Raw genomic sequence first — 115,343 nt, 5'->3', positions numbered from 1 at the left:
GACGAGCTTTGGCTTAAAATATATCCCGTACTTCTTGGCAAAGGAAAAACCATATTCAGTGAGGACACCGTGCCTACTACTTTGGAGGTAACAGAAAGCACCGTTACACCAAGCGGGGTGGTCTTTGTTAATTACAAACGCGCCGGAGAGGTTAAGACCGGTAATATGGGAGCTTAAAAAAGCTTGGAGGGAATTACTCATTCCCCAAAAAGGATCCGTGTCATTTCCTCATAATTATTCAGGAAATGTTTGGTAACCATATAATGCTCCGTTTCTTCGTAACGAACCTGTTTGATGCCCGAATCATCCAGTTGGTAAATGGTTGCACCCGGATAGGCTAATAAAATAGGGGAGTGGGTGGCTATAATGAACTGTGAGTTTTCATTCACAAGCGTATTGATGAGCGAGAGTGCCGCCATTTGCCTGTTTGGCGATAAGGCGGCCTCTGGCTCATCAAATATGTAAAGCCCGTTGCCGGTAAGCCTGTTGGTTAGCGTAGCCATGAACGATTCGCCGTGTGAGCATTCATGAAGCGACTTTACTCCGTATTGCCGTTCAAACCTGCCTTTGTCGTTTTCATACACATTTTCCATATAGGTGGCTACGTTATAAAAGCTTTCGGCCCGAAGAAAGAAATGATCGGTTGGCTTTTTGTAGCTTTTTATACCGGTTAAATAATTGAAAAGTTGCGACGAATTATTATGCGTTTGAAACTGCGCGTTTTTTGAGCCTCCCTCGATACTGAAACCCATATGCAAAGCGATGGCCTCTACCAGCGTTGATTTCCCCGAACCATTTTCGCCAATGATAAAAGTAACATCGCGATGAAACTTTAATGACTTTAGGCTCCTGATGGAAGGGATGTGAAATGGATAGGCATCAAAAGATGGTACCGTATCGCGTTTCAGTTGGATCTCCTGGAGAAAAGGTTTGGCTTCCATAGTAGGGTAAAGATAGGGAATGGAGGCGAATAAAGATTATAATCGAAATAGCTTAGCCAGTGCACGATATATCACCCATGCAACAGGATAACACATCGCAATTGCCAATATTATTAATGATATAGCATAGAGATCATTACTGAATTTATATGTTAAATCAACCTTTGATAATATTACTATTTCGGCTCCCAATATCAATATATACAATGCCATTTTTATAGTAAACTGGTGTTTAAAATTGATGGGGTTTTGCGCCTGCTTGACTGTCTCGTTTTGCTCAATTCTTTGTTGTGTTATATTAAAAATGAGTGTCTCGATTTGGTCATTTATGGAAGGCCACATATCGTAATTGTCCAATGCAAAATCTCTATAGATCGATAAAAATTCTAATATTTCAATACGCAGATAGTCGTAGTGTTCCGGGCGGAATGCTTCCTGCAGCTCATCGCTAAACTGGTATAGCGAACCCATTTTGTCACCGGCCATCGTATCATTTAACGCGATGCGGTCCATTACTTCGCATGCTTTTTGTAACCCGATATTATTGCTATTGAGTTTATGATAAATTAGCCCAAGCAATACATTGCCTATAATAGGTGCATTGCTTATACTTATTTTGTCTTTGATAAGCACCTTTGCTTCTGTAATGCTCCTGCTCATTGAAAACTCAATGAAAAAATAATCCGGAATATCTTCTGTAGTGATGATGATATCATCGGCCCATTTTACAGCTTCGGCTTTTGTAATTAGTTCCCATTGCAGGCCCCAATAAAATACTTCAAGCAAGTGGTTGTATGATTGCGGTAATATATGCATTCGTGATTCGGTTTAGTTGTGTTTGCCTATAAACCCAGTTCCCGCTCCCGCAAGCGCCCTCGCTTGTGGGCATTATGCTAAGCAAACCGGTGGCTCTCCATGTAGATAACCTAAACGCGGGCCACAAGTGAGGACACTTGCGGCAGCGTTTAGAAATTTAATTAAAAATCTGACTTTCGACTTCAAACTCCCAAGTTAAGACTCTTCTCCTAATCCTCCGGCTTCTCCTTCGCATCCGCCATCCTCACTATCCTCGGCTGAAAGCTGGCCAGTACATCAACCAGATCATGCTGAGCGGCCATTACTGCATGGATATCTTTGTACACCATCGGCGCTTCGTCAAGGTCGCTTCCCATTAGGGTGATGCGTTTATCTACGAGATTAGCAGCTACCGCTTTCGGGTCGACAGTTTTGAAGGCAGCGCTTCGGCTCATTAAACGGCCTGCACCGTGTGAGGCTGAGTTGATAGAAGCCGCATCACCTTTACCACGTACCACAAAGCCAGGTGTGCTCATGCTGCCCGGGATGATTCCCAATACCCCTTCACCTGCCGGTGTAGCGCCTTTTCGGTGAACCATTACTTCGGTACCATCGGCAAGCTGCTCTTTCCAGGCAAAGTTGTGGTGGTTTTCTATCATCATAACCGGTTTAAGGTTAAGCGCACGGGCAATTTTGTTATGGATCTCGTGATGATTGGCGCTGGCATAGTCGCCGGCCAGGTTCATGGCAATCCAGTATTCCTGCCCTTCGTCGTTATCTAAATTTAACCATGCCAAATGCCTGGCCTCCTGCGGAAGTTTGGTTTTGCTCATGGCAATTTTTGAATAATGATCGGCAATGCTCCCCCCAAACCCGCGCGAACCTGAGTGCGACAATAAAGCGAGGTAACTACCGGCCGGGATGCCTTCAAGCGCGCTTTCGGCAACGGTAAGCTCACCCCATTCAACAAAGTGGTTACCCGTACCTGACGTTCCCAATTGAGCATAAGCCTTATTCTTCAGGTTCCGGATTGTCTTGGTTTCGCTCCATACAGGGCGATCAAACAACGTGGTATCAAAATGTGTTTTGGTAACCCCGCCAATGCCAAAGTTGGTATGATCAAGCAAAAGGCCTTTAAGCATATCGGTTTCGGTATCAACCACACCGGCAGGCAAATCAAAAATGCTCAGGCACATGCGGCAGGCAATGTCTACCCCAACCGCAAAGGGGATGATGGTATTGGCAGTTGTAGCCAGCACACCGCCAATAGGTAACCCATAACCCTGGTGCGCATCGGGCATTAAAGCGCCTGCAACGGCTATGGGTAATTTAACCGAGGTTTTCATCTGCGCAAGCGCACCTACCTCAATATGTTCCATACCATAAACAGGAAAATCAGCTATCTCCTGTTTCAGTGCGAAGTTGGTTCGCGGCTGTTTCAAAAATTTCCCTTCTTTTCGTAAGTCGATCACGGCTTCGGCCAGGTTTTTGAACTTACCACCTTTTTTAAGGGCATAAGGCATGGGGTCATCAATAAGGGCTTCCAGGTTGGCCAGGATCTGTTCCTTATCCATTACGCCGTGTTTTAACAGGCCATTGGCCACGCGGCTAAAATTCTCTAATATCTTTACGTCGTTAATACCTAATGAGGTTAATTCGTTGTTGCTTATTTTTATCTTTTCCATAGCGCTCTTAAACCTCCGCCAATTGGCGGAGGGGTTTCTTGTTTAGCTGCTTTTGTTATTTAACGATACAAAGTAAAATTTCAACTGCGCAATGTATTTGCGCAGTTGAGAATAATTTAATAATATTATAAAAAAATGGTGAGTTGGTATTTAATCCGCCATTCATTTATTAAGATCGTCATTGCGAGGTACGAAGCAATCCCCAATAGGTAGAGCAGCTATGGAGATCTCCCTGTAAAGTTTGGGTTTGCTTTGTACCGCAATGACGGGTGTTGACAAACATCCTAAACCTGAAATCAAAATATGCCTGTAAACCGCAATGCCCTTATCCGTTACCGAACCATTGACAGTTGCCTGCAAAACCGCCGCCGGCAGTGGACACTTGACGACTTGATTGAAGCCTGCTCCGAAGCTTTGTACGAGTACCAGGGGATAGACAGCGGGGTAAGCCGCCGCACGGTACAGGCCGATATTGAAATGATGCGCAGTAATAAGCTGGGGTACGAAGCGCCTATTGTAGTGGTTGATAAAAAGTATTACACCTACTCCGACAAAAATTACAGCATCAATAACATCCCCCTCAATAACCAGGACATGCAGGTACTGAGCGAGGTGGCGGGTTTGCTGGGACAGTTTAAAGGCCTTGGCCATTTTGCCGATCTTAACGAAATGGTAACCAAACTGGAAGACAAGATCTACAGCCAGAAAACACACAGTGTGCCGGTAGTTGATTTTGAAAAGAACGATAACCTGAAAGGTTTGGAGTGGATAGAGATTATTAGGAAAGCCATTGTGGCTAAAAACACGCTGTGTGTTAGCTACCAGTCGTTTAAGGCCAGGGAAGCCAGTACATTTTGTTTCAGCGCTTATTTGTTGAAGGAGTACCGTAACCGATGGTTTGTTTTGGGTGTATCGCACGTAAGAAATAAGCCGCTGCTTACCTTGGCGCTCGACAGGATTCAGACTGTTGAAGTACATGCTGATGAATATATTGAAAACACCAGGATCAATCTCGCTACTTATTATAATGATGTGCTTGGCGTTACCAAATCGCCCGGTCAGCGCGATAATGAAGTCATATTTTGGGTAGATGATAAAAATGCCCCGTATGTTATTACCAAACCATTGCACCACACGCAAAAAATATTAAAAGTTACGGCAGATGGAACGATATTCAGCATCAGGGTAATCATGAACTTCGAGTTGGAGCGCGAGCTGCTTGGTTTCGGGCCTAAACTGAAAGTGCTTGGTCCGCGGATCCTGGTTAAACAAATGAAGGACCTGTACCGAAAATCACTGGAGCATTATGCTGGGGATAGCCCCGTTCCGCAGGGGAGGAATTTGAGCAGTTTGTTAAATTCGTGACGTAAAGCATTTATATTAGTGCTAATGATAAGCGAAAAAGAAACTACCAGCTTAAGTAAATTTTTAAGCCTGGTATTACGTCATCAGCCCGAAGCAATAAATATTAAACTTGATGAGCAGGGCTGGGTAGCCGTTGACGAGTTGCTGCTGAAAGCGGCTGCACATGGTAAAGCCATAACTCTTGAAATGCTGAACCACATAGTTGAAACTAACGCCAAAAAGCGTTTCGCATTTGATGATGCCCGGCAGAAGATCCGCGCCAGCCAGGGGCATTCGGTTGAGGTTGAGCTGGGTTATGAAGCACAAATACCACCGGATGTGCTATATCACGGCACGGGGAGCCAGTCGGTTGAGGCGATTTTGCAAACCGGGCTCGAAAAGCGGATCCGGCAGCACGTACACCTAAGCAACGACCTGGAAACGGCTGTTAAAGTTGGTCAACGCCATGGTAAACCGGTTGTGTTAACCGTTGCGGCGGGTGAAATGCACCGGCTGGGCCATAAATTCTACCTGTCGGAAAACAAGGTGTGGCTTACCGATTTTGTCCCCAAAGATTTCATTGGAAAATATTCCTCTTAACCTATCCATGACAACTTAAAAAATGGGTGTCATACTGAACCCGTAGAAGTATGGCGGACAAGGCCTCTGCACACGAGTCTTCGACAGGCTCAGACTGACAGGCCCTCTTTGTCATCTAACCCTCAGAGTCCATGGATTTAATCACTCAGGATAAATCCCAAATCGAACATCCGAATTCCGAAATTGGAAAATGACATTTTTTTGACTTTTGTACCAAATTAGTCGAAACTTTATTTTAAAAAATGCTTGCAGGTTATGTAGCAAACCTGTTACATTTAGGAAATTATAAACTGAAATGCCAAAGCACATCCTAATTATTTACGTATTAGTTGCCTGTTGTATCCTGGTTATTATGGTCAACTCATTTGTTAAAAACAGGTTAAACAAAAAAGCAGAAGACAGGCGGATCCTGAAACCTGTTAACCGTTCTTAACTATTTTTCAAACCCATTAAGAAGGCCGGCCCTGTGAACAAACCGGGGTCGGCTCTGCAAAGCATCGATATCTCCTGATGCTTATATGTAATGTTTAGCACCCGTCGTTTTTTTGAAGTTTAAACAAGCCTGTATTAAAATATACGTTGAGAAAAATATTTTTCGCTAAGACGCAAAGATTTTTTTCGCCTTTGCGTCTCAGTGAGATTATTTAATCGCGGACGTTTGCTGTTCTGCTAAAATCCATCAAAGACAAAAGTTTCGTTTACAAGCGGTTTCCTTGGTAGCATTTCAGATCGGATACTGGCCTGGTACACAAATGAGGCTACGATGATGGCGGCCTGTTTCAGATCATCTATCATCAGGTGGTCGTAGTCGTCCATATTGCTGTGGTGTGTGCGGGTTTCATAATCAATAGGGTCCTGCACAAACTGGAAACCCGGTATGCCAGCCCAATCAAATGCCAGGTGATCGGTTGACCCGGTATTGGCCATAGTTACCGTTGTGGCGCCAAGGTCATTAAAGGGTTTTAGCCACTGTTCAAATATCGGTTTCATTTTTTCGTTGTTTTGCGCAAAGATTCCCCTGATTTTTCCGGTTCCATTGTCCAAATTAAAATAGGCCGATACTTTAGCCTGCTCGGGCTTTACAGTAAATTTAACGCCATCCCTAAAATGGTTTTTAACGTACCCGAATGAACCCAACAGCCCCTGCTCTTCGCCACTCCATAGTGCAATGCGGATGGTGCGTTTAGGTTTAAGCCCAAGCGAATCGAGCAGGCGAACGGCCTCCAGCATTACAATGCAGCCTGCGGCATTGTCGGTTGCACCGGTAGCTGCCTGCCACGAATCAAGATGGCCGCCCAGCATCACCAACTGCGATTTTAATTTGGGGTCGGTACCGGGGATTTCACCTACCACGTTGTAGCCGTTTGTATCTTCGGTAGATGTTTTGTCTGTAAAACTCATGGCCAGCTCAACTTTCTGGCCCGATTGGATCAGCCGTTTCATCTTTTGCCCGTCCTCCGAAGCCATGGTAACCTGCGGTACAGTTTCCGGATCAGTTAATTTATAGCCGTAGCGGCCTTGTACAAAAACGGTTCCGTTAACATTACTGCGGCCCGCGCTAATGAATGCCAGCGCACCGGCGTTTTTCAGTATCCGGTCTGCTGTTTTAAAGATCTTCAGGTATTTAGTAGTATATATGTCGATCATGGAGCGGGACACCATATAAGTATCCTTCAGGTTGGCTAATGCGGTGTCGGCCAGTCTTTCGGCCGATGGCTCAAAGTCTTTTTTATAATCAGCCGCATCACCGGTAACCAACACGAATTTTCCCTTAAACCCCGCGGCGTGACTATTCAGATAAGTAGTATCTATAGCCTGTGCCGATGTAATTACCATAACTTCACCTTGCAGCAGGCCGTTGCTGCCGGGGCTCCATGGATTGGGGTAAGCCCTGATCTGAGCATTATAGGGTGCGCGCATCATCATACTGAAATCCTGCACTTCCCATTGTTTGCCAAAAGTGCCCCAGGGTTCGGTAGCGGCATTGGTCATTCCCCATTTTTTCATGGTGGCAACCGCCCAACTTGCTGCCCGGGCATAACCCGGTGAGTTGGTTAACCGCGGACCGGATACATCGGTTAAATAATGCGCTATCTGCGGAATTTGTGAGCTGCTAAGTTCTGCCTTACGGATACGGCTGAAAGCCGCAGTATCAATAACTTCCTGCTGGGCGTAACTGCCGGTGCCGGCAAACAACAACGCGCCGAAAATAAAATTACGTTTTATATATTTCATAGTGAGGGTTTTAGATTTGAATATAGGGTTTTAGTTTGAAAAACATAAATAAGAGAGGGTAAAACCCGAACTAAGCCGTGCGGTTAACACAATAAGCATTGGTAATACCGCTGATATTCATTAAATAACGTAAAAACCGCATCCCGAAAGCGTATAAACACTATGTTACCCGGGTGTTTTTATCGTCAATTTTATCTCCCTAATTAAAGTCATTTAACCCGGAGGCTATTTGCAGTTTTCTGAATCGGCAAATAGCTTGAAGCAATAGTATTTATAGTGTTCGGGCCGCCTGTATATGGCTTTAAATGTTTGTGAACCAACAATCAAATTATATAAACTTAAAACTACAACCTATGTCTTTTTTATCAAAAATGTGGGATCATGTAAAATCCCTGTTCCACAACGCTTCAGACGTTGTACATGAAATCATTACCGTAGCCGACAAAGTTGCTAACGGACTCAAAAACCTTGAAGCAAGCCAGGCTGGCCAGTTTTTGGAAACGACACTGGAAACCCTGGTGCCGGCATCAGCAGTAATTGTGAATGGCATTAAATTATGGCTGCCCAAAGTGGTTACCGATTTAAACTGGGCCGTACAGGAAGATGGCAAAACAGATGCGCAAAAAATAGCCGACGCGGTGGCTTATTTAGCAAAACTGAAAGGCGCCAATCCCGATGCTTATGCCAGCCAGCTGAACACGTTAAATGCACTGATCCAAAAATGGATGTCGGACCAGCAGGGTGCCGGGCTCAACATTCAACAGGCCCTCACCATTAGCCAGGTAAACCATAATCCCGACCTGGTTTCGGCCCAATGATATTAAATTGCTGAGGGGCAGCAACCTCGTGGCCGCATCATAAAACAAATGATGCGGCCTTCTTTTTTATAATTATTTTATTGATATGACCGGTCTTTCTTTTAAAGTTTGAGAGCGCTTCGCCTGTATGTAACAATATGCTATCATGTTCAATTTTGTTTGTTTTATTAAGCCTCATAATAAGATATTTATAATGTTGAGTTGGAACCGGTTTTCTGCCGACCTGACCTTTGTGAACCTTTTTTGATTGAAGATAAAAATGATAAAACGGATATTGTTTTGCTTGCTCATGCTGATGACTTGTTTAGGAAGCAAGGAAGTACGCGCGCAGTCACTAAATGGTAGTTTGCCGCGGTTACTCATCAGGCTGGATGATATCGGCATGAACCATTCTGTAAATATGGCTTTGCTTAAGGCTGCTCAAACAGGCATGCCGCTTTCGGCTTCGGTGCAGTTTGCGTGCCCGTGGTATCAGGAAGCAGTTGAAATACTAAAGCAGTATCCTAATGTTACGGTTGGGGTTCATCTTACATTGACCTCCGAATGGAAAAATTATCGTTGGGGGCCTGTAACCGGCCGTACGGCTGTTCCGAGCCTGGTTGATTCAAACGGGTATTTTCCGCAATCAACGCGGGCGTTTGCTAAAAGCGGCTATAAACTTAGCGAAATTGAAACCGAGTTGTCGGCCCAGATTGAAAGGGCGCAGGCATCGGGATTAAAAATAACCTATATTGATCCGCATATGGGCATAGCGCTTTCAACACCCGAATTGCGTGCCCTTACCGAAAAACTGGCTCGTAAATATAAGCTTGCCATATCAACCCTAAGCAGCGTAACTTATTTCGGCGAAACCTATAAAGAGATGTGGGGCGAACCTATCGCCACAAAAAAAACGGCGTTTTTAGCTTATGTAGGTAAGCTTAATCCCGATAAGCCAAATATGATGGTGCTGCATACCGCTACTCCGAGCCCCGAGATGGATGTACTGGTTGATATGAACAGTAACATGATGAACTCAAAAGAGGGTAAGCCCCTTACCAGTTTGCACCGCCAAACCGAACTTAATGCCTTGCTCTCGCCCGAGTTTGCAGCAATGAAGGGTAAAAAGTTTCAGCTGATCAATTATCAGCAACTGCTTGCCGGTAAGGATATTAGCTCACTTAAAGCGGCAGATAATAAATAAGCCCCTATTTTTTTGAAGTAGCAACTACAACAATGCCGCCTATAACTAATAATCCACCCAGGTAGGGCGGCCAGTTAACAGTTTTTTCCCTATCGGCCGATACCTGTATAGGGCCGGCATCAATGATCTTTTCTTTTTTGGTGTAAGTAAAGCCTGTCCAAATGAGCATGGCCGCACCTACAATAATGAGTACAATCCCTATGGCTTTGTTCATGGTTATATAATTTGGTTATTGATAATAAATAGCGTTTAGTTACTATTTGTTTTGCGCTTGTCACTCAGATTGGCATATTAAGTTTTTTTGCTTTCAACTTTTCTTTAGATTAGAAGCCTGGATCCGGGGTGAATGGTTTTCCAATAACATCCTGAAAATTAATTACCGTAGATGCAAGATGATCTGATACTGGAAACCATATCGGTTACTAAAAACTTTTTTGGGGATAAGTCTTCGGGGGTTAATAACGTTACCATTTTTATTCCGAAAGGAAAGATAACAGCGATAGTAGGTGAAAGCGGCAGCGGGAAAACCACTTTGCTTAACCTGTTATATGGTACCCTGGAGCCCGACCATGGCGAGGTGTTTTTTAAGGAAGAGCAGGTATTAAGCAGGCAAAAAGGTATTCAGCATGCCCACAAGGTTATGAGGATGGTAGCGCAGCACGATAACGATCTTGATCCGCGAATATCGGTATGGGACACCATATGTGAAGGTTTGCCTGCCGAAGATCAAAGTCAGGCTATCCATCATGTTACCGAAGCTTTGAACCTTTTAAATATCTACGCCATTAGGGAAATGCCCTTTGGTAAATTAAGCGGTGGTGAAAAGCAGCGCGTAACCATTGCCAAAGCATTGATTAGCCGCCCGGAAGTTTTACTGCTCGATGAACCCTTTAACCAGGTAGATGCCACCTACCGGGAAGGTTTACAGCACGATATCAGGTATATTGTTAAGGAATGGGGAGTTACCGTAGTATTAGTATCGCATGATCCTGCCGAGATCCTTTCCATGGCCGATGAACTTATTGTACTTAAAGAAGGGGAAATAGTGGAGAACGGCAGTCCCGAGCAGTTATATCATTCGCCTAAATTATTGTACACGGCGCAAATACTGGCCAGCTGTACCCGGCTAACATCGGCCCAGGCAAAAGTTTGCGGCATAAAAAGTAAACGCAGCATAGTAGTGGTTTACGCCGAGCATATTAAAATTAGCAGCCTGGGCAGCAAATGGCTGGTAAAAATGGTGTTGTTCAAAGGCTTTTTTGAAGAGCTTATTGTTGAAAAAGATGGTTTAACACTGCGGATACTCAATTACGACAGGCGTAAGTACCCGGTTGGCAGTAAAGTTGGCATCAGTATCAGTAAATATTTTGAATTTGGGAGGTGGGAGAGTTGAGGTTAAAGGTTATTTAGTCCCCAATAATCTATTGTAAAGTAGAAAGCGGAGATCAGTCTCGTCTTTTGAGGATTATTGCTTTTAAATAAAATGGACGCATAAAATCCTTTCTTTCCATGCTCAGAGGATGAACTATGCTTTTCAAGTCCATTATTTAATTCGTGATACCAGTTATTAAAGATAATATGCCTATTCCTTGCTTTACCGTCATTGGTTATACACATATATAAAATGGCATCGTTTGGTTGGTTAGCAAAAAAAATATTGATGATATGAACGATAGTATGCTTTACCTTGCTATCATAACGTTGTTTATGCTGACCGGACCGTTTACATGTGAAACCAAACGAAATTACAGTAATCTCGTTTTCATCGGGATCAAGCATTATGAATTCAGTAAAGTATGCTATGTAAATATCCCCGGAAGATGTGTTAAATTTATATACGTTACCTTCCTCTAAAAGTTCAACGTTATAGCGGGCGGACAAATTTGATATCTTTTAACGTTGAGAGGGATTGATCATTATTAACAGCATTGGCAATACGATCTTTGTCCTCCAATAATTTTTTGAATGGATTAACCTTTTTAGAGGTCGACTGGTTTTTATCCGAAGACTTGTCGATATTTGTTTTTGCTGTTTTCAATTAAACAAAATTCGTTAAAAAATTCATCAAAACAAAACCATATCATTCCGTGACAGCCAGTTTGTGTTCTCCGTGTTTTGCCTTCCTATACTTCGATAAATTGATCAGCAACACACTGCTCAATATTACAACCAGTCCAATAACCTGGATCAGCGTTACATGTTCGCCTGCAAAAATTACCCCTAATAATACGGCTATCACCGGGTTAACATAGGCATAGGTACCAACCTGGGTGGCCGGCCTCACCTGTAAAAGCCATACATAAGCGCTAAATGCCGCTATCGATCCAAATATAATGAGATAAGCCAGGGCATACCAGCTTTGTGCCGGTATGGCATGCCATTGTACGGTTTGTACCTCGTTGTTTAAAAAACTTGCGGGAATAAAAAATATGCCGGCTCCAAGCATTTGCCAGGCCGTATTTACCGATACCGATCCTTTGGTGTTATAATGTTTTGAATATAACGACCCGGATGCCCAACCCAGCGTACCAAATAAAAGCAATAACATTCCCGGTAATTTTGATGGACCTGCCGATGATCCCAATACGTCCGCGATCTGATCACGGAATAACAGTATCACACCTATAAAGCCTATTACAAGTCCGATAATGGTGCTTTTGCTTTTAAAGTTGGTGCTCCAGCTGGGTTTATCAAGCAGCACGAACCAAATTGGCGGCGATGTTACCATAATGGCCACCATAGCGCTTGGTAAAGTTTGTTCGGCCCATATTACTGCACCGTTACCTATTACCAGCAACAGGAAACCGCTTACCGCCGCGTGCAATATGTTTTGTCTTACAAAAATCCTTTCACCCTTAATTGCACACCACGCCATTAACAGCAAACCCGCTGTGAAGAAACGCAGCGCGCCCAACAGCAGCGGCGGAAAACCGGCTACTGCAATTTTTATAAAAAAGTAGGTAGAGCCCCATACTATATAAACAGTGGCGAAAGCTATAATAACTAATAAGGGCGAAGTGGATTTTGCGGTAGTAGGTGCCATGATATATTATTTTTCGGGTATAACCAATTGTTGTTGTTCTTTTTTGGTTTCGAGCACTATGGTGGTGCGGGTGCTCAAAATATTGGGTATTTTACTGAAGTGAGTGCGCATTAAATTCATTAATGAAGCGGAGTCATAAGTACGCACTTTTATTAAATAGCAATCGTCGCCGGCTATGTGATGCACTTCCTGTACTTCGGGTATCTTGGCCAGCTCGCCTGATGTAGCATCGCTTCCTGGCCCATCGGCCGCTTTCATAAATATAAAAGCAAGCATTTTTTGCTGCAGGGCCGCCGGATTGATGCGCGTTGTATATTGTTGGATCACATTTTTTTGTTCCAGTTTTTTTACGCGCTCCAGTATGCCGGATGGCGCCATGCCAAGCTCACGGGCCAGGTCGGCATTAGAGATCCGGGCGTTTTCCTGCATCAATCGTAAAATATGCAGGTCTGTTTTATCTAAAATAATTTCCGGTTCGTTAATCATACGGTAATATTCGGTATAAATTGAATAAAGTTCAAATATTTTTAATTAAAATGAATTTAATTCGACAAATATATCTTTATAATGTTTAAACATCAGTTGCTTAAGTCGCTTCTGCAATCAAATAAATACTGTTTTAGCTGTCTGAAATGGCTTTTTGACAGGCAATAGATTTTTTTGAAAAAAAATTAAAATGTTTTTAAATCACAATCGTCTTTATCTTTAAAAAGGATAAAGAAATTGACAACAGCGATAATGCCCCAGGACAAAAACAGCCACATCATACAAACAATAGCGTCGTATGGTAAAAGCCTGTTGGGATTTATTCGCCGGAGGGTAAAGAACGATGCCGACGCCGAGGATATACTCCAGGACGTTTGGTACCAGTTTAGCGCTGTTATTAATTCTGAACCGATTGAACAAACCAGCGCCTGGCTATACCGGGTGGCCCGGAACAAAATAACTGATAAGCATAAAAAAAAGACGGAAACCCTGCTTGATGATATGCTGGCCGATGATGAGGATTATGACGATGAGGCACCGGACTTTAAAGCCATACTCCTTACCGAAGCTACCACTCCCGAAACCGAGTATTTGCGCAACCTTTTTTGGGAGCAGTTATTTTTTGCGCTGGATGAATTGCCCGAAGAACAAAAACAGGTATTTGTTTGGCATGAGCTTGAAGATATCCCCTTTGAGGAAATTGCCAAACGTACCGGGCTAAATACCAACACGCTGGTATCAAGGAAACGTTACGCCGTACTACACTTGCGCAAACGGCTTGCCCAGCTTTACACGGAAATTACTGAATATTAAAAATTAAGACATTATATAACATGAAACCATTTTTTTATAAAAGGCGATTTTTCTTCATCCCGCTTGGGGTGCTCGCTTGCCTGGCCGTCATCAGCTTTGTGGTAATGCAGCTGTGGAATAATTTATTGCCGGATATTTTACATGTAACAACCATTACTTACTGGCAGGCCGTTGGCATATTTATTTTATGCAAGATTTTGTTTGGTTTTGGGAAAGGCGGCCCTAAAAGCGGAGGAGGAGCGCCCTGGATGCGCGGACGCATGGCCGAACGTTTTAAGAATATGAGCCCTGAAGACAGAGATAAATTCCGCGCCCAGTGGGAAGACCGCATGTGCGGATGGAGAGGCCACGGGCATGGCAGGTTTAACCGTGACTGGGACGATTTTAAAACCACTGCAAACGAAGAAAAGAAAGCGGAATAAAAAAACTTAAGGATTATATGAAATTCATTAACTGATTTCATATATGGCAATAATTGTCACTAACGATCAGGAATATCAGCTTTAAGCATTCCGCTTTCAGCTCTATATAAATTAATATTTATCTACCTCAAATAAAATAACAATGGATGTACTGGTATTTGCAACAAGTGTACGGCAGAGACGGCAGGTGAGCCGGGTACAAAATTTATTAACCAAAATACCCGCCATAGCCCAATGGAACTTTGACCTGGAAGACTGCGATAATATTCTACGGGTGGAGGCTAAAGATCTTTCACCTCGTTATATCGAATCGTTGTTGCAAAAGGCCGGCATCCATTGCCAGGAGCTGGATTACTAATACCTGTTTACAATGACGGCCGCGCTTGAACGTAAGGTGATCCGATGGGTTCATATCTTGTTAAGCATCCCAGTTATAGGATATATTTATGGCCCGGTTGCTCAAATTCCTAACGCGGCCGCGGCGGTAAAATGGGTATTCTTTCCAATAATAGTGCTTTCGGGCTTTTGGTTGTGGAAAGGCTATTGGTTTAAAAAGAAATACAAAAATTTAGTTAAGTGATTGTTTGGCAGTCCGGCTTATTTTTTGGCCGGGCTGTTTATTTCAATCCAGTAGCCATCCGGATCCTGGAAATACAATTGCAATACGCCATCTGCCCGGTAGGTAGGTTCTTTACTGTCGCCTTTCCAGTTTGAGTAAGGGATATTCATTTGATCAAGCGTTTTTGCAAACTCTTTTACCGACGAAACGGTGAAGCAAAGGTGTACGCCTTTAACCTGTTTTTCATTCCGTTCGGCCTGTATAACGTGTAGTTTTACATTATTGCCAAGGCTATACCATTGGTGTACGGTATCTGCAAAGGGGTTGTCAACTTTTTTAAGGTGTAATACTTTGGTATAAAATTCGGTGCTTTTTTTAAGGTTACCGGTAGTAATGGCGATATGATCAATTACCGGCGAGTTATCAGTACCGTTTTGGGCTTGGCAAACCACAGGCAAAAACACAGTTATTGCCAGCAGCAACGTGGTTAGTTTGGCTGTTTTAAAGATTATTGATAAAGATCTCATTGTTAGGATTAGTAATTTAAATGCCTAAAGATATAGGTTTAGCATTATGGTTAAAGTAATGCACAAATAAATTACATAAGCATTCAATGAAAACTGAATATCAATCTTTCGTCCAGGGGATTAATACAATTGATATTGTGTAAATTCCAGTCATTAATATCAATAAGGCCCGCATCGGTCCTGTAATGACTGTCATCAACAGGGCATTTTACTACATATCCAATATCTTTAATCAGCACAATTATTGGTCTTGCACCGCAAACCTTGCAGCAGTTACAATCAACCGATCCTGGTATATTTACATAGCCCCTCATACTTCATCCGGCGTTTAATTAAGTTTTTAATTGCGATTAGTTATCAGGTCAATCAACTTGTTAAAGTACTCGTATTTTATCCCCAAAAGTTAAAAAAATGCTAATTGAGAATAAAATCCTCCATGAAAATATAATACGTATGAAACTGAATTTATGTTACCGCCCTTTGCAGATTATTATTTATTTAAGGGATAATAATAGTTTGTTTGTATTTTACAGGGCCGTTTTATAGTAATTTAACGCTGCAAACAGCTATGGAGCAATATCATTATTAATGCTTATAGCCTTTTTGGCCATCGGTTTTTTGTTTGTTTGGATTAACCGGGCCATGGCGCCACGGAGTTCCTGAGTTATCGCTTGAATAGTTGTCGACTGGTGATTATCCTACTGTAACATTCCTTTTACCGCTTTGTTGCCGCACTCTTATGGCATGATAACTGTTTGGCCATAGTTTATCTATCGAAAACTAATAAATCTTTGCTATGAAAACTACTGTTTCACGCTCAATTTCATTATTAATATTAGCAGCAATGGGCTTTACAAGCTGTTCGGCCGAATACCGGGAACGACACAGGCGACGACACGACGAAAGGGTTCGTGTACATGAACGCGTAGTTATACATAATTAAACAGGTAACAGGTAAATACAACAAAACAGGCCGTGCTTCATCAGCACGGCCTGTTTTGTTTATGGCGTTTAAAAACCGGGATCGTTTATGGCAGATCAATCGTTCCAAAGGTGCCGTGAATGAAGGCTGCCTTCCAGTTTGTTTTTAATTATAAGGTCGTCTTTATGTAAAATGCAATCGCCCTGATTGATGTCTTCTTCGGCAGTAACTTTGATGATGCTGCCTGATATCTGTTCAACTATACTTGATAAAGTAAAGATCTCTGAGTCGGGTATTTGTACGGTTAATATTGCCATGGGTAGATGATGTTATTTTTAATAATTCAAAAATATGGCAATAAAATTTACCCAGTGTTTTATGAAAGTAAAATTTAAATAACCTTTATTTTACAAATGTATCAACAATATTAATTCGAGGTTTTAGTTACCAGCACCCAGTCCACAATGGTTTTGGCGCTACCGGCTTTTATTTTGTTAACTGTATTTTCTGATAAGCCATGATAGGGTTTGGTAACCTTGTTAACACCACCAGGATAGCCACCGCCTAATGCAAAATTAAGGATGATGAATTTTTTGTTATCAAAAGCCCAGCGGCCATATTTTTCAACCATTGCTTTTGTTAACGTATAGGTGATTTTGCCATCAACCTTAAAAACAAGGCTCTCCGGCAACCAGTCTACCGAATATACATGCCACTGGGTAACATCAATGCCTGCCGGGAAAAATACCCGTTTTGCAAGCGGCGTATCACCAAAGTAGCCGGGGCCATGTAAAGCATGGCTTACCCAGCTTGAGTCGCCTACGGTTTCCATTACGTCAATTTCGCCGCAATTGGGCCATTTACCGTTTCCAAGCAGCCAAAAGGCTGGCCATAAGCCTGCGCCTGCCGCCATTTTCATTCTGCATGAGGCCGTGCCATATGTAAACTCCATTTTAGCTCGGGTATTAATGCGGCCTGAAATGAAATCATATTTACGCTGCTGTTTACTGGTAAAGCCGGGTTTATATAAAGCCTTTAAAACAAGTGCGCCGTTTTCGGCACCTTCGGCTTTACCATCTATCATATAAATGGTAGCCGCCGAATCAACATAGGCCTGCTGCTCGTCGTTAACAGTATTGCCTGTAACTTCAACATTCCATTTGCTCCTGTTGAGGGCGGGGTTGTTAAAATCTTCGAAAAAAACAGTATCGGTTTTAGTGTTAGTTTGAGCGAATGCCTGTAACGTTAATAAAAGCGGAACTGACAGCAGCAGGTGTTTTAGTTTCATTAGTGGTGTGTGAGATAAGGGTTTAAAGGTAGATAAATTGAATGAGAGGAACTTAGTCTTTACCAATTGCGATCATAATTTTACAGCAGCGTCCCGGTTTGAAACTAAAATACATTGACAAATAAACAGATGAAGAATCTCTGCTTACATTGTTATATTTGTGTAATACTCATCTTAAGGTTATGGGTAATAACACAACAAACTTATATTTCAGGTCGAAACAGGTTTCATTAATAATGTTGGCGGTAACGGCTATCATTTGCTCCAGGCTGCTGTTCTTTCTTTTTAATGACTCTGAAGGCCCAAATCTTTTAATAGTTGGAGGCTTGGCACTGGCTTTATTTTTGCTATCCTGGGCGGTATATGTATTGGGCCCACTCAAAATAAATGGCTTTAAACGACTTTTCGCGGCAATTTGTATCCAACTACTATTAGTTATTGGTCTCTATTTTTACATGAAGTAAGTTCCTGTCTTTCCCCAAATTTTTGAACCTGGCCTGCATCTGCAATTTTACCCTCTAATTACCTTTACTTTTTTAAATTGCAAACTTATATGGATTCATATGCACAGTAGTGGTTTTTTGAAGGTATTCGCAGTTATTGCGTTGATTAGTTTGTTGTTTGATTGGTACATCCATTCCGGCCTTAAAACCTTAACTGCCGACTGGCAATCAAACCTGTGGCGCAACGTTGTTTTATGGGGGTATCTGATCATATCTATAGGCGTAACTGCTTTATTTTTACTTGGCTTTGGCGCTTTTAGTACAGCAAGCGGCATGCGCCCGTTTCATGAGTGGATGCTAAGCCTGTTCCTGACGTTTTTTATTACCAAATTGGTTTTCATAATCGTATTATCCCTTGGCGATCTCGGGCGGTTTTTCGTAGGTGTATTCAATTTGATCAGTGGTTCGGGCGGGGGCGTCGGGCAATCGGCTTTTCCAGGCCGGCGTAAGTTCATCAGTGAAATAGCGGTACTGGTGGCTGCCGTGCCTTTTACTTCGTTTTTTTATGCCATGCTTAAGGGTAAATACGATTATAAGCTGCACAAAACCACCCTTTATTTTGATGATTTGCCCGATGCCTTCGATGGCTTTACCATCACGCAGCTTTCTGACATCCATTCGGGAAGCTTTGATAATACCGAGGCTATGCAACGCGGTATCGACCTGGCTAAAGCGCAAAAAAGTGACCTGTTTGTTTTTACCGGCGACCTGGTGAATAATGCGGCATCGGAAATTGAACCTTATATTGACAGGTTTGGGCAGATCAAAGCGCCTTACGGACAGTTTTCCATTTTAGGTAACCACGATTACGGTGATTATATCCATTGGGATAGCATGCAGGAAAAAGCAGCCAACCTCGATAAGCTTAAACAACATCACAAAGCTTTAGGGTATCGTTTGCTGCTGGATGAAAATGTAACTATTGAAAAAGGCGGACAATCGATCTCCCTGATCGGGATCCAAAACTGGGGCAGAGGTTTCATCCAGATAGGCGATTTGAATAAGGCGCTTCAGGGCGTACCCCAGGATGCCTTTAAAATCCTGCTTTCGCATGACCCTACCCATTGGGAAGAACAGGTTCGTTATAACCCTACCACTATTCATCTTACCCTATCGGGGCATACTCATGGCGCACAGTTTGGGGTTGAGATCCCCGGCTTTAGGTGGAGCCCGGTAAAATACCGTTATGTCGACTGGGCTGGCCTCGCTAATGAAAAGAACCGATATCTGTACGTAAACCGTGGTTTTGGTTTCCTGGCATTTTCGGGAAGGTTAGGTATTTGGCCGGAAGTTACAGTTATTGAGCTAAAGAAAAAGGTAGTGTAAACAAACAATAGGCGCTGGAATTGGAGGCCTGATTTGTGGCAAGGTTTTTATGCTTTTTATATGAAGCATTTAAAACTAAGATTATGCCAACTAACAATATAAAAAGGATAGGCAAAAATGGTCCGCAGGTACAGCATCAGCAAAGCAATGCCTGGCAAGTGATGAAGCCTTTTGTACATTTTGGTGTGAAAGCTATAAGCGCAATAGCCCATACACTTGTCTACATTATAAAACATATTCCCAAACCTGATCCGCCTAAACCTTCCGGGCAAAAAGGCGGTAAGATCATCAAAATATGACATAGTAAGCCCGGTATATTCGTGGCCGTTGCGCAACTGAGAAAAGACTCGATCGAATAAAGTTTTGATCGGGTCTTTTTCTTTGATTAACTATTTGGTAGTCAGAGATTTATTTTGTATATTAAGGACATGCAAGGCAAAAAAGATTATCAGGAAAAGCTCTTCATCAGGTTTCAGCTTTCAGACTATGTTCCGGCTGATAACTTCTACAGGCGTTTGAAAGACATACTTGATCTCCACTTTGTTTATGATACAACGGCCAAATATTATGGTACAGAGGGTCAAAAGAGCATTGACCCGGTTGTGTTTTTCAAACTAATGCTTGTTGGTTATTTAGAGAACCTGAATAGCGATAGGCGCATTATTGCTACCTCACGTATGCGCATGGATATCCTCTATTTTATAGGATATGATCTGGATGAAGAACTTCCCTGGCATTCGACATTAAGCCGCACACGCCAGCTTTATGGAGAAGATGAGTTTACAGCTGTGTTTAAACAGGTTCTGAAAAAGTGTATTGATGCAGGTTTGGTAGCAGGTAAAAGACAGGCTATCGATAGCGCATTTGTCAAAGCCAATGCAGCTATGTCAAGTTTGGTCGAACGCGAGATCATGAATGATGCATCAACTTATGGCAAGCAATTGGACGATCATAATGATGAAGCCCCGGCTGGGGACATACCGGATGAAAACACCAAGCCTAAGCCGAGAAAGAACGCTAAAGTTGATAAGAAAGCGAACAGCAAGCGTTACAGCCCATCAGACCCTGATGCCCGGTTATCGGTGAAACCCGGAAAAACAACGCGGCTGAACTATTCGGCTCATGTAAGCGTAGATACACAAAACCACGTTATTACACACATCCAGGCCTTTCATGCAGATAGAGGAGATGCACCATGTCTGCCTGATATCCTTACCCATGTCGCCGGAAACCTTAAAGATAATGGCATGGAAATAGAAGATGTGCTTGCCGATACAGGTTATAGCGGTGAAGCGGCGCTTCTGTTTTTAGCTGATAATCATATTAAAGGCTTCATACCTAACAGGTCAGGATGTCAAAGCAGGGAAAGCCGGCAGGGCTTCAGTTATGACGGGGAGCAAGACCGGTATGTTTGTCCTGAAGGCAAATACCTTACTTTTCACAACTTCAAAAAAGCAGAGAACGATAATACCCATAAGATATATCGTACCAGTGTTAAAGATTGCAGGGACTGTCCGCTTAAAAGCACCTGCGCTAATCTGCAAGGCTTTAAAGTGTTTAAGGATTCCGTAGCTAAAGACCTTTATATAGAAATGCATGAACGCATGCAAACCCGACAAGGGAGCAAGGCCAGGAAAGTAAGACAAAGTACGGTAGAACCGGTACTGGGCACCCTGATCAATTTTACAGGCATGAAACAGGTAAACACAAAAGGGCTCGAATTGGCCAATAAATGTATGATCATGGCCGCCGTTGCCTATAACCTTAAAAAACTTGTCAATGGCGTTTCAACAAAGGTCAGAAGAAGAATAAGAAAAATACCCGGGAACCATTCTGATGCTTTTATTAATACTTTTTCGGCCTGTATCTCAATAACAGAGCACTCATTAAACGCTTTAGGGATGGCGATAAAAGCAAATGGCCGAATAACCATTTGCTCTGCAAATTAATTATTCAGCCATTTTAAGCCCTGTTGCGCAACGGCCACATTCATATCGGGCTTTTTTGTAATCCAGTACCGGTTACCTACCGTTATTAAACGGAATAAAATACCGTGTTTTCACGGGTTGCGGGACCGTTTTTAAATGGCGAGATTTAAGCGTTGATTAAATCCTGCAAAACAAGAACTGCCATTACCTATCACGGGTTGCTAATATTGCCTTCAATAATAATTGATATAATATTAAAAACCTAAACCTTAACTTTAACCTTGTCTTGACACCCGTCAGTTTGATGGGTGTTTTTTGTTTTATACCAGTTCAAATTCATAAGCGTTCAGTAAGTGGCTTGTTGTTTAAATTACAATTTGTACTTACTTTCACCCCAATGAATCATCTGTTTACCGGTTGCAAAACGCTTCAAAAATTAATACTTCCGGCGCTGTTACTTTCTGCTACATTATCAAAAGCGCAGGTGTTTGGCGGTAACCCGCCATCTATAAAGTGGAAACAGATAAACACACCACCCGCGCGGGTAATATTCCCGACTGGGTTGGATTCGGCGGGGTTAAGGGTTGCCAATATCGTGCAGCAAATGAATGGCCTGATCCGGCCAACAATCGGCTTTAAGCAAAAACAAATCAGTATTGTATTGCAAAACCAAACCACCGTAGCCAACGGCTATGTAGGATTGGCCCCCTTCAGGAGCGAGTTTTTTTTAACTCCCGAACAAAATAGCTTTGATATAGGCAGCCTGCCATGGCCGCAGCAACTGGCTATTCACGAGTACAGGCATGTGCAGCAGTACAATAATTTTAATGTAGGCCTGTCGCATTTACTCCGTATAATTTTTGGTGAGGGCGGGCAGGCGCTGGGTAACGACCTGGCTGTACCCAACTGGTTTTTTGAGGGCGATGCTGTTTTTAACGAAACCCTGGTGAGCGAACAGGGCAGGGGCCGGTTGCCTTATTTTTTTACCGGTTACCGTGCGCTGTGGGCTGCGGATAAAAACTACAGCTATATGAAGCTTCGCAATGGCTCGTACCGCGATTATGTGCCCGATCATTACCCGCTCGGCTACATGATGGTAGCCTACGGCCGCGAAAAATATGGCAGCGAACTTTGGAAAAACGTAACACATGACGCCGCGGCCTATCGCGGTGGCTTTTATCCTTTTCAATGGGCTGTTAAAAAATACACCGGCGAAAGTTTCAAAACCTTTTCGAATAACGGGTTTGCTTATTTCAAACAGCAATTTGCCGAAGATACCCCCCAACCGGTTGCAGAACGAAAGAAACATTTTGACGCCAACCGGCAATACCCGGCTTTTGTGAACGATAGTACGCTCATCTATGCCAAAAATACTTACGATCATTTGCCCGCCTTTGTTATTAAAACCGGTGATAAAGAGGTAAAACTCAGCACCCGTTCCTATTCATTGGATAGTTATTTTGATTATCACAACGGTAAAATAATTTATACATCCTATCGGCCGGATTTACGCTGGGGCTACCGTAATTATAGTGAATTGATGCTGCTTGATGCAAAAACAGGCCAGGAACACCAGATCACATCAAAAGCAAAATACTTTTCGCCTGCTTTTAGTGCCGATGGCCAAAGTATTGTTGCCGTACAGGTTGATCCATCAGGTGCAAGCAGGTTGCATATTTTAGACACAGCAGGGAAACTGCAACAGGAAATTCCAAATCCGCGGGGGCTGTTTTACACATATCCTAAGTTTTATGGCGATGGCAAACTGCTGTCGGCAGCGCGCAATAAGGATGGTAGAATGGGGATAGCGCTTACAGAGATCGCTACCGGTAAAACAACGTATTTAACACCACTGAGTTTTCGCCCTATAGGTTTTATCGCCCTGAAAAAAGATACACTTTACTTTACCCAAGCCGATGGCAGAAACGACCGCCTGTTTGTAATGATGCTTAACGATAGAAGTGTTTATGAGATGCTGCCTCCCGGTAACGACAGTGGTATTGGCTATTACCAACCTGCTGTAAGCGATAATAAACTGGCCTGGGTGGGTTTTACTGCCGATGGTTACCGGATTAACCAGGCTAACAAAAAAGATTTAAAATGGATAGCCGCTGGGGGAGATTATGCCCGCTACCTGCCCGATCTGGGGATCACAGCACTCAAAAAAGATTCGGCTGCCAATTTAGTAACGGGGATAGTTGATAAGCCATTGCCGGTTACCAACTATTCCAAAGCACATGGGTTGTTTAATTTTCACAGTATCATCCCCAACATCAGCGACCCTAATTATTCATTCGCTATCACGGGCGAGAATGTGCTGAATACTTTTCAGTCCGAATTGTCTTTTGATTATAATACCAACGAAGGCTACAAACAGTTTGGTTTCGATGCCATTTACGGGGCTTTATTCCCCTATATTTCGGCCGGGGCCGATTATACACTCGACAGGCGGAGCTTTTATAAAGGCCAATACGTTTACTGGAACGAGACTGCTGTACATGGTGGCTTGCGGGTCCCCCTGAATTTTAGTGAAGGCAAGCGTTTAACCAGTATTACCTTTGGCAGCGACCTGTATTTTAACAGCATCAACTTTCAACAGGCCTACAAAAGCAACTTTGCCGACCGGTCATATAGCTATTTGAATAATTATTTCAGCTTTAGCAATCAAACGCAACAGGCACAGAAAAATATCTATCCCCGGTTTGCACAAAGCGTTGGCGTTAATTATAAATCGGCAGTTTCAGGATCGGGCGCAACGCAGCTATTGGCTACGGGAAGTTTTTATTTCCCTGGTTTGTTTGTGAACCACAACTTTGTCATCAGCCTGGCGCACCAGCAAAAAGGGAAGGACAACGTGATCAATTTCTCTAATGATTTCCCTTTCTCCAAAGGTTATACCGCCGAAAACCTGGATAATATGAATAAGATTGGCTTAACCTATCATATGCCAATAGCTTATCCTGATGCAGGTTTCGGCAACCTGTTTTACCTTTTGCGCTTACGTACAGCATTGTTTTTTGATTATACCCATGCCAGTGCTTCCAACTTTTTTACTGATGGCAGCAGCTTTAAACAAAATTTCAGGTCGGTGGGCGGTACCTTGTATTTCGATACCAAGTTCTTTAATCAAAATAGCATCACATTCGGTATCCGGTACAGCAGGTTGCTTGATGAAGACTTTTTTGGTGGGACAGGGCGAAACAGGATAGAGCTGGTTTTACCGGTGACTTTCTTTTAGTTGGATGGTTGATCTAATAATCAGTACTTATGATGCCCACTATACAACCCGAACAGGTGATCAACTCTGATTTTCTATCGTTAACATAGGAGGCTATCCGAATGATCTCAACAGGAATTTTGACATTCTTTTTTTGAAGAGTTTTTATTCCGGCAACGCCGTAGGCTTGTTCCTCGCAGCAAAAGCTGAGCAACAGATTTTTAAGTTTTTTGATATCCCTGTTTTTTACAAGCTCGTCAATATATTCCCCCATCTTCGTTTTAGGACTTGCGTCACCGCAATAAAAGGCATACATTTTATATAGATTTAACTCTTTTACTAAATCTTCAATGTTTTTGGATGATTTGTAAAAGTCGTTGCGTCTTTTTAAGTATTGCAACACTTTCGTAGTATCTATTTTTGGATGATTTTCTCTTTTATTTAGTTTATCGTAAAGCGGATCTCCAAAGAATGAGTTATCATAGCACACAGAACTAATTAGAATGCTGTCGCACATTGTTAGTAAATTAACATAGTAACGATTCGATCCATTAAAAATAACATTTATCCGTTGATGCTTATAACCAAAATCCACATCTCTGTTAAAGTAAGTAGTTACTTTGCTATCATGGGGCTGCCGGGTTTGTTTAATGCTGTCAATTCTTTGGAAAAGCCTGGTAACGCTCTTTTCATTATTAGATACTGATTCTATTTTGTGATAATAAGTCTGAAGCTGGGCATAACTTTTTAAAACGGTAACTTGGAATAAAAACAGAAAAAGTATTTTTCTATTCATAAATTTAACTGTTTGCCAGCCTGATCAGTTCCTTAACCCGGTCAACGCCGGTAACATCAATGCTGTATTCATCGCCGGCTTCGTTGCTCATGAGTATATGATCGTTATGAAATTTCATTTTACTGGCAATTTTTATCCTTGCCGATGAGTGTACTTCGGTAGCGCCGGTAAAATGGATCAGGTCGGCTACATTGACTTCGCTTACACCGCTTCCGGGCATAATACTGATACGGCCTGCCGCCTGCTCAATAAGTCGGTTTAAGTTGCTGGCGCCTTCAATAGCCGTGCTTTTACCACCCGAGGTCAGGATCCGCTCGCAGCCCATTTCAATAATTTCTTCAAGGGCTTTATGCTGATCGGCACACATATCGAAAGCCCGGTGAAAAGTTACACCCAGGCCCCATTGCCTGGCAAGGCGTACCATCTCGGTACATCGTTCTATATCGATAGAGCCATCTTCTTTAAGGATACCTATCACAACGCCGTCGCAGCCGGCATCAATACAATACCTGATATCGGCCATCATGAGCTTGTACTCCATATCATTGTACAAAAAATCGCCTCCGCGCGGACGGATGAGCACATAAAGCTTGATATGGAGCAGGCTGCGGGCCATTAATATAGTGCCGTGCGATGGGGTGGTGCCACCCTCCTTCAAATTTTCGCAAAGTTCAACACGCACAGCGCCGCCCTCCTGGGCCGCCAGGGCCGATGTTACCGAATTAGCACAAACTTCGAGCGATACGGGTTGATACATTTTTCTTTTATGTTTTTTAGGTCATGGATCATAGTTGATAGTTCATAGCCAGATCCGTCTATTTAACCCAACATCCTAATAGCTTTTCGCCATGAACCATGATCTATCAACCATGAACCAAATAAATCTATTTATAATAACTCTTGCCCGGTATTAACAGGTCCTGTTGTTGTGCATTACAAACGGCGTATGAAAAACCACTTTGTATAGCATAGGCACCATATTCGCCTTTTTTATTAATAGCTAAAAAGCCAACCTGGATCTTTTTGGCTATTTCCGGCTTCTTTTTGATAATGCGGTTTACGGCTTCCTTACAGGCATCCTCGGGCGATAAACCCTGGCGCATTAATTCAACCACCAAAAAGCTGCCCACATTGCGGATCACCTCTTCGCCAACACCGGTTGATGTAGCACCGCCAACTTCATTATCCACATAAAGGCCTGCGCCTATAATAGGGCTGTCGCCAACGCGGCCGTGCAGTTTAAAGGCCATACCGCTGGTAGTACATCCGCCCGAGATATTGCCTTTGGCGTCAATAGCCAGCATACCAATGGTATCATGGTTATATTTATTGCCAGGTTTGCTGCCGTTTTCGATATTCATAACGGGGCTGTACTGGGCCTTTTTAAGCCACTCCTTCCAGATCTTTTCTGTTTCGGGGGTTAGCAGTTTTTCTTTTTTCATACCCTGCTCAACGGCAAACTGGGTAGCACCTTCGCCAACCAGCATTACGTGAGGGGTTTTCTCCATCACCAAACGGGCTACCGAAATAGGATGGGCTATATTCTCCATGGCTGCTACCGAGCCGCAGTTGCCAAACTCGTCCATGATACATGAGTCGAGGGTTACATGTCCGTCACGATCGGGCAGGCCGGTGCGACCAACGGTATGGTTGGTAATATCTTCGGCTTCGGGAATGCGGGCGCCGGCTTCAATGGCGTCGAGCGCACGGCCCCCGGCTGATAATACTTTCCAGGCACCTTTATTGGCTATAATGCCAAAATCCCAGGTTGAAATTACGATAGGATAACCGCCTTCGGGCTTTGATATGACAGTTTTTGCGATGGCAGATTTAGAAAGCGCTGCAAATGAAGCACCTGCGGCGGATAATTTAATGAACTTACGGCGGTTGTACATACCGCTAATATATGAAAAACAGTTTTAAGTCGTAAGTTCTAAGTCTTCAGTCTGAAGTCGTAACTCTTGAGTTTTAAGTTAAGACCCTGTCAGGTTATAAAAATGAAGGTTTTTGACCCGCGACTTAAGACTTTCGACTTTGAAAAAAGCTATTCAAAATCCCGCTGGCAATTAAAACAATGCCAGGCTTTACGGCTATAAAACGGGAATATCATCAATAAAAATGAGATGATGGCAGTGAGCCAATGAACCCTTTTTTCGGTTGCAGAACCGTAGCGTACATTGGTTGAGCCACAATAAGGGCAAATCACAGCATTAAGCGTTTCGTCATCAATTTCAATATGGTCCTGGTCGTGCAGGTCACCTTCGGCAGCTAAGATTTCACGGCAACGCTCCAGGTCGCGCTCAAATATTTTTAGTTTAATACCGCCTACAGCCTGGTTGTAAAGCGGGTTTGAACCTATGGCGTTTTCATCGGCAATAAAGCAGGGAATGCCATAACCCTCCAGTTTGGTGCGGATGATATGTGCAAGCATCACATCATAATAAGTTTCAAATGTTATGATCTTTTCTTCGGGTTGAACGGCCATATGTAGATAAATATTAATCAAAGGTAAATTGTTTTTTATTTAATTTGGACGCCATGAACCGCATCGACCGAATATCAGCCATTTTGATCCAACTACAATCACGCAGGGTGGTAAAGGCGGGTGATATTGCCGATAGGTTCAACATTAGCCTGCGTACGGTTTACCGCGATATTAAAACGCTTGAGGAGGCGGGCATCCCGCTCATAGGCGAAGCCGGCGTTGGCTACTCCATTATGGATGGTTACCGCCTGCCCCCGGTAATGTTTACCCGTGAGGAAGCCACCGCTTTTTTAACCGCCGAAAAATTTGTTGAAAAGCTTACCGATACCTCAACCATGGCACAGTACCAATCGGCCATGTATAAGGTGCGGGCCATTCTTAAATCATCAGAAAAAGATGCCCTGGAAAATCTTGACGGTAGCATCGAAGTACTGAAAAGCCATAGCCAAAAACGCGCCGGAAGTACTGATCATATTCAAACCATACTGGATTGTATCATTTGTAAGAAGATCATGTGCATTGACTATTTCGCCGCCCACTCACAGGAAAATACCAAACGCGACGTAGAGCCCGTGGGCGTTTTTTTCCTTGATAGTTTCTGGCACCTGATAGCTTACTGCCGCCTGCGTAATGATTACCGCGATTTCAGGATCGACCGTATCAAAAAGCTGATGGTAACAGATAAAAGTTATATTAACAGCAAGCACCCTACGCTAAAGGATTATATTGATAAGATGGCCAGCGAAAAGCAGCTTGAACAGGTGGTGATCAAAGTTGACAAGGAGATTCACAGCTATCTTGACCATCAAAAATACTATGGCGGTTTTGTATCTGAGAAAACCGTGGGCAACAAAATTGAGATGACTTTTTTGACCATTTCATTAGAAGGTTTTGCCCGATGGTATATGACCTTTGGCGACCGCGCTGAAATCATTAAACCAGATGCATTGTTGCAGCGTGTACGGGAGATCACCGCGACCATAGCCCAAAAAATAAATTAATTTCTTTTCTTTTTTTCCTGCTGACATAAGGCTGTCACCAGTGCGTTGTTACTTTGTTTCATAATGGCAGGGGCAGGGCTTTTATTGGTCGTGTTTTTGCGGGTAATTTAAACCATACACTTATGAAACATTGGATAATAGTAGTATCAAAAGATCACATTGGCCGCGGCATTTCCGGGGGATTTATTCAGGCCAATCATGGTAAACTGGCGCCGCTTAAACGTATGGAAGTTGGCGACTGGGTGGCGGTGTATTCGCCTAAACAAAAGATGAACGGCAATGAGCCTTTGCAGGCTTTTACAGCCATTGGCCAGGTGCGTGACGAGGATATTTATCAGAAGCAAATGGCTATTGATTTTATCCCATACCGCCGCAATGTAAATTACTACGAATGTGCCGAAGTACCGATAGCCCCGATGATTGACGAACTCGATTTTATCACCAACAAAAAAGCGTGGGGCTACAACTTCAGGTTTGGATTTTTTGAAGTTCCAGGTGCCGATTTTGAGAAGATAAAGGAACAAATGATCACTGCAAAACAACCACTATTAAATAAAGCTACGTTATGGAAAAATTAACAGTAAATGTGCAGGTAAAATTTAAAGCCCCGATGGCTAAAGTTTGGCAAGGCCTGACTGATCCTGCTATGGTAAAAAAATATTTTTTTGGTACCGATCTTGAATCGAGCTGGAGGGTAGGGGAACCCATAAAATTCAGCGGGGAATGGGATGGTAAAAAGTATGAAGACCATGGAACTATACTGGACATTGATCCCGGTATATTTGTAAAATATAATTACTGGAGCAGCATGAGCGGTACCGAAGACAAGCCCGAAAACTATGCTAATATTACCTATAACCTAACCGAGAATAATGGCGAAACCGAGCTTATCATTACCCAGGATAATGTAAAAAATGAGGAAGCCAAAACGCATTCAGAGCAAAATTGGAAAGGGATTTTTGAGGGACTGAAGAAGTTGGTTGAATAATAATAATTATAAACTAATAATTTATATAATCATTATAATTAACTGTATAAAAATTAATTATATATCAATATAACAAATAGTAATAGCTCCAGGTATGGATAAAGTAACAATAAAAGGCTTTATTTTGGTCGGCATTTCGGTGCGCACCACCAATCAGGGTGGCCAGGCGATGAAGGACATTGCCGGGCTCTGGAACTGGTTTATGAGCGAGCATGTTTTAAAGCAGGTAGTGAACCGTGTCAGCGATGATATTTATTGTGTTTACACTGATTATGAAAGCGATAAGGATGGCTTTTATACCGCAGTACTGGGTTGTAAGGTAGCTACTAAAGACAATATCCCTGAAGGGCTGATCTCCATTACTGTGCCTCCCGGAAGTTATAACCGGTACGTGGCTAAAGGTGCACTGCCACAGGCAGTAGGGGAAACCTGGCAACAGATCTGGACAAACGACATTGACAGGAGGTATATGGCTGATTTTGATGTTTATGGAGAAAGATCGCAAAATGCTGATAATGCCGAGGTAGAGATTTTTGTTGGGGTGAATAACTAACTATCGTCATGCTGAACTTGTTTCAGCACCCCATCAGAAGAGCCGCCTGGAATCTTGCTTGTGAGGTGCCGAAATAAATTGAGCATGACTTTTTAGTTAAAAGAATATAGCGTTTAGACTCCAGAAAATTCTGTAATTTCTAAAATTCTATAAATTGTAATTGATATTACCTGTTAAAAGTCAATCGCTTGCCGGTTTTACCTTCAATAAAGCTTCCATTTGTATATGCCAGGTTTCCCGATACCAAAGTATAAGCTACCTGCGAGCGGAAGGTATTGCCTTCAAACGGGCTCCAGTTACATTTATACAGGATATTACTTTTATTTACGTTCCAGGGTTTGTTTAAATCTACAAGTACAAGGTCGGCCCAGTAACCCTCGCGGATGAAGCCACGTTTTTCTATTTGAAAAAGGGTAGCTACGTTATGCGCCATTTTTTCTGCAATTTGCTCGAGGCTTATTTTGCCGTGATGATATAGCTCAAGCATGGCGGGCAAAGCATGCTGAACCAACGGTCCGCCGGATGGCGCCTGCAGGTAAGGCTGCTCTTTTTCTTCAATAGTATGCGGGGCATGATCGGTGGCAATAACATCAATGCGGCCATCCAAAACAGCACGTAAAATACCATCACGATCTGCCTCTGTTTTTACAGCCGGGTTCCACTTAATATAGTTGCCTTTTGTTTCATAATCTGCATCGGTAAACCATAAGTGATGGATGCAGGCTTCGGCAGTAATCCGTTTATCTTTTAGCGGTATTGTATTATCAAAAAGATGAGTCTCCCGCTCGGTAGAAATGTGTAAAATATGCAGGCGGGTGTTGTGTTTTTTTGCAAGCTCAATGGCCATTGATGACGACAAATAACAAGCTTCAGCACTCCTGATTTTTGGATGCATCCGCACCGGAATATTTTCACCAAGCAGTTGTTTGTAGTGTGCAAGATTGCTCTTGATGGTAGCCTCATCTTCGCAGTGCGTAGCGATCAACATCGGTGACTGAGCGAATAGTTTTTCGAGCGTGTGCGGATCGTCAACCAGCATGTTCCCGGTAGAGGATCCCATGAACACTTTGATGCCACAAACCTTGCTGGTATCGGTGCGTAAAACCTCATCCAAATTGTTGTTAGAAGCGCCCATAAAAAACGAATAATTAGCCAGCGAATTGCGCGACGCGATCTGGTATTTATCCTCCAAAAGTTCCTGCGTTAAAGTGTTGGGAACAGTGTTGGGCATCTCCATAAATGAAGTGATACCTCCGGCAACAGCAGCGCGCGATTCGGTATAAATATCGGCCTTGTAGGTAAGGCCCGGCTCGCGAAAATGCACCTGGTCGTCGATGCACCCGGGCAACAAATGCAGGCCTTCTGCATTGATAATTTCATCGGCTTGCGTGTCAATTACTGAATCGATACGGTCTATCAAACCATCTTTAATCAATACATCGGCAATGTATTGATTATGCTCGTTAACTATAGTGGCAGCTTTTATCAGAATTGTAGACATGGTTTTTGATTTCGGATGTTCGATTTCGAATTTATTTATGATGCTTATAACAGGTCAAACTTACAAAGTTTTTGAAATTTCGTAAGTTTCAATAGCGGTGGCTATTTCTTGCTCTATCGGAAACTGCCCCAAACTTTTATAAATGGCAGTACCATTGGCGTCGCTATCCTTTACGGCCCATGTTGCCATTGCATACATTACCGGCCGCAATTCCATGCCCGAATCACTGAGCCGATAGCTTACGTGGGGCGGTACAACCGGTTTGGATTCCCTGATCAGCAGGCCGTCGGCTTCCAGTTGTTTCAGGTGCTGGATCAACATTTTTTCGGTGATGGTTGGGATAGATTTTTTTAGCTCACTGTAGCGTTTGCTCCCGGTTAAAAGATGGAATAAAATGATCGGTTTCCAATAGCCGCCTATGCGTTCCATTACATAAGTTACCGGGCATTCTTTAAATGCGGCTTGTTTGTTTTCCTGTATAGTTGAGCTTTCTTTTATCGCTGTCATGGTTATACATACTTTAGGGTAAGTACTTGTAAAAAAGTAAGTGTAAAAATACCTTTGCTTTCAATAAAAACAAAAACATTATGAAAATTATAGTAACAGGTTCAACAGGCAATATAAGCAAACCTTTAACACAAACTTTAATAGCCGCAGGGCATAACGTAACAGTAATTAGCAGTAATGCCGATAAGGTAACAGAAATAGAATCATTAGGGGCCAAAGCAGCAATCGGCTCTTTAGCCGATGCCAATTTCTTAACACAAACATTTACCGGGGCCGATGCGCTTTACGCCATGGTGCCGCCAAGCTTTAGTGCCGAAAGTTTAAGGGCATACCAAAACGAAACCGGTAAAAGCTATGCCGAAGCCATTAAACGGTCGGGCATAAAAAAAGTAGTCGCCTTAAGCAGCATAGGTGCGCATTTGGATAGCGGCGTAGGCCCGATAAAAGGCATCCACGATGTTGAAGGTATTTTGAGCGGAATAGATGGCGTGGCCGTTAAATTTATCCGTGCGCCGTTCTTCTATATCAATTTTTTTAGTAATATCCCGCTTATCAAGCACCAGGGTATCCTTGGATCAAATTATCCCGCAAATACAAGGCTGATCATGGTACACCCTAAAGATATTGCGGCAGCAGTTGCTGAAGAGTTGCAAAAGGATTTTACGGGTAAAAGTGTACGCTACATTGTAAGCGATGAGTCAACACCTGGCGGGGTTGCAGCAGTTTTAGGTGAGGCAATAGGTAATCCTAACTTGCCATGGATTGAGTTTACTGATGAACAGCTTGCAGAAGGCTTATCTCAGGCAGGCGTTCCTCCCGAAATGACCCGCAATTTTGTTGAAATGGGCACTGCGGTAAAAAGCGGAAAGATCTGGGAGGATTATGATAAGCATAAGCCTGTATCGTCCGGTAAGGTGAGTTTGCAGGATTTTGCCAGGGAGTTTGCTGCGGTATATAACGGCTAATTCTTTTAATCATACTTAATTTGTTCGACTAAAATTTTACATACGAAGTTTTATGCCGGACGCCTTCAAATCGAATTACATGAATTTCAATTTAACCTGATTGGAATCCGTGTAATTCGATTTGCCATGTTAGGGACCTGCATTTTAAGGAGACCAAGTGCTCCCAAAAGCGAGAAATTAACTAAACAATAGTTTGCGTAATTGAAATATAAATAAATATCTTTGTATCTAAGATATTTAGATAATGAGAGAAAATAATGAGGCTGATTTACTGTTACAATTCAAGGCTGCCAGCAGGCAATACTCCGATGCCTCTGTTCTCATGCACGAAGCGATAGCCCGAGAAGCAGGGCTTTCCGGTACAGATCACAAGTACTTAGGACTGATACTACAGCATAAATCCATAACAGCGGGTGAAATCTCAAAGCTAACCGGGTTAACTACCGGCGCGGTAACCGGGTTGGTTGACCGCCTGGAGAAAAAGAAGCTTCTGAAAAGACAATTTACCAAAGACGACAGAAGGAAAGTAATCATTGTTCCTAACGTTGAAAACAGTATGAAGCTTTTAACACCGCTCTTTGATGAACTGCAACAGCAAACTATCGAGCTCATTTCAACATTCTCAGCCGGCGAAATCCAAACTATTGAACGCTATTTTACAGGGGCAACCGCGATAATGAAAACAATAGCAGATAAGTTAAATAACAAATAATAACAATGGAAAATATAACTTCAAACTATCTGGCAAGAGCCGAAATATGGCTTTGCGTCAGTACCCTTATCTACTTTTTGATGAACGGAGCACAGATATTTGAAACCTTGGTTTTTGTTCCCAAATGGACGGTTTCACCACCAGACAATTTTAAACTCCTCTTGGATGGAAAAGGTGTAAGTCTTAAAAATTTTTGGATAGGGTTCCACTCCCTTCACGAAATCACATTTATCCTTGCGCTTATTTTTTGTTGGAAAATTGACCTTGTAAAGAACTGGCTTTTAATTTTGTTTGCAGTTCACATCGCTGTCAGGGTATGGACATTGGCATTCTTTGCTCCCAATATTATAAACTTTCAAAAAATGGTCGGAGAACAGGCTCCGTCAATAGATCTGATAAACCGAACTTCACTTTGGCAAACACTCAACTATATAAGGGTGGCCATTTTCATTGCCATCTCCTGCGGACTTATCCCACTGTGCATTAAACTATTTAGTATGCGCCAATAAAATCATATTAATTTCCTTTATCTCTTATCCAACCGTCTTGTCTCCTGACTCTTGACTTCCTGCTTCTATTCAATTCCTGACACCGCCATGTTTTGGGCAATTGTTCCTACTTCAACAAAAAGCCTATCTTTGCGGCATGGCAGTAACCTTTGAAGATTTTAAATTTAATCGGCAAATTTTGAACGCGATAGCCGATGCCGGTTACACCGAAGCTACGCCTATTCAGCAAAAAGCTATTCCGCCTATTTTGAACGGACAGGATGTAATGGGTATTGCACAAACCGGCACCGGAAAAACAGCGGCCTACGTATTGCCCATCATCATGAGGCTTAAATATGCACAGGGCGAACATGCCCGGGCGTTGATCATTTCGCCGACGCGTGAACTGGCCATGCAGATTGAGGAAAACATTAAAGCATTTGCCGCTTATACCGATTTACGGGTTGTTTTACTTTACGGAGGTATTGGCCCCAAAACACAAATAGAGCAGGTAAAGAAGGGTGTCGATATTATTGTAGCAACCCCCGGCCGTTTTATGGATATTTATCTTGCCGGGCATATCATGACCAAACCATTACAGGTGTTGGTACTTGACGAGGCTGATAAAATGATGGATATGGGCTTTATGCCCCAGATAAACCGAATATTGGAAGTGGTACCTGTGAAAAGGCAAAACCTACTTTTTTCGGCTACCATGAGCGAGAAGGTGCACCAGCTTTCGGCTAACTTTCTGGAGTTCCCTACGGTTATTGAGGTTACGCCACAGGCTACGCCGGCGCAAACGGTTAACCAGCATTTATACCATGTGCCCAATATTAAAACCAAAATAAACCTGCTTAAAAGGTTGCTCGATAATGAAGGCGACATTACTAAGCTGATTGTATTTTGTAAAACCCGGGCGGTGGCCGAGGATGTATTTAAATTTCTGACCCGCAAATTTGGCGAAGAAGAAGTGAAAGTGCTGCACGCCAATAAGGGGCAAAATACGCGTATCAACTCCATCAATTCATTCAAAAACGATGATGTGAAGATATTGGTGGCTACCGATGTGGCCTCGCGGGGGATTGACGTAAGCGATGTAAGTCACGTAATTAATTTTGATGTGCCGGTGGTTTATGAGGATTATGTACACAGGATTGGCCGTACAGGTAGAGCGCTGCAATCGGGCGAAGCCATTACTTTTGCTACACCGTCTGAAGAGTATTATATCCGCAAGATTGAGAAACTCATCAAGCAAACCATTCCCGTTGAGCGTATCCCCGACGATGTGTTTATTGAAGAAACCCCATATGAGGAAAGGCAGGACCAGGCGCGGGAAATAGATATGCAAAAGCGCAAAGAAGATCCCGATTTTAAAGGCGCTTTCCACGAAAAGAAATCCCTTAACCAGCGCAAAAAGTTTGATGCCAATAAGGATAAAGCTAAATACGGTTCAAAAGCAGCAAGGCAGGGTACAGGCCGATCATCCAAAAGCAAAAAAAGACACTAAGCCCCATCAATGAAATTCAGATTTACCCCTTTAAACTTTTTTACCGCGTTTTTGGTGGCGGTAGCAGCCTATGTTTTTATTTATGGAGCTGGTATGGCCGGACGCCCGCTTGAACATTGGGGTGGTACCATAGGTTGGATCTTTTTGCTGTTTGCCTTTGTGGTTTTTGTGATTGATATCATGTTCCGCAACTTTTTTATCGAAACCAAAAAAATATGGATGGTGGAGACCTTCTTCATCGTTCTGGTTATAATTATATTCTTACTTGTTAAATAAATTTTGAAATGAAAACCGCTGAAATAAAGCTTACCGTTACGCTTGATGATAATAATGTTCCTGAGCACATTCTTTGGGAATCGACCGACTCAACCAACAAGGAAGCGTTGCCTGTAAAATCAATGATGCTTGCCCTGTGGGATCAAAGCTATAAAAATACCCTGCGCATTGACCTTTGGACAAAGGATATGCCTGTTGATGAGATGAAGCGCTTTTTTTATGAAACCCTGCAAACCATGGGCGACAGCTTTCTACGTGCAACCGGCGAGAAAAATATTGTTGAAGACCTGCGCGATTATTGCGCCCACTTTGCCGATAAAATGGAGATTACTCAAAAATAACCACCTAAATATGCGCCTTAGCTCAATTTTATCATTTGCAGGTTTTGCATTGCTTTTTGCTGCAACCTATTGCCCATTGCTGCGGGTATTTCACGTTACCAGCTGGAATATTTATAAGCTTAACCAACCTTATGGTCTGGTGCTTTTACTGGTAGCTGTTGTCGGGATCATAGTATCGTTCCTTAACCAGGCTAAAATTATGCGTGTGACTGCCTGGCTTTCGGTGGCTCTTGTAGTGCTGCTGCTGGTTGCCGCTATTATGAAGGTTAATTCGGCATTTAGCTTTATTCCGTTTAAAGGTATTAACAGATTTTTAACCAGCCAGCTTAAATTTCAATGGGGTTGGTACGTGATGTTTGCCGGCCCGGTTTTGGCTTTAATTGGCGCGTTAAGTAGTAAGCCAAAAACTTTTATGCCAACTACGGCAGATCCTGCTGCAAATTAATACTCCCCGGGTGTTTAAAAAAAGCTGTAACGTTTACTTTACAGCTTTTTTTAAACATATTTGTAATTCAGATTAATACGGATACCTAATGTCAAAGTTTTCCTTCCGCCAGCAGGTTTTAGCTGGCTTTGTAGTATCAATCATTCTTGTTTTTGTGGTAGGCATCTTGTCTTATAATAGCCTGCGCCAATTCGAGGAGGATAATGTCTTAATTGATCATACCCAGAAGGTTATTCATACATCAACAAGTTTATTGCAGGATCTGGTAGATGCCGAAACAGGCATGCGTGGCTATGGTGCTACCAATAACAAGGCATTCCTTGAACCCTATAACGCCTCTTTGCCTAAAATAGCTGATGGCATTGCCACTTTGAAGGATTTAGTGAAGGACAATCCTGTGCAGGTAAAACGTATTGATTCGATAAATAAACTGGCGAAGGAGCAATTGCTGATACTCAAAACAAATGTTGAAACACGCGGAAGTCAGGGTCTTGACTACATGGTGCAGCGCGGCATGTTTTTAAATGGCAAAGAGAATATGGACCAGATTCGTATGCTGATTGACCACCTGACCAACACCGAAAGCAGGTTGCTTGCCAACAGGGAGGAAAGCTCGCAGGAAGCATCTACATTTGCTAAGATCGTAATTGCATGCGGTTCATTGATCTTCCTATTCATTATACTGATGTTGTTCTTCTACATTCAAAAAACATTTGATCAGCAAAGGAAGACAGAAGAGGAGGTGCGTGTTGCCAATATTGAACTTGGCAAGGTACTTGCCGATAACGAAGCTAAAAACTGGCTGCTTACAGGTACCGGCCAATTGAATGAGAAGATGCAGGGCCAACAGGTTGAAAAGGAACTGTCAAATAATATTCTGTCTGAAGTTTGTACTTACACCAATGCCGCGGCAGGTACATTTTACCTGTATAACGAAGCAAACAACAGGCTTGAGCTTTATGCTTCATACGCCTTCCATAATCCTGATTTTGTTAAAAAATCGGTACAAATGGCCGAAGGCTGGCTTGGCCAGGTGGCTAAGGATGGTAAAGCGGCGGTTGTAAAAGGCAAACTGAACGATAAGCTTGAGCTTTCATCATCGGTATTAAAAACTGAACTGGCCGAATCATTTATCATACCTTTCTTTTTTGATAAAAAGCTAAAAGGCGTAATGGAGGTTGCTTTTAATGAAGGGATCTCAAAAAATAAATCGGAATACATTTTAGCTATCGCCAATGATATTGGTATAGCTGTTAATACATCGCAGGCACGTACTATTATGCACGACCTGTACGAGGAAACCCAGCAGCAGGCCGAAGAGCTGGAAGCACAGCAGGAAGAGCTGCGGGTTACCAACGAGGAGCTTGTTCAAAAAACTGAAGAGCTGCAGGCCTCAGAAGAAGAACTCCGGGTACAGCAGGAAGAACTGCGTACCACCAATGCCGAACTGGAAGAAAAAGCCAGTTTGCTTGAAGAAAAAAATCAGGCCATTGAACAGGCCCGCCAGGCTATTAACCTTAAAGTTGAAGAACTGGAAACCACGGGTAAATACAAATCGGAGTTTTTGGCCAACATGAGCCATGAGCTGCGCACACCGCTTAACAGTATCCTGGTACTGGCGCGGATCCTTAAAGATAACAAGCCTGCCAATCTTTCTGAAGACCAAATCAAATATGCCAGCGTTATCTTCAACGCCGGTAATGACCTGCTTACTTTGATCAATGATATCCTCGACCTTTCAAAAATTGAATCGGGCAAGCTGGATATGCAAAATGAGGATATTAAGGTAAGCGATATTGTTGGCGATATGGAAATGCTGTTTGCCGAAGTAGCCAGCAACAAAAAAATTAATTATACAACAAGTATAGACAGGCAACTGCCGCAAACCATATTTACCGATAAGGTACGTATAGAGCAGGTGATCAAAAACCTGTTAAGTAACGCGTTTAAGTTTACTTCTGAAAATGGTTCTATCGCCATTATTGTAAAGCCGGGTATTAAAGATAAAACCATCAGCTTTGCTATCAAAGATTCGGGGATCGGGATCCCTGCGGATAAGCAAAAAGTAATATTTGAGGCATTTCAGCAGGCCGATGGTTCAACAAGCCGTAAATATGGGGGTACCGGTTTAGGTTTATCTATAAGCCGCGAGCTTGCTTTCCTTTTGGGCGGCAGCATAACCCTGAGCAGTGAGCCGGGCATAGGCAGCGAATTTGTACTTACCGTGCCTTTTGAAGCTAAATTAACACCTGCGGCCTTAATTGAAGAAGTATTGCCAACTGCCGAAACTTTTAAACCTGTAACAGAGTTCCTGAGTCCGGTTAAAGCAGCCCCGCGCGACCCCGGTAAAGAACCTTTGGTTGTAATTGTTGAGGATGATAAGAACTTTGCAAACATATTGCAGGATTATGCCCGCGATCATGGTTATAAATCAATCATGGTGTATGAGGGTACCCGGGCGGTTGAAATTGTGAAGGAAGCCAAACCTGATGCAGTGATCCTGGATATTATGCTGCCGGGTAAAGACGGCTGGCAGATTTTGAAGGAGTTAAAGAATGATGAGGATACGATGCACATTCCGGTCCACCTGATGTCGGCCGGGGATGCCGCGGCAAACCGCGTACGCCGAGAAGGTGCCATCAACTTCATGAAGAAGCCTATCAATACCGAAACGCTGGATAAGCTTTTCGCCGATATCATGGTGCAAAGCGGCACCAGGTTTAAACAGATCCTGCTGGTTGAAGATCACAAAGCCCAAAGCCAGGCTTTGAAAGACTTGATGCAGGGCCAGGGCATAACGGTCGACCAGGCTTTTGACGGCGAATCGGCATTCAGGATGTTGCATGAAAACGAGTACCAGTGTGTGATCCTTGACCTTAACCTGCCTGATATTTCGGGCTTGGATTTGCTGGATAAGATCAAAGAGGTTGACCGCTTTGCTTCGCTTCCGGTTATTATCAATACAGCAATGGAGCTTGATAAAGTATCGGTAAACAGGCTAATGCATTATGCCAACGCCATGGTGGTTAAAACCAATAAATCATCCGACAGGCTGATTGATGAGGTTAACCTGTTCCTGAACAAGATCAGCGAAACGGCGATTGCCCCGGCACAGCAGGCACCATCATCGCCCAAACCTAAAACACTAACTAAAGGCAAAGATGCTATTAAGGGCAAAAAAGTGCTCATAGTTGATGATGATATGCGCAATATTTTTGCGCTGAGCAGCGCCCTGCAAAGCTATGACCTCAATGTAGAGATAGCTAATGACGGTGAAGAAGCCATAGCTAAACTTGAGGATATAAAGGATATTGATATAGTGCTCATGGATATCATGATGCCAAAAATGGATGGCTATGAGGCTACCAGGCATATCCGTAAGCAAAACAAATGGGCTAAATTACCCGTAATAGCATTAACTGCAAAAGCAATGAAAGACGACCGCGAAAAATGTATAGCGGCCGGCGCCAATGATTATATCACCAAGCCAGTTGATATGGATAGGCTGATATCGCTCATGCAGCTTTGGCTTGAAAGTTAGTTATGGATACAGAGCAGGGAATTATATCACATGCACAGGTTCATGAGCTTATTGATATTGTAAAAAAAGTTCATGGGTTTGATTTTTCGGGTTATACCAAAGCTTCATTAAAACGAAGGTTAACCCGTATTATGCTGCTCAATAAGTTTGAGTTTTATGACCTTAAACATGTGCTTATTAATGATGCGGACTTTTTTCAGAATTTCCTGGAAGAGATTACGGTCAACGTAACCGAGATGTTCCGCGATCCTTCATTCTATCGTGCGGTTAACTCACGGGTTGTTCCATATCTTTCAACCTATCAGCACGTCAAAATCTGGAGTGCAGGCTGCTCAACGGGCGAAGAGGTTTACTCTATGGCCATATTGCTGAACGAGGCCGGTTTGGGAAAAAAGTCGTTCATATATGGCACGGATATCAATACCGAGGTTTTAAAGGAGGCCCGCAAGGGGATCTACAGTTTGCGTAATATAAAAAGCTACGCAGAAAATTATCAGTATACTGATTTAAAAGGTTCAATTACAGATCACTTTACCATTTTGTACGATGCCGCGTCGATACACAATGAGTTAAAACAAAATACACTGTTTTCGGTGCATAATTTAATATCTGATACCGTATTTAATGAGTTTCAGATGATAAGTTGCCGGAATGTTTTTATTTATTTTGAAACCTACCTGCAGGAACGGATCCTTGACCTGTTTTATAAAAGCCTTTGCCCACTGGGTTATTTATGCCTTGGCAGTAAAGAAACTATCCGGTCAGATTCGTTTAAGAGTAAGTTTAAGGTGATCAACCAAAAAGAAAACATTTACCAAAAAGTTGGGACCTGATAAAAAGTTACTGGAAAGATGGCATGCCGCCCAGATCGTATTATTGGGCGGATCGGCAGGCTCGTTCAAAATTTTATTCAAGATCATAAAAGATCTTCCCGAAAAACTGGGGAAAACTGTAATTCTTATCATACACAGGAAAAAAAATTTTTTCAGCGAAATAGAAAAACTATTTGCCGAGAACAGTCGTATGTACATGCGCGAAATTGAGGACAAGGATATTCTTAAAACGGACACTATGTATATTGCCCCGGCAAACTATCATACCTTAATTGAACGCGGCGGTTATTTTAGCCTGGATGTTTCTGAACCGGTATGGTATTCAAAACCATCAATTGATGTTACTTTTGAAAGTGCCGCCGAGGTTTATGGTGACAAGTGCATGGCGATATTACTTTCAGGTGCCAACCAGGATGGCGCCGAAGGCTTATTAAAATTAAAGAAAAGCGGCAGCCTTACCATAGCGCAGGAGCCCGGCGACGCGGAAATGGCCGAAATGCCAAAGGCAGCTATAAATTTAGGTGCTGCCGATTATGTTTTAACACAGGATGAGATTTTTAAACTTTTACTTTCATAACAATCACCAACCCCCTAATTAATATTAAATGACCCCTGTTAATATTCTTATAGTTGATGACAGAGAAGAGAACATCATTGCTCTGGAGGCATTGCTTAAGCGCGATGATATCAAAATATTTTCTACTACCTCGCCAAATGAAGCCCTTAAAATTGCCTGGGAAACCAATATTGCCATTGCTTTAGTTGATGTGCAGATGCCCGAAATGGACGGCTTTGAACTGGTTGAAATGCTCAAATCAAACCCGCGTACCAAAGATATCCTGGTTATTTTTGTTACAGCCATTTCAAAAGAAGCCAAGTATGCTGTTAAAGGCCTTGGTACCGGCGCTGTAGATTATCTTTACAAACCGCTCGATCCTTATATTACTTCGGCCAAGGTTGATTCATTTGTGCAGCTGGCCCGCACCCAGGCCGAAATAAAACAAAAGAACGATGAGCTGCAGAATTATGCCATCGTTGTAAAAAACTCGGCCGATATTATCACATCGGTCGACGCTCAAAGTCTCCGCATTGACAATATCAACCCCACCGTCGAAAAGATAATGGGTTTCAGGCCCGATGAACTTATTGGCAAAAGTATTGTTGACTTGGCCATAGACGATCATAAGGCGCCGTTTCGCAAAAAACTGGGCGAGATCATTAAAGACAACCTCAGTTATGCCATTTTTGAATTTAAGTTTGAAACCTTTGATAAAAGGGTAATTTGGGTGGAATGCAGGGCGGCGTACCGCAACAAAACCATATTTATTAATATCAGTGATATTTCTCCACAAAAAAGTTACCAGGAGCAGCTCATCAAATCAAAAGAAAGCGCGGAGTACAGCAAAAAGGTGAAAGAAACCTTTTTGGCTAATATGAGCCATGAGCTGCGTACACCGGTTAATGGCATTATAGGTATCACTTCGCTTTTGCGTAAAACGGGCCTTACCGATCAGCAAGTGGGGATGCTTGATTTGCTTGATACCTCCTCAAAATCGTTATTGGGTGTGATCAATGATGTACTTGATATCTCAAAAATTGAGGCTGGTAAATTCAGTATCATCCGTACGGCCAATAATGTTTATGACATTGTAAACTCGGTTTTTAACCTGCTTAAGTTTAAAGCCGACGAAAATAATATTGAGTTTTTGCTGGATATTGAAGATGAAGTACCTGAATACCTCATGGTGGATTCATTACGCCTGAACCAGATATTGATGAACCTGCTGAGTAACGCCCTTAAGTTTACCGAAAGGGGTTATGTAAAACTGAAGATCACCGTACTTCAAAAACACAATGATAAGGTAAAGCTGAAATTCAGTGTTGAGGATACGGGCATCGGGATCCCGGCCGACAGGCTTAACAGCATCTTTGATTCATTTGAACAGGCCGAAGAAGATACCGTAAGCAAATATGGTGGTACCGGGCTTGGGTTAACCATAGTGAAAAAGCTGGCCGAGCTAAAGGGAGGCGAACTTACCGTAAGCAGCCAGGTAGGCAGGGGCAGTACTTTTAACTTTGTATGCTGGTATACCATCACTGTTAAACCCAAAACTAAGGTAACTCCCAAAACTGATAAGATATTGCCGCCGTTTAATAACGTGCGGGTGCTGGTAGCTGAAGATAACATGGTTAACCAGTTTATGCTCTCCAAAATATTAAAGGACTGGAATGTAGAGGTGGAGATGGTTGATAACGGTCGTAAGGTTATTGACAAGCTTACCAATAAAGACTATGACATTGTTTTAATGGATACCCATATGCCCGAAATGAACGGTTACCAGGCAGCCAAAACTATCAGGGTTGATTTTGAGGAGCCTAAACGGAGTATTCCAATCATATCGCTGTCGGCAGCAAGTTATGACCATGAGCAGCAGGAAGCATTATCGGCAGGGATGAACGATGTGCTTTCAAAGCCGTTTCAGCCATACCAACTGCATGAAAAAATGTCGAGGTTATTGAAGGTGGGCGTTTAAAAATCCAGCCTGGTTTGCCCAACGCCCATTACCTTTGCCTCATGCTCAAGCAGCCATTTTTTGCGCCATATACCGCCTGCATAGCCGGTCAAACTGCCGTTTGAACCTATTACCCGGTGGCAGGGCACTACAACCCATAGGTTGTTACGGCCGTTGGCAGATGCTATTGCCCTTATAGCCAATGGATTGTTCATTTGGTTTGACTGCTGGGCGTAAGTAATGGTTGTTCCATAAGGGATCTGGATCAACTCGTCCCAAACCTGTTGTTGAAACTCGCTGCCTTGCTGCTTTATAGGAAAGGTAAATTGCTTCCTTGTACCAGCAAAGTACTCATTTAACTCATCAATAGCAGCTTGCAGCAACGGGGTAGGAGCAGGTTCAATGTCATATTCCTCATCCCGTATCGATACTGATGCTATAAAGCCATCTTCTTCAGTAATGCGGGCTATGCCAACTGGCGTGCGGAAATAAGCTACAGGCATGGTAATTGGTATGTTATATTCAAAATTAAGCTAATTTTTTTAGCTTGTCAAATGCCCTTACTCACTCGCAGGTAATTATTACATTTGCGGTGATGAAACTTGTTAACGAAACCTGGTACCTGCTCAAAAAGGAAGTTTTGCTGGAGTGGCGGTCCAAATATGCTTTTAATGGCGTTTTGCTGTATGTGGTTTCAACGGTTTTTGTTTGTTATATCTCCCTCAACTTAAACCCAGGCTTTTCCAACAGCAGCGGTTACCCCATAGTTTGGAACGTATTGTTCTGGATCATTATGCTGTTTGCATCGGTAAATGCCATAGCCAAAAGCTTTATGCAGGAAAGTAAAAGCAGGCTGCTTTATTATTACTCCATTGCCAGCCCGCAGGCAATCATCCTGTCAAAAACAATCTATAATATTTTGCTGATGGCTTTGCTGAGCACTTTGGCATTAATTATCTATAAAGTATTTTTCCCCAATGCACTTGGCGATCCGTTGTATTATTTCCTGGCGGTGTTGCTGGGGAGCATTAGCTTTTCTACGGTGTTTACCATGATCTCGGCCATTGCATCAAAGGCCGGTAATAACGGTACCCTCATGGCTATATTAAGCTTCCCGGTTATTATCCCTGTTATACTGGTGCTTATTAAGTTGAGCAAGAGCGCTATGGATGGGGTAGACCGGAGTTTCTTTTACGGCAACATAGGCGTTTTGTGCGCTATCAATGCCATTGTAATAGCTACAGCGTTGTTGCTTTTCCCGTATCTGTGGAGGGACTGATTTAGGGGACGATGCTTAAGTTTTGAAAAGAGAGGTCCTGAAATAAACGAGATGGCTTGTGAAATATATTTATCGACATTGTGCGTGGGGCCGCGTTAGATTCTGTGTTGATATGCAAAAGTTATTTTTTATTTTTGAGTCTTAGGCAGCTTTATGTTAGCCTGTTTAGGGCAGTCCTTCAATTGAAGCGACTGCTCTAACTATTTTCGGATATGTGTGCATTCTGTTGAAGGTAGTGTTTTTCGAATGGTTTGTTGGTTTTGTATATAGTGTATACCATCTCCAATAATTTTCTTTGTACTGCTACAGTAGCTTTCATTTTCACGCTATTTCGGGATACGATCCGGACAAATATAGCTTTATATCTTTCTGAATGTCTTATGGCCGCTAATGCAGGTAAGTGCATGGCTTTTCGTAAATGCTTGTTCCCCCTTTTAGATATCTTGGGTTTGCCCTTAACGGATGAGCCGGATTCTTTTTCCCTGACATCCAGCCCGGCGTAACTGGTCAGCTGCTTTTTACTCCTGATCAGCTCAAAGCCGTTTGTTTCGGCTATGATCACAGTGGCCGTTAATAAGCCGACTCCAGGAATAGTGGTAATGGTAGCCAGTGTTTGTTTTAAATGTTTGTCCTGTGCTACAGCTGTTCTAATCTCAGTAAGTATTTCTTTAAGTTGTTCACCAATCATCTTTATCCTGTCCATCATTCTGCGGATAGTATCTTCCCCCGGAAAAGCTTCGGACTGTTCAGCATGTAGCTGGTTCTTGATCATGGTTCTTTCTGCAATAAGTTGTTCTCTTTCACGGGTTATCTGCCGCAGGGTCCTGAACACCCTTTTGGGTTGTACCCAGTTATCCAGTTTCTTTTCAAGTCCGAACATGGCTATGGCAAAAGACATTGATTTATCGGTAATTGTTTTGATCTCCAGTGTCTTGAAGAAGTTCGAGATCTTGTTGGGCATGACAATACTTACAGCATACCCTTTGCCGGCCAGATAATAAGCAAGGCGCTCGTGGTATACACCTGTGGCCTCCATTACATATCTTAATGGATATTGGGGGATGCTTTGCTTGTTTATCCATACTTCCAGGTTTGCAAATCCTTTTTCATTGTTTGGAAAAATCTTGTTCGCATAAACTGTTATAACTGCCTGCTCATCCATCTTGCCGATAGAAACCACCAGCTCTTTTTGAGCCACATCAATACCTACTACTTGTTTTAATAATCTGCTTGCCATTGATCAAAGTTTTTAACTGTTATAAGTGAAAACCTTTCTTCGTTTTTCCTCCTGTTGGTTATCCTGGATATACTGCCTGGTCGTATTCCTTACATTCTGTTCAAACTCAAAAAAGTAAAGGAGTGAGGCTATATCTAACGCTCAACATGCTCAAGGCTGTTTGGGATTGCTGTGCTCTCACTCTTTTCACTCATAAAATCATTACAATAATATTAGATGTAAACATAGGAGGGATTGCAGCGGAAAACCCGCAGCGCGGGCAGGCCATTGCAGTACAGACAAGGCGAGGATTTGCAGCGTAAAGCCCGGGCCGCAGGCAACGCCCACATGACAGCAAATTGCAATTTGCGCTCGTTTTTAATGAGTGCTTAATGTGGGTTGGCGATTGTATCGCCTCCGCTTACGTTATAAACGTGAGCCCATTGTAAGCACTCATTAAAAATGAGCGCAAGAAAAAAAATTAAAATTCTATAAATTCTCTATTTCAATAAATTCGAGTTCAGACGAACCCACCGCAACAAAAATTATACACCGGCAATTCATTAACCGTTCATAAAAAATGCGTTTTTTAGCAGATTGAAAAAATATCCTAATTTTAATTAATGCGTTTTTATTGGTTTTTGCTTATCGCGTTTATATGTCCGCTCATAGTTTCGGCACAAACCGGTACTATTACAGGTAAGGTAGTGCGGGCCGATACTAAAAGCCCGGTAGCCAATGCCAGCGTATTTTTAAATAATGCCACCTACGGTACCTCAACTGCCGAGGATGGTACTTTTACCCTGGCCGGAGTTAAACCAGGCCAATACCAGTTGGTGGTTACCGGCGTTAGCATTGAAGAATATTCCACAACGGTACTGGTTGGCCGCGAACCTGCAAAATTGAGTATCGAGGTCAACCAAAAAGTGCTGATGCTGCGCGAGGTAGTGATCAGCAGCAGTGCCGACTGGAAAAAGAACTATGAACTGTTCCGTAAGGAATTTGTTGGTGATACCGAAAACGGCAAGGAGTGTAAAGTTACCAACCCTCATATTTTAAATATTATCTACCACAGGGGAAAGCAGCAATTGGAGGCCTCTGGCGATGAGTTTTTGGTGGTAGAGAACCTGGCCTTAGGCTACCGTACCAAATTTTTGCTCAAAAACTTTTTGTACGATGCTATTGAGCATACCATATCCTATTCGGGAAGTGCGCTTTTTGAAAACCTGCCCGGTAGTTCGGCACAAAAGAAACTCTGGAAGCAGAAACGTGAGCAAGCCTATTACGGATCGGCTCAGCATTTTTACCGCTCGCTTTATAAAGGAAAGTTAAAAGAAGAAGGGTTTGAAGCGCACGATTTTACAAGGCAAATTAATCCCGAACGGCCAGAGGAAGCTGTGCTGATGCAGAAGATGAAAAAATACCGGGAAGGCCCGCGCGATTCGGCCATGCGTTATTATAACCTGTCGAAGATGACCAAATGGTACCGCGAAAACCTCGCGAAGCTGCCTTACCAGGAGTTTGAGATTTTGCGTAAAACACCACAGGATGGCATTTATGCACTTACCTTCCCGCACTTTTTATATGTAGTATACACCAAACGCGAGGAAACTACCGAGTTTAAGGACGTTTATCATCCGCTGGATATGCCTAATTACGAAACCAGTATCATGACCAAATATTCGGGCTATATTGCTTTTGATATGAACGGTATTGTGGTATCAAGCCCGAGCCCGCTTTATGAGGGCTCATGGTCAAAAGCAAAGCTTGGCGATTTGCTGCCGGTTGATTATGAGCCGGGGGATTAGTTTTTTTAAAATGTTCAGTTTAAGTAAATCAGCATTCTAACAATAGAGATACTTTAATTTTTATCTCTATTGTTAGAATCTGTCGGTTCAACTACTTTTTATTTTTGCTTTAATGGCTTTTCTTATTTTCTCTGAAGATTCGTCATTCAGCTTCAATATTGAGATAATATATTTTAAATAAACGTTTTCTTTACTATTTAATCCACAAAGTGAGGATACGTTTGATTTTGCGATTAAACCTTTATTATTAATGACTTTTAATATACCTTCAAAATCTTCTGTATCTATCAATTGGGTGAATTCGGTAAACAATTCATCATAGATTTTCTTAAAATCTTGGTTACTCCAAAAATCAGATAAAGATTTATCCAAAGTGGCAAAGTCATCAATTCTTTTTTGAGATGTAGCTGTTTTAAAGATTCTTTCAATTCGGGATATAGTGTGCGCGATGACTTGGGGAACAAGTTGCTCTTTGAAAAAGGCTACTACATTGGCTTTAACCATGCTGAAAACATCATCAGGGTTTGCCATCATCTTGGTTGCAACAGTTTTTACCACATTTTCTAAAAGAAGAAAATTTTCAACTTCCGCAACTTCCGCAACCCATATATTGGTGTTATTTATATGATTAATTTCATCATCCGTTCTTCTGTCTCTATCGATTAAGCCGAAAGATTTTATATGATGAAAGTAGTTTTGATCGTTGAAGGTTTTGGTTGTATCAATTACTTTTCCAGAAGATCCAAGTGGTTTGACATTCATTTCTGTAAATACAGCTGGTAATAGATTATAGTCAATACTTCCTGTATCGCCTTCTATAAATAATACGGTTTGTCGACTTCCTAATATATCTAAATACAATTGTTCTGGTAAAGGAGAATTATCCTGCAATATCTCATAATCCCAAGAATTATTATTATAGCCTTTCATCCATATTTTTTGAGAGTTTTGACGAGAGGCTGCAAAATCAATATCATGTGTTAAATAAATAAATGTGCAATCAGGTCTTTCAAGTTCGATTTTATCCCACAATTGTTTCGTTATGGCTTTATGTACATGCATTTCAGGTTCATCAAGGATAATCAATGCACCTTGTGGCGCCGCAACCACTTCTCCAATCAAGTAAAAAATAACTCGCTCGCCGTCACTCATTTCGGATGCATTGTAAATATCTTCCAAATTACCTGTCGGATAAGCTTCAATCAACCCAGCTCTTTTTCTCAATTTGCGGTGAGGTAAAACCTCTTCCCATATTGATTGCACACGGTCAAGCTTAGTTGTCGGCTTAGATATTTCTCCTTCTTTATATTTTAGAGATTCTTCGTATTCTTCTGTATGTAGAAGTACAAGCAATTTTTCATAATCATTTAATAGGAAAGTACTTGGTTTGCTTCCCCATCGATTATTCATTTTGTTGGTTTCCAAAAAGCTTTGATTCTCATAATCGTAGCCATAGAAAAATTCGTTTTCTGCGGCTTTTTTTGATTTTGGTCTAACTTCCGGTGGCATGGTCAGAGATTTTTGCGCGGAAACACGGTGAACTATTTTGGGGTATCGTTTTTCCATATCAGCACCAAACCGAGATTTACCGGAACCGTTTGCGCCAACGACAACTAAACTTTTTGTATCAATTAATGGCTGCGAATTATCAGTTTTACGAGGTAAATTTAATTCCATGACAAGGTTTAAAATTAAGATGCCAATTTAAATCGAAAAATCGAGAATACAGAGTATTGCATTACAAGAAGTATCGAATACATTTTCGATATCATGTAGAAGTTCATTTACATGAAATTGGACAGCTTAATAATTATATCTCATAATTTTTCCTGTGATATATATCATCTCTTATCGACCATTCACTCCATGAAAATTCCTTACCTTTACCGCCATAAATCATATGAAGTTTATTTATCAAACATGGTGGAAGGTTGCGGCTGTTTTGCTGGTGCTGTCTACCTTTTACACGGGCCTGGTTTTCAAAGCGCCGAGGCTGCCAATTATTCACGAAACCATCCGTAACCTGTATTTCCACGTACCTATGTGGATGGGGATGCTCACGGTTTTTGTGGTATCGGTTTATTTCAGTATTAAATACCTGCAAACGGGTAAAGAAGAGCACGACCTTGCCGCCGTTGAGAGCGTTAATACAGGCTTGCTGTTTTACACCTTGGGCCTTTTAACCGGTATGCTGTGGGCAAAATTTACCTGGGGCGAGTTTTGGAGCGGCGACCCCAAACAAAACAGCGCGGCCATCGCATTTTTGTTGTACTGTGCTTACCTGGTGCTTCGTAATTCTATTGATGAGGAGCAGAAGCGGGCCAAGATTTCGGCCATCTACAATATCTTCGCTTTCCCCATCATGATCGTGCTGATATTTGTTTTGCCCCGCATGACAGATTCATTGCACCCCGGCAGCGGCGGTAACCCTGCATTTGGTAAATACGACCTTGATAACGGTATGAAGATAGCCTTTTACCCGGCTATGTTAGGCTGGAGTTTTATTGCCCTTTGGATAGCAACTATCCGTTACCGCATCCGTTTAATTGAGAATAAGAAGAACGCTATAAATTAAGATGAAGAAATTAACGCTTTTATTGCTACTGCTTACGTTTTGTACCGCTGTTTTTGCACAACCAGGGCAGCAGGTTGAAATGGCCGATGCCCTGCGCCAGTCAGGAAAAATTTACGTGGTTGTAGCAACTATTTCCATAATTTTTGTTGGACTGGCCATTTACCTGTTTACTATAGACCGCAGATTAAAAAAAGTCGAAAACGAAAAGTAGTTCAAATAATATGTTTAAACAATTTAAACATATCATTCGTGCCGGTGTTGACTGGTGTATAGGGCACACTAACTAAGAAATATTTGCAATATTGATAAAAATTGTACCAAATTTGCTCACTTTTTTAAGAGATTAATATTTATACAATAGTTATGGCTACGAATATTTTGATTGCCGACCAGGAAACACACTTCTTCAGCGACGTGTGCAAAAACTTCGATCACGCTGCCCAATTCACCAAACACGATGCAGGCCTGCTTGATCAAATTAAATCATGTAACAGTGTTTACCGCTTCCGTTTCCCTATTCGCAAGGGTAACAGTTTTGAGGTAATTGACGCCTGGCGTGTGGAGCACTCGCACCACCAGTCGCCCACCAAAGGCGGCATCCGCTACAGCGAAATGGTGAACGAGGACGAGGTGATGGCCCTCGCCGCGCTCATGACTTACAAATGCGCCATTGTTAACGTTCCGTTTGGCGGCGCCAAAGGCGGCATCAAAATTAATCCTAAAAACTACACCGTAAGCGAGCTGGAAAACATCACCCGCCGTTATACCGTTGAGTTAATCAAAAAGAACTTTATTGGCCCAAGCATTGACGTACCTGCACCTGATTATGGATCAGGCGAGCGCGAAATGAGCTGGATTGCCGATACTTATGCTACCATGAACCCCGGTCAGCTGGATGCTATGGGCGCTGTAACCGGTAAGCCTATCGCGCTGCATGGTATCGCGGGCAGGAGGGAAGCTACCGGCCGTGGTGTGGCCATCGCCACCCGCGAGTGTGTAAGCGTTGGCGAGGATATGCAAAGGATTGGCCTGTTGCCGGGTTTATCGGGCAAAAGGGTAATTGTGCAGGGCCTTGGTAATGTAGGTTACTATTCGGCTAAGTTTTTATCCGAAATGGGGGCAATAATAGTCGGCTTATGCGAATTTGAAGGCGCTATTTATAACGAGAACGGTTTAGATATCGAGGCTGTATTTCAGCACCGTAAGGCAACAGGTTCTATTTTAGGATATGCTGCTGCAATACAGGAATTTACCAATACCATGGAAGGCCTTGAGCAGCCATGTGATATCCTGGTACCGGCAGCTCTTGAAAACCAGATCACCGAAGCAAACATCCGCAACATACAAGCTAAGATCATTGTCGAGGGCGCTAACGGCCCAACCTCGCCAGAGGCTGAAGCCATATTTTATGCCAACGGCGGTATCATCGTGCCTGATATGTTTGCCAACGCAGGCGGTGTTACCGTATCTTATTTTGAATGGTTGAAAAACCTGAGCCACGTAGCATTCGGCCGTATGAACCGCAGGTTTGAAGAGAATTCCAACCTTAACCTGGTAAATATGGTTGAAGGGATTACCGGCGTAGCTTTAACTCCGGTACAGCGCTCAACCATTATTAAAGGAGCATCAGAGCTTGAACTGGTAAACTCAGGACTGGAAGATACCATGATCCGCTCATATCATGAGATCAGGGAGATCTATAAAAGCAATCCTGAGATTGGCACCCTGCGTAACGCAGCCATGGTTGGCGCTATTAATAAAATAGCGGTATCATACCAAAATTTAGGTATCTGGCCATAATTAAGGATTTAATAGTTTTATATATAGCGAGGTGGGTTTGAAAAAGCTTACCTCGTTTTTGTTTTTAATTATGCCGCGATAGGGATCGCAGCGGATACCGGCCACTGAGCGTAAAGCCTGCAGGCGTATGAGCGTAGAGCCCGGGCCGAAGGCATCGCCAATAAAACACTATAATAAATAACCGTCATTGCGAGGAACGAAGCAATCCCCGACTTTACAGAGCAGCCATGTAAATGTCCTTGTATAGTTCGCGATTGCTTCGTTCCTCGCAATGACGCTGATTTGTATTCAATCAAGAATGATTCTAAATAATACATATGTCTTGTAATAAACATTATTCGCTGCACGTTTTGTATTTTTGCAAATCGTTATTTTAATAATATAAACCGCAGATGAAAAAAAGTGCAATTTTTGGTCTTGTTGTTATCGCTATAGCCATAGCGGTTATCATAAGTGTTTATTCAAGCTCAAGCACCTATGCAACCTTTGCCGAAGCGCAGCAAACCAGCAGTGAACTGCATGTAATAGGCCATTTTAGCAAGGGAAAAGAAATGGTTTATGACGCTGCTAAGGATGCCAATTATTTTTCATTTTATATGAAAGATAATAAAGGCGAAGAGCGTAAAGTTGTTTTTACCGGTACCAAACCGGAAGACTTTGAGCGTTCGGAGCAACTGGTACTTACCGGCCAGATGGTTGGGAGTGAGTTTCATGCATCAAAGATCCTGATGAAATGTCCTTCCAAATACACGCAGGATAAGTTAGAAGTTACAGAAGCGAAGGCTAAACAAGCCAGCATTTAATCATTTTTGATGAATACAGTTTTTAAGGGCGAACACCTTTTACCGGGACAAATCGGCCAGTTTTTTATTGTTCTTTCGTTTGGTGCAGCCCTGCTGTCATTTATAAGTTACTATTTTGCTACTACTGATGATGCCGGTAAGGCCGACAGCAACTGGCAGCGTTTAGGCCGTTTAGGTTTTTACGTAAATTCTATCTCTATTTTAGGAATGGGCACCTGCCTATTCTATGTGCTTTATAATCACTATTTCGAGTATCATTATGCCTGGGCTTACACCTCGCGTTCGCTGCCCGTTTACTACCTGGTATCAGGTTTTTGGAACGGACAGGAGGGGGGCTTTTTGCTTTGGGCCTTTTGGCAGGCCGTTTTAGGTAATGTACTTATTGCAAGGGCTAAATCATGGGAGCGCCCGGTAATGACCGTTGTTGCCCTGTCGCAGGTTATTCTGGGAACCATGGTACTGGGTATCGATATCTTTGGCCAACGCATTGGTAGTTCACCATTCTTGTTGTTGCGTAATTCAGGTATCGAAGCGCCTATATTCTCGCAGCCAAACTACCTCGACTTTATAAAAGACGGGCAAGGAATGAACCCATCGCTGCAAAATTACTGGATGGTGATTCACCCGCCTACATTGTTCCTGGGTTTTGCATCTATTATAGTTCCGTTTGCTTATGCGGTTGCCGGGCTTTGGCAAAAACGATATAAAGAGTGGGTACAGCCCGCTATATCATACGCCCTGTTTGGTTCTATGATATTGGGTACCGGTGTGATCATGGGCTCGTTTTGGGCTTATGAGTCGTTAAACTTCGGTGGCTTCTGGGCCTGGGATCCGGTTGAGAACGGTTCGATATTTCCGTGGTTAACCATGGTTGCGGCATTGCACGTACTTATCGTATTTAAAAATACAGGCCATTCCTATTTTACAGCTACACTGCTGGTATTGCTGAGTTTTGTACTGGTATGGTACACCTCATTCCTTTCAAGAAGCGGTATCCTGGGCGAAAGCTCAGTTCATGCTTTTACCGATTTAGGTATGTTCTGGCAACTGGTTATCGGCATCCTGATATTCCTTGTTTTATCTGTTTGGGTTTTGGTATGGCGATGGAAAGAACTGCCAATCACCAAAAAAGATGAAGAAACATACTCACGCGAGTTTTGGATGTTTGTAGGTTCGGTATTTTTAGGGCTGTCATGCTTCCACCTTATTGTAGTAACTTCGGTGCCTGTGTGGAATGCCATGTTTGGTACCAAAATTGCACCTCCTTCTGATGCTGTTAAACATTATAACGTGATCCAGTCGTCATTTGCGTTTGTGGTGACTTTACTTACTGGCTTTACGCAATTCCTGAAATATAAAAAGACCGATATTACCCGGTTCTTCATTACTACCGGTGTTTACCTTGTGTTTGCCATACTGGTAACAGCGCTTGTTGTTTACTTAACCGGGGTTTATCGCCTTAATTTCGTATTCAATCTGGTAATGTGCGGTTCGGTTTATTCAGTTATTGCCAATGCCAAAGTATTGGTTGATGCCTTTAAGGGCAAGTTTAAACTGGCCGGCTCGGCGGTAGCGCACTTGGGTTTTGGTTTGTTGATGGTTGGCGCGGTTATAGCGGCAGGTACCAGCAAGGTGGTATCTGAAAATGCAAGCGGTGTAGTTAATGTGCAGGGCTTTGATGCCAAAGCCGGTAACGCCCGTGAAAATATCATGATCTATAAAAACACCCCGGTAAAAATGGGCGATTATACAGTTACCTATCTTGGCGACTCCATTTCATCACCTTACCATTTTTACAGGGTTGATTATAAAAAGTTTGATGCTAACGGTAAATTGCTCGAAAACTTTGTACTTAAACCCAAAGTGCAGGCCAGCCGCGATGCGGGAATGTCTTCATCGCCCGATACCAAGCATTATTTGTTAAATGACCTTTATACTCACGTTACCGCTATCCCTAGCGAAGGTTTTGCCATGCAGGGCGAGGCCGGGCACGACGAAGGTAACGATGATAAAAACTACGATGAGCCTGTAGCCCATGAAGTGGCTATCGGCGATACCATCAGGTACCGTGACGGCTTTATGCTGGTTAAATCATTAAACAAACAGGCTACGGTGCAAAATATCCCGCTTACTGCCAACGATGTGGCTATTGGTGCCAATATCGAAGTTCATGCGCATGATGGCAAGGTGTATACCGCCGAACCTGTGTTCATGATCAGGGGCGGTAACGTGTTTGATTTTGCCCGCAAGGTAGAGGACGCAGGTTTAAAACTGCGCTTTTCAAGGATCAACCCTGAGAATAAAAAAGTGGAGATCACTGTTTACCAGCAGCCGCAAAACAAACGCCCGTGGATTGTGATGCGTGCTATCAGCTTCCCGTATATCAACTTCTTCTGGAGCGGTACTATCATTATGGTGATTGGCTTTTTGCTTTCTATCCAAAGGCGTAATAAAGAACTTAAAACCGTTTAACTGTTGTTAAATGGATTTTACCAGGCATCAGTATGAAATAGCCCGACAGGGGTTTTCTGTTGTTGAGCATATTTATACTGATGCTGAAGTAAAAGTCATCGTCGCGGCTATTGAAAACGCGGATAAAAGCAGTCCGCTGTTCAGGCAAACAGATGACCTGTTTGCCATAAGACAGTTTTTAAAGACTGTGCCCGAAATAAGCCCACTGATTTTTACGGGGAGATTAAAAACCTGCTTACAGCAATTGTTTGGTGATGGTTATTTTGCCGTTAAATCTATCTATTTCGATAAGCCCGAAACATCCAACTGGTTTGTAGCTTGGCACCAGGATCTGACCATTTCTGTTGATAAAAAGATTGAGATAACAGGTTACGGCCCCTGGACGATTAAGCATAACCAGTTTGCTGTGCAGCCTCCGCTTCATATTTTGCAGGATAACTTCACTATCCGCGTCCATCTTGATGATACCGATGAAGGTAATGGCGCTCTGAAAGTGCTACCAGGTTCACATCTTAAGGAGATCTATCGTCCCGAAAATATCGACTGGCAGCAGGAAACCGAGGTAAGCTGCAATGTACAGGCAGGCGGCATCATGATCATGCGGCCTTTACTCATGCATGCCTCAAACCGTACTACCAACAACAAACGGCGTAGGGTAGTACATATTGAGTTTACCAAGGCAACGCTTACTGACGGGATTGATTGGGCGGAAAGGATTTATTGATCGTACTTGCTTGTTCCGTAAGGTACTCCGACGCTTATGAAGAACGCTTTCAACATATCGTATTTCTGTTTACAATCTATTCCTACGTTTATTTTTCGTGAACCGGAATCACTCGCGTGGCAAGTGAAACAGATATCAAGATGGTCGATTACCCTGTCATTTTTATCAAGAAATACGATCGAATTACGCGGTTCGAAGCAGCCAGGCAGGGATGTTATCAGGTAGTTCTTCATACCGCTGTAGCCATAGTTGAAGATAATGTCAGAGAATTTTTCAATTTGTTCACGTGTTAAGAATTTAGACTGCTTAACATTGTCGTATTTTAGGTGATCGTTTTCAATAATAATGCCGCCAATAGTATCCGGCTCTTCTGGGGCTTTAGGAAAACCTGCCGAATCAATAGTTCTGTTTGAATTCTTTGGCAGACCTACGTATGATATAGCTAATATTTTTGCTGCGATTGAAAAAGGATATTTCTTTAATCGCTGGGTAACAGTGAACATGTTTGTATATAAGCAATTATCAAATTCCGGTTTATAGCCCTTAATGCTTTCACGCGTATAACTTACGTGATATACAATTTTTCGTTTGAAAATATGTTTTACTTTTTGATGAACCGTTGTATCTGTTAAATAATAACCATTGCGACTACAGTTTGCGTAACAGGCAAGGTTTATCAATAACAAAAAGCAGGTAATCAATCTAAATTTCATCTGATAAAACTACAGATAAAATTGATTTTCTTACCCCTTCAAAAACGAAAGGATCTTAGCATTTACGGTGTCGGCCTTTTCAATCATGGGTAAATGTGCTGCGCCATCAACAGGGAAAAAGTCGGTCTTTAATACGCTGCGGATAGAATCGCTGAAACGTGGCAGTACTGTTTTATCAGCTTTACCCCATATCAGTAATACGCTTTTGCCTGTACTGTTGAGGCACGTATTGCTCTCACGACCATTTTGATTGTAATTGTACAGCGTTGAAACCAGCGCGTTTCTAAACCCTTTATACTCCATTTGGGGGAGGTAACGGTTTATCCACCCAGGGTGGTTTTTGGGATAAAGAAAATCGGTTGTTTGTCCTTTTGCTCTTTCGTCGGAGTTCACGGCTTCGTTATAAAGTGTGAAATATTGCGGAGCTACCGGCTTTTTTTGTTCATATACCGGGTCGACAAGGATTAGTTTGTTAACCATACCGGGGTGGCTGCAGGTAAAATTGGTTATCACCGCACCGCCAAATGATACGCCAGCTAAATTTATTTTCCCGTTTAATTTAAGTTGATTAATGAGATCGAGCAGTTGCGTATTGTAAAGCTCCTGGTTATAGGGAACATCGGGCCTGTCTGAATAGCCGCGGCCATACATATCATAGCGTAATACCCGGTATCCTTTTTTTATCAAAAAATCGTACGTTGGGTCCCAGATATAATAGGGCACGCTAAAACCGTGAACAAGTACAACAACCTGGGCACTATCAGGGCCTTCAAGCTGGTAATGGGTTACGCCCTGACTTAATTTGATAAAGCTACCAGGGATGTTTTTGCGGCTGGCATCGGTTAAGGTTTTGGTTTCTTTATTGTTATATCTATAGAAGCCGTATAGTATTAATGACGCGGCCCCGACAAGAAATATCACAATTATAATGCTTACTTTAAGTATTTTCATGCGGTATTAGATGTTGGTTTCTAAAATACAGAAATATTTATACTACAGTTAGTTAAATAATTATATCTATTGTAAAGAATATATGAACATTACCATAATAGGCTCCGGTAACGTAGCTACGCACATGGCAGCGGCCTTTAAGAATGCCGGACACCGTATTGTACAGGTATACAGCCGCGATATGCAGCATGCTGCGCTTTTAGCCTACCATGTAGCTGCCGAAGCTGTTGATAACCTTGACAATATTAATCCCGATACAGGATTGTTTGTTGTTTCGGTTAAGGACGATGCTATAACGACTGTTGTTAAAGCGTTGTCGGCCCATAAAAAGTTAATAGTACATACATCGGGCTCAACCGATTTGAACAGTTTGCTGGCTTTTACCCCGAAGGCCGGTGTATTTTATCCCCTGCAAACGTTTAGCAAGATAAGAGAGGTTGATTTCCGATCTGTCCCGCTCTGTCTTGAAGGTGCTGATGATGGTATACTTGCTGATTTAAAGCAGCTGGCATTTACCATCAGTAATAATGTATATAGCGTTAACTCCGCCCGGCGTAAAATATTGCACCTTGCCGCGGTATTTGCCTGTAATTTTCCCAATTATTTGTATGGGGTTGCCCAGGACCTGCTTGCGCAAAATCAAATGGAGTTTAACATGCTGCGTCCCCTGATCCTGGAAACTGCCCAAAAAGTGCTTGAGCAGGAACCGCGCAATGTACAAACCGGCCCTGCAGTACGTAATGATGAGGGCACTATGGCTACTCACATGCAGATGTTAAGCGAGATGCCTATGTTACAGGATATTTACAGTTTATTAAGTCAGGGTATTATCAAAAACAATAAAGGGTTTACCGCACCCGAGTAATTTTGTTACTTTTGCTTAAATGAACATTTATAAAATAAAGATCAATTTCGAGGAAAAAGGGCACGAAAGCGTTGAGTTACCTATAGCCGAAGGAGAATCTGTATTAGACGTATGCCTGGAGAATGGCATTGAACTACAGCACAATTGCGGTGGTGTTTGCGGATGCAGCACATGCCATGTTTATGTAAACAAGGGGATGGATAATATCCAGGAGATATCCGATAAAGAAGAGGATTTTATTGACAGGGCTGTTAACCCGCGCATTAATTCGCGCCTGGGTTGCCAGTGTGTGATTGTTGATGGCGACATTGAAGTTACCCTGCCGGATCAGTCGCAGTTTTTAGGCCACTAATATTTGCATCAATCCGTTTAAACAATAAATAAAACGTATAATTTACAACGTATTAGCGTAACCCCCGGGTAGTACGTAAAATCAACAAAAATGAGCGATAATAAATTTGCCTTACCAATTCACTGGAATGATTATGAAGATATTGCCATTGAACTTTATGAAAAGTTTGGTGACGATTTTGACGAATCAAAAATATACCGCATCCGTTTTACCGAACTGCTGGAATGGGTATTGAGCCTGCCTAATTTTGCCGGTACCCGTGCCGAGTCAAACGAAGGCCACCTGGAGCAGATCCAATCGGCCTGGGTATACGAGTGGCGGGATAATCAATAATTCAGTTGGCAGTTTTGAGCCGGCGGTTTGCAGTTTTAAATTTGCGATTAGCAGTTTAGCACGAAGCAAACATTCTGTAATCAAAAAATCGGTGAAATCACCTCAACAAATCGGTGGGATCACGAAATAAAATCGGTGTAATCACAACCATGGAATCATTCCTGAATAAATTAAAAGATATTACTACCCTCATTTTTGATGTGGATGGCGTTTTGACCGACGGGTCTGTTTTTGTAACGGAAGCTGGCGAACAAAGCCGCGCCTTTAATATTAAAGATGGCTACGCGCTACAGTTAGCTGTTAAATGCGGTTATAATGTTTGCGCCATATCGGGCAGCCGCTCAAAAAGTGCCATGTACAGGTTAAACAGCCTTGGCATCCAGGACGTGTATATGGGTACACATACCAAATCGCAGAGGTTCAAGATTTACCTGGAAGAAAAAAGCATAATAGCCACCAACGTTTTATACATGGGCGATGATATTCCCGACCTGGAAGTGATGAAGCTTGCAGGCCTGCCTGTTTGCCCTGCCGATGCTGTTGAAGAGATCAAAGCGGTTAGCGCTTACGTATCGCCCTACGGCGGCGGCAAAGGCTGTGCCCGCGATATCATTGAAAAAGTGCTCAAGGTTCAGGATAAATGGATGAGCAAACAGGCGTATAGCTGGTAAACCCCACCCAAACCCTCCCCGAAAGGGAGGGCTTTAAGAAGAGTTCCTATCATATATTGGTTATGGATTTATCATCTACAAACACAATGCACAAGAAAGTCTCCCCTATCGGGGGAGATTTAGAGGGGGTGATCCCACCCGTAATTCTCGCATCAAAATCGCCAAGACGGCAGGAGCTGCTCCGGCTTATGGATATTGATTTCAGGGTTGTGCTTAAAGAGGTTGATGAGTCATTCCCCGATGGGCTTACCCCAACAGAGGTTGCCCTGCATATAGCCCGTAAAAAAGCAGAAGCATTTGACGAAACGGTAGGGGATGAGGTTGTACTTACTGCCGATACCATAGTTTGTATTGATGGGCTGATACTGGGTAAACCCGAAACCCGCGCACATGCTATCGAAATGCTGCAAATGCTATCGGGCCGTGTACACCAGGTTATTACCGGTGTATGTTTGTTATATAAAGGGCGTTATAATAATTTTTATGATCTTACCGAAGTGCTCTTCCGCAAGCTTTCTGATGCCGAGATCAGTAATTATGTAGATAAGTATCAGCCGCTTGACAAGGCCGGATCATATGGCATCCAGGAGCTGATAGGCCTGATAGGCATCGAACGGATTGAAGGCTCATATACCAACGTTGTTGGTTTACCTACCCAAAAGGTTTATGCACAATTGCTTAACTTAAGCAAATAGATTTCACATACAGGCGCAAGTATTGTGCGGCTGCCTGTGCGGGGATTACTTGTGCCTTTCGCAAACCATTTTATTCGTCGTTACAGTTTCGCTAAACATCGTCAATTTTGATAAAGCGTGTTTTTTCCGGTTTAAATTAAATAAATAATTATTTAATTTAAACCTTTGTTTCCTGGATAGTCTAAGGTGTTAAATAAAGGGAGTAATTTGTCATGAAAAAAACTATTAATACAGGGCTGGTGTTACTGCTGGTGGCCACCTTGTCTGCATGCAGCAGTTACAATTATTACACCGCAGCCCGAAACAAAACAGATTTATCCGCCTACCGTACATTTGCCTGGCTACCTCCTGCAACCATGACCAATAAAGCCGGCGCAGTTGTAAAAAAGGAAGTGGCTGATGAAAAGGTTAAGGACGCGGCTATTTCGGCATTGGAAAACAAAGGGTTAAAATTCCAGGAAAACAACCCCGATTTACTGGTAAGTTATACCACAGTTACCGGCCGGGGAATGAAAACTGAGTTTTATCCTTATTACTATGGCGGTTACCCGGGCTTCGGTTTAGGATTTGGCTGGGGTTGGGGCGGTGGCTGGGGCTATCGTCCGTTTTATGGCTACGGCGGCTGGGGTTGGGGATATCCTTATGGTTACGGTTATGGCGGCGGTTATGCCCGCGTACCTTACAAAGAAGGTACCCTGATTATCGACATTATGGATACCAAATCGCGCAAACTGGTATGGCGTGGTTTTGGTGTTGGCGAACTGCACAACCCGCAAAAAACTGTAAAGGAACTGCCCAAAGTAGTTAACGGCATTATTGAACAACTACAGCTTAACCAGGTACAGCAAGACCAGGTGCCAATGAAAAAAGCATAAGAAATTTGCTGATCAATTATTGAACTAATGCAAAAATCCCTTCGGGCGCTAAGCCTGGAGGGATTTTTGTTTGCGGTATAAATGAGTTACAGCAAAAGTAAGGGCAGCTACGGCTAAAACAATAACCCAGGTATCAAGCGGGCAGTTAGCGTCGCCGTCGGCATTATCACATGGATTATCTAACTGGGCAAAACAGCTTAGGGTGGTGGCCGCAAAAACAAGAGCGGTTAAAAAGAACTTTTTTTTCATATGCGCAAATCGCTTGTTATTGTTTTAAAAATTTGCCGGTGCCAATCAACTGCTTGGTTTTGTTATCGGTAACCCTTATGATATATGTCCCGGGTACCAAACCGGCTACGTTGTTTTTCCAGTAAAGCTCTGTGATATTTACTGCCTTCAGTATTACGCCACTGCTGTTAGTTAACTGAATATTATAGTTTGCTGAAGCGTTGGTTTGCCCTATGGTTAGGTTTAATGTTTCCGTTACAGGGTTTGGATATATCGTAAGCAGGCTATTGCTTATGTTATTTTTTGTATTGGCATACATTAATGGCAGCTCTTTTGACAGGCTGATATCATTGTTTAAATCAGTTAACTGAACACGGTAATTATTTAAGCCTTTTGCCGGGTTAGGGTCGGTATAAGAGTAAGTTCCCAAACCGTTCGATTTTATCACATCCAGGTTTTCCCAGGTTTTGCCGTTATCGGTGCTTCTTTGCAGCGTAAATGTGGTGTAATTGGCCTCATTTTCAACAATCCAGGTTGTTTTAGCGCCGCCGGTTGCTTTTACTGCAACAAAATCAAGCAGCCGCAGGCCCAACGCAGGTGATTGGCGCAATATCAGCTGAAAACGTTTTTTACCAAAAGTAGCCGGGGTACTTTTATCAATATTGTAGCTGTAAATGTTGTTGTGTTTAAGATCCAGCGAATCTTTAGTAAAGTTATCCTTAAGCCATATTTCATAAATGGCAGGTATGTTACTAAGCGCTCTTAGTTTTAATTGATATGGCCCGGATGAGGTAGCGTCAGACGTTAGGGGGATGATCTCCTGCTGTTTTTTAGGGAAAGGCCGGTGATGGATAACGGTTTTAACGCTATCGCTTGACAGGGCCGACAAGGCTATCTGTGCCCCATTGGTTCCGAGGTCTTCCGCGTCTTTACTATTTTCAAAAGCCGTACTGGCATCGTTGTTAAACGCAATAACAATATCATCGGTATTAATGGAATCCTTTATCATTTGCAGCCTTAATATCGGTTCGGCCAATGATGATGCATTTTGTTGTGATGCTGCTGATTGTGCTTCGGCGGCCTTCAATATGTCCATGTCGGCAGCTGTGGCAGCCAGTTTCTGTAACCCCTTATCAGCAGGGGCACTTAATAAGGCTATCAGATTTGATGCCGTTGGTTGCGTTGTTGACTTTGCCGATTCCCTGAAAGTTAATGATTGCGAAGCTGCGGTAGCCTGTATAAAAAACGCCTGCCCGCTGGCTATCATATTACTTGCATAGCCATCGCTCGAAATACCGGGGTTAATATTGGTAGTCGTATCTGCCGTAGATATAGCAGTGGCCTTTTGCATGTAGCTGGCATACTGCTTTGTTTTTGGATTGTAAACCCATATTTTGCCCGGAGCAGATAGGGTTGCAGCCGAAGATACCTCTGAGGGGAAACCGGCCCCGTAAATTGATGATGTGGCGGAAACGGTTGTTGTTGTGCCTCTGCGGTTAAATTTTTCCCAATTGATGGTGGCCGCGTAAGGATTTCCAACCAGGTTATATCCGTTAACCAGGCTGCCTGTAGTATTGCTGAATAAGAGGCTGGTTGTGCCGCTGTACCAGTTGGTTACTGTAATGTTACCTGTATTTAATGTACCTGTTGCTGTTAAAGTGGTGTTGGTGGGCACATAGCTTGCGGTTGTTGACGTTGCAAGATCGGCGGCCGTCCTGTCTCCCCTGAAAAAGAAAAGGAAACCGTTGCCGACAGGTATGGTATGTGAGCCGTCGGTATCAAAAATATAAGTTGGCGGGGAGTTGATATTGTTGATGCCCCTGAAATTACCGGCTGTAAAAGACACTTGCGACGAGGCTATGTTTTCCCTGAAGCAGTAAATTGTGGGATTACCCGATTTATCAAAACCACCTGTAGTGCCGGTAGTACCGGTTATCCATGACGAGTTTTTAAGGTAATTTACGCTGATAACTTTAGCAGGCGAACCCGTATTAACGGGCGATGAAAGCAACCGGTATCCTCTGTTATATGAATTACCGCCGCTTATAAAACGTTGTACGTTTACGTTCCCGGTGATAGCTGTTCCTGAAGGAATAGCATCTACAGTAGCCGAACCTGTTGCATCGGAGTTTAATGTTAAAACGCCGCCGGCGGCAAGGGAAGCTGTACCGCCCATAGTAAGTATACCCGAGGATGATACCGCGAATTTACCCGTGCCCGACATGGTTTTTATACCGCTGCCATTAACAGTAACATTATTGAATTTTGTGCCGTTGGTGCTGTTGTCTGTAAGAGATTGAGCGCCTGCTTTACTAAAGAAAACTGTCCCGGTACCTGCCGTAAATGTACCTGTATTGGTGTAATCGCCATTGAAAGTTAGTGTGCCCGAACCGCCTGTAATAACAGCGCTGTTAGTAGTATTGCCTGTAACGGCAATATTGCCCGAACCCTGGGTTACGTTTGCTGAATTGGTCCAGGTTCCTGTAACGGTTATAACAGGGTTGTTAGTGTTAAGGTCTATTGCACCACCGCTTGTGATCCAGTTTCCGCTTACGGTTAGCGCGCCTCCGTCGACAGTTTTGGCTGCTGCCCCTGATAAGGTAAGGTTATCATAGTTGGAGGGGTTTGTACCTATAAAGCTGTCATTAGTAGCGTATACTGTTTGTGTGCCCGAAGTTGCCGCATAATTTACAAGTCCTGTACCGCTTCCGCCGGTGGTGAAATCGATAGTGCCACCTGTAGCAGCACTTATTGGGGTATTACCTGTTAAAGTTAATGTGGAGGCGCCGGTACCGGTATCCATATCAACTAATGCGGCGTTGGTTACAGTTACTATACCATCATTCCTGTTTACATAGTTTGAATTGGTGGTGGCTATGTTGCTTGCAGTTAATGATCCGGAATTTAGATGAAATGCCGCATTATTTACCGAATAGTTTTGCAGGAACCCCAAGGCGTAATAGCCAATTGCCGACGAGGTAGTATTTAACGATAACGAATTGGTGATATTAAATACAGGGACTGTGGTATTGATGGTAGTGGTATTTGATGTTGGCGAGGTAAATATGTTTGGCGCCGGTGGTGTTGTATTATCGCCCACTATAAATGAGTTGCAGCTTAATGTTGCATTCCCTGTACCTGTAATGGTTGTTGTTACATCACCGCTGCTGCTGTTGTGGTTTTGTGTGATGGCGCCGTTTACTGTTAGCGAATAGGTGTTATTGATGGTTAAGGTAATTGACGGAGACCCGAATAGAGTGCTAGTTAAAGGGCCAAATACCATGGATGCTATACTGGGTACACTACTTTGAACAATAGGTTGGTTTTTAAATGAAACAACACCTATGCGTGCCACATTGGTAGAAGTTGGCACCGTTGCCGGGCTCCAGTTACCGGTATTGTTCCAGTTATTGTCTGAAGCGCCTGTCCAGTCAATTGCATTTGCAAAAGTTATGATATTACCATTTGACGAGGGCCCCGTATAAGTAATGGCCGAGCTGTTTCCATTCCCGGTAAGGGTATTAATGCTGGTGACGGTAATGGTGCCTGTAGGGCTGCCACCATAATTGAGCTGGCTTTTTACCGTACCTGTATAAAAATAATAGCCGGGGACAGAGTAGGATCCATCTGTATTGCCCGAGCTTGAGATAAGGTCGCCCACACTATAATCTTGTATAGCGTTACCGGTGTACGTTACTGAACTTATCAATGCATCAGATGAGGTAGAATAATACGAATCATCTGATCGGTATAAACTCCCTGAACTATTGAAATAGGCCTCGAACCCTGCACCGGATGTGTTCATTACCAGTTGGTTGATAACAAAGTTGCCCCTTGATATTATTTTGAGGCCATAGAGGATTACACTTTCGCTTTCATAATAAGCAGGTTGCGTTACATTATTAGCCGTTCCGTTTGCCCCTGTGGTGGTAAATTGAAGCACACGGGTATACATATCAAAATTATCCCATTGGAAGCGGCCGGCAGTAGTACATGTTGATTCGAGATAGGAATAATAGTATGTGCTGTAGCTGCCGCCCGTTGTGCTTGTGCTTGACGCAACAAGGGTTTTAGCTGTGGTCATGCCTGCTACAAAAACATCCTTGAAAATTGCCCAGCGGCCATCTTTCAAACGTTGTACTTTGATCATGTACGTTTGCTGATCATTAGCCATTGTAGCGTTAAGGAGCTCGTTATAATGGCCTGAGTTCGTGCCACTATCATACCTGTACCGCAAACTGAGTGTCGTACCTGTATGAGTTATATAAATACCCTGCATATTATTGGTGGTATAACCATTGGCAATAAGCCAATAACGCCAGGTATTGTTACCAACAGCCATCACGTCGGGATCAGAGGGGCCTGTACTGCTGTTGTTTTTATAAATGAAGTTCCACTCAAAATCATTGGCGGTAAGATCTACGCTTCCTGATGTGCCGCTTCCGACAAAATCCCACCTGATAGCGCTAATAGCGTTGGTTGCAGGTACCGCGGATCTCAGGCTTACCGAGCCGTTTAAAGGACTTGTAGTTGATGCGTCTATAGTAACCGATGAACTTGTGCGGGTGGCATTACCAACCCCGGTTGCTCCTAACGATGTTGTAGTACCGGCAGAGGAAGTTTCGAAGTTATTGTAATAGTAGGTAAGGTTATCGCTGGTTTCCTGGGCCGCAACTGCGCTGATCAGGCATAGCAGATATCCGGTAAATAAAACGCAGCGTAATTGTGTTTTCAAATTAATAGGGTTTCGGGCAAATAATGTCAATAATGATGCTGATTCAATAAAAACGGGATTAAAGTACAAATTTCAACTCAAATATGGGTTTGTGTTGCCAATAGCATCAGTCGTGATGTCTTTTATTGAAAAAATGGAAAATTTGGAGAAATTAATTATTGATTATTGTTTGCACACTTTGGGGAATATTTTCTACTATGCTTTTAATCAATAAGCAGGCTGTTAACTTATAGTAAGGGCTAATTAATCACTGCGCAACGATAAATATTTCAAAATATTCCTGTTAGGAGTGAGGATTTTGGTTTCCGGTAAAAAACTGTTCAGGTTTGATTGGGGGATATGTGTCCTTAACAATCATCACCATTAACAATTAGTCAACTGAAGTTAATGTGACGATGACTATTATACGCTACATGGGGTGTTTCAGAGCGGCGTCGGATAAGTGTTCAATTTTTAAAAAAGCGGGTGTTCAACTTTTTGCAGTGTGAAATTTTAATGTGCTGATTATCAATGCATATGTGTTCAATCTATATTTTATATAAAATGTAAGTGGTTGATAGTCAGTGCTTGTATGTTTTGAAAAATACGCCAGATGTTCCACATTAAAAAATTGAACACCTGGCGTTATATACTTTATTTAACCTTTTGGCTGTTATTGCCGCGGTTAAGATCAGGCAGGGCGTTGTCGGGATCAATGGTCACCGATTCAGCTTCCTGTGTAGTAGGCAGTGTGTAAGTGATTTGCCCGGATTGCAGCCAGGTTTCAACCGGCAGGTAAAAGCGTTTTTTGCTGCCATCTTTAAATTTAACCTCAACAGTAAACGGCATTGGCAACTGCTCTTTGTTTACCGCTTTGATGGTGATACCTTTGGATGCATCTTTACCTGCATATTTCGCGTCGATAAGCGCTATATCAACCAGCCAGTTATTATAAAACCAGCCCTTCCAAAACCAGGAAAGGTCTTCGCCGGCTCCATTTTCCATCGAACGGAAAAAATCATCAGGCTGTGGGTGTTTGTAAGCCCACTGGTTAATGTAGTTTTTAAAGGCATAGTCAAACCTGTCTTTCCCTAAAATTTGCTCGCGCAGCAATACCAGGCCAAATGCCGGCTTATAGTAGGTAAGCGGATGGCGGTATTTTTCGGGGATGGCATCAGGAGCTGTCATAATACTTGGCGATTGCGGATCAAGCAGTGATGGGATAATTTCATCGGCAGGGTTGCCACCGCCGGGAGCATACTCACTATCACGTTTGGGGGCATATTCGCCTTTATTAAAGGCGTCGGATGCATAAATGTCTATAAAGGTGTTCAGGCCTTCATCCATCCAGGCATAACGGCGCTCGTTTGATCCTACAATCATCGGGAACCAGTTATGGCCTATCTCGTGCGCTGTTACCCAGTAAAGCACGCTGCCTTTATCGGTAATGCCATCAAACACAATACCCGGATACTCCATGCCGCCGGCAATACCGGCCTCATTAATGGCTACCGGGTAAGGGTATACAAACCATTTTTTAGAAAAATACTCAATTGATTTTTTGAGATATTCGGTAGCCCGGCCCCAGGCATCGTTGCCATAGCTTTCGGCAGGGTAAACGCTCATTGCCAATGATTTTTTACCACCGGGCAGGTTCACCCTCGCTGCATCCCATATGTAAGCTTTTGATGCACCAAAGGCAACGTCACGGGTATTGAGCATTTTGAAATGCCAGGTGAGGGTGCCCTTGTTAACCGGGCGACTGGCCGGATCATTAACTTCGGCCAGATCGCGGATCATAACGGTTTTATCACTGTTGCGGGCTTGGTCTAAGCGGGCTATTTGTTTGGCGGTCAAAACCTCCTTTGGGTTAAGTAATTCGCCTGAGCCTGCTACGATCATATCCCATGGTACGGTCACCTGGTAATCGATATCGCCGTAATCTAAATAAAACTCACCACTGCCCAAAAATGGCAGGGTGTCCCAGCCGTGGCTGTCGTCATAAACACACATGCGTGGAAACCATTGCGCAATTTCGTAGATCTTGCCGTTTTCGGTATCGCAATAATCGGTACGGCCTCCAAAAACGCCCGGAATGGTATAATGATAATTGATACGCAGCTTTATTGCACCTTTTTGCAGCGGATGTGCAAGGCGCACCTGCATGCGGGCGTCAGTAATTACATAGGGTACAGGTTTAACCACATCTCCATTATCAATCGATACGGATTCTATCTGGTAACCGTTGGTATGCTGGTCGGCGCCGGGTGTATGGTCTGTAAAAAAGTTAGAGCGGGCATCCTGTTTATAAGTATCTTGATCAAGCTGCAGCCAAAGGTAAGGCAATGCATCCGGGCTGTTATTGGTATAGTTGATCTCCACAGTACCGCTGATTGTTTTCTTTACGGTATCCAGGGTAACTTTCAGGTTATAGTCGGCCCTGTTTTGCCAGTACTTTGGTCCGGGTGCACCATTAGCCGAATGGAAATCGTTACCTTTTTCGGTATAAAACATAGGCGAGAAAGCCTCCGCCGGCTTATAGTTTGATGATGTATCGTTTGGATTGAGTTTCCTTTTTTGCGCGAAAGCGCCGAGTGCTAAAACCGACAGTAAACCAATGCCGATAAATTTTAATTTCATGGTGTGCATTTAAGCACCCAATATACAAACGATGGGACTAAAATTTGATTTTATAGATATTTACTTATCAGCATAATAAAAAAACTATTTTAGTGCCTATAAAAACTAAACTTGCACTTCCCTGTAAATCTACCTTTAGGCAATTCATCAATTCCCGTACATTTTATTTGCGAGACACTGTCGTACTTTTTAGGTTACCAGTATTATGCCTGGTTGCGGAAACATACTGCCGATAAGATCAGTACTGAACACAGGCTCATCATATTTATCGGTGCAGCGGCAGGCGCATTTATTGGTTCGCACCTGGTTGGGATCTTTGAAAACCCACCTTTGCTGTTCTCGCATTTCAATATCATCTATATTATGGGCAATAAAACCATAGTGGGTGGGATGCTTGGTGGATTGATAGGTGTTGAGCTTACCAAAAAGCAGTTGGGCGTAACCGTGTCATCCGGTGATTTGATGGTTTACCCATTGATCCTGGCTATGGTTATCGGCCGTACCGGGTGCTTTTTGGCCGGGCTGGAAGATGGGACTTATGGCATAGCCTCCAACCTGCCCTGGGCTATCGATTTTGGCGATGGTATCCGCAGGCATCCTACCAATTTATATGAAATTGTGTTTTGGGTAATGCTTTGGGGTATACTCAAACTCATAGAACAAAACCACCGTTTTGCCGATGGTGCAAGGTTTAAAGTATTCATGGCAAGCTACCTTGTTTTCAGGTTATTGGTTGAATTTATTAAGCCCGATTATTTTTTCAGTTTTGGTTTGTCGGTAATTCAGTTGGTTTCTATCGCCGGTATTTTGTATTATTATAAAGTATTTTTATATCCTAAACAGCTATTTGTAAACCATGCCTGAACGCCCGTATATATACTATGATTTTACGTTAAGCATCTGCTCTACCTGCTTACGCCGGGTTGATGCCAAGATTGTTTTTGAGGATAATAAGGTTTACATGCTTAAAAACTGCCGCCGGCATGGTTTTGAAAAGGTGCTGATTGCCACAGATGTGGAATATTATAAAAACTGCCGCAACTATGCCAAGCGGAGTGAGATGCCGCTTAAGTTCAACGCCAAAACACATTATGGCTGCCCGTATGATTGCGGCCTCTGTCAGGATCATGAGCAGCACTCATGCCTTACTGTTGTTGAAGTAACAGACCGATGTAATTTAAGCTGCCCTACCTGCTATGCCATGTCATCGCCCACATACGGCAGGCACCGCACTTTGACCGAAATAGAACAGATGCTGGATGTTGTAGTAGCGAATGAAGGTCAGCCGGATGTAGTGCAGATTAGTGGGGGAGAGCCCACGGTGCACCCGCAGTTTTTCGAGATCCTGGATATTGCCAAGACAAAGCCCATTAAGCATTTAATGGTAAACACCAACGGTATCCGCATAGCTAAAGATGAAAATTTTGTAAAGCGGTTGGCAACCTACATGCCCGATTTTGAGATTTACCTGCAATTTGATTCTTTTAAAAAAGAAGCGCTGGAGCAATTGAGGGGAGAAGACCTGCGTGAGGTAAGGCAAAAGGCCATTGAAAATCTTAACAAGTACAATCTGTCCACAACATTGGTAGTTACTTTGCAAAAAGGTTTAAATACCGATGAATTAGGTACAATTATTGAATACGCCTTACAGCAACCCTGTGTTCGCGGGGTAACTTTTCAACCCACACAACAGGCCGGCAGGTTAGAGAATTTTAATGAACAAACCGACCGTTACACCCTAACGGAAGTACGTAACGCGATACTTGAACAAACCAGTGTATTCAATAAAAACGACCTGATCCCGGTACCTTGTAACCCGGATGCCCTGGTGATGGGTTATGCCCTTAAGCTTGGAGGCGAAGTGATTCCGCTAACCCGGATGATAAACCCGGATGACCTGTTGGATAATTCAAAAAATACTATTGTTTATGAAAATGATGAGCGCCTGAAAGGGCATCTGCTCAATATGTTCAGCACTGGTAATTCGGTTGACAAAGCTAAAGAACACTTGCACTCATTGCTGTGCTGCCTGCCTGAAATTGACGCGCCAAGTTTAAGCTATGATAACCTGTTCAGGGTGATCATTATGCAGTTTATAGACGCACAAAATTTCGATGTGCGCGCTATCAAAAAATCATGTGTACACATCGTAAATAAAGATATGCAGATCATCCCCTTTGAAACAATGAATATTTTTTACAGGGATGATAAACGGGAATATCTTGAACAATTAAGAGGAGAAATTTTGGTATGACAGAGGAAGACAACAATAACCTGCCGCACAATGTGGGTGACGAAAATGTAAATAAATTTTCCGGGGATGATAAGCCTGTGAAAAAGTTTAAAATGGGGGTGGTGGGCTATAATATGATTGCACTGGCCGCTTACACTATAATATTTGCGTTGTCGGCTAAACAGGGTGGAGTTATATTTGATGCATTATTCATTTTTGCCCATGTAATTATTGGAATAATTTTGGCTATTGCGTTCCGAAGCTGGATGTGGCTGCTAAGCGCATTGATGGTTTTAATAATAGGATTTTCTACTTGTGCGGGTATGTTAAACCTTAGTGGAGGCATTGGATAAAATACTTTAATGTATTACCATAACATTCCCGCCAAAACCCCTTCTTTTAAGGAGTTAGTACACATGCTTACTTTATGGATATCCAGCACGTGCATAATAAAGCGTGTAACCAAAGAGGCAGCTACGATCATATCAACCCGAACCGGAATAATCCCGGGATTACCCACCCGTTCTTTATGGCTTGAGAGGATGAGCTTATTAGTGATGGTTAGTAATTCTTCCTCATCAAAATCATAATGCTGAATACTCTTCAAATCAAATGGTTTTGCTTTTTCAGTTTCTATTAAGCCAGCAAAGGTTTCAAACGAACCTGATGAGCCAACAAGGGTATCAATTTCAATGCTCGTAGTTGCGATGAACAAATCATGTAGCCTATCCTCAAGATACAAATTCATAGCCTCGATAGATGCGGGCGGAATAGGGTCCGTGTGGTGAAACTGGTCCATAAGGCGTGCGGCGCCAACTTCAAAGCTCTGTTTCCACAGGATTTTATCGGTGTTGCCCAAAATAAACTCCACACTGCCGCCTCCAATATCCATGATGAGCGAATTTCTAGCCGATAGGCATCCACTTAACTTTACGCCATTATAAATAAAAACGGCTTCCTGTTCTCCGTCGATAATTTCGATAGCAATGCCTGTTTGGGCCTCCACCTCTTTAATGAAATCTTTTCCGTTTGAGGCACTCCGCAAGGCCGAAGTAGCAATTGCCCTTACGCTGGTGACATTGTTGGCAGCAATGAGTCCTTGAAAATGTTGCATGGTATTCACGCCGCGCTGAAAAGCATCGGGCAAAATATAACCCTTATTAATGCCTCCCTCGCCTAATTTAACGGCTTCTGTAATATGTACAATTTCATGGTAGTCATGAATGTCGCCTTCGGCAATCAATAAATGGAAGGTGTTTGTACCCAAATCCATTACTGCAACGCGTTTACTCATGCAGCTAAAATAGCTTTTTAAGCTGAAAGCAAAAGGCCGAAAGCAAAAAGCTTAAACTAAGTATAACGCCGAAATCTTAAAGTGCTCAGTAGCTTTAAGCCTTCAGCCTTCGGCTTTCAGCTTGTCTACTCTTTATAAAAGAACCACTTAACCAGTTCTTTATAACTTGCTTTTTTGCCATACATCAATACGCCAACACGATAGATCCTTGCCGCGGCATAGGTAGTAAATAAGAAGCCTACCACCATCATACACATAGATACGGCTACCTGCCAGGGTGCCGGATCAAAAGGAAGGCGTACCATCATGGCAACTGGGGCTGTAAAAGGAATTATAGACAACCAAACAGCCAGTGGGCTATCAGGAGCCCTAAAAAGTACTGATACCGATAAAATATAAGTGAACAGCAACGGCATGGTAATCGGAAACATGAACTGCTGGGTTTCGGTTTCACTGTCAACTGCCGAGCCTACGGCAGCAAACAGGGCAGCGTATAAAAGATATCCGCTTAAAAAGTAAAATATAAAGCAGCCCATAATATACCCGAACGGAATGGTTTGTAACACCGCAAGCGCATTTATCATAGGACTGGTTGGAGAGTTAAGCGCGTGGCCTGCTATTTTGGTAGATATTACGGATAAAATTATCCAGGCACCAAATTGGGTTAAGCCAACTAAGCCAACACCAATAATCTTGCCCAACATCAATTGAAACGGCTTTACTGATGATATGACCACCTCGATAATACGATTGGTTTTTTCCTCAATTACGCCGCGCATTACCTGTCCGCCGTATATGAACAGGGATATATAAATAAGGATAGCGCAGGCAATACCAATCAAAATATTGGGGCCAATATTGGCGTTCTTATCGCCCTTATCAGAAATTTCAATGGCGTTTAATGATATGTTAGTTCTTTTAATACTGCGTAACAGGGCGGTATCAATATGGTGCCGGATGAGGTTATTTGAAAAAGCAATATCACTCATCTGCTTTTCAATTTCCTCGGAGAGGGGAATAGAGGCTTTCTTTTTTGAGAATATCTGCACCGAATCCTTTTGCGTATAGTTTGCAGGAATATATAAGATAGAGATGCCCTCGCTGTCCTTTAATAACTGTTTTGACGACTTAAGATCAGTGAGGGCATAGGTAAACTTAACGTTAGTAACATCATGGAATTTATTGGCGAAATCGCCGCTTTTATCAATAACGTTAACCGTTTGCAAAGAAGATAATTTATCGCTGTCTTTAGCTACCATGGTAACAACGAATCCCATGGCCAGGATCAGCAGCGGCACCACGAATATCATGATGATAAATGATTTTTTTCGTACCCGTGTAAGGTACTCGCGTTGTATAATGAGTAATACTTTATTCATGGCCGGTGGAATTTAGGTTTACTTTTTCAATGAAAATTTCGTGCATGCTCGGGATAAGCTCCTGCAGCATATTTACCCGCGCTTTAGGAATTAAGTATTGCAATACATCATTGGAATTATGCCCTTCCTGTAGTTTTATCTTGATATTGTGATTGTCGTCATCGGCAATAACTTCGCTCATTATTTCAAAAGGCTGGCTGCCATCAAATGCAATACGTTCGCCGGCATATTCAATAAGGTAGGTTTCGTTACGATATGAGTTGCGGATATGTTTAACCTTGCCATCCAGTATCTTGTGCGATTTATGGATGAGGGCGATGGCATCACAAAGCTCCTCAACTGATTCCATACGGTGGGTGGAAAATAAAATAGTGGCTCCTTTTTTATTTAGCTCCAATATTTCGTCTTTAATCTGTTCGGCGTTTACAGGGTCAAATCCGCTGAAAGGCTCATCTAAAATGATCAAATCGGGCTCATGGAGCACGGTTGCCACAAACTGCGCTTTTTGCTGCATGCCTTTTGAAAGCTCTTCTATCTTCTTTTTCCACCAGGTTTCCATCCCCAGCTTCTCAAACCAAAATTTGAGGCGTTTTTGAGCTTCAGCACGGTTTAAGCCTTTTAACCGGGCCAGATAGATCATTTGTTCACCAATCTCCATCTTTTTGTACAGGCCGCGTTCTTCGGGCAGGTAACCGATACGTTCGATATGCGATTGATTAAGTTTTTCGCCGTTAAAATAAATCTCGCCTGAATCAGGAGCAGTAATTTGGTTAACTATACGGATAAGGGATGTTTTACCGGCGCCGTTAGGGCCAAGCAGGCCGAAAATCTGCCCGCTTTCAACTTCCAAACTTACATCACTGAGTGCGCGGTGACCGGCGTATTGTTTAACAATATTGCGGATGCTTAGCATTTGTTAAGGTTTATGTATCTGTTTTGCTTGTTAGATGGAGTTAACCAATAAAAGTTACAGCTCCGGTTTATCATATGGTTGGTCGGAGTTGTCCATTTCATAGAACGGCTTTTGCCATTGCTGGTTATTGATAACATTTAAGGCTGTTACAGCTATGTAAATTCCGATAACAGGAATTATCAGATACACAAGTCCGAGATATCGGATGTAAAAAATATAACTGGAATTTCCGACGAGTGTAAATACTAACGGTACAGCTGTGTAAAATATCGGGATAAATAGCTCGCCCAGGGCAAAAAGTCGTAATGGCAGCCTAAATTCTGTTGGGCGTAACAAAAAAGTCATGGTCACGAGGCATATTATTATCATGAAATTGATGGCACCGCTAACCTGGTAAAAGATGATTAATGATTGTACATTGACTTGAAAAATGCCGATAGCCGCACTAACTAAGCCCCATACCACACTATAGATCGTGTAAATGATAAATGCGTTCACTATAAAAGGTTTTTCATTGGTATATTTTAAAATACTTATCACAAATATCATCAGCCACGCAAAACAGATGACCGGAATAAATGAGAATAAATGCCTGACACTTTCCGGAATTGTAAATGAAATGGTTTGCATGGCCTGCATTAGCAATAATACCAAAGCACTTATTACTGATGTGGCAATGGTAAGGTAGGCAGTATCTCGAGTTGGTTTCATAAACAGGGTAGGTTTATATTTAAAGTGAACTGCATAACAATTTAGCCTGACCGGTAATAAGGTATGGCTGTTTATTGAAATTAAAAAACGGTGTAATTGTTTTGGTACAAAATACGTTGTTTGTTTAATTATATAGCCTGCGGATTTATTTCAGTTGCTTCAAGCTAAACCTCAGCGTTTCAATAGCTTCCTTTTGCCTCGAAATGATTACATACATATAGCCATTATAAATAATGGTATGTGGGTAACCATATTGCCCACCTTTCCACAAACCTTCTTTTTTTAGATGGTACAACTCATTGGCGATGATATAGTTTTTATCGAATGATTTGCCATCGGCAGAAAGGGATAACACCAGCGGGTTACGGTCATAATGGTGGAGCGTATCAGGGATGCCAACATAATAAAATCGCTTATCCGGCAACCGGCCGAAATGAAATTTACTGTCATTATCCGAAAATGGAGCTTCCGCCGGGCGAGACCAATTGCTACCGTTATCCCCGCTTTCAGTTAGCCATAAATGGCCTTTCCAGCCTTTGCCGGTTACCCTGAGCAGCATGTGCAGGATATTGTCATCCGTTTCAAAAAATGAGCCTTCGCAAAGCGGCGGTAAACCTGATTTTGCAGCTGGCGCATAAAACATGGCGGGGTTATCCTGCTTATAAAGCGAATCGGGATAAAAACTGCTCAGCTTCCAGCCTGAAAGTCCGTGGGGATCATCTGTATAAGGAAAAGTAAAATTACCGCTGATGATCAGCCTGCCGCTATTGGTAACCTCCGGGCCATGGTTTGGTACAACAGGCAAATACATATCAAGCGGTTCGCTCCAATGTTCGCCATCGGTACTGGTTTTGGCCCACAAGTGAGTGTTATTGCGATGTTTGTCGTAATCGCCGTAATAGGCTACCAAAGTTCCTTTATATTGATAAAGCCCGGAGGCGGTGAGTACTGTAAGCGTATCGTTGACTTTGCCAGGAGTGGCTAATGTTTTTAATGCCGACCAGTGTTTAAAATCTTTAGAAGTGGCATAAACCACCCTTTGCCCCGGCCAATCCTCATCAATCATTCCGTTGCTCCATATTGCCACAAAGCGGTCTTTAAAATGAATGATAGAAGCATGATGGTTATAGAGCCATTCTTTATCCGGCGAGTAGATCATTGATCGTTCAATGGTTAGCTTTGGCACTCCCGTTTCGGTTTGGTAATTGTTGCGAATAGCCGGGGTTTGAGCATGGGTATTAAGAATGGATAAAAAAAAGCAGATAACAAAGAGTAGCTTGAATTTTGTAGACATGATCCTAATTAACGCAAATTATCCGGTAAGTGAAAGTGGAGTTGAGGTGCCCGCGTTTGTTTGTTCAGAAAAAACATCGTTATTAATATGCGAAAATTTTATAACAAAATCGTGGCAATCCTTTTATCCAATAAATCAAGGTTCTTTTACTAAATTACAGGCTCTATCAACATACATCATTTATGAAGCGAGCCTTATTCCTTATACTTACGCTTTCTGCCGCCGTTAATGTATCTGCCCAACAGAAAAAAGCTTTAAAACCTGCTGATGTTTACCGGATCCCAACGGTAAGCGACCCGCAATTATCGCCCGATGGCAAGTGGGTGGCTTATAGTGTTTCTGAAGTTGATACTGCTAAAGATCGCCGTGTATCACACCTGTGGATGCAGAGTTTTGATGGCAAAGAGTCTATCGAACTAACCCATGGTGAGGAGGCTGCCTCGTCGCCGCGCTGGAGCCCGGATGGTAAGTATTTATCATTCCTGTCTTCGCGCGATTCAAAAACAGGCTCACAGGTTTGGCTCATCGACCGCCGGGGTGGGGAAGGTGTAAAACTGACCAATATTAAAGGTGATTTGAGCGACTACGCCTGGAGCCCTGATGGCAAGCGTTTGGTGATGGTGATAGGCGACCCGGAAAATAAAGGCAAGGAAGAACCCAAAACCCCCAAACCCATAGTTATTGACCGCTATCATTTTAAACAGGATATAGTAGGATATCTTCAGCACCTGCATAACCACCTGTATTTAATTGATGTAACCACAAAAAAGCTGGATACATTAACCAGGGGCGATAAAGATGAAAGTTCGCCGGTATGGTCGCCGGACAGTAAGACTATTGCATTTGTAAGCAATCGCAGTGCCGATCCCGATAAAAATCAAAATACCGATATTTTTACCATTGATGCCCGGCCAGGCGCCAGCATGCTGCAGCTAACCACCTGGAAGGGGAGGGACGGTAACCCGCAATGGAGCCCCGATGGCAGGTATATCTCCTACCTGCGCTCAACCAGCGATGCTGATTATATGATGTACGATCAAAATGTGGTTTGCATAATGGATGTTGTGGGGCAAAATAACAAACCGCTAACGCTGCAGCTTGATCGCCCCGCCGGCGCACAAACCTGGGCCAAAGACAGTAAGAACATCATATTTATCGTAACGGACGATCGTACCCGCTATTTGGCCAATATCAATATCAACAGTGGCAAAATCACGCCGATTAACAAGGGTGATTATGTTTTCAACGATATAAATACCAACCTTTCGGGCAACTGGGTAGTACAAAAAACAGATCCGTATACCCCTGCAGAATTATTCGCTTTGGAAGATAAGAAGCTTCGCAGGCTAACTTTCCATCAGCAGGTCTGGTTAAACACTGTACAACTGGCATATGTCAAAGGTTTTGAATCAACCAGTGTTGATGGTACAAAAGTGTCTGGTATTATTTTAACGCCCGATAGCGTTCCCAATAAAAAATATCCATTGATCCTGTTCATTCACGGCGGTCCGGTAGGGCAGGATGAATTTGGTTTTGATGCTACAAGGCAAACGCTGGCTGCTGCCGGTTATGCTGTAGCTGCTGTGAACTACAGGGGCAGTAATGGCCGAGGGCTGGATTATTGTAAAGCCATTTATGCCGATTGGGGCAATAAGGAGGTAAAAGATTTGCTTGGAGCGGTCGATCAACTTGAGAAATTAGGCATCGCCGATCCTGATAAGCTGGGCATAGGTGGCTGGAGTTATGGCGGCATCCTTACCGACTATACAATAGCCTCCGATACCCGCTTTAAAGCAGCAGCAAGCGGAGCTGGCAGTGCGTTGCAGCTTTCGGTTTATGGCAGCGACCAATATGTGTTACAGTACGAAAACGAAATAGGCGTACCGTGGAAAAATGCTGATAAATGGATCCAGATCTCGTACCCGTTTTTTCATGCTGATAAAATAAAAACCCCGGTATTGTTTATGTCGGGCCTGAAGGACTTTAATGTGCCGACCATCGGCAGTGAGCAAATGTACGAGGCATTGAGAACACAAGGTATCCCAACCGAACTGATATTGTATCCTAATCAATTTCATGGACTTACTAAGCCAAGTTACCAGGTTGACCGTTTGCAGCGCTATGTTGACTGGTATGATAAATATTTGAAAAAATAGGGTAACGGATGTTTTTTATAGAGGCGCATAATCGTGCCTTTCGTTAATGAAAATATTTAATGCGACTAAAAAACAATGGAGTCGTTGCCGTAAGAGGTATCTACTCTTTGAGCAGATTTACATGTCTTATAAGCCGCTCCTTAACGTCAGTATTTAGATCTTCAAGTTCGGATAAATCGATGAGGCCTATAGCAATTTGATTAGCTAAGATACCGAGATATCTTGATCCGGTTCTGCCATCATACATTCGGCCTATCTGCTTGTCGAAATCCCGAACCTCGTTGAATAATTTATAATATTGTTCCTGAGGAGTTTCGGCGCTGATTTTTAATTGCTGAATAAGCTGGTCGAAATGTTGCATTCCTTTTCGAAAGTCTTCGGCAATGCCTTTATCAATTAACTCCCGAACTATTTTTTTATCTTTTTTGCTCAATTCCTGATAATCATTGTGCATGATGGTTATTTTAATAGGTAAAACAATTAATTGAACATCGTTTTTTCAAAACAATGCAATATTGAAAACCTTGTGATAATATTAGGTAGTTTAATTAGTAAATTTCCGGTCAATTGCACTCCTATGCATAAAAACGTACTTTTAATCATAGCGGTTTTAATCTTTAATGTTGCTTCTGCACAAACAGTAAAAAAGCCGCTCAAGCCCACCGATCTGTATAAACAGCCAACACTGATGGCGCCGCAGCTTTCTCCGGATGGTAAGTGGGTGGTTTATGAATTATCTGAAGTAGATACAGCTAAGGATAAGCGTGTGTCGCACTTGTGGATGCAGAGTTTCGACGGCAAGCAATCCATTCAGCTTACTTATGGTGATGAGCCGGCATCCACTCCTAAATGGACCCCTGATGGTAAGTTTATTTCTTATCTGTCCGAAAAGGATTCAAAGAACGGCGGGCAGGTTTGGCTGATGGCCAGGCGTGGTGGCGAGGGGCACAAGCTCACCGATATTAAAGGTGAACTTGAAGAGTATGCTTGGTCACCGGATAGTAAAAGGCTGGCATTGATCATTAAAGATCCCGAAAACAAAGGAAAGGAGACGCCCAAAACTACTCCTCCTATAAAAATAGACCGTTACCATTTTAAGCAGGATATTGAAGGGTATCTGCAACATCTGCATTCGCATTTGTACTTGTATGATGTGGGTTCGAAAAAACTGGACACTCTTACGGGTGGTAACATGGACGATAGCTCGCCGCAGTGGAGCCCAGACGGAAAAACGATTGCCTACGTAAGTAATCATACAGTCGATCCGGATCGGAATGAAAACACAGACATCTTTACGATAGAGGCTAAGGCCGGTGCTGAGCCTAAGCAGCTTACTACTTTTACCGGCCATGATATTAACCCCATTTGGAGTCCTGATGGTAAGCATATTGCCTATCTCCGCTCAACAAGTGATGCTGATTATTTCATTTATCAGCATGATGTATTGTACCTGATGGATGCCGACGGGAAAAATAATCGTCCGTTAACAGATCAGTTGGACAGGCCGGTTAGCAATATTGCCTGGAGCAAGGACAGTAAAGACCTCGAGTACGTAGTAAGTAGCGACAGGATCCGCTATATCAACAGGTATAATTTACTTCTCCGCAAATCTGTGTTGGTTTATAAAGGAAATGAATGCAGTTTTTCTGATATCATTGGCCATTCCTTAGGCGTTTGGGTGGGTAAAATGACCACTCCATACGTACCCAACGAATTGGTGGCTATTGAAAATGGCAAGACACGCCGCTTGACTGTTCACCAGGAAAAGTGGCTGAACGAAGTTAAGCTGGCCTATGTGAAAGGCTTTCAGTCGTTCAGCAGCGATGGCACACTGGTTTCGGGGATACTTTATACGCCCGATAGCGTAGTTACTAAGAAAATGCCCTTCATTCTTTACATTCACGGCGGCCCTACCGATCAGGACGAGTTTGAGTTTGATGACATCAGGCAAACGCTGGCTTGTGCCGGGTATGCTGTAGCCGCTGTAAATTACCGTGGCAGTACAGGACGAGGCATTGAATATACCAAAGCTATTTATGCCGATTGGGGCAATAAGGAAGTGAAAGACTTACTGGGTGCTGTAGATGAACTGGTTAAGCTTGGGATAGCTGATAAAGACCGCCTTGGTATTGGTGGTTGGAGTTACGGAGGCATCCTTACCGATTATACCATAGCTACTGATCCCCGCTTTAAAGCAGCATCAAGCGGGGCGGGCAGTGCCTTACAGTTAGCCATTTATGGATCAGATCAATGGGTGATGCAATACGATAATGAATTAGGCCCGCCCTGGAAAAATGCTGATAAGTACATTAAGCTATCGTACCCGTTTTTTCATGCCGATAAAATAAAAACGCCAACCCAGTTCATGTCGGGTTTAAAAGATTTTAACGTGCCCACCGGCGGAGGCGAACAAATGTATGAAGCGCTGAGATCGCAGGGTATACCAACACAACTGGTACTTTATCCTGGCCAATATCATGGCATCACCGTGCCCAGTTACCAGGTTGACCGACTGAAGCGCTATATTGAATGGTTTGATAAATATTTGGTCCCCCAACCCCCTAAAGCGGGAGCCTTTTGACAGGCAAAACTTAAGAGCAAGAGCGGCTTAGATAATTATACCTAAGCCGTTTTTTATTCTGTAAATTCAATAATTCTGAAAATTATGATTTCAGACAACCAGCCTTCCTTCAACCGAATCATCAATGGTTTTGCCGATAGCTGCACCGGCGAGCCGTTTTACAAATGCAACGGCATTGCCATGTTTATTGTCCCAGTAATAGCCTTCGGTTGGTTCAACTTTAATAACGGTGATGCGCGGATCGTCGATACCTTCGGTAAACCACACTTTGAGTGTCGGTTCCCATAGTTCTTTGATCTTTTCTTTATCTTCGGTAATGGTGGCTATCCCATAAAGATTTAAAAAGTCAGAATATCCGGAACCCTGGAAAAGCAGATGAACAAAGGGGTCTTTAGCTAACTCCTCATTTTTATGGCTATCATTAGCGCTCAGAAACCAAAAATTGCCCTCATCGTCAATTTTCTGTGCCGACATTGGCCTCACTGAAGCGGGTACGCCTGTTTTAAGACTGCTCACAAATAAGCAACTTTTTGCGCTTTCGGCAAGTTCTTTAATCTTGGCCAGGGCTTCAGGTCCATTCAAGTCCTTCATATTATCCTCGGGCTGTTGTTGATTGATACTATCCATTGTTTTAAGTTTTTGTTGGTAAATGTTATAAGAGTAACCAATCAAAAACTCAATTGTGTGGATTTATTTAACTTAGTAGATAATTATTTAGTTAGAAGTAGCGGCATGGAGACTAACTTACGAAGTTTTCAAAACTTCGTAAGTTTTGTAGAGTATTAAGAAAAGCACCGTGCTATTTTACATTAGGTATATCCTGTTCATCAACAGTAATTTTATGATCATTTACGAAATGTTCCAATCCCCCAAACCATTCCAATACATCATGTTTGTTTAACACGGTTTCTTTTGTTGATAAATAAGCTGGGTAAGATGAATATTTATAATTGCTGATGTCTGTTACAAGATTGGCGATCACCGGATTTTGATGTATGTAAGTAATAATCCGCGTATAGTAGCTATCAGAATCAATTTTCGAAGCCTTATATCTACCTTGAAATAAGCTGCCAACTCTGTTATATTTTTTATTGATTGCTTTTGAATAGGAGATAAAACAGTTTTTGATACCTTTTTCAAATGAATTTTGATCATTTACCATGATAAAAAAATGGAAATGATTTGGCATCAAACAATAAGCATATACTTCGCAAAAGGGTGAAACGTGCTTTTTAAATTGACTAAGAAAAAAATAGATAATTATCGTTTTCGAAAAAGATAGGCTCTTTATTATTACCCCGGTTGTAAATGTGATAGTAGGTGTTATCGCTTATTTTCACTTGTAGGTTTGTCAATCCGTCGACCAAACTTACGAAGTTTTTAAAACTTCGTAAGTTAATATTGATCATTACCCAAACACCACCATCCTGTCCGGATATTTTGAAGCATAAGTTGCTACAATATTTTTGATATAGTCATTCCCCGGATAAGGTGTGAGATAGCTTTTGAGTTGCTGTATATTATTGGCATCAAAATAATGGGAGATATAGCCCATGCCATAAAACTGGCCTTTTTCCACCAAAATACAGCTGTGTTCATCATCGGTACGGCCCTCATCCCTGATAGCGTACGTTGGTAAAGCTTGCTTAAGCTGATCGATGGCATTGTTAACCTTTTCGTTATAACTGTCGGGAGGTTCAACGCCTTCGCAGGCGCAGGTATTTCCTGCTGCACTGAGGCAGGGCTCATTGTTTTTTTGTATAAAACAAAGCTTGGGGCACAGGTCAAATGCTTCTATCAGTTTGTTGAGCAGATTATAGCCATCAAGCAGGGAATTGCAGGTATATATTGGGTCGCTGTATTTGCGGTATTTATCAACTGCCAGGCGAATATACCCGCGTTGATCTTCAAAAGCGTAAAGACAGAAAGCATTTTCAAAGCGTTTTAACGAGCGATTATATTTGGGCCATAAGCGTTTGATCTCAATAGCTTCCAACACAAAGGCGATGAGCTCGGTGCCGCAAACCTGATAAGTGATCTGGTATATATTGCGTAAAAATTCCTGGCGCTGAAAGCCGGGGTTGTTGCCTGTAAAGTGGCTGCTTACCCTTTTTTTAACGTTTTTGGCTTTACCTACATATATCACTTTGCCTTTTTGATCATGAAAGTAATATACGCCCGGTGTATATGGCAACTGGTCAATGTCTTTTTTGGATAGGTTGGGTGGCAGCACCTGATCTTTTGAACCTTGCTTAAGCGATTGTTTAATGTGATTATCGGTATCACTGTTCAGCAGCAGGGTAAACAGTTCGGCTGTAGCCTCGGCGTCGCCCATAGCCCTGTGGCGGTTTTGATTATCGATACCCAGATGTTTGCATAGCCGGCCAAGGCTATATGAAGGCAAACCTGGCAATATCTTACGCCCAAGCCTTACAGTACAAAGCTTATTGGTTTGCAGATCATATCCTGCGGCAGCAAGATGATATCTGACAAAAGAAAAATCAAAATTTACATTGTGCGCTACAAAGATTTTACCGTGAATGAGGTGGTAAATATCAGCTGCCACATCCTCAAAAGGGGGGGCATCCTTTACCATCTCGTTGGTAATACCTGTTAAGGCGCTGATGTAAATAGGGATCTCGCGCTGCGGGTTAACAAGTGTTTCAAACCGCTTTACTACTTTTTTCCCATCATGTATGCATATTGCTATTTCGGTGATACCATTAGCGCTGGCATGTCCCCCTGTAGTTTCTATATCGACAATTGCATACATGATATTTCAAATGTAATATAAATTTGCTAATTATTTTAGTTCTTTTAAAAAAGTCGGAAAGTTCGCAGTTGGAAAGTCCGAAAGTTAAAAAGTTTGATTTGTGAGGAATTGAGCAGTTTTATAGCATGGAAATTAGGCACCAAAACAAAAGCCCCTGAGAAACTTTCTCAAGGGCTTCAATATCTTTCGGACTGCGGACTTTCCGACTAAAGACTTAAGACTTCTTATTCTTATTAGCCTGTATCTGTTGTTGCTGGCGCATCATCTCCTCCATTTTGGCACCAAAGCCTGATTTTTTCTTCTTAGTATCTTCAGGTTTCTTTTTGTTTTCCTGGATCTGGGCATGGATCTTTTTATCATCAACCATGAATTTGATCAGGTATTGCTGTAAAAAGGTGAACATGTTGGCCAAAAAGTAATAATAGTTCAAACCGGCAGGATAGCTGTTCAGCGTGAAAAGGAAAATCAGCGGAGTAATGTAGCCAATGTATTTCATTTGCCCTGTGGCACCGGAGATCTGGTTGTTGAAATAAGTATAGATCAACGTTGAAATGGTCATCAGTAAACACATTAAGCTAATGTGGTTAACACCGCCAAGGAAAGCTATCGGAGCAAATTTAATAACCGAATCATAAGTTGAAAGGTCATGCATCCACAGGAAACTTTCCCCCCTTAGCTCAAATAGGCTTGGGAAAAAGCGGAAGAACGCGATAACTATAGGCATCTGGATGAGCAATGGTAAACAGCCGCCCAATGGGTTAACACCTGCTTTTTTGTAAAGCTTAAGATACTCCTGTTGTAATAATGTAGGGTTATCCTCACCAACTTTAGCTTTGATCTCATCCATTTCGGGCTTCAGCACACGCATTTTGGCCATTGAAAGGTATGACTTGTAAGTAAGCGGTGATAACACCAGCTTAAGCAATACAGTCAATACCAGGATGATCAAACCATAGTTCCAGTTAAACTTGTTAAGAAAGTTAAATACCGGCAATACCGCGAAACGGTTGATGTATTTTAACGGTCCCCAGCCCAGGTTAACCAGTTTATCAAGGTCATGCCCCTGGTCTTTAAGCGTATTAAAACGGTTAGGTCCAAAGTAAAACTCCAACGGTAAAGAACCATCAGTGCCGCGACTAAGCGACAGGTCGGCTTTCATTTGTTTTACAACGGTGGTATCGTTAAAATCAGTAGCAACAGCAATATCTGTTTTGGTAATGCCGCCTTTAGCTATCAGCACATTTGAAAAGAAGTGCTGTTTAAAAGCAACCCAGGCCATTTTTTTATCGCTGATAGTTTTTTGATCGTCTTTGCCTTCGCTTAGGTAATCAGCATCCCCATCGGTATTGTAATAGTATACCGTTGAATACTGGCGCTCCATTTTGATGTCTTTTTCCTGTTTGCGCAGGCTGGTGGCCCAGTTAAGGTTAATGGTGCTGCTGTTGGCAATAACGCCGTCAAGACCGGTAGGCTTAATGGTTAATCCAAGTTTAAAACCATCACCTTTTAAACTGTATATATAATCAATATATTGGGTAGGGCTATAGCTCAAACGCATAGTAACCGAACCGGAATCTTTTTCGGCTACGTTAAGTTCCTTTGCACTTGGGGTAAAATAGTAATTGTTGGTATTGATATTGGCAACACCGGCGGCAAACTTCAATCCAAATTGGTTATTGTCGCCGCTGAAAAGCACCAGGGGCTTCTTATCAAAAGTTTTGTAGTTTTTTAACTCAACGGAAGCTACTTTGCCTCCGTGGGTGCTTAATTTAATAAGCAACTCTTTATTACCAATGGTAACAAACTCTTCTTTACCAACAGATGCGGCGCCAAAAGGCATTTTTAACAAGGCCGAATCAACTTTGGCTGTTTTGGCGGTATCAAACTTAGCTGTGGTTTTAGCAGCAGCGGCAGCTACAGCGGCGCCGGCTTTTTTCAGCGAATCCTGGTGCTGTACCTCGCGCTCTTTTTTAAGGTCGGCTTCCGATGGTTTTAAAAAGTATATCGAGCCGGCAATGATCGCCATGATCAGGAATAATCCTGTAAACGTATTTTTATCCATTATCTAATTATCGTACAATTACTTATTTTTTGCGGGCATAAGCCAGCGAAGCGGCGACAAAGTTAATAAAAAGTGGGTGCGGATTAGCAACTGTTGATTTTAATTCGGGGTGAAATTGCGAACCGACAAAAAACGGGTGGTTTTTAAGCTCTACAATCTCCACCAGGCCATTGTCAGGATTTATGCCAGATGGGGTAAGGCCGGCGGCCTCATATTGCTTAAGGTACTCGTTATTAAACTCATAACGGTGACGGTGCCTTTCCGAAATGTGGTTTTTTCCGTAAATAGCCGCTGCTTTAGTGCCTTTTTTAATATCGCAGGGATAAGCGCCTAAACGCATGGTACCGCCTTTGTTGGTGATATTTTTCTGATCTTCCATCATGCCGATAACCGGGTAAGGGGTTTCGGGGTTCATTTCGGTACTGTTGGCATTCTCAAATCCTAATACATTACGGCCAAACTCAACTACCGCACATTGCATACCTAAACAGATACCAAAGAAAGGGATATTATTTTCGCGCACATGGCGGATAGCCTGGATCTTACCTTCAAAACCACGCTCGCCAAATCCTGGGGCAACCAGTACGCCGTGCATGCCCTTTAATTTTTCAACAGCGTTTTCGGGCGTAAGCTGTTCCGAAGGGATATATTCAATCCGCACTTTACATTCCTGTTTAGCACCTGCATGGATAAAGGCTTCGGTAATAGATTTATAAGCATCCGGCAGCTCCACATATTTACCAACCAGCGCAATACGTACATCGGCAGTCGGGTTTTTCAGGCGGCCAAGAAATTCTTTCCAGTTTTCGAGGTTTGGCTCGTTTTTGTGCGGAAGTTTTAATTTAGTCAATACGGTTTTGTCAAGCTGTTCTTTCAGCATTAACAGGGGTACATCGTAAATACTTGGTGCGTCAATCGACTCAATAACAGCATTGATATTCACGTTACAAAACAGCGCTATTTTTTTGCGGATATCGTTGGTAAGGTGGTGTTCGGTACGGCAAACCAGGATATCGGGCTGGATACCATACTCTAATAACATTTTTACCGAGTGCTGCGTAGGCTTGGTTTTCAATTCGCCTGCTGCTGCAAGGAATGGTACCAGTGTAAGATGGATAACTAAAGAGTTAGCCGATCCAATTTCCCAGCGGAATTGCCTTACAGCCTCAATGTATGGTAATGATTCAATATCGCCTACAGTACCGCCAAGCTCGGTGATCACGATATCGTAATCGCCGCTTTCGCCCAATATGCGGAAGTTTCTTTTTATTTCGTCGGTAATGTGGGGTACTACCTGTACAGTTTTCCCTAAAAAAGCACCTTCGCGCTCTTTGTTAATCACATTTTGGTAAATGCGACCGGTAGTAATGTTATTGGCTTTTGAAGTAGGGGTGTTCAGGAAACGCTCGTAATGGCCAAGGTCAAGATCGGTTTCGGCACCATCTTCGGTAACATAGCATTCGCCGTGTTCATAAGGGTTAAGTGTTCCCGGATCGATATTGATATAGGGATCAAATTTTTGGATGGTTACGCGGTAACCGCGAGCTTGAAGGAGTTTGGCTAAAGAAGCGGAGATTATACCTTTTCCTAACGATGAGGTAACACCGCCCGTAACAAAAATATATTTAGTCATGATTTTTTTTGAAAATGACCGGGCTTTTATACCGCGACCAATTGTTTCTGTACGGGATACAAAAGTACGAAAATTTTCATGCTTCGGCGTAGCTGTTTTTAAAAAAGGGAACTGTTAATGTAATTTATTTGTAAGTGTTTTATAGAGAGCGCTTTATGTGGATTTCTTGTTCCTTGTGGGCATACGCCCAGAGTTTTAACAGACTTCGGATACACGATAATCATCTCTCTTTGATTTAGCGACGAATATTTATAGATATATTATTAAATTTGTCGTCGATATATCAACCTAAACCGATGAAATACTTATCTAAACTATTTTCACTTTTAATTTTGTGGACTTTTTGCATGGGGTGTACCAAGCATGGAGAGTCTGATGTTCTTATACCAATTGTAGATACTATTGCGCCCAATGTGGGCTCCGCGGGAGATCAGATAAATATTATTGGTTCCAATTTCAGTACAAAAATCAAAGATAATGTCGTTATTTTTGGAGTCGGGCAACCTGCAGTGGTTACAGCAGCTACGCCTACACGGCTAACAGTAACGATACCAGAAGCATCAGACGGAGCCTGGGTTTTGATGCTCAGGGTTAAAAACAGCCAAACTATTAGAGCTGGATTGGTAACAATAGTATCCCTATCCACTATTACCAGCATGTCACCAGTTACTGGACCGGCCGGCACACAAATAACACTTAATGGTACGAACTTTAGCTCCACGATTTCTGATAACGTTGTGAAAATTAATGGAGTAGATGCCACTATACAGAAGGTTAGTGATACGCGTTTAACGGCTGTTATACCACCTGGGGCTACCAGTGGTCCGGTAACTCTTACCGTAAGGGGTAAAAATGCAACTATGATAGCCGGAAGTAACTTTAATAACTTCAAGATCGTTCCGGCTTCTGAATTTGGAACGCCAGGTCAGGCCTATGACATCAGTAGTACAGTATCATTTGATTATGCTAATGCAATTGACACCGATGGAAACTTATGGGGTATTAATTCGAAAGACGGCCAGATATACAAACTTTCATACAAAGACGGCAGTGTACTTAAAAAGGTTAGCATAGCTGATATTGGCTTTGATAATACATTAAGTAGTTATGGCGGCGTTGGTATAACCCGGGATTCCAACGGTAGGTTACATGCCTATATTGCTGGCGCTTCCTCAACAGGATCAAAAGCTTATGTTGTATCCATCACTAATACAGGTGTTGTAACTAAGGATTTTGCAACGGTGTTGTTAGGCAGTTCCGGGCTAACGGCACATGATTTTGTTATACTTAGCACGGGCGAGGTATTGACGACAAATGGTACAGGTTATTCAACGGATGATAATGACCTGGTTCGGCTAAATACAAACGGCACTTATGATATTTATTACGAAGGTGCTCGTGCAAGAGATTTGGTAGTTGAAGGTAAAGAATTGTATGTGTTAAGATATTTTAGAGGCGTCCCTACCCATGTGTTAATTGAATTTTATAAACTGGATCATAACAAAGTTAAAACAACAATAGGTTTCCCTTATTCTGCTCACAACGCCTCATCGGTTAATTATGTAAACGGTCCGCTAAATTCTGCCGTGTTTTGGCAGTTAGAGGCTTTTACAATGGCTAATGGTGATATTTACACGGGAGAATCCTATAATCAACTAATACGTAAGGTAGATTTACATACCAGCACACTTGAGGTAACCAAAATAGCTGGGATAGACCCATATACTCCCTTCCCGCGTCCTTTCCAGGTTTTTACCGGTTCATTTGATAATGTAACACTACCAATGATTACCAGCTTATTATATGACGATAAGCACAAAGTAATGTATGCTTTCGGTTTTGATGGAAAAATAACAAGATTGGCGCTTAATTAAGAGAATTTCCTTTAATTAAATTTAAGGGCATTGTATCTATGAAGTTAGTAAGTTGGCCTTACACACTTTCTCTTTGCCTGCTATACATATCTATCTTACGGTGCAACTCGTTAGGATTAAAGGGCTTGCTTACATAATCGTTCATACCTACGGTAAATGCCATATCCTGAATATCAAGCATGGCAGATGCAGTGAGCGCTATAATCGGTAGTTTTTTATACTTGTCGCCAGGTAGTTCGCGAATGGCGCGGGTAGCCTGATAGCCATCCATTTCGGGCATTTGCAGATCCATCAAAATCATATCATAGTCGTGGGTTTGCGCCAGCATTAAAGCAATTTCACCGTTTTCGGCCACATCGCATTCAACATCCCATTGTTTCATAAATTGTTTGGCCAGGATCACATTGATCTGGTTATCTTCGGCAATAAGCAACCTGGTGCCTTTAAGGCTTTTTAAGCGATAAAACTCATCACTATCGGCTGTGCTGCTTAATTGTTTTTTGCTGTTTTTAAAGGTAAGGGTAAAATTAAATACCGAGCCTTTGCCATATTCGCTTTCAACGGTAATGTTACTACCAAGCAGTTGCAGCAGGCGTTTGGTAATAGTTAAACCCAAGCCTGTACCACCGTATTTGCGGGTTGTATCTGAACTGGCCTGGTTAAAGCTTTCAAAAATATGATCAATTTTATCGGGCGTTATACCTATCCCGGTATCGGATATCTCAAAATCAATGGTTGATGAGTCAGTTGTGTTGCTTGCTAACGATGCGGTTACCGTTACTTTTCCTTTATGGGTAAATTTAACAGCATTGCTCATCAGGTTGGTGAGGATCTGGCCCAGGCGCACCGGATCACCAATGATGGCATTGGGCAAATCCTGGTCCATCATCAGTTTTATCTGGATGTTTTTTTCGTTTGCCTTTTGCAGCAGGGCAAGACGGATATTTCTGATCAGATCGGTAAGACTAAAGTCAACACTTTCAAACTCAACCCCACCGGCCTCTATCTTGCTGAAATCCAATATGTCATTGATAAGCACCAGCAGGTTTTCGGCCGAAAACTTCAGGAAGTTCAGAAATTCCATTTGCTCGGGCTTGGGGTCCTGGTGTATGAGCAGGTGAGTAAAACCAATAACGGCGTTCATTGGCGTACGGATTTCGTGGCTCATAATACTCAGGAATTGCGCCTTAGCCATGGCTGCTTTTTCAGCAAGTTCTTTTGAGTGGATCAGGGCAACTTCCAGTTCTTTGGCTTTAGCTATGCGCTCGTGCAAAAAGCTGATGATGTGGATCAGGTCATCGTCTGAGTCGGAGATGTTTAACTCCACATCGGGATTAAGTGCCCTGATGGCTTCTTTCAATTGTGAGATGGAGCGTTGTTTGATCTCATTTTGCAACCGCAGGTTATCGGTAACCGTTACATATTCACGCTCACTTACATTAAAGGCATGGTCTGCAAGCTTTATCGATTTTTCAAAGTTTTTGAAGCTATTGTTTACTGCATCTAAAAACTGCAAAATAGCGCCATCTTCCAGGCATTGTTCGGGGAGCAATTTTTTTATCTGCTTATCCAATAAGTGATGGTACTCCATAATCAGTGTTCGGTAAAGGTTGTGATGGTCATGGTTTGGTTATGCAGCTCACAATTTGAACCCTGATTAAGGGGCGACAATTCTCCGTATGAATAAAAGCCCGCCATAGTGGTTTTATTGCCGAAGATGTGTTTAGCTGCCATTAATTCTTCGTCTGTACGGTCGTTAAGTACCAGTTTTCGGCCCACGCAGCTAATCAATATAGCCAGATCGGCATGCTCCGGCCCGGTTACGGCGTCGGCAGCGGCCGATGAAGAAGCACCGATCAGTTTTTCAAAATTGGCTTTCATCAGGCGTACTTTACTCCCTTCGGGCAAATTGCCGGCAAAGGTCATTGATTTTTTGTCTTCGTTAACGCTCAATATGGTTCGCACCAGTTTTTTATCTGAGCCTTCAATGGTTAGCGACAATGGGAATAGCAGTGCCGAACCAGGCAGCTCTTTGGCATACTCACCTAAATATTCTTTGTAAAGATCGAGCGCGCTTTTACCATCTATCTCAAAAAGTACATTTTTATCCGACCTGGTAATGCTTCGCTGAGGCCCAAACTCTTCCCAGCCCCCGCTTGATCCATGGCTAATATGCAGGCTATCACCATAAAAGCCTATGGCTATCACATTACCTTGCGCGGGGACAGCGTTAAGGCTGGTAAATGTGCTGTTAAACCGGGCTGCATCGCCGGCCAGGCCTCCGGTTACGGGAACCTTACCGGGATTATCGCGGTTAAAGCCGTCAACCAGTTCACTTCCGTTTATAAAAGTGCCGTCGGATATAATGAATACACAATTTAAGCCTTTTTTATCCAATTGCGACATCAGGAAGGCTCCCGTTTCGGCACTGTTGGCCTGTTTGTTTACATGGGTAGCAGTACAGGCTATGGATGATTTTTCTAACTCAACCGCGGTTACAACAATGCTGTCGTCATACACATCACTGCCCATGATTTCGCCAGCTGTGGAGGCAAAAACTACATTAGCATTAGGATAGCTCTTTTTAAGATAATCATAAATTTCAGGACCGGTAATTAATTTCGGTGCACCGAAAGCAAGTACCAACTGACATTTTTCAGCACTAAATTCAGGGTCTGTAAAGTAATTTACCCAACCCTTGTTTACAAAATGATGCTGCCTTATCTTCATGATGATTTTAGGTTAATAATATGGTGATGCTACAGATGAAGTTAATAAATTAAGAAACAAAAATTGCTTGAAATATGAAAGTATTAAACAGCTTATTGTTTACAGAAAATTCATTAATTATAAATATTGGAATTGTGTTTTAATAGTTTAAATTGGACTTTAATACAGTACGCTTAATCTTATACGTATTAAGAATAACAAGGTTATCAGTACGGGAAGTGTTAATCTATTGGGAGGGTTGAATCAGAAACTATATATCAAACTTCAGTTTCTCCAGATCTTCAGGCACATCAACGGCATGGGTTTCCAGCTCGGTTTCGGCCACTTTGATACGGTAACCATTATCTATCCAGCGAAGCTGCTCCAGGCTCTCGGCCTTTTCAAGCGGGGATACCGGTAGTTTGGTAACTTCCTGCAAGATGTCTGCGCGATAACCGTAAATGCCAATGTGTTTAAAAAAGGTGTGAAATTCGAGCCAGTTCTCGGGCTCCTGGCCGCGGATATGGGGCAGGGTAGCACGGGAGAAATAAATAGCTTCGGATAATTTATTGATCACCACCTTGGGCGAATTGATATTATGCAGTTCCTGCTCGGTCAGGATCCTTTTTACAAGAGTGGCCAGTTGGGTTTCAGGATCGTTAAAGCAGGCTGTTAATTTGGTGATCTGCTCAGGGTCAATAAAAGGCTCATCGCCCTGGATATTGATGATCACGTCATACCCGGGGTGCAGGCGGGCAACTTCGGCACAACGGTCGGTGCCGCTTTGGTGGTTGGTACCTGTCATTACCGCAACGCCGCCAAAACCGTTTACGTGGTTAAAGATCCGGTCGTCATCGGTAGCCACGACAACTTCGCTCAGGCTCCGGCATTTTTTTGCCTGCTCATATACGCGTTGGATCATGGTTTTACCGCCGATATCAACCAATGGTTTACCGGGAAAACGTGACGATGCGTAACGAGCGGGAATAATGCCTAAGATTTTCATTTGATTTTTATTACAATGGTTTTAAACATTTGCAAAGCTAAGTCCTGATCCTGCTTTGATAAATTACTGCCTGATAGTTGGAAGTTTAAAGTTGATGATTTACTTTGATAATAAATACCAGTAATTCCTTTTGAAGGATTTTTTGGCCAAACTGTTTTTACAATAAAATCTCGTTTCGACTCTTCATTAAAGTTGTGATCTTTTATCTCTGCAGGGATTTCTATCGGAATATACACTGTACTATCTTTGGTAAGCATATCTGCAATATAGTCAGCTTTAGGAAATTTGCTTTTTTGCTTAGCGGTAGGTTTATGTATTGAAATTTTGACTTTTATATTGGGGGCGTTACTATATGTACGTTCTCTATCGCAAAAATCACATCCGCGTTGCCAATCGTTAGTTTTTATATACTCCTGTTCTGATAGTAATAAGTGATTAGCATATCCCATCGAACTAATTTCGAAAGCAAGAGTATCGGTTGGAGCAATAATTCTACCTACAAAAGAGTCTATGCCTTGTTCCTGTTGGAAATGCCAGTTAGGAGGCAACCATAGTTTGAAACCATTTAAACTGAGCAGATGCCATGTGCTGATATTTACTTGTTTTTCTGAACTATGTTCGCAGGAGAATAAAAGAATAGATAATAAAGCGAAGATCAAAAACTTCTTCATACCCTATTAAACTATTAAAACAACCCGTTAATCTCCCTTTCAATCAAGTTCACAATGGTAGCCATGTCCTCGGTATTGTTAGCAAAATCAAGATTGTCTTTATCAAGGATAAGGAGTTTGCCCAATTTATAATTGTTGATCCATTTATCATACTTTTCGTTCAGTTTTGAAAGATAATCTAAACGGATACCTATTTCATACTCACGGCCGCGGCGCTGAATATTGCTTACCAGGGTAGGTACGGATGCTTTAAGGTAAACCAACAGATCGGGCGGTTTAATAAACTCGGTGATATTTTGAAAAATTGATTCGTAGTTTTCGTAATCGCGCGTGGTCATCAGGCCCATATCATGCAGGTTTTCGGCAAAAATATAGGCATCCTCGTAAATGGTGCGGTCCTGTATAATATTATGCCCGCTTTTTTGGATATCGATGATTTGGCGGTAACGGCTATTCAAGAAGTAGATCTGAAGGTTAAAGCTCCAGCGCTTCATGTCGCTGTAAAAATCCTCTAAATAGGGGTTGTTATCTACTGCTTCATACAAAGGGTCCCATCCGTAATTTTTGGTCAGCATCTCGGTAAGGGTGGTCTTTCCGGCGCCTATATTTCCTACAATAGCTAAGTGCATATATTTTAGTTCATGGGTTATAGTTCATGGTTCATAGCTGATGTTTTTAACGAAGAACACCCGCTGTTTTGAAATGAACTCCGACTAATATACACTATGAACTATGAACTATCAAAACCCGCTATTTAAAATTTCCTGAAGCCGATGATCTCTCTAACTTCCCTTATCGTTCTTGACGCGCTTTCACGGGCCTTTTCGGCACCCATTTCGGCTACTTTACGCAGGTAATCGGCGTCGTTGGCAATGGCGTTGATCCTGTCGCGGATAGGGGCTGTTGCCAGTACCATATCTTCGGCAAGCTGCTTCTTTAAATCGCCGTAACGGATAGCCATTTTGTTATAAAGCTCGTCAAAGTGGGCAAGTGTATCGGGTGTTGAAACAACCTTCATTAAATCGAACAGGTTTTGGATCTCCTGTGGTTTTTGCTGGTTTTCAACGGTAGGGCCGCTATCGGTTACCGCGCGCATTACTTTTTTGCGGATGGCTTCGGGTGTATCGCCCAAAAATATAGCATTGCCTTCGCCTTCTGATTTGCCCATTTTTCCCTTGCCATCTAATCCCGGAATTTTTACCAAACTTTCGCCAAAGCTAAAGGCAAAAGGCTCGGGGAAATAATCATGGTTATAAAGCCTGTTGAAACGGTTACCAAAAGTGCGGGCCATTTCAAGGTGCTGCTCCTGATCTTTACCTACAGGCACTTTAGTAGCTTTGTGGATAATAATATCCGCCGCCATTAAAACCGGATAGGTAAGCAGGCCGGCGTTCACATTTTCGGGATTGGCGCGCACCTTGTCTTTAAATGATGTTGCTCGTTCCAGTTCGCCCAAATAGGCGTTCATGTTCAGGTACAGATATAATTCGGTAACCTCCGGAACATCCGATTGTACGTATATGGTAGCCTTTTCCGGGTCGATGCCCGCGGCTAAATATTCTATCAGCACCTGTTTTACGTTGCCATGTAAGTTGGCAGGCGTAGGGTGTGTAGTTAACGAGTGGAGGTCGGCAATAAAGAAAAAGCAGTTGTATTCATCCTGCATTTTTATAAAGTTTTGCAACGCCCCGTAATAATTTCCTAAGTGTAAGTTTCCGGTCGAACGGATGCCACTAACAACAGTCTCCATAGTGTGGCGAAAGTAAGGAATTTTTCTATTTTTGGTAATGATGAAAATGATATTGAGAAAAGTACACGTATATCTTTACATTGTGAGCGTGGCCCTGGGCTACGTTATATTATGGCCTTTTTTCTATTATTTTTCGCGTAAACCCGAACGCTATCATACGCTCAATTCATTCAGAAGGCTTTGGGGATTAGTGAGTTCTGCTTTTGTAGGCATATTTTACCATTTTGAATATGAACAACCGATTGACTGGAGCAGGCCTTATATCATTTGTCCTAATCACACCTCAAACCTTGATATTTCGGCTATGTGTATCCTGGTTAAAAGCAATTGCTGTTTTATGGGCAAACATGAGCTGGAAAATGGCCTGGTAACCGGTCTGTTTTTTCGTACGGTGGATATTCCTGTTAACCGTGATAGTAAAATGTCGTCGTTCCGGGCGTTTAAAAAAGCATCCGAGAAATTACAGGAAGGCGTTTCTCTTATCATTTTCCCCGAAGGCGGAATTTCGGATCATTATCCTCCGCAGCTTTGCCCGTTTAAAAATGGTCCTTTCAGGCTGGCTATTGAGCTGAAAATACCTGTTATCCCGGTATCATCGGCCAATACCTGGCAAATACTTTGGGATACCGGCATTAAGCACGGCAGCAGGCCAGGGATCTCTAAATTTAAGGTTCATAAGCCTATTGAAACGGCACACCTGAGTATTGACGATGCCGATGCTTTACGGGATGAGGTATTTGAGATTATGAACAATGATTTAATGTTTGAAGGCGCTGTTTCTACCCTGGCTTAGTCAATAATATGATAGCAGACCGGGAATTTGTAATATATTTGTGCATAAACCCATTGAAGCGGCCCAGTTAAGCATGGATAATGCCGGCGCACTGCGCGATGAGGATCACGCTATTATAAAACAAAAAACAACAGGCATGACCATTGATAAAGAAACCATTGAAAAAGTAGCCCACCTGGCCCGCCTTGAACTTACTGAAAGCGAAGTACAGGATACGATGAAGGATATGAGCAAGATCCTTGATTTTATGGCTAAATTGAACGAGGTGGATACCACGGGTGTTGAACCACTGGTTTATATGACCACCGGTGCCAACGTGCTGCGAGAGGACGTAGTTAAACAACAAATTACCCACGAAGAAGCTTTGGAAAATGCCCCTAAGCATGACGAAGACTACTTTTTGGTGGCCAAGGTGATTGAGAAATAGTTTTTTGTCCGAAAGTCGGGAAAGTCCGAAAGTCGGTAAGTCGGAGAAGTCCGAAAGTTAAGACGGTAGTAAGTTAGACTAAAAACTTGCGGACATCGGACTTACGGACTACCGACCACTAAAAATAAAAACCACTGTAACATTCGGCACCCCAGTGCAGTCCAAACAAAAAATAATTCATGGAGCCAATAAATACTGCCAAGCCGTTAATAACCATAAAAGATATCGGGCGTAAATATGTAATAGGTGCCGAGGTGATCCACGCACTTAAGTCAGTTTCGCTTTCTATTAACAAAGGCGAATTTGTGGCTTTGATGGGCCCTTCCGGCTCCGGCAAATCAACCCTCATGAATATTTTGGGCTGTTTGGATACCCCAACCAAAGGGCAGTACATCCTTAACGGAATAGATGTGAGCCACATGACCGATAGCCAGCTTGCCGAAGTACGTAACTCGGAAATTGGTTTCGTGTTCCAGACTTTTAACCTGCTGCCCCGTAATACTGCTTTGGATAATGTGGCGCTGCCACTGATCTACGCCGGCGTTAATAAAGAAAAACGTAAGGAACGTGCCGGCAATGCATTGAAAAATGTTGGCCTTGGTCACCGTATGGATCACAAACCCAATGAACTTTCGGGCGGGCAAAGACAGCGTGTTGCCGTGGCAAGGGCGCTGATCAATAATCCATCCATTATACTGGCCGATGAGCCAACAGGTAACCTTGATACCAAAACATCCATCGAGATCATGGGCCTTATTGAAGATATCCACGCCAAAGGTAATACCATTATCCTGGTAACGCACGAAGAAGATATTGCCTTGCACGCCCACCGCATAGTGAGGATGCGCGACGGGTTGATAGAGAATGACTACGTTAATACCAATGTTCAAACCGTTGACCGCAGGGTAGAGGAGGTGTAAGCCCCCGGCCGCTGAAGGGGGAGTTATAGCGTTTATTATTTCAATAATCTTCGCCGTGAAACAACTACAAACAGGCAGCTTCTACGGGCAAACCAATCAAACAACGCATTTACAGGGTATCACCATAACTGATACCGAATATACCCTTGATAAGGTAGACTGGCATTACCATGAAAATGCCTACTTCACTTTTATATTGGCCGGTAATGTTATTGAGGGTAATAAAAAGGAAGTTTATCATTGCCCGGCAGGCAGCCTGCTGTTTCATAACTGGCATGATCCGCATTATAACATCAAGCCCAAAGGTTTTACCCGGGGCTTTCATATTGAATTGCAAAAGCGCTGGTTCGATAACCTGGCCTTAAAACAGGATAAACTGGAAGGCAGCTTTGCCATTCAGGACCCGGATGTGAAATTTATTTTATACCGGATTTTTAAAGAATCAAAGATTTGTGATGAGCTGACCGCAATGACTGTAGAAATGTTATTGCTGCAAACGCTCAATAAAATGCAGGTAAATAATACTGGCACCTCACGGCAAATTCCTGCCTGGGTTAACAAGCTAAAGGAATTATTGGGAGATGACCCGGCCCGAAAACATACGCTTACCGAACTTTCGGGATTATTACAGCTTCATCCGGTTCATTTATCCCGTAATTTTTCAAAATATTTCAATTGTACTATGGGCGAATATATCCGCAAGCTCAGGGTTGAAAAATCGTTCGCTTTATTGGCAGATGGCGGGTTATCCTTAACAGATATCGCCTATGCCTGCGGATTTGCCGATCAAAGCCATTTTTTACGTTGCTTTAAACAGTTTGGCGGCAGTAATCCGTCGGCATATCGTAAGTTTTTATTAAGGCCATGTTAATTCTGTTCTATTTTGAAAGTGTTGATAGAAGCAGATTTGTAATATCTAAACAATTAAAATGAAACGTTATTTACTCATAATCTCCATTATACTTACAACCGCCTGTAAAACATTCGCGCAGGCGGGCAATATCATCGAACCTGAACCTATAACCTCCGCCCTTCAAAAAGCCAATATGGGTAAGGTTGTTTTTGAGGCAGATACTATCCCGCTTGAAAAACTGGAACAAACCGATCTGTTAACAAGCTATGAGGCTAAACCTGCCAATAATTTGTACATGAGGCTTTTGCTGGCCAATTCATTAACCAATTACCAGCATAGCTTAGCGCCGTCGTTAAGTATTGAACAATTGAACGGGGGGAATTTTCAGTTTGTTTTTTATGTAGATGGCAGGCAGGTTTACCAGGAAAACCTGCATAAAGGGGCCAATTTGCCTATCGTAAAAAATACAAAAACCACCATTTTTGTTCCGCTCATTAGTAACCGGGGAGAAGATTCATGGGGACGCTTTTTGTGGGGGCGGTTTATGGCCCATGGCGGGGAAGATGCACTTACTACAGGTACGCACCGGCTCAAAATTGAAGTAAGGCCCTATGTTGCTGTCCCTGATTTGAAAGTAGGTGAGCCGATAGCACAGGGAGGGATTAGGTTTATCGTACCGGCAATTGATCTAAAAGATGCCGAATTGCAAACTATAAAACCCGGCAGCGGCTGGCAGGTATCAAAAGATGATTTTGATAAAAAGAAGGTCATGGAGATGAATGCCCTTATTGCCGGCAACAGGTTTAAACAGATCACCAGCGTGGTAGTGATCAGGAACGGCAAGTTGCTAATTGAGGAGTATTTTAACGGCAGCGCGCGCGATTCATTGCACAATCCCCGTTCGGTTGGTAAAACATTTGCTTCGGCCATGATGGGGATAGCAGTTCATGATGGCTATATCAAAAGCGTTGATCAAACCTTAAAGGAGTTTTACGACCTTAAAAAGTTCAGTAACTACTCGCCTCAAAAAGAAAATGTAACACTAAAAAGCCTGCTTACCATGAGCTCTGTTTTTGGCGCGGATGATAACCAAAGTGATTCGCCGGGGAATGAAGAAAATATGTACCCCACCGATGATTGGGTCAAATTTACCCTTGGCCTTAAAACAGACAGCAATAAAAAAGCAGGTAAACAATGGAATTATTTTACAGCCGGCGTGGTGGTATTGGGCGATATCCTGAATAAATCAGTGCCCGGCGGGCTTGATAAATATTCGGCCGAAAAGCTGTTCAAGCCATTGGGCATCAGCGATTATCGCTGGCAGTACACACCGCAGAATGTACCCAATACCGCGGGCGGCCTGCAAATGCGCTCGCTTGATTATGCCAAATTCGGGCAATTGTATAAAAATGGCGGTGTTTGGAATGGCAAACAGGTAATTTCGCAAAACTGGGTTAAGGAATCATTTACCAAACACCTTACGTTACCAAAAGATGTGGTAGGTGAGGGCTTTTACGGTTACCTGTTCTGGAACAAAACCTATACGGTAAACAACAAAGCTTACGAAACTTACTACTGCTCAGGCAATGGCGGCAACAAGATCTTTGTTTTTACCGATGAGCCGCTGGTGGTTATTATAACCGCCGAGGCTTACAACACGCCCTACGCGCATTCGCAGGTTGATAAAATGATGAGGGATTATATTTTACCGGCGGTATTAAAATGATTGCTGTAGAGGTGCATAACATGCGTCACCGAATATATTGTAGGGATAGGTTACGGGAGACGCAATTATGCGTCTCTACAAACAACGGGAATTATTTTATCTGCTGCTGTTATTACTATTCACATCTAAATTGTATGCTCAATCGCAGGTGGTACACAGCCTCGAAACAAACTCTGCCAGGTGCATAGCTTTTTCTGCAGATATGGCGTGGGTAGTACCGATAATGAGGGTATGCTCAACAATCTCTATTACAAAATCATCCAGCCTGATATCCATTACCACATTGCGGAAATTACGATCGGCCCCGGTAATTGCTTTTTGGCGGTCGCTTACCAGCATATAAAAAGTGTCACTAAAAGCCTTGTCTTCGGCAAAATCAAGCTCAACCGGATGGATCAGTTCAATGATCTTGTCAACCAATGTTTCGCGCCTGATGAGTACCCGGCCAAAATCATGCTTTAAATAAGCCAGTGCCCAGGTTTGATATGGTGTGTAGGTTACAGCCTTGCCGTGATGATGCCCGATATGTTTTGACTGGCATTCGGTGAATAGCATATAGCTATCGTTATTTTTATTTTTTATAGCATATGATTCTTTTACACTAATGTCGAGATAGTCTTTGAAAATGCTAAACTGTTCTAAATGAAAATCAATATGCCCGGTTTGTTCAATCCTGAATCTGTTTTTCAGGCTGGCCAGGATATCACCAAACTGGTCGGTTGCCGGTGGATACAAACCGGCGTTTTCAATAGCGGATTCCAAATGTTAAAGTTTAGTGTTGTAAATGCTAATACAATAATAACTTTTTTGCTTTGAAATTCAAAAAAACAGCCGTTAATAATGATAAGGCTTCATTTTGCCGCACGAACAAGCGCAATTGGCATCGGTAATCCCTAATTTCTTCAGGAAAAACTGGTAAAAGCCAATCCTGTCGTTCATATTATACATGTTTTCGCCTTTATTGCATTCTACTTCGCCGTTTACAATATTAATGGTCATACCAAAACCAGGTGTGCGGCCTTCGGCTTTATCTTCTGCATTGGGTTGCCATTTGCCGGTCATCACATCATGCGCCGATGGTTTGTGGGTTTGGGGCGTCATCCAGAAATAGATGGCGGTTTTGAAAGCCATCACCGGGTCGGTTTCTACCATCTCGGGATTTTGGAGCAATATTTTATCATCGCCTAAAATACAATCCGAAGCATAGCCGTAATTGCCGTTATAGCTCAATTGCATCGGCCCGCGGCCATAGTATTTTTTACCGGCCACGGGTGGGTATTCATCATTTTCGGCAACGTAAGGCAAGCTGGTATTGCTTTCGTGGATCAGCATGAGGCCATCTGTATAAGAAGCATTCATGCCATGACGGGTTTCGTGGGCAATGTGCGCAAAAAAGGCAGCGAGCTCTTTTTTATTTACATCGGCATTGTATTCGGTGCAGAAATTGCCATAGTCAATGGTGTAGGTGCTATCTGGTTTGGCTTTGGCCCATTCTTCGTTCCAATCAACATCCTGGCGTACAACGGCCTTTTTGCCTGTTTTTTTATCGGTACGTATCAACTGGTAAACGGATGTTGCCCGGCGGGTTACTTTTATACTGATCATACCAAGCTCATCGGCTGCTTTGATAAAGGCAGCATAAGTATAAAATTTATCACGTTGCGGAAAAAGATCATTAAATTGTTTTTCGCTTAATAAACTGGCCATGCTTACTTTAGGAGGGGCCGGTTTATCTGCCACCGCCTTGTTACTGTCGCTGCCACTGCTACTTTTACTGTTGCCGCCGCAGCTGAAGCAGGTTGAAAGCAGGATGATAAGCGATAAGGAGAGCAGCTTTGATGATAATATGATCGGTTTCATGAGTTTCACGCTAAGTATGTTTGATGATATCACGGATGCAAGTTTAAGCTAACATATTAAAAATTACACTTTATTGGCAAAAAATATGCTAAAGTGTTATGAAATACAAAATTTAAGATGATAGATTTGAAATAACACCAATCATGAAAAAAAGATTTATCGGGCTTGGTTTTAATTGCTTGATAATCAGAGTTGGCTTTTTTGTAGCCTGATTGTTGGCGGCTTATTTGTTAAATTAAGTATGAAAATATATACTAAAACGGGCGATAAAGGGTTTACCTCATTAATTGGCGGTACGCGCGTGCCCAAGCATCATATCCGCATTGAAAGCTATGGTACGGTTGATGAGCTTAATTCGTACATCGGGCTTATTGGTGATCAGGATATTGATGCACATGATAAGGAGGTATTGAAGCAGATACAGGACAGGTTGTTTACAATTGGCTCTTCACTGGCAGCCGACCCTGAGCGGTCACGGATGATTATTCCGGACCTTCACATGAGTGATGTGGAAATGCTGGAAACGGAAATGGATACCATGAATGAAAGCCTGCCGGCGCTTAAACATTTTATTTTACCGGGTGGCAGTAATGTGATTTCATTTTGCCATATTGCAAGATGTGTTTGCCGCCGTGCCGAAAGGATAACCGTTCAGCTTGCTGAAGAAAGTACAGTTGATGAAAAAGTGAATATTTATCTGAACAGGTTGAGTGATTACTTGTTCACTTTGGCCCGCAAAATTGCTAATACTAATAAAATAGCTGAAAATCAGTGGATACCACGGGTTTAAAAAATTGAAAAAAAATATTGATATTCAATTTGAAAATGTTATACTTTTGCGAAAAAGTAAATTTTACTGATAATTATAAATATAAATAAAAACGATGTATTGGACACTTGAACTGGCATCGCACCTGGAAGATGCACCATGGCCCGCAACTAAAGATGAATTAATTGATTATGCTATCCGTTCAGGCGCTCCTGTTGAGGTTATCGAAAACCTTCAGGCACTTGAAGACGATGGCGAACCGTACGAAAACATAGAAGAGATCTGGCCGGATTATCCGACTAAAGACGACTTCTTCTTTAATGAAGACGAGTACTAAACACGATAATGAAACCCTTAGCAATGAGGGTTTTTTTTATTAACCGCTAATTTTGGAATGGTTTTGGTATGGGTAATTACACATTTACTTAACTACTAAAAACATAACAAAATGAGAGGTTTATTGTACATTATCGCTGTTATCCTGGTGATAGGATGGCTGTTTGGAGCATTTATACACCCATTTGGGGGTGGTTTGATTCACATACTATTGGTAATAGCTATCATAGCTGTACTTTTAGGTGTAATCAGACGGGCGTAACAAATTTAACCTTGTATTGCAAATCGAAAAAGCCGCAGACTTTATAGCTGTGGCTTTTTGCTTAAAAGCAGTTCGGCAATGGCGATATCTTCGGGAAAGGTGATCTTGATGTTGCTATGATTGCCTTCGGTAAGTTTTATTTCGGCGCCATATTGCTCAACAACGCTGGCATCATCTGTAAACCTGGTATCAAATGGTTGTTCATAAGCTTTTCTTAATAGCCAAGCCCTGAAGGTTTGCGGGGTTTGCACCAGGTAAATCTCATCCCTGACCAGGCTTACCGACCGCCCTTCTTTTACCTGGCGTATCGAATCGCGACTTTTGACGGCCACTACGGCTGTACCATACTTAGCGGCGCATTGGTAAGCTTCATCAATAATATAGGGTGCAGTAAGCGGCCGTACAGCATCCTGTACAGCAACCAGGGCTTCCTGATCGGTAATCAGGTTAAGCCCGTTTTTTACCGAATGAAAACGGGTTTCTCCGCCCATAACCAACTGATGGGAAATGGTAAATGAATATTCCTGAATCAATTGCTGCCAGTAAGTATGGTAAGCTGCTGGTAAAACCAGTATAATGGCTGGTTTCGCCTCCGATTTCTCAAAGGCTTCAATGGTATGCATTAATACGGGCTTACCGTTAAGCAGTAAAAATTGTTTAGGAACCGCCGATTGCATCCGGCTGCCTGAACCTCCTGCTACTATGATAACGTAGTTTTTGTTTTGAGATGTGAGATGTGAGATATGAGATGTGAGATTGGAGGCTGTCATGGCTTTATTCGACTAATATCTAACAAAATTGCCTGCAAAAAAAATGAGATATTAGACTATTGTCTAACATCTCAAATCTCATATCCGCTATTCTAAATTTATCCTGTCAGATACTTAGAACGAAATGAACCTCAGGGTCCTCTGCGAGAGACCCTGAGGGGACATGAATATCTAACAAAATTGCTCGTAAAAAAATGAGATCTGAAAACAAATAGAATGTCTCAAATCTCACATCTAACGTCTCAGACCCAATAAACTACAAAAAAAATGAGATATGAAACCATAGCCTCATATCTCAAATCTTATATCTCAAATCTAAAAAGATTAGATGATCAACATCGCATCACCGTAGCTGTAAAAACGATATTTTTCTTTTACGGCAATTTCGTATGCATTCATTACGTGTTCGTAACCGCCAAATGCCGAAATCATCATCAACAGTGTTGACTCAGGGGTATGGAAGTTGGTGATCATTGAATTGGCAATGCTGAAATCATACGGCGGGAAGATGAATTTGCTGGTCCAGTCGTTAGCAGCTTTCAGGGTTTTGTTTGCCGATACAGCCGATTCAATGGCACGCATTGAAGTTGTGCCAACTGCACAGATGCGTGCTTTGCGTTCAATGCCGCGGTTTACAATATCAGCTTGTTTTTGCTCAATGATAAATTGCTCCGAATCCATTTTGTGTTTGGTTAAATCCTCAACCTCAACCGGGCGGAAGGTGCCTAAACCAACGTGCAAAGTAACTTCCGCAAAATCAACACCTTTTAATTCAAGGCGTTTCATAAGCTCACGGCTAAAGTGTAAACCGGCAGTAGGAGCAGCAACGGCGCCTTCATGTTTAGCGAAGATGGTTTGGTAACGCTCTTTATCTTCTGCAGTAGCTTTGCGTTTAATGTATTTAGGCAGTGGTGTTTCGCCTAAAATTTCAACGTTACGACGGAATTCTTCGTCGGTACCGTCAAACAAAAAGCGGATGGTACGGCCGCGTGAAGTGGTGTTGTCAACAACTTCTGCAATCAGCAAATCGTCATCGCCAAAATATAATTTATTACCTACGCGTATTTTACGGGCCGGATCAACCAGTACATCCCATAAACGTAGTTCTTTATTCAATTCGCGCAGCAAAAATACTTCGATGGTAGCACCGGTTTTTTCTTTGTTGCCATATAAACGGGCAGGGAAAACTTTAGTATTATTAAGGATCATTACATCCTTATCATTAAAATAATCCAGCACGTCTTTAAATATTTTATGCTCAATTTTGCCCGAATCTTTGTGTAAAACCATTAAACGTGATTCATCGCGGGTGGCAGAGGGTGTATGGGCGATAAGGGATTCAGGTAAGTTGAATTTAAATTGAGATAATTTCATGCTTGTTTTTATGAATTTTCAAGGGCGCAAATGTACGAATTTTTTTGTTAATTTAACAGATTTTTTTAAGAAGCAGTTTTATTACACTACCGTTATATTAATTACAAAATACTGTAACTTAAATCATGTACTGCTGTCTAAAAAAATATTGGCAGGCGGCTTAACGTATCAGTAATAAAAGCGCCCGTTATATTATTATTACCTCCACGCTTTAACCGTGCAATTAGGATTGATTAACAAGTAAGATCAAAATAAGTTATATGCTTTTTTTAAAACTTTTAAGGGAAAGTTTTTTGTTTGCCGGCGATGCCCTGCGGCAGAACAAAACACGTACGTTGCTGTCATTGCTTGGGGTAACCATTGGTATATTTACTATCATAGCTGTACAATCGGCAGTTGATACCCTGCGTAATAACCTGCAAAATAGTGTTAATAAGCTGGGTAATAACAGTATATATGTGCAAAAGTGGCCCTGGGTGGGCGGGAGCGATTTCCCCTGGTGGAAATACCTGCAAAGGCCTGAATCTGACCTTCGCGATTTTAACGAACTTTCGCGCCGTATCACAACCGCCGAGGCATTATCATACGAAATAAATATTGATAACCGCACCATAAAGTATAAAAGCAACACGGTTGAAGGCGCCCAGGTAGACGCTGCATCACAGGATCATGACAAAACCTGGAATTTTGACCTTGAGAGTGGTCGTTACTTTACCGAAATGGAATCAAAAACCGGTGCGCCTATAACCGATATCGGTTATGATATAGCCCAGGCCCTTTTCCCCGATGGCGATGCCGTAGGTAAGCAGATTAAGGTGATGGGGCGGTATGTGACCATTGTAGGCGTGTTTTCAAAACAGGGTAAGGATATGCTTGGTATCTCTACAGATAAGGAGGTGCTGCTGCCCCTTAACTTTGCCCGCAACTTAATTGATATACAGAGTTCAAAATATGGTCCTTCAATTATTGTGCGTGGTAAGAAAGGCATCCCGACCGATGATGTTGAAAGCGAAATCAAAGGACTTATGCGTTCTATCAGGAGGCTGAGGCCCGGAGCCGATGATAATTTTTCGCTAAACCGTACAACCATGATCACCCAGCAGCTCGACGATCTTTTTAAAGTGGTTAACATTGCCGGTGCTATCATTGGTGGGTTCTCGATTTTAGTTGGTGGTTTTGGTATCGCTAATATCATGTTCGTATCGGTAAAGGAACGCACCAATATCATAGGGATACAAAAATCATTAGGGGCTAAAAACTATTTCATATTATTGCAGTTTTTAATTGAATCGGTTTTGCTTTGTTTTGTGGGCGGGATCATTGGGTTGTTTTTTGTATATCTGGCCACGTTTGCCGTAAAGGCCGCTTTAGATGTACAGGTAATACTTGATGCTGCTAACGTTACACGGGGTTTAAGCTATTCAATTATAATAGGAGTGATAGCTGGCATTATTCCCGCGTATTCGGCCTCGAGACTGGACCCGGTAGAAGCTATCCGTACAAACTAATTGTAATATGAAAATAATTAAAGGATTTTGTTTTTTAGCGGCTTTAGCTGTTGCCGCTGCGTGTAACCAGCCTGCCAAACAACAGGATACTGCTAAAGTGGATACGACTGCTGCTGCCAAGCCTGCGGCCGAAGCCCAGGTTGCAGATACAGGTAACACCAGTGATGTTTTTAAGGCTTATATCGCTTTAAAAGATGAGTTTATTAAATCAGACCCAGCCGGCATAAAAACAGCTGCTACAGCTTTGGAAGGTAAGCTTTCGGGTATAAAAGGTTGCAGCGAAACAGCTGCTGTGGCGCACCAGATAAGCAATGCAGCAGATATCAAAGCCCAGCGCGAGGCGTTTTTGGTATTAAGTAAAGATGTTATCGCTTTGGTAAAAGGTGCGAAATTCAAGTCGGCGCCAATTTATGTTGACTTTTGCCCGATGGCCGATGGAGGAAAAGGAGGGTACTGGCTTTCGTCAACAAAACCAATTGTAAACCCCTATTTTCCGGAGCACATGAAAGAGTGCGGAACTGTGAAGGAACAGATTAACTAAGACCGTTGATCCTTCTTGATTACACTGATTAAGTTGATGATATTTAAAGCGATAGGCGATCCCTGTCGCTTTTTTTATTTTGAACCATGATTGAAGGATTTTATGATATTTTAAAGCGATTTGCATACTGATCGGTTCGCCGCCCGTAGACGAAGTCTACGGGCGATTTATGTATGTGGTTGCAAACCAAATACATAGGTTATTGTGATATGATTTCATTAGTGTGTAGGGCTGGAGTTACAAACTCCTGGCATAGTTCACTCGAAGTCATAGGCTTCGAATAACGGGGACTTCGAATAGCGGAGGTTTTTAAACCTTTAGCCTTTAAACTTTTACCTTTCGCCTCGATCCCAAATCGAACATCTGAAATCCGAAGTTACACTGATTGTTTGATATGTTTTGCTAATTTGCTGTACAGTACTTCCGGGACAAAAGGTTTAGTCAGATAATCACACATACCCGCTTCCAGCGCCTGTTGGTAGGTTTCGGGCATGGCATCGGCCGTGAGGGCTATGATGGGCAAGTCGGGCTGTGTTTGTTTAATCATCGCCGTTGCTTCAAAGCCGTCCATAACAGGCATCTGCAAGTCCATAATAATAAGATCATAAGAGTTTTGGTTAACCAGGTCGACAGCTATTTGCCCATTTGATGCTTCCTGAACCTGGGCATTCCAGCGCCTTAAAAATTTGCCGGCTATCATCAGGTTCATTTTGTTGTCATCAACAACTAAAATATTCATGCCCTGTAAGTTGTTGTCTGAAGCATTCGCCGCAACAGCAACCGGTTTCATGGCAGCGACCTCAGGAGCGAGGGTAAAGTTTATAGCAAAACTAAATGTGGTACCCTTACCCAGTTCGCTTGATACAGCAATTGTGCCTTTATGCAGTTCAACGAGCCGTTTGGTAATAGCGAGGCCTAAACCGGTACCTCCATAGTCATTATCAATTACCTGTTGGTCCTGCATAAAAGGATCAAAAACAATGTTGAAGCTTTCGGGCGAAATGCCTATTCCTGTATCGGTAACTGCAAATTTAATATTAACGGTGTTTGGGGTTATCACATCCTTATCCAACCGGATAATAACCTTACCCGCATGTGTAAATTTAATGGCATTGCTGATCAGGTTATTAAGTACCTGGCTCAGCCGCATGGCATCGCCCACTAAATCTCCGGGAATGGTATCGTCTGCTATCAATTCAAGCGTCAGTTTTTTTTCGGCCGCCTTTGGCTCAAAAGATTGCTTTATTTTATGGATTAGCTGGTGAATATTGAACCTTGAGTTATTCAGCTCCAGCTTGCCAGCCTCAATCTTATTATAATCTAAAATGTCATTGATAATGGCCAACAGGTTTTCGCCCGAAAACTTGAGCGTATTGAGGTATTCCATCTGTTCTGGCCTTGGGTTTTCGTCAAGCAGCAGGTTGGTTGTACCAATAACCGCGTTCATCGGCGTGCGGATCTCATGGCTCATGATGGATAAAAATTCCGACTTGAACTTAGACGACTTTTCGGCCAATTCTTTGGCCCAGATCAGGTCCTGTCGTGCTTTCTCCTGGTCTGTTATGTCTTCGCCAAGCGCTGTGGTCTCCTTAAAAACGCCGTTTTCGTCATAAAAAACCGTATTTTGCCAGCTTATGATCCGTTGCTCGCCGTTACGGCAAATAATAGGGTTAATGTAATGCGGTAAAAAACTGTCATTTATAAACCAGCTCGTTAAAAAATCTCTCAGATCATCGGGAATAAAATTGTCCATCCAATTCATGCCAATGATCTCGGCCTGGGTATATCCTACCAGGTTTGCCAGGTATTTGTTGCAAAAGGTAACAATGCCACTGTCGTTAACAGTTATTGCTATCATATTAACAGTTTCTAATACCTGTCGGTATTTGCTTTCGACGTTTCTGAAATCAAGCTCAGCCTGTTTGCGTTCTGTAATATCCTGAAGGGTGCCTATAATTTTACGTACACTGCCATCTTCATTATAAAGGCGTTTGCCGGCTATAATACTCAGGTGTTTGATATTGCCGCCAGTAGTTATGATGCGGTATTCATAGGATGAATCCATGTTGCTTAACTCGTTACGCAATAAGCTCCTGACAATAAACCTGTCGTTAGGATGTACATGCTTAAGCAGCAACTTTATAAAACAGCGCTGGCGTGAAGAGGTATCCTGGTCAAGCTCATAAATGCCGTTCAACTCTTCCGACCAGGACAGGCGACGCGACGCTACGTCATATTTCCAGTTGCCTATTTTAGCAATGGCCTGGGCTTCCATCAGTTCAAGCTGGCTTAGTTTAACTGCTTTATCGGCAAGGCGGGCCTCGGTAATATCCTGGATAATGCCAAATGTGCGTGTAACTGTGTCTGACAGCAATTTCTTTTCGCCGCGTTGGATCCTGATATATTTTAAGTTGCCCGCCGGTGTGATAAATTTATGCTCAAGTTGGTTTTGTGCTGTTGTACGGATGGATGCAAGGTATTCAAAAACGTTCTCCCTGTCGTCAGGATGTACCAGGCTTATATAATATTGAAAGTGGTTCATGCCGGTGGGGATATCTTCAATCCCGAGCAGGGCATTGAGGTTGGCCGACCAAAATGTTTCCTTACTCTCATGGTCATACCACCAGTTGCCTATTTTAGCAATGTTTTGAGCTTCCAGTAACTGGTCTTCGTTTTCTTTAAGGGCCCGTTCATATTTCTTTTGTTCGGTTATATCCACTACTGAAGCCGAGATCCGGCCGGTATAACCTGTTGTTTTATCAAATACGGGGGTAAAGTTAGCTGTAAAGGAATGTCCGCTGTCGTAATCAGATAAAAACTCTATTGATATGGGTTTGCGGTTTTCTATTACGTAGTTTAAAGCGCTGTCATACTTTTCAGCTTTTTGCGGGCCCACTACCTTATCGAGTGTTTTGCCAATCGCTATCCGCGGATCAACTACGCGCTCGGTCATTTCATTAAACCATACATTAATACAGGTTTTGTTTTCATCAAACTCAAAAATGATGTCATTTAACGAGTTAATGAGCGCGTTGAGATGATTACGACTTTCACGCAGCTTGGCGTCATTAACCATAAGGCTTTGGTTAAGCTTCATCACGTTATTAACAGCATTTTTTAGCTGGTATTGATAAGCCATCACCACTAAAAATGAGACATAGGCTATTACAGTGAAAACCAAAATAAGTACGATCAGCACTGCGGGCGAAATGGCAAGCCTGGGCGCGGTAAAATAGGCGGTTATAATAGCTGCAAGGTTAGCTTCGCAGATAATTATGAATTCCCTGCTTTTTTTGCAAAAAAGGGTTAACGCAATAAAAATGGTTATTGCGCTAAACAGGTACACATGTTCAAATCCGTTTTTGCCAAGTAAAATGCAGTTGTTTATGACCAGGAAAGACAAAACGGTGGCAAAGATCCCCGCTTTATAAAAAACCTTATTATTAATGAAAGAAAAAAATAGCGTGATAACACACAAAAAACAGTTTATAGCCCTTAGCCAAAAAGGATCGTAAGAATTGTTGAAGCAAAGATAGTGTAACGAGGGACTTGCAATAAATAAGCCTATGAGTAAAAGGCGATAAACGGTAGCTTGGTTTTGGATCATTACCAATGAGTTACCTTTTAACGACATGTTTTGCAGTAATTTTTTAATCAATTATTAACGTCTATAAGCACAAATACAGGTTGTAAAATAATAAATTTGGCCGAAAATTTTTACAAACAGTAAATTATATTAGCGGTTATTAATACGCAGATTTATTTACATTTGTTGCAGATACAAATTTCTATGGCGGAAACAGCACAACTAAAAATTGGTGATAAAACATTTGAGCTCCCGGTAATTGAGGGCACTGAAGGTGAAAAGGCAATCGATATTTCTAAGCTTCGCGATCAAACCGGTTATGTAACACTTGATATCGGGTATAAAAATACAGGCGCTACCAAAAGCGCCATTACTTTTTTAGATGGCGAGCAGGGAATACTTAAATATCGTGGTTATCCAATTGAGCAATTAGCCGAAAAATCATCATTTATTGAAGTTGCTTATTTGCTGATCTATGGCGAGCTGCCATCTGCCGAAAAGCTAAAATCATTCCAGTACGAGCTAAGCCGCCACACTTTGGTGCATGAGGACATGAAAAAGTTTTTTGATGGCTTTCCGTCAAAATCGCACCCGATGGGGCAGCTGTCGTCATTGGTATCTGCATTATCGGCTTTTTATCCCGAATCATTAAAGCCATCCCAAACCACCGAAGAGCTTAACCAAAGCATTATTAAAATGCTTGCTAAAATGGCTACCGTGGTTTCATGGATCTATAAAAAATCGTTAGGGCACCCTGTTATCTATCCTCAAAATAAATACGATTATGTTACCAACTTCCTGCACATGACCTTTGGTCAGCGTACAGAGGAGGTGGAGATCGATCCGGTGGTTATTGACGCTATGAACAAGCTGTTGATTTTACATGCCGATCATGAGCAAAACTGTTCTGCTTCCACCGTTCGTATAGTAGGTTCATCCGATTCTAATATTTATGCTTCGGTATCCGCAGGCATTTCAGCGCTTTGGGGACCGCTACATGGCGGCGCCAACCAGGCTGTAATTGAAATGCTGGAGAAGATCAAAGAAGATGGTGGCGATACTGATAAATGGATTGCTAAGGCGAAAGACAAAAACGATCCTTTCCGTTTAATGGGTTTTGGCCACCGCGTTTATAAAAACTTTGATCCGCGTGCAAGGATCATTAAAAAAGCCTGCGACGATATTTTAGAAAAGCTGGGAGTTAATGACGAGGTATTGGAAATAGCCAAAAAACTGGAAGAGGTTGCCCTGAAAGATCCTTATTTTGTTGAGCGTAAACTTTATCCTAACGTTGATTTTTACTCCGGTATTATTTACCGCGCCTTAGGCTTCCCAACTGATATGTTCACTGTACTGTTTGCCCTTGGCCGTTTACCGGGATGGATTGCTCAATGGAAAGAAATGAAAGAAAACAAAGAACCTATCGGTCGTCCGCGCCAGATTTACGTTGGTGCCACCACTAAAGAGTATGTGGAGATAGCAAACCGGTAAATTTATATGGTTCATAGTTGATGGATCATAGTTCATAGAAGAAAAAAATTACTTAAATAAGGGAGCGATGGGGGATGACCTCATCGCTTTTTTTGACCGCTGATTTTTGATTTTGATTAATATGATTACGCTGATTTGCTAATCTTATTATTTGATAATACTAAACGGGGGAACCAGCGAAATCAGCGTAATCATTCGTCAAAAATTCAGCGGTCAAAAAGAAGCCCCGCAGGTTTTCACCGTGCGGGGCCATATAAATAAATCAATCAACTGCAGTTTTTGTGCTTATAGCTTTGTAATAGTGAACGTGTTAGCCTTAGTATCTAATACTATTTTGTACGTACCGCCGGTTGTAATGGTATAATTAGCTCCGCCTGGAGTGAGTGAACCTGGCGTACCGCCTAAGTTTAAATCCCAGCTGTGATTAAACCTGAATTTCATATCCTTGCCGGCAATTAAAGCAACTGTAACGCTCCAGGTTTTGGTGGTGGCATCATAAAGCATATCTGTATCGGTACTCCAGCCGCCGGGGGTAGCATCGCCAATAACGCTCCAGAATACCGGGGTAGCAGTAAATGTGCCTTTAGTTTTATCGTTTTGATCGATAACAGCATGCAGCGCATAGTATCCCGCGGCAGGCACTGAAAGGTTACCGCCGGTAGTACTTATTTTTCCGCTGCCCGCATCTCCGTATGCAACGTCCCAAACCTTTTTGGGAGTAAGTTTAAATTCAAGCTTACCTGCAGGGAAACCGATATAACCATCATACACACCGTCATTATTTGGCGAAGTAAGACTGTCGGCAGTTTTGGGATCCCATCCCTGGTAAGCGCCGGGAACATAAATATAGCCTGTACCCTGGTATGGTAATACAGTTAATGTAATAACGTTTGAGTAGGTAGCAGCCAGGTTTGGAGCCGCCGATGATTTAATGCGCACCTCAACTTGCGATGGGTTTTCATAAGATAACTTCAATGAGGTTAACATATCGTTAAGCACACCCACTTTAAGCGTTTGGGTAAGCTTGTCGGTGCTTACTTCTCTTGCGTTTTTAAAACTATTACCTTTTACATCTAACTGTATAGTATAGGTAATGGGGGCATTGTAACCAGTTACCGGGGTTGCGGCCCAGCTAAAGGTAATAGCATCATTATTGGCATTGGGTTTAGATAGTGCGGGAGCGGTTGTTGTTGAAGTTAAAGCACCCACTTTGCCCACGTTTGCTACAACCTTTACTTCATCCTTTTTACATGACGCCAGCATCAGCAGCGCAATGCCACCGAA

112 protein-coding genes (2 of these 112 only partly in view) are annotated in these 115,343 nt (G+C 42.5%); 62 read left to right on the top strand and 50 right to left on the bottom strand.

All coding sequences use genetic code 11. The features are described from left to right. A protein-coding gene (locus ACEN82_RS15860) for a dihydrofolate reductase family protein (protein WP_413318543.1) crosses the window boundary here: on the top strand, positions 1 to 177 show its 3' portion. The gene continues 417 nt to the left of window position 1, outside the view; the window shows 177 of its 594 coding nt (coding positions 418–594); the start codon falls outside the window, past its left edge; the stop codon is at positions 175 to 177. A gap of 20 nt (positions 178 to 197) precedes the next feature. Here ACEN82_RS15860 and ACEN82_RS15855 read toward each other — a convergent pair whose 3' ends face one another. The 3 genes from ACEN82_RS15855 to ACEN82_RS15845 form a co-directional block, all read right to left on the bottom strand. Beyond that, the gene (locus ACEN82_RS15855) at positions 198 to 941 is read right to left on the bottom strand and encodes an AAA family ATPase (RefSeq protein ID WP_413318545.1); all 744 of its coding nucleotides are present in this window, start codon (positions 939 to 941) and stop codon (positions 198 to 200) included. Between the two features lie 36 nt (positions 942 to 977). Next, positions 978 to 1,757 carry a hypothetical protein gene (locus tag ACEN82_RS15850; RefSeq protein ID WP_413318547.1) on the bottom strand — a complete coding sequence of 260 codons (780 nt, stop codon included), beginning with the start codon at positions 1,755 to 1,757 and terminating at the stop codon, positions 978 to 980. A 209-nt stretch (positions 1,758 to 1,966) separates the two neighbouring features. After that, positions 1,967 to 3,421, bottom strand: a complete 1,455-nt coding sequence (locus tag ACEN82_RS15845; protein ID WP_413318549.1) for an RtcB family protein — start codon at positions 3,419 to 3,421, stop codon at positions 1,967 to 1,969. A 303-nt stretch (positions 3,422 to 3,724) separates the two neighbouring features. On the opposite strand from ACEN82_RS15845, the gene ACEN82_RS15840 reads away from it, so the two are divergent. From ACEN82_RS15840 to ACEN82_RS15830, 3 genes are all read left to right on the top strand, one after another. Then, positions 3,725 to 4,786: a helix-turn-helix transcriptional regulator gene (locus ACEN82_RS15840; RefSeq protein ID WP_413318551.1), complete on the top strand. Its 1,062-nt coding sequence runs from the start codon at positions 3,725 to 3,727 to the stop codon at positions 4,784 to 4,786. A gap of 24 nt (positions 4,787 to 4,810) precedes the next feature. Then, the gene (locus ACEN82_RS15835; protein ID WP_413318553.1) at positions 4,811 to 5,365 is read left to right on the top strand and encodes an RNA 2'-phosphotransferase; all 555 of its coding nucleotides are present in this window, start codon (positions 4,811 to 4,813) and stop codon (positions 5,363 to 5,365) included. 295 nt (positions 5,366 to 5,660) lie between these two features. Continuing rightward, positions 5,661 to 5,798, top strand: a complete 138-nt coding sequence (locus tag ACEN82_RS15830; protein WP_167516184.1) for a hypothetical protein — start codon at positions 5,661 to 5,663, stop codon at positions 5,796 to 5,798. A 236-nt stretch (positions 5,799 to 6,034) separates the two neighbouring features. On the opposite strand, the gene ACEN82_RS15825 is transcribed toward ACEN82_RS15830, so the two are convergent. Continuing rightward, positions 6,035 to 7,600, bottom strand: coding sequence for a M20/M25/M40 family metallo-hydrolase (locus tag ACEN82_RS15825; protein WP_413318555.1), 1,566 nt, complete (start codon positions 7,598 to 7,600; stop codon positions 6,035 to 6,037). 353 nt (positions 7,601 to 7,953) lie between these two features. Here ACEN82_RS15825 and ACEN82_RS15820 point away from each other — a divergent pair, with 353 nt between their 5' ends. Further along, positions 7,954 to 8,418, top strand: coding sequence for a hypothetical protein (locus tag ACEN82_RS15820; protein ID WP_139159911.1), 465 nt, complete (start codon positions 7,954 to 7,956; stop codon positions 8,416 to 8,418). A 259-nt stretch (positions 8,419 to 8,677) separates the two neighbouring features. After that, complete coding sequence (locus ACEN82_RS15815) at positions 8,678 to 9,601, top strand: ChbG/HpnK family deacetylase (protein WP_413318557.1); 924 nt, start codon at positions 8,678 to 8,680, stop codon at positions 9,599 to 9,601. Between the two features lie 4 nt (positions 9,602 to 9,605). On the opposite strand, the gene ACEN82_RS15810 is transcribed toward ACEN82_RS15815, so the two are convergent. Beyond that, positions 9,606 to 9,815, bottom strand: a complete 210-nt coding sequence (locus ACEN82_RS15810) for a hypothetical protein (protein ID WP_090524308.1) — start codon at positions 9,813 to 9,815, stop codon at positions 9,606 to 9,608. Between the two features lie 171 nt (positions 9,816 to 9,986). On the opposite strand from ACEN82_RS15810, the gene ACEN82_RS15805 reads away from it, so the two are divergent. Beyond that, positions 9,987 to 10,994: an ABC transporter ATP-binding protein gene (locus ACEN82_RS15805; RefSeq protein WP_413318559.1), complete on the top strand. Its 1,008-nt coding sequence runs from the start codon at positions 9,987 to 9,989 to the stop codon at positions 10,992 to 10,994. A gap of 2 nt (positions 10,995 to 10,996) precedes the next feature. On the opposite strand, the gene ACEN82_RS15800 is transcribed toward ACEN82_RS15805, so the two are convergent. The 4 genes from ACEN82_RS15800 to ACEN82_RS15785 form a co-directional block, all read right to left on the bottom strand. Then, entirely contained in the window at positions 10,997 to 11,380 is a 384-nt protein-coding gene (locus ACEN82_RS15800; RefSeq protein ID WP_413318561.1) for a DUF6169 family protein, read from the bottom strand. 85 nt (positions 11,381 to 11,465) lie between these two features. Continuing rightward, positions 11,466 to 11,639 carry a hypothetical protein gene (locus ACEN82_RS15795; RefSeq protein ID WP_495643982.1) on the bottom strand — a complete coding sequence of 58 codons (174 nt, stop codon included), beginning with the start codon at positions 11,637 to 11,639 and terminating at the stop codon, positions 11,466 to 11,468. Positions 11,640 to 11,681: 42 nt separating this feature from the next. Further along, the gene (locus ACEN82_RS15790) at positions 11,682 to 12,644 is read right to left on the bottom strand and encodes an EamA family transporter (protein ID WP_413318563.1); all 963 of its coding nucleotides are present in this window, start codon (positions 12,642 to 12,644) and stop codon (positions 11,682 to 11,684) included. Between the two features lie 6 nt (positions 12,645 to 12,650). Continuing rightward, a complete protein-coding gene (locus tag ACEN82_RS15785) occupies positions 12,651 to 13,130 on the bottom strand; it encodes an Lrp/AsnC family transcriptional regulator (RefSeq protein ID WP_090524317.1) in 480 nt (159 codons plus the stop codon). A gap of 237 nt (positions 13,131 to 13,367) precedes the next feature. Between ACEN82_RS15785 and ACEN82_RS15780 the strand changes: the two genes are divergently transcribed. The 4 genes from ACEN82_RS15780 (at position 13,368) to ACEN82_RS15765 (ending at position 14,945) form a co-directional block, all read left to right on the top strand. Then, on the top strand, positions 13,368 to 13,943 hold the full coding sequence (locus tag ACEN82_RS15780) for an RNA polymerase sigma factor (RefSeq protein ID WP_243770747.1): 576 nt from the start codon (positions 13,368 to 13,370) through the stop codon (positions 13,941 to 13,943). A 20-nt stretch (positions 13,944 to 13,963) separates the two neighbouring features. Beyond that, the gene (locus tag ACEN82_RS15775) at positions 13,964 to 14,365 is read left to right on the top strand and encodes a hypothetical protein (protein ID WP_413318566.1); all 402 of its coding nucleotides are present in this window, start codon (positions 13,964 to 13,966) and stop codon (positions 14,363 to 14,365) included. 142 nt (positions 14,366 to 14,507) lie between these two features. After that, a complete protein-coding gene (locus ACEN82_RS15770) occupies positions 14,508 to 14,723 on the top strand; it encodes a hypothetical protein (RefSeq protein WP_354481722.1) in 216 nt (71 codons plus the stop codon). A gap of 12 nt (positions 14,724 to 14,735) precedes the next feature. After that, positions 14,736 to 14,945 (top strand): hypothetical protein, encoded by a 210-nt coding sequence (locus ACEN82_RS15765; protein ID WP_413318568.1) that lies wholly within the window; start codon positions 14,736 to 14,738, stop codon positions 14,943 to 14,945. A gap of 17 nt (positions 14,946 to 14,962) precedes the next feature. On the opposite strand, the gene ACEN82_RS15760 is transcribed toward ACEN82_RS15765, so the two are convergent. Then, positions 14,963 to 15,451, bottom strand: a complete 489-nt coding sequence (locus tag ACEN82_RS15760; RefSeq protein ID WP_413318570.1) for a VOC family protein — start codon at positions 15,449 to 15,451, stop codon at positions 14,963 to 14,965. Positions 15,452 to 16,247: 796 nt separating this feature from the next. Between ACEN82_RS15760 and ACEN82_RS15755 the strand changes: the two genes are divergently transcribed. Further along, entirely contained in the window at positions 16,248 to 16,394 is a 147-nt protein-coding gene (locus tag ACEN82_RS15755; protein WP_167516182.1) for a hypothetical protein, read from the top strand. A 95-nt stretch (positions 16,395 to 16,489) separates the two neighbouring features. On the opposite strand, the gene ACEN82_RS15750 is transcribed toward ACEN82_RS15755, so the two are convergent. The 3 genes from ACEN82_RS15750 to ACEN82_RS15740 all read right to left on the bottom strand — a co-directional run bounded on the left by ACEN82_RS15750 (position 16,490) and on the right by ACEN82_RS15740 (position 18,043). Beyond that, entirely contained in the window at positions 16,490 to 16,690 is a 201-nt protein-coding gene (locus ACEN82_RS15750) for a hypothetical protein (protein WP_090524329.1), read from the bottom strand. Between the two features lie 110 nt (positions 16,691 to 16,800). Next, entirely contained in the window at positions 16,801 to 17,661 is an 861-nt protein-coding gene (locus ACEN82_RS15745; protein WP_413318573.1) for a glycoside hydrolase family 16 protein, read from the bottom strand. A 169-nt stretch (positions 17,662 to 17,830) separates the two neighbouring features. Next, the gene (locus ACEN82_RS15740) at positions 17,831 to 18,043 is read right to left on the bottom strand and encodes a hypothetical protein (RefSeq protein ID WP_413318575.1); all 213 of its coding nucleotides are present in this window, start codon (positions 18,041 to 18,043) and stop codon (positions 17,831 to 17,833) included. Positions 18,044 to 18,224: 181 nt separating this feature from the next. Here ACEN82_RS15740 and ACEN82_RS15735 point away from each other — a divergent pair, with 181 nt between their 5' ends. From ACEN82_RS15735 to ACEN82_RS15720, 4 genes are all read left to right on the top strand, one after another. Then, positions 18,225 to 19,490, top strand: coding sequence for a metallophosphoesterase (locus tag ACEN82_RS15735; RefSeq protein WP_413318577.1), 1,266 nt, complete (start codon positions 18,225 to 18,227; stop codon positions 19,488 to 19,490). Positions 19,491 to 19,573: 83 nt separating this feature from the next. After that, entirely contained in the window at positions 19,574 to 19,789 is a 216-nt protein-coding gene (locus tag ACEN82_RS15730; protein ID WP_413318579.1) for a hypothetical protein, read from the top strand. Between the two features lie 129 nt (positions 19,790 to 19,918). Further along, positions 19,919 to 21,439, top strand: a complete 1,521-nt coding sequence (locus ACEN82_RS15725; RefSeq protein ID WP_495643978.1) for an IS1182 family transposase — start codon at positions 19,919 to 19,921, stop codon at positions 21,437 to 21,439. Between the two features lie 376 nt (positions 21,440 to 21,815). Then, on the top strand, positions 21,816 to 24,656 hold the full coding sequence (locus tag ACEN82_RS15720; protein ID WP_413322819.1) for a TolB family protein: 2,841 nt from the start codon (positions 21,816 to 21,818) through the stop codon (positions 24,654 to 24,656). Positions 24,657 to 24,669: 13 nt separating this feature from the next. Here the strand turns inward: ACEN82_RS15720 and ACEN82_RS15715 are convergent, their stop codons facing one another. From ACEN82_RS15715 to ACEN82_RS15700, 4 genes are all read right to left on the bottom strand, one after another. Beyond that, positions 24,670 to 25,431, bottom strand: coding sequence for a hypothetical protein (locus ACEN82_RS15715; protein ID WP_413322818.1), 762 nt, complete (start codon positions 25,429 to 25,431; stop codon positions 24,670 to 24,672). A 4-nt stretch (positions 25,432 to 25,435) separates the two neighbouring features. Beyond that, positions 25,436 to 26,188 carry a copper homeostasis protein CutC gene (locus ACEN82_RS15710; protein ID WP_413322817.1) on the bottom strand — a complete coding sequence of 251 codons (753 nt, stop codon included), beginning with the start codon at positions 26,186 to 26,188 and terminating at the stop codon, positions 25,436 to 25,438. Between the two features lie 127 nt (positions 26,189 to 26,315). Further along, positions 26,316 to 27,326 (bottom strand): glycosylasparaginase, encoded by a 1,011-nt coding sequence (locus ACEN82_RS15705; RefSeq protein ID WP_413322816.1) that lies wholly within the window; start codon positions 27,324 to 27,326, stop codon positions 26,316 to 26,318. Positions 27,327 to 27,475: 149 nt separating this feature from the next. Beyond that, positions 27,476 to 27,916 (bottom strand): putative signal transducing protein, encoded by a 441-nt coding sequence (locus tag ACEN82_RS15700; RefSeq protein ID WP_413322815.1) that lies wholly within the window; start codon positions 27,914 to 27,916, stop codon positions 27,476 to 27,478. 53 nt (positions 27,917 to 27,969) lie between these two features. Between ACEN82_RS15700 and ACEN82_RS15695 the strand changes: the two genes are divergently transcribed. The 4 genes from ACEN82_RS15695 (at position 27,970) to ACEN82_RS15680 (ending at position 30,458) form a co-directional block, all read left to right on the top strand. Further along, positions 27,970 to 28,917 (top strand): helix-turn-helix transcriptional regulator, encoded by a 948-nt coding sequence (locus ACEN82_RS15695; RefSeq protein WP_413322814.1) that lies wholly within the window; start codon positions 27,970 to 27,972, stop codon positions 28,915 to 28,917. Between the two features lie 122 nt (positions 28,918 to 29,039). After that, complete coding sequence (locus ACEN82_RS15690; protein ID WP_413322813.1) at positions 29,040 to 29,495, top strand: EVE domain-containing protein; 456 nt, start codon at positions 29,040 to 29,042, stop codon at positions 29,493 to 29,495. Then, positions 29,483 to 29,905 (top strand): SRPBCC family protein, encoded by a 423-nt coding sequence (locus ACEN82_RS15685; protein ID WP_413322812.1) that lies wholly within the window; start codon positions 29,483 to 29,485, stop codon positions 29,903 to 29,905. The genes ACEN82_RS15690 and ACEN82_RS15685 overlap by 13 nt, the downstream gene beginning before the upstream one ends. Before the next feature lie 94 nt (positions 29,906 to 29,999). Then, entirely contained in the window at positions 30,000 to 30,458 is a 459-nt protein-coding gene (locus ACEN82_RS15680) for a GyrI-like domain-containing protein (protein ID WP_413322811.1), read from the top strand. A gap of 166 nt (positions 30,459 to 30,624) precedes the next feature. Here ACEN82_RS15680 and ACEN82_RS15675 read toward each other — a convergent pair whose 3' ends face one another. Both ACEN82_RS15675 and ACEN82_RS15670 read right to left on the bottom strand, forming a co-directional pair. Next, positions 30,625 to 31,959, bottom strand: coding sequence for a dihydroorotase (locus ACEN82_RS15675; protein WP_413322810.1), 1,335 nt, complete (start codon positions 31,957 to 31,959; stop codon positions 30,625 to 30,627). A 60-nt stretch (positions 31,960 to 32,019) separates the two neighbouring features. Then, positions 32,020 to 32,466, bottom strand: coding sequence for a winged helix-turn-helix transcriptional regulator (locus tag ACEN82_RS15670; protein WP_413322809.1), 447 nt, complete (start codon positions 32,464 to 32,466; stop codon positions 32,020 to 32,022). Between the two features lie 80 nt (positions 32,467 to 32,546). Here ACEN82_RS15670 and ACEN82_RS15665 point away from each other — a divergent pair, with 80 nt between their 5' ends. The 11 genes from ACEN82_RS15665 to ACEN82_RS15615 all read left to right on the top strand — a co-directional run bounded on the left by ACEN82_RS15665 (position 32,547) and on the right by ACEN82_RS15615 (position 44,111). Beyond that, the gene (locus ACEN82_RS15665) at positions 32,547 to 33,431 is read left to right on the top strand and encodes an NmrA family NAD(P)-binding protein (RefSeq protein ID WP_413322808.1); all 885 of its coding nucleotides are present in this window, start codon (positions 32,547 to 32,549) and stop codon (positions 33,429 to 33,431) included. A gap of 244 nt (positions 33,432 to 33,675) precedes the next feature. Next, on the top strand, positions 33,676 to 34,143 hold the full coding sequence (locus ACEN82_RS15660; RefSeq protein WP_413322807.1) for a MarR family winged helix-turn-helix transcriptional regulator: 468 nt from the start codon (positions 33,676 to 33,678) through the stop codon (positions 34,141 to 34,143). 5 nt (positions 34,144 to 34,148) lie between these two features. Then, positions 34,149 to 34,652 carry a transposase gene (locus ACEN82_RS15655; RefSeq protein WP_413322806.1) on the top strand — a complete coding sequence of 168 codons (504 nt, stop codon included), beginning with the start codon at positions 34,149 to 34,151 and terminating at the stop codon, positions 34,650 to 34,652. Positions 34,653 to 34,788: 136 nt separating this feature from the next. Further along, on the top strand, positions 34,789 to 36,141 hold the full coding sequence (locus ACEN82_RS15650) for a DEAD/DEAH box helicase (RefSeq protein ID WP_413322805.1): 1,353 nt from the start codon (positions 34,789 to 34,791) through the stop codon (positions 36,139 to 36,141). A 9-nt stretch (positions 36,142 to 36,150) separates the two neighbouring features. Then, positions 36,151 to 36,417 carry a hypothetical protein gene (locus tag ACEN82_RS15645; RefSeq protein ID WP_090524369.1) on the top strand — a complete coding sequence of 89 codons (267 nt, stop codon included), beginning with the start codon at positions 36,151 to 36,153 and terminating at the stop codon, positions 36,415 to 36,417. Between the two features lie 8 nt (positions 36,418 to 36,425). Then, on the top strand, positions 36,426 to 36,758 hold the full coding sequence (gene gldC, locus ACEN82_RS15640) for a gliding motility protein GldC (RefSeq protein WP_090524371.1): 333 nt from the start codon (positions 36,426 to 36,428) through the stop codon (positions 36,756 to 36,758). A gap of 10 nt (positions 36,759 to 36,768) precedes the next feature. Continuing rightward, complete coding sequence (locus tag ACEN82_RS15635) at positions 36,769 to 37,203, top strand: hypothetical protein (RefSeq protein WP_413322804.1); 435 nt, start codon at positions 36,769 to 36,771, stop codon at positions 37,201 to 37,203. A gap of 88 nt (positions 37,204 to 37,291) precedes the next feature. After that, positions 37,292 to 40,744, top strand: a complete 3,453-nt coding sequence (locus tag ACEN82_RS15630; protein ID WP_413322803.1) for a response regulator — start codon at positions 37,292 to 37,294, stop codon at positions 40,742 to 40,744. Positions 40,745 to 40,746: 2 nt separating this feature from the next. Further along, positions 40,747 to 41,577 carry a CheR family methyltransferase gene (locus tag ACEN82_RS15625; protein WP_413322802.1) on the top strand — a complete coding sequence of 277 codons (831 nt, stop codon included), beginning with the start codon at positions 40,747 to 40,749 and terminating at the stop codon, positions 41,575 to 41,577. After that, positions 41,567 to 42,154: a chemotaxis protein CheB gene (locus ACEN82_RS15620; protein WP_413322801.1), complete on the top strand. Its 588-nt coding sequence runs from the start codon at positions 41,567 to 41,569 to the stop codon at positions 42,152 to 42,154. The genes ACEN82_RS15625 and ACEN82_RS15620 overlap by 11 nt, the downstream gene beginning before the upstream one ends. Positions 42,155 to 42,182: 28 nt before the next feature. After that, positions 42,183 to 44,111 carry a hybrid sensor histidine kinase/response regulator gene (locus ACEN82_RS15615; RefSeq protein WP_413322800.1) on the top strand — a complete coding sequence of 643 codons (1,929 nt, stop codon included), beginning with the start codon at positions 42,183 to 42,185 and terminating at the stop codon, positions 44,109 to 44,111. Here ACEN82_RS15615 and ACEN82_RS15610 read toward each other — a convergent pair. Beyond that, positions 44,108 to 44,593, bottom strand: a complete 486-nt coding sequence (locus ACEN82_RS15610) for a methylated-DNA--[protein]-cysteine S-methyltransferase (RefSeq protein WP_413322799.1) — start codon at positions 44,591 to 44,593, stop codon at positions 44,108 to 44,110. The two genes, ACEN82_RS15615 and ACEN82_RS15610, sit on opposite strands and share 4 nt — an antisense overlap. A gap of 92 nt (positions 44,594 to 44,685) precedes the next feature. On the opposite strand from ACEN82_RS15610, the gene ACEN82_RS15605 reads away from it, so the two are divergent. Further along, complete coding sequence (locus ACEN82_RS15605) at positions 44,686 to 45,369, top strand: heme exporter protein CcmB (RefSeq protein WP_413322798.1); 684 nt, start codon at positions 44,686 to 44,688, stop codon at positions 45,367 to 45,369. Between the two features lie 196 nt (positions 45,370 to 45,565). On the opposite strand, the gene ACEN82_RS15600 is transcribed toward ACEN82_RS15605, so the two are convergent. Continuing rightward, positions 45,566 to 46,606, bottom strand: a complete 1,041-nt coding sequence (locus ACEN82_RS15600; RefSeq protein ID WP_413323217.1) for an IS110 family RNA-guided transposase — start codon at positions 46,604 to 46,606, stop codon at positions 45,566 to 45,568. A gap of 602 nt (positions 46,607 to 47,208) precedes the next feature. On the opposite strand from ACEN82_RS15600, the gene ACEN82_RS15595 reads away from it, so the two are divergent. Beyond that, complete coding sequence (locus ACEN82_RS15595) at positions 47,209 to 48,393, top strand: carboxypeptidase-like regulatory domain-containing protein (RefSeq protein ID WP_413321284.1); 1,185 nt, start codon at positions 47,209 to 47,211, stop codon at positions 48,391 to 48,393. Positions 48,394 to 48,480: 87 nt separating this feature from the next. On the opposite strand, the gene ACEN82_RS15590 is transcribed toward ACEN82_RS15595, so the two are convergent. Then, the gene (locus ACEN82_RS15590; RefSeq protein ID WP_413321283.1) at positions 48,481 to 50,070 is read right to left on the bottom strand and encodes a DUF4435 domain-containing protein; all 1,590 of its coding nucleotides are present in this window, start codon (positions 50,068 to 50,070) and stop codon (positions 48,481 to 48,483) included. Positions 50,071 to 50,284: 214 nt separating this feature from the next. Here ACEN82_RS15590 and ccsA (ACEN82_RS15585) point away from each other — a divergent pair, with 214 nt between their 5' ends. The 6 genes from ccsA (ACEN82_RS15585) (at position 50,285) to ACEN82_RS15560 (ending at position 56,767) form a co-directional block, all read left to right on the top strand. Beyond that, positions 50,285 to 50,968, top strand: a complete 684-nt coding sequence (gene ccsA / locus ACEN82_RS15585) for a cytochrome c biogenesis protein CcsA (protein WP_495644147.1) — start codon at positions 50,285 to 50,287, stop codon at positions 50,966 to 50,968. Position 50,969: 1 nt separating this feature from the next. Continuing rightward, a complete protein-coding gene (locus ACEN82_RS15580; RefSeq protein ID WP_090524403.1) occupies positions 50,970 to 51,179 on the top strand; it encodes a CcmD family protein in 210 nt (69 codons plus the stop codon). Between the two features lie 152 nt (positions 51,180 to 51,331). Further along, a complete protein-coding gene (locus ACEN82_RS15575) occupies positions 51,332 to 52,768 on the top strand; it encodes a Glu/Leu/Phe/Val family dehydrogenase (protein WP_090524405.1) in 1,437 nt (478 codons plus the stop codon). 392 nt (positions 52,769 to 53,160) lie between these two features. Further along, positions 53,161 to 53,571: a cytochrome c maturation protein CcmE domain-containing protein gene (locus ACEN82_RS15570; protein WP_091171412.1), complete on the top strand. Its 411-nt coding sequence runs from the start codon at positions 53,161 to 53,163 to the stop codon at positions 53,569 to 53,571. A gap of 9 nt (positions 53,572 to 53,580) precedes the next feature. Further along, entirely contained in the window at positions 53,581 to 56,043 is a 2,463-nt protein-coding gene (gene ccsA / locus ACEN82_RS15565; RefSeq protein ID WP_413321282.1) for a cytochrome c biogenesis protein CcsA, read from the top strand. A gap of 10 nt (positions 56,044 to 56,053) precedes the next feature. Beyond that, on the top strand, positions 56,054 to 56,767 hold the full coding sequence (locus ACEN82_RS15560; protein ID WP_413321281.1) for a phytanoyl-CoA dioxygenase family protein: 714 nt from the start codon (positions 56,054 to 56,056) through the stop codon (positions 56,765 to 56,767). Here the strand turns inward: ACEN82_RS15560 and ACEN82_RS15555 are convergent. Both ACEN82_RS15555 and ACEN82_RS15550 read right to left on the bottom strand, forming a co-directional pair. After that, positions 56,761 to 57,270: a hypothetical protein gene (locus ACEN82_RS15555; protein ID WP_413321280.1), complete on the bottom strand. Its 510-nt coding sequence runs from the start codon at positions 57,268 to 57,270 to the stop codon at positions 56,761 to 56,763. The two genes, ACEN82_RS15560 and ACEN82_RS15555, sit on opposite strands and share 7 nt — an antisense overlap. 240 nt (positions 57,271 to 57,510) lie before the next feature. Next, on the bottom strand, positions 57,511 to 58,431 hold the full coding sequence (locus tag ACEN82_RS15550) for an alpha/beta fold hydrolase (RefSeq protein ID WP_413321279.1): 921 nt from the start codon (positions 58,429 to 58,431) through the stop codon (positions 57,511 to 57,513). Between the two features lie 82 nt (positions 58,432 to 58,513). Between ACEN82_RS15550 and ACEN82_RS15545 the strand changes: the two genes are divergently transcribed. From ACEN82_RS15545 to ACEN82_RS15520, 6 genes are all read left to right on the top strand, one after another. Further along, positions 58,514 to 59,296 (top strand): Rossmann-like and DUF2520 domain-containing protein, encoded by a 783-nt coding sequence (locus ACEN82_RS15545; RefSeq protein WP_176623718.1) that lies wholly within the window; start codon positions 58,514 to 58,516, stop codon positions 59,294 to 59,296. Positions 59,297 to 59,315: 19 nt separating this feature from the next. After that, positions 59,316 to 59,648, top strand: a complete 333-nt coding sequence (locus ACEN82_RS15540) for a 2Fe-2S iron-sulfur cluster-binding protein (protein ID WP_090524420.1) — start codon at positions 59,316 to 59,318, stop codon at positions 59,646 to 59,648. A gap of 90 nt (positions 59,649 to 59,738) precedes the next feature. After that, entirely contained in the window at positions 59,739 to 59,981 is a 243-nt protein-coding gene (iscX, locus tag ACEN82_RS15535; protein WP_090524422.1) for a Fe-S cluster assembly protein IscX, read from the top strand. Between the two features lie 149 nt (positions 59,982 to 60,130). Further along, positions 60,131 to 60,652 (top strand): KdsC family phosphatase, encoded by a 522-nt coding sequence (locus ACEN82_RS15530; protein ID WP_090524424.1) that lies wholly within the window; start codon positions 60,131 to 60,133, stop codon positions 60,650 to 60,652. A gap of 86 nt (positions 60,653 to 60,738) precedes the next feature. Next, positions 60,739 to 61,347, top strand: a complete 609-nt coding sequence (locus ACEN82_RS15525) for a Maf family protein (RefSeq protein ID WP_413321278.1) — start codon at positions 60,739 to 60,741, stop codon at positions 61,345 to 61,347. A 212-nt stretch (positions 61,348 to 61,559) separates the two neighbouring features. Further along, entirely contained in the window at positions 61,560 to 62,222 is a 663-nt protein-coding gene (locus ACEN82_RS15520) for a DUF4136 domain-containing protein (RefSeq protein WP_413321277.1), read from the top strand. A gap of 48 nt (positions 62,223 to 62,270) precedes the next feature. Here the strand turns inward: ACEN82_RS15520 and ACEN82_RS15515 are convergent, their stop codons facing one another. The 3 genes from ACEN82_RS15515 to ACEN82_RS15505 form a co-directional block, all read right to left on the bottom strand. Then, positions 62,271 to 62,471, bottom strand: coding sequence for a hypothetical protein (locus ACEN82_RS15515; RefSeq protein WP_413321276.1), 201 nt, complete (start codon positions 62,469 to 62,471; stop codon positions 62,271 to 62,273). 16 nt (positions 62,472 to 62,487) lie between these two features. Then, positions 62,488 to 67,185, bottom strand: coding sequence for a DUF8693 domain-containing protein (locus tag ACEN82_RS15510; RefSeq protein ID WP_413321275.1), 4,698 nt, complete (start codon positions 67,183 to 67,185; stop codon positions 62,488 to 62,490). A gap of 633 nt (positions 67,186 to 67,818) precedes the next feature. Continuing rightward, positions 67,819 to 69,804 carry a M1 family metallopeptidase gene (locus ACEN82_RS15505; protein WP_413321274.1) on the bottom strand — a complete coding sequence of 662 codons (1,986 nt, stop codon included), beginning with the start codon at positions 69,802 to 69,804 and terminating at the stop codon, positions 67,819 to 67,821. Positions 69,805 to 69,915: 111 nt separating this feature from the next. Between ACEN82_RS15505 and ACEN82_RS15500 the strand changes: the two genes are divergently transcribed. Genes ACEN82_RS15500 through ACEN82_RS15490 form a run of 3 tightly spaced genes read left to right on the top strand, consistent with a single transcriptional unit; the run spans position 69,916 to position 72,390 of the window. Continuing rightward, the gene (locus ACEN82_RS15500) at positions 69,916 to 70,668 is read left to right on the top strand and encodes a prolipoprotein diacylglyceryl transferase (protein WP_413321273.1); all 753 of its coding nucleotides are present in this window, start codon (positions 69,916 to 69,918) and stop codon (positions 70,666 to 70,668) included. Further along, positions 70,661 to 72,058 carry a radical SAM protein gene (locus ACEN82_RS15495; protein ID WP_413321272.1) on the top strand — a complete coding sequence of 466 codons (1,398 nt, stop codon included), beginning with the start codon at positions 70,661 to 70,663 and terminating at the stop codon, positions 72,056 to 72,058. Before ACEN82_RS15500 ends, ACEN82_RS15495 begins: the two co-directional genes overlap by 8 nt. After that, positions 72,055 to 72,390, top strand: a complete 336-nt coding sequence (locus tag ACEN82_RS15490) for a hypothetical protein (RefSeq protein WP_413321271.1) — start codon at positions 72,055 to 72,057, stop codon at positions 72,388 to 72,390. Before ACEN82_RS15495 ends, ACEN82_RS15490 begins: the two co-directional genes overlap by 4 nt. Positions 72,391 to 72,404: 14 nt before the next feature. Here ACEN82_RS15490 and ACEN82_RS15485 read toward each other — a convergent pair whose 3' ends face one another. The 5 genes from ACEN82_RS15485 to ACEN82_RS15465 form a co-directional block, all read right to left on the bottom strand. Beyond that, the gene (locus tag ACEN82_RS15485) at positions 72,405 to 73,331 is read right to left on the bottom strand and encodes a Ppx/GppA phosphatase family protein (protein ID WP_413321270.1); all 927 of its coding nucleotides are present in this window, start codon (positions 73,329 to 73,331) and stop codon (positions 72,405 to 72,407) included. Positions 73,332 to 73,456: 125 nt separating this feature from the next. After that, on the bottom strand, positions 73,457 to 74,710 hold the full coding sequence (locus tag ACEN82_RS15480; protein ID WP_413321269.1) for an ABC transporter permease: 1,254 nt from the start codon (positions 74,708 to 74,710) through the stop codon (positions 73,457 to 73,459). After that, entirely contained in the window at positions 74,703 to 75,623 is a 921-nt protein-coding gene (locus tag ACEN82_RS15475; protein WP_413321268.1) for an ABC transporter ATP-binding protein, read from the bottom strand. The genes ACEN82_RS15480 and ACEN82_RS15475 overlap by 8 nt, the downstream gene beginning before the upstream one ends. A gap of 54 nt (positions 75,624 to 75,677) precedes the next feature. Next, the gene (locus tag ACEN82_RS15470; protein ID WP_413321267.1) at positions 75,678 to 76,334 is read right to left on the bottom strand and encodes a hypothetical protein; all 657 of its coding nucleotides are present in this window, start codon (positions 76,332 to 76,334) and stop codon (positions 75,678 to 75,680) included. Positions 76,335 to 76,479: 145 nt separating this feature from the next. Then, positions 76,480 to 77,628, bottom strand: a complete 1,149-nt coding sequence (locus ACEN82_RS15465; RefSeq protein ID WP_413321266.1) for an exo-alpha-sialidase — start codon at positions 77,626 to 77,628, stop codon at positions 76,480 to 76,482. Positions 77,629 to 77,810: 182 nt separating this feature from the next. On the opposite strand from ACEN82_RS15465, the gene ACEN82_RS15460 reads away from it, so the two are divergent. Beyond that, a complete protein-coding gene (locus ACEN82_RS15460; protein WP_413321265.1) occupies positions 77,811 to 79,784 on the top strand; it encodes a S9 family peptidase in 1,974 nt (657 codons plus the stop codon). Positions 79,785 to 79,884: 100 nt separating this feature from the next. Here ACEN82_RS15460 and ACEN82_RS15455 read toward each other — a convergent pair whose 3' ends face one another. Further along, on the bottom strand, positions 79,885 to 80,238 hold the full coding sequence (locus ACEN82_RS15455) for a hypothetical protein (RefSeq protein WP_413321264.1): 354 nt from the start codon (positions 80,236 to 80,238) through the stop codon (positions 79,885 to 79,887). A gap of 123 nt (positions 80,239 to 80,361) precedes the next feature. Here ACEN82_RS15455 and ACEN82_RS15450 point away from each other — a divergent pair, with 123 nt between their 5' ends. Continuing rightward, positions 80,362 to 82,365, top strand: coding sequence for a prolyl oligopeptidase family serine peptidase (locus ACEN82_RS15450; protein WP_413321263.1), 2,004 nt, complete (start codon positions 80,362 to 80,364; stop codon positions 82,363 to 82,365). A gap of 90 nt (positions 82,366 to 82,455) precedes the next feature. Here ACEN82_RS15450 and ACEN82_RS15445 read toward each other — a convergent pair whose 3' ends face one another. From ACEN82_RS15445 to pyrG, 5 genes are all read right to left on the bottom strand, one after another. Then, positions 82,456 to 82,992 (bottom strand): pyridoxamine 5'-phosphate oxidase family protein, encoded by a 537-nt coding sequence (locus ACEN82_RS15445; protein WP_413321262.1) that lies wholly within the window; start codon positions 82,990 to 82,992, stop codon positions 82,456 to 82,458. Positions 82,993 to 83,164: 172 nt separating this feature from the next. Then, positions 83,165 to 83,623 (bottom strand): transposase, encoded by a 459-nt coding sequence (locus tag ACEN82_RS15440; protein WP_413321285.1) that lies wholly within the window; start codon positions 83,621 to 83,623, stop codon positions 83,165 to 83,167. 150 nt (positions 83,624 to 83,773) lie between these two features. Next, entirely contained in the window at positions 83,774 to 85,138 is a 1,365-nt protein-coding gene (locus tag ACEN82_RS15435; protein ID WP_413321261.1) for an exonuclease domain-containing protein, read from the bottom strand. Between the two features lie 214 nt (positions 85,139 to 85,352). Then, positions 85,353 to 87,200 (bottom strand): membrane protein insertase YidC, encoded by a 1,848-nt coding sequence (gene yidC / locus ACEN82_RS15430; protein WP_413321260.1) that lies wholly within the window; start codon positions 87,198 to 87,200, stop codon positions 85,353 to 85,355. 22 nt (positions 87,201 to 87,222) lie between these two features. Then, a complete protein-coding gene (gene pyrG / locus ACEN82_RS15425; protein ID WP_413321259.1) occupies positions 87,223 to 88,833 on the bottom strand; it encodes a CTP synthase in 1,611 nt (536 codons plus the stop codon). 296 nt (positions 88,834 to 89,129) lie between these two features. Between pyrG and ACEN82_RS15420 the strand changes: the two genes are divergently transcribed. After that, positions 89,130 to 90,707, top strand: a complete 1,578-nt coding sequence (locus ACEN82_RS15420) for an IPT/TIG domain-containing protein (RefSeq protein WP_413321258.1) — start codon at positions 89,130 to 89,132, stop codon at positions 90,705 to 90,707. A 58-nt stretch (positions 90,708 to 90,765) separates the two neighbouring features. Here ACEN82_RS15420 and ACEN82_RS15415 read toward each other — a convergent pair whose 3' ends face one another. From ACEN82_RS15415 to trpS, 6 genes are all read right to left on the bottom strand, one after another. Next, a complete protein-coding gene (locus tag ACEN82_RS15415; RefSeq protein ID WP_413321257.1) occupies positions 90,766 to 92,298 on the bottom strand; it encodes an ATP-binding protein in 1,533 nt (510 codons plus the stop codon). Between the two features lie 2 nt (positions 92,299 to 92,300). After that, positions 92,301 to 93,437, bottom strand: coding sequence for an FIST signal transduction protein (locus ACEN82_RS15410; protein ID WP_413321256.1), 1,137 nt, complete (start codon positions 93,435 to 93,437; stop codon positions 92,301 to 92,303). Positions 93,438 to 93,687: 250 nt separating this feature from the next. Continuing rightward, positions 93,688 to 94,422, bottom strand: coding sequence for a 3-deoxy-manno-octulosonate cytidylyltransferase (kdsB, locus tag ACEN82_RS15405; protein WP_413321255.1), 735 nt, complete (start codon positions 94,420 to 94,422; stop codon positions 93,688 to 93,690). Further along, entirely contained in the window at positions 94,419 to 95,093 is a 675-nt protein-coding gene (locus tag ACEN82_RS15400) for a hypothetical protein (protein ID WP_413321254.1), read from the bottom strand. The genes kdsB and ACEN82_RS15400 overlap by 4 nt, the downstream gene beginning before the upstream one ends. Before the next feature lie 14 nt (positions 95,094 to 95,107). Beyond that, a complete protein-coding gene (locus ACEN82_RS15395) occupies positions 95,108 to 95,722 on the bottom strand; it encodes a deoxynucleoside kinase (RefSeq protein ID WP_090524476.1) in 615 nt (204 codons plus the stop codon). Between the two features lie 125 nt (positions 95,723 to 95,847). Further along, a complete protein-coding gene (gene trpS, locus ACEN82_RS15390) occupies positions 95,848 to 96,843 on the bottom strand; it encodes a tryptophan--tRNA ligase (RefSeq protein WP_129567516.1) in 996 nt (331 codons plus the stop codon). Between the two features lie 37 nt (positions 96,844 to 96,880). Between trpS and ACEN82_RS15385 the strand changes: the two genes are divergently transcribed. The 5 genes from ACEN82_RS15385 to ACEN82_RS15365 all read left to right on the top strand — a co-directional run bounded on the left by ACEN82_RS15385 (position 96,881) and on the right by ACEN82_RS15365 (position 101,562). Continuing rightward, entirely contained in the window at positions 96,881 to 97,636 is a 756-nt protein-coding gene (locus tag ACEN82_RS15385; protein WP_413321253.1) for a lysophospholipid acyltransferase family protein, read from the top strand. A 40-nt stretch (positions 97,637 to 97,676) separates the two neighbouring features. Then, positions 97,677 to 98,063, top strand: coding sequence for an Asp-tRNA(Asn)/Glu-tRNA(Gln) amidotransferase subunit GatC (gatC, locus tag ACEN82_RS15380; protein ID WP_413321252.1), 387 nt, complete (start codon positions 97,677 to 97,679; stop codon positions 98,061 to 98,063). Between the two features lie 179 nt (positions 98,064 to 98,242). Next, positions 98,243 to 98,983, top strand: coding sequence for an ABC transporter ATP-binding protein (locus ACEN82_RS15375; RefSeq protein ID WP_090524482.1), 741 nt, complete (start codon positions 98,243 to 98,245; stop codon positions 98,981 to 98,983). Positions 98,984 to 99,038: 55 nt separating this feature from the next. Then, positions 99,039 to 99,854: a helix-turn-helix domain-containing protein gene (locus ACEN82_RS15370; protein WP_413321251.1), complete on the top strand. Its 816-nt coding sequence runs from the start codon at positions 99,039 to 99,041 to the stop codon at positions 99,852 to 99,854. Positions 99,855 to 99,912: 58 nt separating this feature from the next. Continuing rightward, entirely contained in the window at positions 99,913 to 101,562 is a 1,650-nt protein-coding gene (locus ACEN82_RS15365) for a serine hydrolase domain-containing protein (RefSeq protein WP_413321250.1), read from the top strand. 138 nt (positions 101,563 to 101,700) lie between these two features. On the opposite strand, the gene ACEN82_RS15360 is transcribed toward ACEN82_RS15365, so the two are convergent. After that, positions 101,701 to 102,324: a hypothetical protein gene (locus tag ACEN82_RS15360; RefSeq protein WP_413321249.1), complete on the bottom strand. Its 624-nt coding sequence runs from the start codon at positions 102,322 to 102,324 to the stop codon at positions 101,701 to 101,703. Between the two features lie 72 nt (positions 102,325 to 102,396). Beyond that, positions 102,397 to 103,422: a chitinase gene (locus ACEN82_RS15355; protein ID WP_413321248.1), complete on the bottom strand. Its 1,026-nt coding sequence runs from the start codon at positions 103,420 to 103,422 to the stop codon at positions 102,397 to 102,399. A gap of 241 nt (positions 103,423 to 103,663) precedes the next feature. Between ACEN82_RS15355 and ACEN82_RS15350 the strand changes: the two genes are divergently transcribed. The 3 genes from ACEN82_RS15350 to ACEN82_RS15340 all read left to right on the top strand — a co-directional run bounded on the left by ACEN82_RS15350 (position 103,664) and on the right by ACEN82_RS15340 (position 104,789). Continuing rightward, positions 103,664 to 104,212, top strand: a complete 549-nt coding sequence (locus tag ACEN82_RS15350; protein WP_413321247.1) for a cob(I)yrinic acid a,c-diamide adenosyltransferase — start codon at positions 103,664 to 103,666, stop codon at positions 104,210 to 104,212. 94 nt (positions 104,213 to 104,306) lie between these two features. Then, positions 104,307 to 104,528 (top strand): DUF2795 domain-containing protein, encoded by a 222-nt coding sequence (locus ACEN82_RS15345; RefSeq protein WP_002996718.1) that lies wholly within the window; start codon positions 104,307 to 104,309, stop codon positions 104,526 to 104,528. A 111-nt stretch (positions 104,529 to 104,639) separates the two neighbouring features. Then, positions 104,640 to 104,789, top strand: coding sequence for a lmo0937 family membrane protein (locus ACEN82_RS15340; RefSeq protein ID WP_110585189.1), 150 nt, complete (start codon positions 104,640 to 104,642; stop codon positions 104,787 to 104,789). A 41-nt stretch (positions 104,790 to 104,830) separates the two neighbouring features. On the opposite strand, the gene ACEN82_RS15335 is transcribed toward ACEN82_RS15340, so the two are convergent. Together ACEN82_RS15335 and queA are read right to left on the bottom strand one after the other, a co-directional pair. Next, positions 104,831 to 105,559, bottom strand: a complete 729-nt coding sequence (locus ACEN82_RS15335) for a 2-C-methyl-D-erythritol 4-phosphate cytidylyltransferase (RefSeq protein WP_413321246.1) — start codon at positions 105,557 to 105,559, stop codon at positions 104,831 to 104,833. A 324-nt stretch (positions 105,560 to 105,883) separates the two neighbouring features. Next, entirely contained in the window at positions 105,884 to 106,933 is a 1,050-nt protein-coding gene (queA, locus tag ACEN82_RS15330; RefSeq protein WP_413321245.1) for a tRNA preQ1(34) S-adenosylmethionine ribosyltransferase-isomerase QueA, read from the bottom strand. 260 nt (positions 106,934 to 107,193) lie between these two features. Between queA and ACEN82_RS15325 the strand changes: the two genes are divergently transcribed. Then, positions 107,194 to 108,441, top strand: coding sequence for an ABC transporter permease (locus ACEN82_RS15325; protein ID WP_091171548.1), 1,248 nt, complete (start codon positions 107,194 to 107,196; stop codon positions 108,439 to 108,441). 7 nt (positions 108,442 to 108,448) lie between these two features. After that, on the top strand, positions 108,449 to 108,982 hold the full coding sequence (locus ACEN82_RS15320) for a DUF3347 domain-containing protein (RefSeq protein ID WP_413321244.1): 534 nt from the start codon (positions 108,449 to 108,451) through the stop codon (positions 108,980 to 108,982). Between the two features lie 376 nt (positions 108,983 to 109,358). Here the strand turns inward: ACEN82_RS15320 and ACEN82_RS15315 are convergent, their stop codons facing one another. Continuing rightward, entirely contained in the window at positions 109,359 to 112,640 is a 3,282-nt protein-coding gene (locus ACEN82_RS15315; protein ID WP_413321243.1) for a PAS domain-containing hybrid sensor histidine kinase/response regulator, read from the bottom strand. A gap of 132 nt (positions 112,641 to 112,772) precedes the next feature. On the opposite strand from ACEN82_RS15315, the gene ACEN82_RS15310 reads away from it, so the two are divergent. After that, positions 112,773 to 114,059, top strand: a complete 1,287-nt coding sequence (locus tag ACEN82_RS15310; protein ID WP_413321242.1) for a citrate synthase — start codon at positions 112,773 to 112,775, stop codon at positions 114,057 to 114,059. Between the two features lie 285 nt (positions 114,060 to 114,344). Here ACEN82_RS15310 and ACEN82_RS15305 read toward each other — a convergent pair whose 3' ends face one another. Beyond that, positions 114,345 to 115,343, bottom strand: partial view of a SusE domain-containing protein gene (locus ACEN82_RS15305; RefSeq protein WP_413321241.1) — the 3' portion only. 30 nt of this gene lie beyond the right edge of the window; the window shows 999 of its 1,029 coding nt (coding positions 31–1,029); its start codon lies off the right edge, out of view; its stop codon occupies positions 114,345 to 114,347.

The sequence above is a fragment of the Mucilaginibacter sp. Mucisp73 genome (assembly GCF_059491465.1).
The sequence above is the reverse complement of the archived record's forward strand: the minus strand, read 5'-3'. Positions and strand labels throughout refer to the sequence as shown.

Coding starts and splice junctions, on each gene's coding strand:
- ACEN82_RS15600 (WP_413323217.1), bottom strand. CDS start 46,606: ATGGCAAGCAGATTATTAAAACAAGTAGTAGGTATTGATGTGGCTCAA.
- ACEN82_RS15805 (WP_413318559.1), top strand. CDS start 9,987: ATGCAAGATGATCTGATACTGGAAACCATATCGGTTACTAAAAACTTT.
- ACEN82_RS15750 (WP_090524329.1), bottom strand. CDS start 16,690: ATGGCAATATTAACCGTACAAATACCCGACTCAGAGATCTTTACTTTA.
- ACEN82_RS15825 (WP_413318555.1), bottom strand. CDS start 7,600: ATGAAATATATAAAACGTAATTTTATTTTCGGCGCGTTGTTGTTTGCC.
- ACEN82_RS15495 (WP_413321272.1), top strand. CDS start 70,661: ATGCCTGAACGCCCGTATATATACTATGATTTTACGTTAAGCATCTGC.
- ACEN82_RS15770 (WP_354481722.1), top strand. CDS start 14,508: ATGGATGTACTGGTATTTGCAACAAGTGTACGGCAGAGACGGCAGGTG.
- ccsA (WP_413321282.1), top strand. CDS start 53,581: ATGAATACAGTTTTTAAGGGCGAACACCTTTTACCGGGACAAATCGGC.
- ACEN82_RS15660 (WP_413322807.1), top strand. CDS start 33,676: ATGAGAGAAAATAATGAGGCTGATTTACTGTTACAATTCAAGGCTGCC.
- iscX (WP_090524422.1), top strand. CDS start 59,739: ATGAGCGATAATAAATTTGCCTTACCAATTCACTGGAATGATTATGAA.
- ACEN82_RS15650 (WP_413322805.1), top strand. CDS start 34,789: ATGGCAGTAACCTTTGAAGATTTTAAATTTAATCGGCAAATTTTGAAC.
- ACEN82_RS15720 (WP_413322819.1), top strand. CDS start 21,816: ATGAATCATCTGTTTACCGGTTGCAAAACGCTTCAAAAATTAATACTT.
- ACEN82_RS15590 (WP_413321283.1), bottom strand. CDS start 50,070: ATGGAATTAAATTTACCTCGTAAAACTGATAATTCGCAGCCATTAATT.
- ACEN82_RS15555 (WP_413321280.1), bottom strand. CDS start 57,270: ATGTTCACTGTTACCCAGCGATTAAAGAAATATCCTTTTTCAATCGCA.
- ACEN82_RS15490 (WP_413321271.1), top strand. CDS start 72,055: ATGACAGAGGAAGACAACAATAACCTGCCGCACAATGTGGGTGACGAA.
- ACEN82_RS15730 (WP_413318579.1), top strand. CDS start 19,574: ATGCCAACTAACAATATAAAAAGGATAGGCAAAAATGGTCCGCAGGTA.
- ACEN82_RS15485 (WP_413321270.1), bottom strand. CDS start 73,331: ATGAGTAAACGCGTTGCAGTAATGGATTTGGGTACAAACACCTTCCAT.
- ACEN82_RS15545 (WP_176623718.1), top strand. CDS start 58,514: ATGAACATTACCATAATAGGCTCCGGTAACGTAGCTACGCACATGGCA.
- ACEN82_RS15580 (WP_090524403.1), top strand. CDS start 50,970: ATGAAGAAATTAACGCTTTTATTGCTACTGCTTACGTTTTGTACCGCT.
- yidC (WP_413321260.1), bottom strand. CDS start 87,200: ATGGATAAAAATACGTTTACAGGATTATTCCTGATCATGGCGATCATT.
- kdsB (WP_413321255.1), bottom strand. CDS start 94,422: ATGAAAATCTTAGGCATTATTCCCGCTCGTTACGCATCGTCACGTTTT.
- ACEN82_RS15745 (WP_413318573.1), bottom strand. CDS start 17,661: ATGAAACTAAAACACCTGCTGCTGTCAGTTCCGCTTTTATTAACGTTA.
- ACEN82_RS15815 (WP_413318557.1), top strand. CDS start 8,678: ATGATAAAACGGATATTGTTTTGCTTGCTCATGCTGATGACTTGTTTA.
- ACEN82_RS15560 (WP_413321281.1), top strand. CDS start 56,054: ATGGATTTTACCAGGCATCAGTATGAAATAGCCCGACAGGGGTTTTCT.
- ACEN82_RS15525 (WP_413321278.1), top strand. CDS start 60,739: ATGCACAAGAAAGTCTCCCCTATCGGGGGAGATTTAGAGGGGGTGATC.
- ACEN82_RS15310 (WP_413321242.1), top strand. CDS start 112,773: ATGGCGGAAACAGCACAACTAAAAATTGGTGATAAAACATTTGAGCTC.
- trpS (WP_129567516.1), bottom strand. CDS start 96,843: ATGGAGACTGTTGTTAGTGGCATCCGTTCGACCGGAAACTTACACTTA.
- ACEN82_RS15785 (WP_090524317.1), bottom strand. CDS start 13,130: ATGATTAACGAACCGGAAATTATTTTAGATAAAACAGACCTGCATATT.
- ACEN82_RS15760 (WP_413318570.1), bottom strand. CDS start 15,451: ATGAGATCTTTATCAATAATCTTTAAAACAGCCAAACTAACCACGTTG.
- ACEN82_RS15455 (WP_413321264.1), bottom strand. CDS start 80,238: ATGCACAATGATTATCAGGAATTGAGCAAAAAAGATAAAAAAATAGTT.
- ACEN82_RS15475 (WP_413321268.1), bottom strand. CDS start 75,623: ATGCTAAGCATCCGCAATATTGTTAAACAATACGCCGGTCACCGCGCA.
- ACEN82_RS15345 (WP_002996718.1), top strand. CDS start 104,307: ATGTATTGGACACTTGAACTGGCATCGCACCTGGAAGATGCACCATGG.
- ACEN82_RS15680 (WP_413322811.1), top strand. CDS start 30,000: ATGGATAAAGTAACAATAAAAGGCTTTATTTTGGTCGGCATTTCGGTG.
- ACEN82_RS15630 (WP_413322803.1), top strand. CDS start 37,292: ATGTCAAAGTTTTCCTTCCGCCAGCAGGTTTTAGCTGGCTTTGTAGTA.
- queA (WP_413321245.1), bottom strand. CDS start 106,933: ATGAAATTATCTCAATTTAAATTCAACTTACCTGAATCCCTTATCGCC.
- ACEN82_RS15340 (WP_110585189.1), top strand. CDS start 104,640: ATGAGAGGTTTATTGTACATTATCGCTGTTATCCTGGTGATAGGATGG.
- ACEN82_RS15735 (WP_413318577.1), top strand. CDS start 18,225: ATGCACAGTAGTGGTTTTTTGAAGGTATTCGCAGTTATTGCGTTGATT.
- ACEN82_RS15800 (WP_413318561.1), bottom strand. CDS start 11,380: ATGCTTGATCCCGATGAAAACGAGATTACTGTAATTTCGTTTGGTTTC.
- ACEN82_RS15835 (WP_413318553.1), top strand. CDS start 4,811: ATGATAAGCGAAAAAGAAACTACCAGCTTAAGTAAATTTTTAAGCCTG.
- ACEN82_RS15645 (WP_090524369.1), top strand. CDS start 36,151: ATGAAATTCAGATTTACCCCTTTAAACTTTTTTACCGCGTTTTTGGTG.
- ACEN82_RS15435 (WP_413321261.1), bottom strand. CDS start 85,138: ATGTATGCAATTGTCGATATAGAAACTACAGGGGGACATGCCAGCGCT.
- ACEN82_RS15540 (WP_090524420.1), top strand. CDS start 59,316: ATGAACATTTATAAAATAAAGATCAATTTCGAGGAAAAAGGGCACGAA.
- ACEN82_RS15755 (WP_167516182.1), top strand. CDS start 16,248: ATGAAAACTACTGTTTCACGCTCAATTTCATTATTAATATTAGCAGCA.
- ACEN82_RS15690 (WP_413322813.1), top strand. CDS start 29,040: ATGAAACATTGGATAATAGTAGTATCAAAAGATCACATTGGCCGCGGC.
- ACEN82_RS15810 (WP_090524308.1), bottom strand. CDS start 9,815: ATGAACAAAGCCATAGGGATTGTACTCATTATTGTAGGTGCGGCCATG.
- ACEN82_RS15355 (WP_413321248.1), bottom strand. CDS start 103,422: ATGAAACCGATCATATTATCATCAAAGCTGCTCTCCTTATCGCTTATC.
- ACEN82_RS15610 (WP_413322799.1), bottom strand. CDS start 44,593: ATGCCTGTAGCTTATTTCCGCACGCCAGTTGGCATAGCCCGCATTACT.
- ACEN82_RS15505 (WP_413321274.1), bottom strand. CDS start 69,804: ATGAAATTAAAATTTATCGGCATTGGTTTACTGTCGGTTTTAGCACTC.
- ACEN82_RS15635 (WP_413322804.1), top strand. CDS start 36,769: ATGCGCCTTAGCTCAATTTTATCATTTGCAGGTTTTGCATTGCTTTTT.
- ACEN82_RS15775 (WP_413318566.1), top strand. CDS start 13,964: ATGAAACCATTTTTTTATAAAAGGCGATTTTTCTTCATCCCGCTTGGG.
- ACEN82_RS15365 (WP_413321250.1), top strand. CDS start 99,913: ATGAAACGTTATTTACTCATAATCTCCATTATACTTACAACCGCCTGT.
- ACEN82_RS15725 (WP_495643978.1), top strand. CDS start 19,919: ATGCAAGGCAAAAAAGATTATCAGGAAAAGCTCTTCATCAGGTTTCAG.
- gldC (WP_090524371.1), top strand. CDS start 36,426: ATGAAAACCGCTGAAATAAAGCTTACCGTTACGCTTGATGATAATAAT.
- ACEN82_RS15450 (WP_413321263.1), top strand. CDS start 80,362: ATGCATAAAAACGTACTTTTAATCATAGCGGTTTTAATCTTTAATGTT.
- ACEN82_RS15530 (WP_090524424.1), top strand. CDS start 60,131: ATGGAATCATTCCTGAATAAATTAAAAGATATTACTACCCTCATTTTT.
- ACEN82_RS15570 (WP_091171412.1), top strand. CDS start 53,161: ATGAAAAAAAGTGCAATTTTTGGTCTTGTTGTTATCGCTATAGCCATA.
- ACEN82_RS15685 (WP_413322812.1), top strand. CDS start 29,483: ATGGAAAAATTAACAGTAAATGTGCAGGTAAAATTTAAAGCCCCGATG.
- ACEN82_RS15700 (WP_413322815.1), bottom strand. CDS start 27,916: ATGGCCGTTCAACCCGAAGAAAAGATCATAACATTTGAAACTTATTAT.
- ACEN82_RS15320 (WP_413321244.1), top strand. CDS start 108,449: ATGAAAATAATTAAAGGATTTTGTTTTTTAGCGGCTTTAGCTGTTGCC.
- ACEN82_RS15480 (WP_413321269.1), bottom strand. CDS start 74,710: ATGAATAAAGTATTACTCATTATACAACGCGAGTACCTTACACGGGTA.
- ACEN82_RS15415 (WP_413321257.1), bottom strand. CDS start 92,298: ATGGAGTACCATCACTTATTGGATAAGCAGATAAAAAAATTGCTCCCC.
- ACEN82_RS15465 (WP_413321266.1), bottom strand. CDS start 77,628: ATGTCTACAAAATTCAAGCTACTCTTTGTTATCTGCTTTTTTTTATCC.
- ACEN82_RS15460 (WP_413321265.1), top strand. CDS start 77,811: ATGAAGCGAGCCTTATTCCTTATACTTACGCTTTCTGCCGCCGTTAAT.
- ACEN82_RS15375 (WP_090524482.1), top strand. CDS start 98,243: ATGGAGCCAATAAATACTGCCAAGCCGTTAATAACCATAAAAGATATC.
- ACEN82_RS15625 (WP_413322802.1), top strand. CDS start 40,747: ATGGATACAGAGCAGGGAATTATATCACATGCACAGGTTCATGAGCTT.
- ACEN82_RS15395 (WP_090524476.1), bottom strand. CDS start 95,722: ATGCACTTAGCTATTGTAGGAAATATAGGCGCCGGAAAGACCACCCTT.
- ACEN82_RS15520 (WP_413321277.1), top strand. CDS start 61,560: ATGAAAAAAACTATTAATACAGGGCTGGTGTTACTGCTGGTGGCCACC.
- ACEN82_RS15335 (WP_413321246.1), bottom strand. CDS start 105,559: ATGACAGCCTCCAATCTCACATCTCATATCTCACATCTCACATCTCAA.
- ACEN82_RS15665 (WP_413322808.1), top strand. CDS start 32,547: ATGAAAATTATAGTAACAGGTTCAACAGGCAATATAAGCAAACCTTTA.
- ACEN82_RS15670 (WP_413322809.1), bottom strand. CDS start 32,466: ATGACAGCGATAAAAGAAAGCTCAACTATACAGGAAAACAAACAAGCC.
- ACEN82_RS15715 (WP_413322818.1), bottom strand. CDS start 25,431: ATGAATAGAAAAATACTTTTTCTGTTTTTATTCCAAGTTACCGTTTTA.
- ACEN82_RS15845 (WP_413318549.1), bottom strand. CDS start 3,421: ATGGAAAAGATAAAAATAAGCAACAACGAATTAACCTCATTAGGTATT.
- ACEN82_RS15850 (WP_413318547.1), bottom strand. CDS start 1,757: ATGCATATATTACCGCAATCATACAACCACTTGCTTGAAGTATTTTAT.
- ACEN82_RS15420 (WP_413321258.1), top strand. CDS start 89,130: ATGAAATACTTATCTAAACTATTTTCACTTTTAATTTTGTGGACTTTT.
- ACEN82_RS15820 (WP_139159911.1), top strand. CDS start 7,954: ATGTCTTTTTTATCAAAAATGTGGGATCATGTAAAATCCCTGTTCCAC.
- ACEN82_RS15790 (WP_413318563.1), bottom strand. CDS start 12,644: ATGGCACCTACTACCGCAAAATCCACTTCGCCCTTATTAGTTATTATA.
- ACEN82_RS15385 (WP_413321253.1), top strand. CDS start 96,881: ATGATGAAAATGATATTGAGAAAAGTACACGTATATCTTTACATTGTG.
- ACEN82_RS15325 (WP_091171548.1), top strand. CDS start 107,194: ATGCTTTTTTTAAAACTTTTAAGGGAAAGTTTTTTGTTTGCCGGCGAT.
- ACEN82_RS15695 (WP_413322814.1), top strand. CDS start 27,970: ATGAACCGCATCGACCGAATATCAGCCATTTTGATCCAACTACAATCA.
- ACEN82_RS15350 (WP_413321247.1), top strand. CDS start 103,664: ATGAAAATATATACTAAAACGGGCGATAAAGGGTTTACCTCATTAATT.
- ACEN82_RS15445 (WP_413321262.1), bottom strand. CDS start 82,992: ATGGATAGTATCAATCAACAACAGCCCGAGGATAATATGAAGGACTTG.
- ACEN82_RS15710 (WP_413322817.1), bottom strand. CDS start 26,188: ATGTATCAACCCGTATCGCTCGAAGTTTGTGCTAATTCGGTAACATCG.
- ACEN82_RS15575 (WP_090524405.1), top strand. CDS start 51,332: ATGGCTACGAATATTTTGATTGCCGACCAGGAAACACACTTCTTCAGC.
- ACEN82_RS15605 (WP_413322798.1), top strand. CDS start 44,686: ATGAAACTTGTTAACGAAACCTGGTACCTGCTCAAAAAGGAAGTTTTG.
- ACEN82_RS15855 (WP_413318545.1), bottom strand. CDS start 941: ATGGAAGCCAAACCTTTTCTCCAGGAGATCCAACTGAAACGCGATACG.
- ACEN82_RS15830 (WP_167516184.1), top strand. CDS start 5,661: ATGCCAAAGCACATCCTAATTATTTACGTATTAGTTGCCTGTTGTATC.
- ACEN82_RS15655 (WP_413322806.1), top strand. CDS start 34,149: ATGGAAAATATAACTTCAAACTATCTGGCAAGAGCCGAAATATGGCTT.
- pyrG (WP_413321259.1), bottom strand. CDS start 88,833: ATGACTAAATATATTTTTGTTACGGGCGGTGTTACCTCATCGTTAGGA.
- ACEN82_RS15765 (WP_413318568.1), top strand. CDS start 14,736: ATGACGGCCGCGCTTGAACGTAAGGTGATCCGATGGGTTCATATCTTG.
- ACEN82_RS15410 (WP_413321256.1), bottom strand. CDS start 93,437: ATGAAGATAAGGCAGCATCATTTTGTAAACAAGGGTTGGGTAAATTAC.
- ACEN82_RS15470 (WP_413321267.1), bottom strand. CDS start 76,334: ATGAAACCAACTCGAGATACTGCCTACCTTACCATTGCCACATCAGTA.
- ACEN82_RS15675 (WP_413322810.1), bottom strand. CDS start 31,959: ATGTCTACAATTCTGATAAAAGCTGCCACTATAGTTAACGAGCATAAT.
- ACEN82_RS15705 (WP_413322816.1), bottom strand. CDS start 27,326: ATGTACAACCGCCGTAAGTTCATTAAATTATCCGCCGCAGGTGCTTCA.
- ACEN82_RS15595 (WP_413321284.1), top strand. CDS start 47,209: ATGCGTTTTTATTGGTTTTTGCTTATCGCGTTTATATGTCCGCTCATA.
- ACEN82_RS15400 (WP_413321254.1), bottom strand. CDS start 95,093: ATGAAGAAGTTTTTGATCTTCGCTTTATTATCTATTCTTTTATTCTCC.
- ACEN82_RS15615 (WP_413322800.1), top strand. CDS start 42,183: ATGACCCCTGTTAATATTCTTATAGTTGATGACAGAGAAGAGAACATC.
- ACEN82_RS15550 (WP_413321279.1), bottom strand. CDS start 58,431: ATGAAAATACTTAAAGTAAGCATTATAATTGTGATATTTCTTGTCGGG.
- ACEN82_RS15515 (WP_413321276.1), bottom strand. CDS start 62,471: ATGAAAAAAAAGTTCTTTTTAACCGCTCTTGTTTTTGCGGCCACCACC.
- ACEN82_RS15840 (WP_413318551.1), top strand. CDS start 3,725: ATGCCTGTAAACCGCAATGCCCTTATCCGTTACCGAACCATTGACAGT.